This is a genomic window from Craterilacuibacter sp. RT1T (genome assembly GCF_023502145.1).
GTDB lineage: Bacteria > Pseudomonadota > Gammaproteobacteria > Burkholderiales > Chromobacteriaceae > Craterilacuibacter.
Window position 1 is genome coordinate 229,293 of record NZ_JAMFLI010000002.1, and the last position, 113,699, is coordinate 342,991.

Below are 113,699 nucleotides of genomic sequence, written 5' to 3' on the forward strand. Positions count from 1 at the left end.
GGGGCTATTGGTCCGGGTTATAGAGATTGACCTAGATGAACTTGGCGTGCAGTTGCCGCGCGCGGAAGTTGGTATGGTCATTGCACAGCCGTTTGTGGATTTCACCGATCGGGAACCGTTCACCCTCAAGCCAGAACTGAGAGATGCTGCGATGGCCGGTATCGACGCCACGCTAGGTGTAGCTCTAGAGCGGGTACATGGTGCTGAGAAAACTCACTTCACCATTTTTCCTGAATGCACGATACCTGGCCTGATGGGCTTCGACCGCATCGCGGCGGCAATGGCTGACGATGGATGGCCGACAGGCACAATTGTCATTGGCGGCCTCGAAGGCCTTACGCGCGCACAGTTTGTCGAACTCAGTCGGCGACCGAACACCACGTACGACACCGAGGGCAGCTCGCTAGATCATATTCGCGAGGACCAGTGGGTCAACTGTTGCGTGACTTGGGCAAAGCTCGATTCTGGAGAAGTTCGCTCCTGGATACAGATCAAGGTTCAGCCGGCGTTCGTAGAGCTGCGAACGGAATATCAGTCTATGTTCCAAGGGCAGTCCATTTTCTTGTTCAAGGGCAAGTATGAAGGTGTGAATGCGCCATACCGGTTTGCTACCCTCATTTGCTTTGATTGGATTGGGGTCCGGGACCAACGCCGCGTTTGGGAGTGGCTTCTGCACGCCATTGAGCAGCTTGCAGAGTTTAAGGAGGCACAGCTGCCACTTAATTGGCTGTTCGTTGCGCAATGCAATCCGGGGCCGTCGCACACATCCTTCATGGGTCAGGTTCAGCCGTTTTTCAATCAGGTAGAGTTCCCCAGTGTTCTTCGAGAGGGCGCCTGCTTAGTCATGGCGAACGTAGCTGGGAATGTTGCGCCGGGGGTGGCAAAGGAATACGGTCAGACAGCACTCATCTTCGCGGCCAATAAGTTCATGAAGCCGGAGAATCAGCCAACGTACTGCGCAGGTGGAGAATTCCAGCGACCCGGCAACCAGCTGGAGAACTTGACAGATACGGTGTTCCGAGAGCGCGGAGCCTGTATTCACTCGTTCCGTCAGCGGAATCCTTCCTGCCTGCCACCGGGCGCGGCAGGCAGGGAGTTTGCGCTTGCCAATGCCACCGTGCATCCATTTCCAGGGGCCGAGGACCCTCGGACTCCGTCTGGGCATGTTCCTGCTGTCGTGAAATGGGTGAATGATGAACTCGACGACTCCGAAAAATCGTTAGAGTCCAAGTACCCGCAATGGCCGCTGGCCGGCACCGCTAGCGATGCACATCAAAGGTCGGTGAACGCTCTTCGCCGGCTGAACCCGGAGGCTCAAACCAAGACGGTCTTGGTGGCAACTCCAAGGACAAGTAGTGTTCCAGACGCATGGAGGAACCCACAGTCTGATGGGGTTAAGCATGTACTGCATACCTTTTCAATCCTCGGAGCGGCGGGGTATCAGACGACGTTCCATGGGAACGGTGCGCAGGCAACCATCCTGAAGGGGGGCGAAAGTGTTGAGGTCGTTGCGGTGATTGGCCCGAGTCACGAGGAGTGCGATAAGCACGTGATGGACCAACTGCCAGATCATCGTGGGCAACTGCTTGTGATCAGTCGCGACGAAGACAATACGTCATGGGATCCGCGGATGCGGACTCTGTTCGACCAAGCCGCTGAGCCGAGCAAGGAATTCAATTTCACGGAGCCTACCAGTGCAGTCATTCGGGTGAGCTACCAAGACGTTCTCAATGCATACCGAGACGCCGCCAACGAAGCGGCACTGAGGGAGTCAATCGATGCAGCAATATTCTGAGGCTCTCAGCCTTCCTTCAGAGCTACGCGACACGCTGACGCAACTCATGGTCGGGGCGACCTTCACAGAGGAGACTCTTCGCGATGATTGCTTGCCGCTGCTCTTGATGATGCGCGGCCATGCCGTCACAGCATTTGCCATTGGCAACGGGACCGACTACGAGCGGCAGTACGAGGCATTTAAGAAACATTATCTTAAACGAAGCTCAGAGTGGTCGGCGAAGGATGTATCGTTCGTCTACTGTATTCCGGCGAACATCACCGTTCACGAGTCCTTCCGCTCAAGCATCGAAGTCGACGTGTATTTCTGCAGAAAGTATGTCGTTCAGCTTGACCAAGACTTGGTCACCAGCCTTGCTAGGCTACCCTTCCTACCGCTGTCGCCAATTACGCCTGGTGTACAGACACGACCTCCGTCCGCCCAGACGTTGCTTCAGCAGCGCAAATTGAAGGCGGAACTGGCCAGTGCCCTCGTTGTACCCGCAAAGAGCAGCCCGAGAACGATTCTTGACGCGTGTCTCGAGGGAGACTACGGCGATCCTAGCAAGTTCGACGGGGTGCTCGCAAAGGCATCTGTGGAGCCCCCTGCCGAAGAGCGAGTGCAGGCCACGCTCAAGTCAATTTCCATTCAGAACTTCCGGGCCTATCGAACAATGAAGACGTTCGAGCTCGGATCAGCCATCACCGTTCTCTACGGTCCCAACGGATTTGGCAAAACGTCGTTCTTCGATGCCATAGACTTTGCTGTCACCGGCGGTGTCGGCCGGCTTGCTAAGGCTAGTGGAGGCTTGGCAAGGGCCGCGAAGCATCTGGACAGTGGTGATGACGAGTCGACCGTGGTGACCCTCACACTGGAGCGTGATGGCCAGCCACACGTCATCACCCGTAACTTGGTGGATCACAACAACGCTCAGGTAGATGGACAGGTCACCTCGAGGAAAGATGTTCTGAGCCTTCTGACTGGAGGGGCCTCCGCAACGGCTGACCGCGTGGACAACATGGTAGCTCTATTCCGAGCCACCCATTTGTTCAGCCAGGACAGCCAAGAGCTTACCCGAGACGTCGCCGAAAAGTGCGAACTTCCTGCGGACATCGTTTCACGGATGCTCGCATTCGAAGACTATGTGAGCGGCTTGAAGAAGGCCGAGGAAGTTCTGAAGCTCGCGCGCCAGACCCTCGCGGACGCGCGTATGCAAGCTCAAAACGCTCGCAGTTCCATCGACGCGGAAAGGGAGGATTTGAAACGCCTTGAGGGTCTTGCCTCCGTGGACACGTCAACCGAGGCGCTCGATGCTCGGTTCACCGAGTTGGAGCAAGCAATTTCGACCTCAGGGTTCAACGTATCAGGCATCAGTCCTCGCGACACGAGAGCTCTTCGTGCAGTGCTGGAATCGTTCGCGGCTGAAGCGGTGAGATTGCGAGCGACGGTGTCCAAAGCCCTTGAGCAGGTCGCGAACTTGAAGACGCAGCATGGGCAACTTGAGTCGATGCGCACTCAGCTCGAGGAACGTAAGGTCCTGGTTGAACAAGCCGAGGTTAGCTCCAATGCGGCGTCGGAGCGCCTCGGTGCGCTTACGAGTGAACTTGCTCAGTTCAAGACGCAGGAACAAGCATTGAAGAACCGACGGGATTGGTGGGCGTGGGCTGTCTCGGTTCAGCCGGAATATGCACGGCTGATTGCGCAGAGTCAGGCGCTCACGGAAGGTTTGGCTACGCTCACGCTGCGCCTCAACCAGCAGAAGGAGACCCAGTCCAAAGCGCTGAATACACAGCAGGACGCGGCAGTGACGCTTCAGCGCCTTGAGGCTGCCTTGAAGACCGCGGGGGACTCAAGGTCGCGTGCACAGTGGGTCAAAGAACAGGCGGGCCTCTGGGTACTGGCTGAGCCCAGATTGATAGCCGTACAAGCACTTGAGGCCAAATTGCAGGGCTCATCCGAGACGAAGAGTGCGCGGCTGGCCGAGGCGCAGCAGGTAGTGCTGGCGCAGGAACTTCTGGTTGCTCGAGTAGAGCGTGAGCTCAGTTCAGCCAGGAGCAACGAAACAACTCTGAAGCAGCTGATTGCCGAACTACGCACTCACGTGGATGGCGCGACATGCTTGCTATGTGGTCACGACCATGGGACCCACGGCGCGCTATTGGCTGCAATCGACCGACGGATGGAGCAAGGTGACCTTATTGTCCAACTTAATGAGACGCTGGCTACCGAACGGGGAAAGCTTCAGACGCTGCTTGCTGCGCGACAGGCTCTAATCGACGAACTGAGCCAGGACGAGCAACAGCTGGGGCAAGCCAAGGTTGAACGTGAGAGCCTCGAACAGCAGAGGATGGCCTATGAAATGGCACTGAGATCTGCTGGACTTTCTCTATCAAACGATACGGCTAAACAGCTCGAACAGATTAGCTCACAGACGCATGAAGCGGAGATGCTCGCTGCAAGCGCCGTTAACGATGCGCGGCAACTGCTGGAAGCCGCAAATACTGCACTTGGCACTGCTCAGGATGGCTGCCAAACCTTGGAGCGGGAACACCAAACATCGACGACCGCGCTAAAGGCGGTGAAGCGCCTGCTGGATGAGGTTCTTGCCGACGCTAATCGTGGGATGGTCAATCTGGGTGCCGATCTGCAATCGTTGTCCGAGGCGTTACAAGACGCTGATGCGCGACTAGTCCAGGCAAGTTCATCCGCTCACACTGCAAGCACCGCGGTGGAGGACCAAAAAGCAGTTAACGCAGCAGCGAAGGCAACCCTCGCCGCCGCGCGAACCAACCACCAGCAGGCAGTTCAGGCATTGAACACCTGCCAGACCAATGTACAGTCTTTAGCCGCAGCACTGAAAGCTGCCGGGCTTGACAGTAATGTTTCTCATGAGCAGTTGCACCAACGAATACAAGCGGCGACCACACGTGAAGTGACAGCGCTCGGTTTGCGTGACCGCGTCGCCGAACTTGAAGTGGCCGTGGATACGGCAGCGACTTCCGCCGCCTTCCAGAGCATATTCGACCGAATCTTGGTCGCAGAAAAGCTGGTGGAACAGGCTGACGAGCGCGCTCAGAAGGTCGAGCCTTGGGTAGCGTACTTCGAGGATGTTACGAAATTATTGGGCAGTCAGCAGGCCGTCGCGACCGAGCATTTCATTACTGAGTACGGACCTAGGACTGCGGTGATTCAGCAGCGGCTGCGACCCGTCTACGGATTCGGCGAAGTTGAAGTGTCGAGCAAGGGCTCGGCCATCAGTATTCGAGTACACCGAAAGGGCAAGGAGCTGCGGCCTACCGACTACTTCAGTCAATCTCAGGTGCAGACGCTCGTCCTAGGGTTGTTCTTGACCGCCTGCAGCTCCCAGACTTGGTCTGGGTTCTCGTCCATCATGATGGACGACCCTGTGACGCACTTCGATGACTTGAACACGTATGCGCTTCTGGATCTGATACTGGGGCTCCAGAGCTCGCAGGAAGGTGAGCGGCAGTTTGTCATCTCCACATGCGACGAGAAGTTACTGCAGTTGGCTCGACAGAAGTTCAGGCACATGGGTGCCGCAGCAAAGTTCTATAGATTCTCGGCTATCGGGGCCGAAGGGCCGATGGTGAATGAGATTCCTGCCTGAAGGAGTACCCCCCGAGAGGAGTGATCCTCTCGCCGGCATCGACGCGACGCTACCGCGTTGTATGCAATTTGACAAACCGAAATCTGAAACTCTAATAGGAGATTTTTTTTGAGCACTACTGCAACTATTTTTGGTATGGCGGTCGATCTTGATAGCTGGGTTAAATGGGCAACCATTGCTGTTCCTGCTATTGCAATTCCTACCGCTTTCATTGCATTTTTTCAGGTTAAAATTTCGCGTGCCGAATCGAGAATCGCCACTGCGCACAATATATATAATGCATATTTGCAATTGGCTATGCAAAACCCGGATCTTGCATCTGCGGATAGTAATGCCATTGCCAGCTCGCCAATGAAATACAAATGGTTTTTAGCCTCAATGTTATTTTCGTTTGAGCAAATATTGTTAGTTACAAAAAATCAAAACGACTGGGTGATTGCCATTAAGAGTCAGTTAAAAAAACACAAAAATCATCTATCCGTTTCTGGTTCCGTTGCCCGCGGTGACTGGAAGCCAGAGCTTGCGCGACTTATTAAGGAAACAGTAAAAGGATAGGTTTGAAAAGTAAATCGGTTGGCTTTTAGTCGCCCTTTTATTTTTCTATCTACCCAATGGAAGAAGGACTGTCTGTCACAAAAGAAAGATTGTGTGTCTGTTACTGGTGTCATCAGATGAAATGCCGCACGGCATGGTGCCAACGGCGAATGAAAAAGCCCGCATGCGCGGGCTTTCTTGTGTGGTCTTATATGTCGTCGAGTGCAAGCTTATCTGTCGTTCTCGCAAGCTTATGTGTCGCTCGACGGACGGTGGATCAAATCAATCCCAGCTCAACGCCCCGCCAGTCTGATATTCCGTCACCCGCGTCTCGAAGAAATTCTTTTCCTTCTTCAAGTCAATCATCTCGCTCATCCACGGGAACGGGTTGGTCACGCCGGGGAAGAGCGGCTCCAGCCCGATTTGCTGCATGCGGCGGTTGGCGATAAAGCGCAGGTATTCCTTGAACATGGCGGCATTCAGCCCCAGCACGCCGCGCGGCATGGTGTCTTCGGCGTAGGCATATTCCAGCTCGACGGCGCGCTGGAATAGCGCATTCAGTTCGGCCTTGAACGGCTCGGTCCAAAGCGCCGGGTTTTCCAGTTTGATCTGGTTAATCATGTCGATGCCGAAATTGCAGTGCATCGATTCGTCGCGCAGGATGTACTGGTACTGTTCGGCGGCGCCGGTCATTTTGTTTTGCCGGCCCAGCGCCAGGATTTGCACGAAACCGACGTAGAAAAACAGCCCCTCCATAATACAGGCAAATACGATCAGGCTGCGCAGCAGGCGCTGGTCATTTTCCAGGGTGCCGGTTTTAAAGGCCGGGTCGCACAGGGTGTCGATAAACGGGATGAGGAATTCGTCCTTGTCACGGATGGAGGCGATCTCGTGATAGGCGCCGAATACTTCGCCTTCGTCCAGACCGAGCGATTCGACGATGTACTGGTAGGCGTGGGTGTGGATCGCTTCGTCGAAGGCCTGGCGCAGCAGGAACTGGCGGCATTCGGGCGAGGTGATCTGGCGGTAGGTGCCCAGCACGATATTGTTGGCGGCCAGGCTGTCGGCGGTGGTGAAGAAGCCGAGGTTGCGCTTGACGATGCGCATTTCGTCTTCGCTCAGCTGGCCGGTTTTCCATTGCTCGATGTCGCGCTGCATGTTCACTTCCTGCGGCATCCAGTGGTTGGCGCATTGCGCCAGGTATTTGTCCCACGCCCATTTGTGGGCGAACGGCACCAGTTGGTTGACGTCGGTGGTGCCGTTGATCACGCGTTTGTCGCTGGCGCTGACGCGCTTGGAAGGGGTTGCGGTAGCGGCAGGGGCGATCGGGTCTTCAAAGCTGAGCATGGTTCTCTCTTTATTAATTGGCAGGGATGGTCGCGGCCTTGAATGGCGCGATGACGACCGTGTTGAGGTTGTTGACCTTCCACACGTTTTTCATGTGGGCAAAGTCGCGTTGTTGTGCGTCACGGATTTCGGCCGTGGGCAGGTAGTCCATTTCCAGCAGCACTTCACCCAGATAGACGGCTTTGCCGGCTTCGACGCTAAACGGCAGGTTTAGCGGGAAGCTGCGGATCTGGATGCCGCCGTCGCCAAAACGGCCGAGGCCGGAAGGCCAGTAGCCATAGGCAGTATTCAGCTGGTAGCGGCCGGGCGGCAGGGTGAGCAGCTCCAGTTTGCCGGCGGCCATATTGCCGTTTTCACCAAAGATGGTATTGGTGCCCATATTGGCGTAGACGCGGCCTTGCAAGGCGCTGTCCAGACTGTTCCAGCTCACGCTGGCCGACGAGCGGTCGGGCTCGCTGGATTTGCCGACCAGTGAAAAGATGGCGTAGCCGTCGCCGGGTGGCGGGGTGAGGCTGCCTTGCAGTTTGTCGGCCATGGTGCTGCAGGCGCTCAGCAAGCCGGCAGTGCTTAAGATCAACAGGGTGCGCATGGTGTGCTCCTTCGTTTTCGAGGGTGCCTTGCGGCATGCTTTGTTTTAGCTGTCCCTGTATGGCACTGCCGGCCGCGCGGGTGGAGGGCGGGGTGGTGGTTATGCCTGCTACCCACCCTGCGCCCAGTGCGCCACGCTGTTACTGGCAAGCCTCGCAGTCAGGGTTGTCGATGCTGCAAAACTGGGCATCGGTTGCCGGAGCCTGCGGTGCTGCAGCGACGGCGTTGAGCTCGCCGCCACGGCCGGTCGACTTCTCGGCACTGGTGGCCGCCAGGGTGCGCAGGTAGTAGGTGGTTTTCAGGCCCTTGACCCATGCGTGCTTGTACAGCTCGTCCAGCTTCTTGCCCGAGGCGCCGGCCATATAGATGTTGAGGCTCTGTGCCTGGTCTATCCATTTCTGGCGGCGGCTGGCCGCTTCGACCAGCCACAGCGGGTCGATTTCGAAGGCGGTGGCGTAGATGGCTTTGAGCTCGGCCGATACCCGGTCGATGCGGCCCAGGCTGCCGTCGAAGTATTTCAGGTCGGCCACCATCACTTCATCCCACAGGCCGGCGGCTTTCAGGTCGCGCACCAGATATTCATTGGTGACGGTGAATTCGCCCGACAGGTTCGATTTCACGAACAGGTTCTGGTAGGTCGGCTCGATGCACGGCGACACGCCAATGATGTTGGAGATGGTCGCGGTCGGCGCGATCGCCAGACAGTTGGAGTTGCGCATGCCGTACTGCTTGATGCGGGCGCGTAGCGGTGCCCAGTCCAGACGCTCGCTGCGGTCCACATCCAGATAGCCGCCGCGCTCGGCCGCCAGCAGGTTAAGGCTGTCTTGCGGCAAAATGCCGCGCTCCCACAAGCTGCCCTTGTAGCTTGGGTAGCGGCCACGCTCTTCGGCCAGCTCAGTCGAGGCCCAGTAGGTGTGGTAGGCCACCAGCTCCATCGAGCTGTCGGCAAACTCGACAGCCTGTTGGCTGGCGTAAGGCACGCGCATCTGCAGCAGGCAGTCCTGGAAGCCCATGATGCCCAAGCCGACCGGACGGTGTTTGAGGTTGGAATTGCGCGCCTTTTGCACCGGGTAGAAGTTGATATCGATGACGTTGTCCAGCATGCGCAGTGCCACGCGGATGGTGGCCTGCAGCTTGGCGCTATCGAGCTGGCCGTCGCGCATATGGGCGGCGAGGTTGACCGAGCCCAGATTGCACACGGCGATTTCGTCGGCGCTGGTGTTCAGCGTGATTTCGGTGCACAGATTGGACGAGTGCACCACGCCCATATGCTGCTGCGGGCTGCGGATATTGCACGGGTCTTTGAAGGTGATCCATGGGTGACCGGTTTCAAACAGCATGGTCAGCATCTTGCGCCACAGGCTCAGGGCGGGCAGCGTCTTGTAAACGCGCAGTTTTCCGGCGCGGCCCAAGGCTTCGTATTCGGCAAAGCGCCTGGCAAAGGCGGCGCCGGTCAAATCGTGCAGATCCGGCACTTCGGACGGGCTGAACAAGCTCCATTCGCCGCCTTCCATCACCCGCTGCATAAAGAGGTCGGGAATCCAGTTGGCCGAGTTCATGTCGTGGGTGCGGCGGCGGTCGTCGCCGGTGTTCTTGCGCAGCTCGAGGAATTCTTCGATATCGGCGTGCCAGGTCTCCAGATAGGCGCATACCGCGCCCTTGCGCTTGCCGCCCTGATTGACCGCGACCGCGCTGTCGTTGACCACTTTCAAAAACGGCACCACGCCCTGGCTTTTGCCATTGGTGCCCTTGATGTGGCTGCCCAGTGCGCGCACCGGGGTCCAGTCATTGCCCAGCCCGCCGGCAAACTTGGACAGCAAGGCATTGTCCTTGATGCCTTCGTAGATGCCTTCCAGATCGTCGGCAATGGTCGACAGGTAGCAGCTGGAGAGCTGGCTGCGGCGCGTGCCGGCGTTAAACAGGGTGGGGGTCGAGCTCATGAAGTCGAAGCTGGACAGCAGGTGGTAGAACTCGATGGCGCGCGCTTCGCGCTCCACTTCATTCAGGGCAAGGCCCATGGCGACGCGCATAAAGAAGGCTTGCGGCAGCTCGATGCGCACATCGTTGTGGTGCAGGAAGTAGCGGTCAGCCAGCGTTTGCAGGCCCAGATAGCCGAACTTGAGGTCGCGCTCGGGCTGCAGCGCAGCGGCCAGGCGTGCGAGGTCGAACTGGGCCAGGCGCTCGTCCAGCAGTTCGGCGGCGATGCCGCGCCGGATAAAGGCGGGGAAATAGAGCGGGTAGGTTTCCCCCATGGCTTCCTGTGCCACGCTCTCGCCCAGAATCTCCAGACGCAGATGGTCAAGCAAGAGGCGGGCGGTGACATAGTCGTAGGCCGGATCGCGCTCGATCATGGCGCGCGCAGCCAGTACCGCCGATTTGTTGACCTCTTCTTCGGAGACGCCGTCGTAGATGTTCTTCAGCGTTTCCGCCAGCAGGGCATCCACATCGATGCCGGCCAGACCCTGGCTGGCAGACAGCAAGGTGGCGCGCAGGCGCGCGATATCCAGCGGCAGCTTGCGGCCGTCTTTTTTGACCACATGAATGGCGATCTGGTGCAGGGCTTCGCCGCGCGCGGCACGCTCGCGGGCGCGCTCATGGCGGTAGAGCACATAGGCGCTGGCTACATCGTGTTCGCCAAAGCGCATCAGCGCCAGTTCGACCTGATCCTGAATGTCTTCGATATGGATGGCGCCGCCCTCGGGCTTGCGCCGCATCAGCGCCGACACGGCGGTGGCGGTCAGCTCGGCGACCTTGTCGCGTATGCTGGCCGAGCTTGCGCCTTTCTGGCCGATCACAGCCAGAAAGGCCTTGGTCACGGCAATGGAGATTTTGACCGGCTCGAACGCGACCACCGCGCCATTGCGGCGTATGGTTTTGTACTGGCTGTAATCGGCCTGCGGCGCGGCGGCGCGCCCCAGTTCGGCGGCGGTTTGTCCGTCAAAAGTCTTCATTTTTGATTTTTATCCTGTTTTATCTGCGTTTGCTGATATTTGCGTGCTGTGTGCGGGCGGTTTGGCACTCGCCGCACTACTTGGGTGTGTTGCGTGGATTAATACTATATGTGCCGTTTTGTGGCTGGTATTGCGCAAATGGTAGTGGCTAAGCCGTGGCTTCGCAAGTCTTGACAAAGTGCGTAAATGGCGCGATCCGCGCCAGATATGGCTTGCGGCAAAATAAAAAATTTATGCCCTATTGTTGGCATGGGCATTCTGTGCGGCGCCATCCCTTTAAATACAAGGATGCGGAGATTTTCATCTGCTGTGCCACTAGATGTAGTAGTTTTTCACTGTGGCTTGAATGCTGCATTAAAAGCGGTGAAATTTTTTAATCAAGCAATAGTGAGTACTTGAAAATTGCCTGTTTTGACGTGGGGCGCGGCGTGTCATGAGCGGCAAAAAGCCGGCCAATGCGGCATAGTGGAGAAATCTGCCGCTGTTGGCGGTTCACTTTTTTGGTTCATGCATGCAAACACCCGAATTTATTCAGGCGCTCGAGCGCACCAGCACGGCCCATCCCTGGCTGGGTGAAGTCTCTCTGGTTCTGGTCTTTACCCTGTTGGCCCAGTTGGCGTGGGTGCTGTTTGCCCGCCATTCATCCGAGCGCGAGATGGGCTTGCGCCGCTCGCTGCTGCGCGCGTTTATCCGTTCCAGTTCACCTGCCATCATGGCGATCATTGCCCTGATCGGCTTTTCGCTGTTGCTGCAAACCTTGGGGCGTGAACTGTGGCCGGCGCTGCTCCCATGGATCGGGCCGCTGCGTATGGTGGCGGTGGCGCTGGTGCTGGTGTGGGGGACATTCCGTTTTATCGATGCGTCCGAGCGCCTGCATCTGGAAAGCGGCTACGACACGACGACGGCCAATGCCTTGTCCATGTTGTTCAAGGTGATCACGCTGGTGGTGGTGTCCTTGCTGATTGGCCAGTCTTTCGGTATGAGCCTGTCCGGCTTGCTGGCCTTTGGTGGGGCCGGTGGTCTGGTGATCGGTTTTGCCGCCAAGGACATCATGGCCAACTTCTTTGGCGGGCTGATGATTTTTATCGACCGGCCGTTCAAGGTGGGGGACTGGGTTAGCTCGCCCGACCGCAATATCGACGGCACGGTCGAGCATATAGGCTGGCGCCTGACGCGTATCCTGACGTTTGACAACCGGCCGATGTATATCCCGAACTCGATCTTTTCCAGCATCGGCGTGGTCAATCCGCAGCGTATGAAAAACCGCCGCATCATGACCAATATCGGCCTGCGTTACGAGGATGCGCCGCATATGGCCGAAGTGGTCGACAAGGTGCGGGCCATGCTGCGCGCTCATCCCGCTATCGATCAGGACGACACCTTGCTGGTGTATTTCAACCAGTTCGGCGAGTCTTCGCTTAACTTCATGGTGTATTGCTTTACCAAGACCAAGTCATGGGAGCCATGGCTGGCGGCGCAGCAGGATGTGTATCTGAAGATTGTCGATATCGTGCACGAATGCGGTGCCGATTTCGCCTTCCCCAGCCGGACTTTGTATGGCGCCGAGTCGATACTGGCGGCAGCAAGAGCGCCGCTGGATTGAAGGTGATGTTTCAATGAAGGGGTGCGTTAAAGCAAAAAAGCGCATGCACCGGTAGGCGGCGCATGCGCGTATGGCAAGCCTTACAAGTCGCCGCCTTGCTCCAGCGTGAAGCGGGCGCCGGCGTCTTGCCCCAGGGTTGCTACCAGATAGGGCATGACGTCTTTGAGCATGGCCGGTAGCGTCCAGGGCGCGTTCAGGATGAACATGCCGCTGCCGTGCATGCCGAAGCCGTCGCTGGACGGCTTTTGTACGTCCAGGCGCACATGCAGCCAGTTCTTGGCGGGCAGCTTTTTCATCGCTTCGAGCATGTCGCCGATTTCGCGGCGCGACAGGCACGGATACCACACGGCGTAAACGCCGGTCGAGAAGCGTTTGAGTGCTTCTTTTAACGCGTTGACCACATGCTGGTAGTCGCGCTTGTCTTCATAAGGCGGGTCAATCAGCATCAGTGCGCGTCGTGGTGGCGGCGGCAAAATGGCCTTGATGCCTTCAAAACCATCACCTTGCTTCACATGCACGCGCCGCCCCTGTTCGGCAAAATTCTCGGCCAGAATGGGGGCGTCGGTCGGGTGCAGCTCGAACAGGCGCAGTTTGTCGCTGCGGCTCATGGCTTCGGCGGCAAACCACGGCGAGCCGGGATAAAGCGTCAGATTGCCGTCGGGGTTAAGCACGCGCACCAGATCGACATAGCGTGCCAGTGCCTCGGGCAGATCGTTACGTTCCCATAAGCGGGCGATGCCGCTCTGGTATTCGGCATTCTTGGCGGCAAAGCCTTCGGTCAGCGCGTAAACGCCGGCACCGGCGTGGGTGTCGATATACCAGAAGGGCGTGCCTTTTTGCCCCAGATAATCGATCAGGGCAACTTCTATCAGGTGCTTGAGCACATCGGCGTGGTTGCCGGCGTGAAAGCCGTGGCGGTAACTGAGCATGGCGGGTATCGGTTAATTTTCAGGGTTCGGATTGTAGCGCAGCGGGCACGATGCTGCCGGCACTCAGGCTGTCTTGCCAGCCCATGCGTCTGACCAGATGGGCAAATTCGCCGCTAAGCGGGGCCGTCAGTTGCAGCAAGCGGCCGTCGTCCGGGTGGGGCAGGGTGAGCGCGCTGCAATGCAGCAGCATGCGGCCCGCACCCAGGTGCTCGGCGAAATAGCGGTTGTGTACGCCTTTGCCGAAGGTCGAGTCGCCGATAATGGGGTGGGCGATATGCTTCATATGGCGGCGCAACTGGTGGCGGCGCCCGCTGTGCGGCGTGAGTTGCATCAGCGCATAGCGGCTTACCGGGTAACGCTCGACCATTACCGGCAATTCTATGCTGGCCAGATGCTCAAAATCGGTCACCGCCGCCTGCGCTTCGCCGCGTGCCAGATCATGGCGCTTTTCCGCATCGTCGTAACGGCGCGACAGCGCATGGTCGATGCGGCCGGATTCGGCCGGCCAGCCGCGCACCACGGCCAGATAGCGCTTGTCCATGTTTTGCGCTTCGAAGGCTTGCGACAGGCTGCGTGCGGCGTCCTTATCCAGTGCAAACACCAGTACGCCGGAGGTGCCCTTGTCCAGTCGGTGTACGGCATAGACATGCTGGCCGATCTGGTCGCGCAAGAGTTGCAGGGCAAAGCGCGTTTCGTGCCAGTCGAGCACCGAGCGGTGCACGATCAGGCCTGAGGGCTTGTCGATGACGATAATGCGCGCGTCTCTATAGAGAATATTCAGCACGGGTTTTCTTTCACGAGGCGTAAAGGGCGGTGTTGCAGATTGCTTCGACCGCCCGGTGTTGCAGTTTTTTACGGTTGGCGATGGCCCAGTAGTGTTCGAATACCCCGTCGACTGGCCCGACGATGTCGACGGCAAAGTGGCCGGTGATGTCGGCACTGGCAAAAGAGGGGGCCGGAAACAGGCCGAATCCCTGGCCGCCAAAGGTTTTAAGCAGTGCGCCGTCTTCAAATTCTCCGACAACCTGCACGCGGAGATTCAGCGTTTCCAGCCAGTTTTCCACTTGCCCGCGCAGGATGTTGTCGCGTGTCGGCAAGAGCAGGGGCGCGCCGGCCAGGCTGTGCGGGAAACCGTCGCGGTATTGCCGGCATAAATCTTTTGTGCCGTAGATATTGACCGGGCAGCGCGACAGCAGATGAGACTCGAATTGCGACTGGGTGCTCAATGCCGGCCGGTCGGCCAGCACCACATCGAGCCTGTGCAGGGTCAGTTCGGTCAAGAGCTCGTCAAAGCCCGCTTCGCGGCACACCAGACGCACCCGCTCTTCCATCTGCAGCGCCGGCTCCAGTAGATGGTAGCTGACGGTCTTGGGTACGACATCGGAGATGCCGGCGGTCAGGCGTATGGTCTTGTCCAGCGCATCGTCACGCAAGATGTCGCTGAGCTCTTCGCCAAGCAGAAAAATACGTTCGGCGTAGGACAGCGCGGCACGGCCGGCTTCGGTCAGCACCAGATTGCGCCCCTGCTGGTTAAAAAGTGCCTGACCAAAGGCCTGCTCCAGGCGCGAGATCTGGCCGCTGACCGTCTGTACGCTCATGCCCAGGCGTTCGGCAGCGCGGGTGACGCTGCCTTCGCGTGCCACCGCCCAGAAGTAGCGCAAGTGCTTGTAGTTGAGCTCGGTTCGCATATGTTTCGAAAAAACAGGATGATCAATCAGTAATTATCCGATTTTATCATTAAATAGAATACGCTACTATGACGACAGTGAGTGTGCTGCGCTTTGGGCCAGTCGCTGTTCTGACAAAAAAACAAGAGGGAAAAAACATGAAACGCGTGTTCTTGCTGATCGCCACCAACATCGCCGTGATGCTGGTGTTGAGTATCGCAGCGCAAGTGCTGGGACTTAACCGCTTTATGACGAGCAATGGTCTGAATCTGACCACCTTGCTCGGCTTTTCCGCACTGATGGGTTTTGGCGGTGCCTTTATTTCGCTGGCCATGTCCAAGACGATTGCCAAATGGTCGACCGGTGCGCAGGTGATTACCGAGCCTAGCAACGAGACCGAGCGCTGGCTGGTGGGCAAGGTCAAGAGTCTGGCCGACCGCGCCGGCTTGCCGATGCCGGAAGTGGCCATCTATGAAGGTGCGCCGAATGCCTTTGCCACCGGGGCGTCCAAAAACAGTTCGCTGGTGGCCGTCTCCACCGGCCTGTTGTCCAGCATGACGCATGAAGAAGTCGAAGCGGTGCTGGCGCACGAAATTGCCCACGTTGCCAATGGCGATATGGTGACGCTGACGCTGGTGCAAGGTGTGGTCAATACCTTTGTATTCTTCCTGGCGCGTGTGGTCGGTTATCTGGTCGACAGCTTTTTGCGCAAGAACGATGAAGAGTCTTCCGGTACCGGTATCGGCTACTTCGTTACCGTTATCGTGTGTGAAATCGTATTCGGCATTCTGGCCTCGGTGATTGTGGCCTGGTTCTCGCGTCAGCGCGAATTCCGTGCCGATGCCGGCGCCGCCCGCCTGATGGGCAGCCCGGCACCGATGGCGGCAGCACTGCGCCGTCTGGGCGGGATCGAACCGGGTGCCCTGCCGCAGAATATGGCAGCTTCCGGCATCGCCGGCGGTGGCGGCGGTTTTATGGCGCTGTTCGCCTCTCACCCTAGCATCGAAGCACGTTTGGCTGCGCTGGGCGCACGCTAAGCAATAACAAACACCAATAAGGATGCTCGCTGTGGAATGGTTTTCGATGTTGTTTGTAGGCTACCCGGTCTGGGTGTGGCTGATGTTTATGGGCGTGGTCGCGGCGCTGCTGGCGTTCGATCTGGGTGTCCTGCATAAGGACCAGCATGAAATCGGCGTAGCCGAGAGCCTGAAGCTGTCGGCGTTCTATATCGCCATGGGTCTGGCCTTTGGCGCCTGGATCTGGTGGTACAAGGGCAGCGATGCCGGTATGGCGTATATCACCGGTTATCTGGTGGAAAAATCGCTGTCCATGGATAACGTCTTCGTGATCTCGCTGATCTTTACCAGTCTGGCCGTGCCGCGCATTTATCAGCACCGCGTACTGTTCTGGGGGATTCTGGGGGTTCTGGTCCTGCGCGCGATCATGATCGGTCTGGGTGCAGTGCTGGTGGCGCAGTATCAGTGGGTGCTGGTGGTGTTTGGCGTGTTCCTGATCTTTACTGGTATCAAGATGTTGCTGTCCGATGATGCGCACCCGCATATCGACGACAACAAGCTGTACCAGTGGTTGCGCCGCCATATGCGCTTTACCCCGACCCTGCACGGCGAGAAGTTCTGGGTGCGTGGTGAAGAGCACGGCATGAGCAAGGGCTGGTGGGCGACACCGCTGTTCTTGACCCTGATTCTGGTGGAAAGCGCCGATCTGGTGTTTGCCGTAGACAGCATCCCGGCCATCTTCGCGATTACGCAAGACCCGTTCATTGTCTACACCTCGAACATTTTTGCGATTCTGGGTCTGCGTGCGCTGTACTTCGCCCTGTCGGCGATGGTGCACCGCTTCCACTACCTGAAATATGCGCTGTCGCTGGTGCTGGTGTTTATCGGTGTGAAGGTCGCGCTGGTGTATTTCAACCAGATCGGCATGATTGCCATGAAGATTCCAACCCCGCTGTCGCTGGGTGTGACGCTGGCGCTGCTGACGGGGGGCGTGGTGTTCTCCTTGTGGAAGACGCGCAACGATCCGCAAAACGTTTAATTCCCTCCAGCGCTGGTAACGGCGCTTTTATCGGGGTGCCTCCTGCAGGAGGTACCCCGTTTTTTTTGCTTAATACCAGGCGCGCCACATCTCCCAGCACTCGACACCGAGCACGATAAACCAGGTAAAGATCGCTACGCCCACCGCAGCGGCGGCAATATCCTTGATGGCCTTGATCTTCTCGTTGTGTTCGGTCTCGATAAAATCGCATAGCGCCTCGATTGCGCTATTAAAGAGTTCGGCCGTCAAGACAAAAGCCGTGGCGGCAATGACGAATACGCTGTCCATCCAGTCACGCAACACAATGGATAGCAGCAGGACGATGGCGGATAGCACCAGCTTGTAGGCCACACTGAAGTCGTAGCGTACCGCATAGCTCAGACCTTCCATCACGGTGCGTATCTTGCGTAGCGGGCTGTAACCGGGGGTGCCGGTGCCGAGGAATTTGTTTCTCATATTGTTTTTCCTATCCAGTGAATGAGCCCGGCGCACCAGAGCAGGGCAAGTAAAGCGCCTGCCAGCACATCGCTGGGGTAGTGTACTTGCAGGTAAAGGCGGGAGGCGGCAACCAGGCTGGCGATGGCAAGCAAGACGATGGCCAGGTAGGGGGAGGCCGGATGATGCCGCGTACTCCAGAGCAGGGCAAGCACGAAGGCAAAGACCTGTGCGCTGTGTGCGCTGGGGAAAGACGCCCCGACCGGCATCGGATCGATGAGGGCAAATGATGGCCTTGGCCGGTCAAATAAATATTTCAATGCATTGCACCATAGACTGGCGCCGGCCAAGGATGCCAGTGCCAGCATGCCGGTGGTACGCGTAGCCGGCAGTGCCAGCAACAGGGCGCTGGCAGGTAAGAGTAAATAAAGTGAGCCCAGATGGGTGATGCCGCGCCAGAACAGGTCAAGTGCCGGAGTGCGTTGTTGGGCCAGAAACGCCAGTATGGCCGTGTCGCTATAGGCGCTGCGGCTGGCAAAGCCCAGCGCGCTCACCAGTGCGAGCATGGCCAGCCAGCAAAGCCAGCTGCCTGTCGGAGGAAGGGGCATGGTGTGATCGGGTTCGCGTAGCATTTAAAGTGTGAAAATAAAGCGTGTAAAAGGCATGACAATACAGAGCGGAGATTACCCGCATGGGTTTGGGTGAAATGCTTATACTATCATTATATTTTTCTCATATTGAATGCGTGCCATGATCGCCCTGATGGAAGCCTACCGTGCCGGCTTGTTTAAAACACGAGCACAGTGGATGAATAATATTATCGCCGGCGTCATTGTCGGCGTTGTCGCTTTACCTTTGGGCATGGCGTTTGCCATTGCCTCCGGTGCCAAGCCCGAGCAGGGTTTGTACACTTCCATCGTGGCGGGTCTGGTCATTTCCCTGTTTGGCGGCAGCCGGGTGCAGATTTCCGGCCCGACCGGCGCCTTTATCGTGATTCTGGCGGCGATTACCGCCAAGTACGGCATCGTCGGTTTGCAAATCGCCACCATGATGGCCGGCGTCATGCTGCTATTGATGGGTCTGACCAAGATGGGCGCGGTGATCAAGTTCATTCCTGCGCCGGTGATCGTCGGCTTTACTGCCGGGATCGGGGTCATTATCTGGGTCGGGCAATGGCGTGATTTCTTCGGCCTGCCCAAAGTGGCTGGCGAACACTTTCACGAAAAAACCCTGCACCTGATTCAGGCTTTGCCGGATCTGCATCCGGCCACCACCGCGTTGGCGCTGTTGTCGCTGATGCTGGTGATCTTTACTCCCAAGATTCCGTACCTTAAGCGTTTGCCCGGCCCGCTGGTGGCCATGGTGGCCGCTACATTGATCCAGACGGTGTTTGTTTTTGATGGCGTGGCGACCATAGGCAGCGCCTTTGGCGGCATTCCGCAAGGCTTGCCCGGCTTCTCCATTCCTGCGGTCACGCCGGCCTTGCTGGTCGAACTGGTCGGGCCTGCCTTTACCATTGCCATGCTAGGCGCGATCGAGTCACTGCTGTCGGCCGTGGTGGCCGATGGCATGACCGGCACCAAACACAACTCCAATCAGGAACTGGTGGGGCAGGGTCTGGCCAATATCGTGACGCCGCTATTCGGCGGTTTTGCCGCAACCGGTGCCATTGCGCGCACGGCGACCAATATCCGTAATGGCGGCACCAGTCCTCTGGCTGGCGTGGTGCACTGCCTGTTATTGCTGCTGATCGTGCTGTTTCTGGCGCCGGCGGCCGCCAATATTCCGTTGGCAGCCTTGGCGGCCATCCTGTTTGTCGTCGCTTACAATATGAGCGAAATCCGCCACTTCAAACATATGCTGCGCCATGCGCCGCGTGCCGATGTGGCCATTTTGCTGATTACCTTTGTATTAACCGTGTTTACCGATCTGGTGGTGGCGGTGAATATCGGCGTGATTCTGGCGACGCTGCACTTTTTGCGCCGCATGGCCGCTTCGGTCGATGTGCATGAAGTCAAGGGCGAAGATCTGGCGATGGAGCTGAAGCATCACGGCATTGAGCGCTTGCCGGATGATGTGCTGGTGTACGAAGTGGAAGGGCCGTTTTTCTATGGTGCGGTAGAGAATTTTGCCCGTGTGCTGGGCATTACCCACACCGAGCCGCGCGTGCTGATTCTGCGCCTGAAGCGTGTTCCGTTTATTGATGGCACCGGCTTGCGCTCGCTGGAAGAGGTTTGTCAGAGTCTGCAGGCGCGCGGGATACGGGTCATGTTGTGTGATGCCTGTCCGGATGTGCGCCATGCGCTGGTTAAGTCCGGCATCGCCCATATGCTGGGTCGTGGCGGCATTTACCGTAAGCTGATCCATGCGGTGCGCAGCTGCCTGTCGCCGACGGATACTACGGCACAGCCGTCTTAAGCCGCAGGTCACATGCCTGAAATCGATCACCGCACGCAGTGTTGAGGCGTGCGGTTTTTTTCGGCTACTTGCGCTCATGGCGGGTTTGTTTTTTGTATTTGTCCTACACCCTGTCTGCCCAATCTTTTATGAGCGAATTCAAGCATTGCTTTGCCCCTGTGGTGAATGCCCAGACCCGTATTTTGGTGCTGGGCTCTTTGCCGGGGGATGCTTCGCTGGCTGTTAGCCAGTATTATGCCCACCCGCGCAATGCCTTCTGGCCGATAGCGGCCGCCTTGACCGGCAAGCCGCTGGATGCCTTGCCCTATGGCGAACGTCTGCAAGGCTTGCTGGCCTGCGGCATCGGTTTGTGGGATGTTGTAGGCAAGGCGCAGCGGCGTGGCAGCCTGGACACGGCGGTGCGGGATGTGCAGTGCAATGATCTGGCAAGCTTGCTGGTCTCGCTGCCTGCGCTGGAAGTGTTGGCATTTAATGGTGCGCTGGCGTACAAAACCGCGCAGCGGGCGCCGGCGGTGCATGTGCCGGCTTTGGCGCTGCCATCCACCAGTCCGGCTTATACCTTGCCTTTTGCCGACAAGCTGGCCGCGTGGCGGGTTTTGCTGCCCTATTTGGGCGTTTAAGGCCGGCGCGCGAGAGGGCGGGCATGAAAAAAGGACTCCGCAGAGTCCTTTGTTGAGCCAAGGCCGGAATCAGGCGAAGTTCTTGGCCACGTAGTCCCAGTCCACCAGCTTCCAGAAGCCTTCCAGATAGTTCGGGCGGCTATTGCGGTAGTCGATGTAGTAGGCGTGTTCCCAAACGTCGCAAGTCAGCAGTGCTTTCTTGTCGGTCGTCAGCGGGGTGGCGGCGTTGCTGGTGGAAACCAGTTCGAGCGAGCCATCCGGGTTCTTGACCAGCCAAGCCCAGCCGGAGCCGAAGGTGCCGGCAGCGACGGCATTGAAAGCCTTCTTGAATTCGTCGAACGAGCCCCACTTGGCATTGATGGCGTCAGCCAGTGCGCCTTCTGGTGCACCCTTGCCGTTCGGGGTCAGGCCGAACCAGTAGAAGGTGTGGTTCCAAACCTGGGCTGCGTTATTGAAGATGCCGCCGCTGGACTTCTTGACGATTTCTTCCAGGCTTGCGTCTTCGAATTCGCCGCCCTTGATCAGGTTGTTCAGGTTGGTGATATAGGTCTGGTGATGCTTGCCGTAGTGGTATTCCAGCGTTTCCTTGGAAATGGTCGGAGCCAGGGCGTCCAGGGCGTACGGCAGTTCGGGCAGTTTGTGTTCCATTTATGCTCTCCTTGTTGCTATTTAGACAGTAACATCACCTAATCATACACGGGCAGTTTACTGGATTTGGGCGTGTCCCGCCAATAGTTGACCAGATAAGTAAAGTAAAGGCTTGCATGACGCATTTTGATGTAATTGTGATTGGTGCCGGTGCCGCCGGCCTGATGTGTGCGGCAACGGCCGGACAGCGCGGCCGCCGTGTTTTATTGCTGGACCATGCACAAAAACTGGCGGAGAAAATCCGCATCTCGGGTGGCGGGCGCTGTAATTTCACCAATAGCGGTGTGCGTTATGACTGCTATTTGTCGGAGAATCCGAATTTTTGCCGTTCGGCGCTGGCGCAATATACGGCGCAGGATTTTATCGATCTGCTGGCACGTTACAGCATCACCTGGCATGAGAAAAAGCTGGGCCAGTTGTTTTGCGACGAGTCCAGCGAACAGATTATTGCCATGCTGGACGCCGAGTGCGGCCTGGGCGGCGTAGAGCGGCGCATGGGAGTGACGATTGACGAAGTGGCGCAGGGCCCGGCCGGAGGTTTTACCCTGCAAACGGCGGATGGCGTGTTTGCTTGCGACTCGCTGGTGGTGGCCACCGGTGGCCTGTCGATTCCGCAAATCGGTGCCAGTCCTTTTGGTTACCGTCTGGCCGAGCAGTTCGGGGTGGCGCTGACACCTTTGGCGCCGGCACTGGTGCCGCTGACCTTCCATGTGGATGATGCCGCGCGCTTTGCCGAGCTGGCTGGCGTCTCGCTGGAGGTGGAGGTCAAGGCCGGTAAGGGGCGTTTTCGCGAGAATGTGCTGTTTACCCACAAAGGCGTATCCGGGCCGGCCATTTTGCAGGTGTCGTCCTATTGGGTGCCGGGCATGGACATCAGCATCGACTTGCTGCCGGGGCAGGATGCCGAAGATTTGCTGCTTGCGCGCGCCCACAGCGAGCAGCGCGTGGCCAATGCGCTGGTCGAGTGGGGCTGGCCGCGCCGCTTTGCCGATGCCTGGCTGTTGGCGCAGGGCATGGATGTGCGCCTGCGTGAACTCTCGCCCAAGGCACGCAAGCAACTGGCCGAAGCGATACATCACTGGCGCCTTAAGCCCAATGGCACGCAAGGCTACAAAAAAGCCGAGGTTACGCTGGGCGGCGTATCGACCCGCGCCTTGTCGTCCAAGACCATGCAGGCCAATGCCGTGCCTGGCCTTTACTTCATCGGCGAGGTGGTGGACGTGACCGGCTGGCTGGGCGGGTATAATTTCCAGTGGGCCTGGTCGTCCGGCTTTGTTGCCGGCAAAAACTGCTAGAATCCCGCTTTGTTATTTCGCGGCCGGCTACTGCCGGCTGCACACTTCAAGTGTCCACATGACCGAATCCACCGAGAATTTTGACAGCGAGGCTGCTGCCGTACGCACGCCGCCGCAATCCGTCGAGGCCGAGCAATCGGTGTTAGGCGGCCTGTTGCTGGACAATAGTGCGTTTGACAAGATCGCCGATGTTGTCAGCGAGTCGGACTTCTATCGTCACGACCACAAGATTATTTTCAAACATATCCTGCGTCTGGTCGAAGTGGCACGCCCGGCCGACGTGGTGACTGTCTCCGAGAGCCTGGACAAGAATGCCGAGCTGGGCAATGTAGGCGGTCTGGCTTATCTCGCGCAGTTGGCGCAGAACACGCCATCGGCGGCCAATATCCGCCGCTATGCCGAAATCGTGCGCGAGCGCTCGGTGATGCGCCAACTGGCCATTATCGGCGCCGAAATTACCGAGTCGGCGTATAGCCCGCAGGGGCGGGATGCCTCGCAACTGCTGGACGAGGCCGAGGGCAAGGTGTTCAAGATTGCCGAGTCGACGGCCAAGGGCAAAAAAGGCTTTCTGGAAATGCCCGGCCTATTGAAAGAGGTGGTCGAGCGCATCGACATGTTGTACAGCCGCGATAACCCGGATGAGGTGACCGGTGTGCCAACCGGCTTTACCGATCTGGATGCCAAAACCTCCGGCTTGCAACCGGGGGATCTGGTGATCGTGGCCGGCCGTCCATCCATGGGTAAGACCGCGTTTTCGATGAATATTGCCGAGCATGTAGCGGTCGAGCACCATCTGCCGGTGGCGGTGTTTTCCATGGAAATGGGCGGCACCCAGCTGGTGATGCGTATGCTGGGCTCGGTCGGGCGGCTGGACCAGCATGTGCTGCGTACCGGCAAGCTGCAGGACGAGGACTGGAGCAAGCTGACCTTCGCCATCGGCAAGCTGTCGGATGCGCCGATGTATATCGACGAGACGCCGGCCTTGACCGCGCTGGAAGTGCGCGCGCGCGCGCGCCGTCTGGCGCGCCAGCATGGCGGCAAGCTGGGCCTGATCGTGATCGACTATTTACAGTTGATGTCGGGCTCGGGTCGCGGCGACAACCGGACTGCCGAACTGGGCGAGATTTCGCGCGGCATCAAGGGGCTGGCGCGTGAGCTGGAGGTGCCGATTATCGCGCTGTCGCAGTTGTCGCGTGCCGTCGAGCAACGCCCGAACAAGCGCCCGATGATGTCCGACCTGCGCGAATCCGGTGCCATCGAGCAGGACGCCGATATCATCCTGTTTATGTACCGCGACGAGTACTACAACCCGGATTCGCCGGACAAGGGGCTGGCCGAAGCCATTATCGCCAAACACCGTAACGGCCCGACCGGCACGGTGCGGCTGGCCTTTGTCGGCCATTACGCCAAGTTCGAGAATGCCGCCCTGCACGGTGCCAGTGGCTGGGCCGACAGCGACGGTTAAACCTGAGAGAAAGCCGTATGAGTTTTTACGACAAGCATGTGTTCATCTGTTGCAACCAGCGCGCCGCCGGCGACGATTGCTGCAACAATCACGGCGCCAGCGAGCTGCTTGGCTATATGAAGGACAAGGTCAAGGCGCTGGGTCTGGCTGGCGAAGGGCAGATCCGCGTCAATAAGGCCGGCTGCCTCGGTCGTTGTGATGCCGGTCCGGTGATGGTGGTCTACCCCGAGGAAACCTGGTACACCTTTATCGATCAGGAAGACATCGACGAAATCGTGGCCGAACATATGGTGGCCGGCCGGGTCGTGCAAAGGCTGAAGATCTGATGCTCAAGGCGCTGAATAAGCTGGTGGTAGCCGGCCCGGCCGGTGCTCTGGATACGCTGTATGTGCCTGCCGTCGGGGCGGTGCAGGGCGTGGCCGTTATCTGCCATCCTAATCCGCTGCAAGGCGGGACACATGGCAATAAGGTGGTGCAAACCGCGGCACGCGCCCTGTCGCAGATGGGCTATGCCTGCTATCTGCCCAATTTGCGCGGTGTGGGCGACAGTGCGGGTCAGCATGATTATGGTGTGGGTGAAGTCGACGATGTCATCGCCGTGGCCGGGCATGCGCGCGCCGAACATGGAGATGTGCCCTTGGTGCTGGCCGGTTTTTCCTTTGGTGGTTTTGTGGCCGCCAGAACGCACGCGCGCATCGAGGCTGACAAGCTGCTGTTGATGGGGGTCGCGGTGGGTAAATACCCGATTGAAACGCCGGCGGTGCCCGCGGATGCACTGGTGATACACGGGGAAGAGGACGAAGTGATTCCGCTTTCCGATGTCTTTAACTGGGCGCGTCCGCAAGCCTTGCCGGTTGTGGTGTTGCCCGGCGCCGGCCATTTCTTTCATGGGCGGCTGATTCAGCTGGCGGCACTGATCAAGCGCTGCTGGTAAAAAGTTGCTTCTGCATTGCTATCCAACCGGCCTGCAAGCCTGATCTTGCCGGCCGGTTTTCTTTTTTAGCTACACCGGCCATAAGCTGTTTTAGCGCCTGCCTTTGGGCCATGTGCGCCTGCCGCAACTGCATGTTGCGGGCACTTCTTTGTGCCTGTCCTTGCTCGTTGTCACTCTCTACTTTTGACCTGATCGCGCCTTCACCATCTCGTGTATCCAGACTTGATGGAAGTATCTGATTGATATTTTTTTGTGATTTCATTTATCCAAATTGACATGGTCTGATCCGTTTCCTAGAACGGGGAGGGTGAAGTCTGGCATGTCGCCGGCAGTGGATGGTTGATGCCCATGGACAATAATATAAAAGCTTTGAGCAAGCTGATGTTGCAACCCGATAGCCATAAACTTGGCCAGCCTGCGACCAACCCGATTATCGTCACCATTTCCTCGTTGATAGATCCTGCTGTATTCACTGTGATGACACTCGTCATCCCTTTTGCGTTGCAAGGTCGTGTTGCGCCGCCCTATTTATTATGCGCCGTGGCCGTATTTTTATTGACGTTTCCCGGTAAGGCCCGGCTTGAGTCTGGTTTCGGGGGGGTGGTTTTTGGCGTAACCAAAACCTGGCTGCTGGTGTGTGTCGTTTTGCTGGGTGTTTCCTATCTGGTGCATGCCGGTTATTTATTTAATGAGCGCATGTTGAGCCTGTGGTTGTGGTTGCCATTGGTTAGTGCACTTTTTGCTCACGCTTTGTTTCGCTTTATTGTGCCGCGATTCTTGTTGCAGCAAAAGAAAGCCGTTTGTGTTGGCATGACATCGCATGGTTTGATTATGGCGCACCGTGTGCGGCATGCCCATCTGTCTGATATTAAAATACTTGGCTTTTTTGATGACAGAGCCGGTGAGCGTGTTTCAAATGAAGAGTTTTCCTTGCTTGGTAAAGTTGATGCTTTAGCTGACTATATTAAGCATCATAAAATTGATGTGATTTATGTCACGTTGGCGATGACTAGCCAGCCGCGTATTTTGCAGATGCTGGACGAACTGCGCGATACCACGGTTTCCATCTACTTTGTGCCGGATGTGTTTGTGACCGACCTGATACAAGGCCGGGTAGATAGTCTATGCAATATGCCTGTCATTGCAGTATGTGATTCACCATTTAGTGGCAGTCATTCTTTTATTAAGCGGGGTAGCGATATAATATTGTCTATTCTGATCATGATATTGATCAGCCCGATTATGCTAATGGTAGCCATTGGTGTAAAACTGAGCTCGCCTGGTCCTATTGTATTTGTTCAGCGTCGTTATGGTTTGAATGGCGAAGAGATATATATTTATAAATTTCGTTCAATGACAGTGTGCGAGGATGGTGGTGTGGTGAATCAAGCCAAAAAGAACGATAGTCGAATTACAAAATTTGGTGCTTTTATTCGTAAGTCGTCTCTGGATGAGTTGCCACAGTTTATCAACGTTTTACAAGGTCGTATGAGTATTGTCGGGCCGCGTCCGCATGCGGTTGCGCATAATGAGCAGTACCGCAAGCTAATTAAAGGTTACATGGTGCGGCATAAGGTGAAACCGGGGATTACCGGTTTGGCGCAGGTGTCAGGTTGCCGTGGTGAAACAGAAACAGTGGACAAAATGCGCCAGCGTATTGAGTACGATATTGAATATCTGCGTCGATGGTCGTTAGGACTAGACCTGCAGATTATTTTTCGTACGGTGATGACCGTATTGAAAGGTGATAAGCAAGCGTATTGAGATGGTTTTGATTTGGGAAAGCAGCTTGGTCTGTCTTGCCTGGTGTGGAGTGTCACGGATAGAAATAATGGAGAGATGCTATGCATACAAATTGTCGTTTTTGTGGCCACTCTGCACACCATGTGCTGGCGGATTTAGGCATGCAGCCCTTATCCAATGCTCTGCGCAAGGAAGAGCAAGCCAATGATATGGAGCGTTACTACCCCTTGGGTGCTTTGGTTTGTGAGAATTGCCTGCTGGTTCAAGCGCCAGGCAGCGAGGAAGCCAGCGAAATTTTTTCTGAACACTATCCGTATTTTTCATCCTGCTCCGATACTTGGCTTGCCCATGCCAAGGCGTATAGCACGGCCATGACCGAGCGCTTTGGTCTGAATCAAGACAGTCTGGTGGTCGAGATTGCCTGCAATGACGGCTATTTGCTGCGCTGGTTCCAAGAGGCCGGTATTCCGGTTTTCGGTGTGGAGCCCACGGCGGATACGGCAAATGTGGCCAAGGCGCTGGGTATTCCGGTTGAGACCGAGTTTTTTGGCCGCGACTATGCCGCTAGTCTGGTTGCGCGTGGTTTGTCTGCCGATTTGATGCCGGCCAATAATGTGGTCGCCCATGTGCCGGATATCAATGATTTTGTCGGCGGTTTTGCCGTGCTGCTCAAGCCGGCAGGGGTGGCGACCTTCGAGTTTCACCATGCCCTGCATCTGCTGGACAATCTGCAGTTCGATACGATTTATCACGAACATTTTTATTACCACTCGTTAACGACCTTCAAGAAAATACTCGAGCACAACGGGCTGGCACTGTTTGATGTGGAAGAACTGCCGACCCATGGTGGTTCGCTACGCGTATTTGCCCAGCGTGCCGATACTTGCGCCCATCCGGTCAGTGAGCGCGTACAGCGCCTGCTGGATGCCGAGCATGCCGCAGGGCTGGATCAGCTATCGACCTATATGGGCTTTAATAGCCGGGTTGTCGCGCGCAAGCAGGAAATCCTGCAGTTTTTGATTGATGCCAAGCGTGAAGGCAAGGTGATGTGTGCCGTGGGGGCGCCGGCCAAGGGGAATACCTTGCTCAATTATCTGGGGGTACGCAGCGATTTTATCCGCTACACCGTCGATCACACCCCGGCCAAACAGGGAATGTATTTGCCTGGCTCGCATTTGCCGGTCAAGGCACCGGAGCAGATCTTTATCGACAAGCCGGATTATCTGGTCATCTTGCCGTGGAACTGGAGCGAGGAGCTGATGCAGAAGTTTGCCGGTATTCGCGAGTGGGGTGGCAAGTTTGTCGTGTTCTGCCCCGAAGTCAAAGTGCTGGATTAAAGGCAGCAAAACGGTTGACCCGCTGGTATATCGGCCACTGTGTCAGGGGCTGGGTGTGGTTGTACCAGCGGATCTTACCGGTTTAAGTCAATCCAAACAGGCCGCTGGCGGCAGGATTATATGAACGCATTATCTTCACCGGCACGGGTCGGTATTGTCGGCACCGGCCCCATGGCACAGAGTTTTGCCAAATTGTTGCAGCGCCACTGCCCTGATTTGTCGCTGGGGGCGGTGCTGACTCGGCGTGAGCCGGATAGTGTGTCCGGTTTTGATCCGGCTTGTCTGACCGTTTCCTTGCCGGCCTTGCTGGATCAATCCGACATTGTCGTCGAGATGAGCGGAGATGTGTTTCATGGTTCCCTGGTGGCTGAGGCCGCGCTCAAAGCCGGCTTGCCGGTAGCGACACTGAATGCCGAACTGCATGTGACTACCGGCTCTTATCTGGCAGGTTTGGGCGTGTTTAGCGAGGCCGAGGGTGACCAGCCCGGATCGATTGCCGCGCTGCATGAAGACGCCTTGGCCATGGGTTTTACCCCTTTGGTGTACGGCAATATGAAGGGCTTTCTCGACCTTAACCCGTCGCGCTCCAGCATGGCTTACTGGGCTGAACGCCAGGGCATCAGCCTGGCCAATACCACCGGTGCAACCGATGGCACCAAGGTGCAGATTGAACAGGTATTGGTTGCGAACGGCTTGGGCGCGGGCATTTTATCCCAGGGTTTGGCAGGCCCCGCCTGTGCCAGTCTGGCCGAGGGTGCGGCTGTTTTGGCGCGTCAGGCGCAAGAGACAGGCATGGTTATTGCCGACTATGTGCTGGCCGAAGGCTGGGCACCGACCGGCGTGTTTATCGTTGCGCGCCATGATGCAGATCTCGCGCCCTTGCTGAATTACTTCAAGCTGGGGCCCGGTCCGGACTACCTGCTGGTCAAACCGTATCACCTGTGTTCGCTTGAAGTTGCCAAGACTGTGCGTCGCCTGCTTGCCGGCGGCAAAGTGTTATTGAATAACGGCAAGCGGCCGCGCTTGGGGATGGGCGCGATTGCCAAGCATGATCTGCCGGCAGGTATGTTGCTTGAGCGTGGTGCCGGCAGCTTCGATGTGCGTGGCGTGGCGCTTGAACTCGCGGCACAAGCTGATCATGTGCCATTAGGTTTGCTTGCGGGTGCGCGTCTGGCCAGACCGGTCGAGGCGGGGGCGCTATTGCGACTGGATGACGTTGAATTGGTAGAACACCCGGCGATGGGAATGGCGCTGGCGCATACAGCTACTTTTTGACTCTGGGGAGGGCATATGATCAGCGATGTGATTGCGGCTTATCATCCAGCGGCCCTGTTGCGGCGTCTGGCCGATGTGCTACGTACGCCGGACGTTGATGTCAGAGTCCATATCAGACAAATTAACGGCCGTCTGTCCGGGGATTTGAATGTCTTATACCTGGATACGATCGATGCCAAGTTGCTTGGCTACGGCGAGCCGGATCATGCCGCTGTGGCAGCCATAGCGCAGGAGGCTTTCCGATGAGGCGGCCGCTTGAGCTGCTGGTAGTCTCGGCTCTGGTGTTGATGCATGCCCCTGCTTTTTCCGCCTGTGCGCCGTTTGTGTTTACGAACGGTGTCGCGCCGCCAGCATGCTGGCGTCCGTTCTCACTCCTTAGTCCTTTTAACAAACCGCTGCCGGCAAATCCACGCCTGCATCCGGATAGCAAGGCGCTGGTGGCATGGCTGGGAAAGGCGTCACTGCCCGGGCCGAATGATCTGCAAGTGATCGATACCGTGCGTGCACCCGAGCTTGACTATTCCAAACCGACCTACTATTCACGCCCCGATGATCCTGAATACCGGCTGTTGTTTACCATGCCGTATGCCAATAAGGCACTGAACGGGACTGCATTGCGTATTCCGGCGCAGGCCTTGCCTGCTGGGGGGCAAGACGCACATATGACGGTGATCGATCCGGTGCGTGGCTTGGTCTTCAGCCTGTTCGGTGTGCGTAGTAAGCCGCTGCACGGTGGCGTGCTAAGCGCGTTTGCCGGCGGTGTGCAGCCCTTGTCCAGTGACGGGGTGGGTGGACATGGCGGCACTTCTGCCGGCTTTTCTAATCCACTGGGCCTGATCCGCGGGGCGGAGCTGATGGCAGGGCGGATTGATCACGCCTTGTTTGCCGTGGTGGATTGCACCAACGGGCAGTGGCAATGGCCAGCGGTGGGACCTGCGCTTGCTTGCGGTGCGAGTCCGGTTTACAACGGCATGCATTTTTATCTGGATATGACGCCGGCCGAGATCAATGCCCTTGAACTGCCGCCTTGGCGCAAGACGATTCTGCGTGCCATGGCCGAGTATGGCATGTTTGTCGGCGATACCAGCGGCGGGCAAGGAGCACGCTGGCAGGTGCAACCCGAATCCGGTCGTACTTTCTCGAGCTTCGGGAAGGCCATCCCCTTGGTCGAGTTCGCTCGGGAAAATGGCATCCCTTATGGGAATGGCCAGTACCGGATGAACCTGCGTGACGGTATTGATTGGGGACGCCTGAAGGTGCTTGCGCCTTGCGTGGCGCGTGACGGCTGTTTGGCCAATTGACAATTGGGCTTGGTAATTGCAAATGCTGCTCTATGATTAATACATAAAAACATTGTCGTGTTTGGCGGGCCGTATGATGGCTCGTCTGTACATAGGGGAATCCACATGCCTTGCCAGCGGTCAGTTTCTCTGCGGCAAATGCCGCCCGTCCTATCCATCGTTGCCGCTTTGCTCTGCGCGCACGGTTATGTTGCCGCCGATGCTTTGGACACGGTGCAGTTACGTGCAGCAATGCGCTTGGTTCATGACGATAACCTGTTTGCCCGGGCCGAAAACCAGAACCCGGTCAGCGATTGGTTGGCCCGTGTCGAGGCCGGCGTACGGCTGGATAAACAGTGGAGCCGGCAGCGCGTGTTACTGGATGCAGGGCTTGTCGACTATCGTTATCGTGATTTTGATAACAACGACTTTACCGCCATCCCTTATCAGGCCGCTTGGCAGTGGGGGATTGGCAACGATCTGAGTGGCGAGTTCAGCTTAGAGCGCGACGAAAGCCCGGATCTGACCGATCCCGCATTTAGTGCCAGCACAGTCAATGTCAAAAAGCGCGACACCCAGCGTGCCAGCGTGCAATGGCAGATGCTTTCATCGTGGGCCTTGCTCGGCTCGCTGGATCGAAACAAGGTGAGCTATAGCGCGTTGACCGCATCGCCGGACGAGACGGTACGCGCAGCCGAACTTGCTCTGCGCTACCTGAGCGGAAAAGGCAGTTTTATTGAACTTTCCCAGCGTGAGGGCGAGGGCGAGGAGCAGTTGTCCGGCGACTTCAAGGAGCGGCAGACCCGCTTGTCGGCTGAGTGGGTCGTCAGCGACAAGCTTAAATCATCACTGGGCTGGGGGCATTTGTCGCGCAGCTATCAAGATCGCTCTGAATTCGATTATTCAGGCGCTACCTGGCAAGCAGGACTGCGCTGGCAAGTAAGCGGAAAGCTGGATCTGAGCCTGAGCGCCGATCAGACGATTGAGTCGCAGCTCGCTTTTCGCTCGCGAACGGTACGCAACTGGTCTTTTGATCCGCGCTGGCAGATTAGTCACCGGGTCAGTGCACGGGCAGGCTATCTGTACTCGAGTGCCGCTTATGAGCGGGCATTGCCCGGGCTTGGCAAGCGCGACGACCGTACCCGGGTGGGCACGCTAGGTATGGACTGGCAGCTGACTGACCCGCTCAAACTGAGCGCCGAGTGGCAGCATGAAAAACGCAGCTCTAGCTACCCCGGCCTTGATTACATACGGCAACGTTACTGGCTGGGTATGGCGCTGGCTTTCTAATCTGGCGCTTATATTTAATTCATATATTGAAAACTCTCGTCATTGTTCTATCAATAAGCATAGTTATCCAGTGTTGCGCAGTCATGTGCAGCTGGCCATCACGAGGAGGCATATATGTCGCAGTCAGTCACTTCCCCTTGCAAGCGCGTGTTCAGTACTTTGTTGATCTTTGCAGCGTTGACCTCGACGGCACAGGCCGCTTCGGTCAATGAATACCGTCTGGCTGCGGGTGACCAGATCCGTGTGCAGGTATTTCAAAATCCCGATCTGGCACTGGATACGCGGGTAGGCGAAAGCGGTTTTATCAGCTACCCCCTGATTGGCAAGGTCAAAGTCGGCGGGTTGCCGCTGGAGAGTGCCGAGACGCTGGTCGCGGCTGCGCTGAAAAAGGGCGGCTATGTGCAGCAGCCGCAAGTCAATATTTCCTTGCTGCAAGTGCGCGGCAATCAGGCATCGGTACTCGGTCAAGTCAATCGTCCCGGCCGTTTCCCGCTGGAGACGACCACGACGTCGGCCACTGATTTGCTTGCCCAAGCCGGCGGGGTCGCCCCGGGCGGCGCGGACACGATGGTGCTGACCGGTATGCGCGACGGCAAGCCGTTTCGTAGTGAAATCGACCTGCCGGCACTGTACCGGGTGTCAGGGCAGGGCGCGGTGCCCGATGCCCCAGTCATGATGCCGGGTGATGTGCTCTACGTAGACCGGGCGCCGGTTTACTACATCTATGGCGAGGCGCAGCGTCCTGGGGCCTTTCGTATAGAGCGTGGCATGACGGTTCAGCAGGCTCTGGCACAAGGTGGCGGGCCTACGCCGCGTGGTACGGAATGGCGTTTGAGCATTAACCGAAAAGGTGCGGATGGGAAAATGATTCAGCTGAACCCGGCTCTTTCAGATCTGGTCCAGGCCGATGATGTAATTTATGTGCGTGAGAGTCTGTTTTAACTGCTTTGCTCTAAATTGATGTCTGTTGTTGGCTGATGAATGTGGGAGCTTACCTTAATGCAAATTAAATTACTTTCCAGTCGCTGGGGCCTGTTGGGTATGCCGTTCATTCTGGTACTTGCAGGCTGTGGCCAGCAAGAAGCCAAATCGGCCACTCAGGTTGCCGCCATTGTTAATGGTAATGAAATTACAGTTCATCAGCTAAATGCAGCTTTGCAGTCTGTGAATCCGCTGCCTGCCAGCGATAAAAACGCTGTGCAAAAGCAGGCGCTGGAGCATCTGATTGAGCAGCGCTTGCTAAGTGATAAGGCGGTAGCTGAAAAACTGGATCGTGACCCTCAGGTCATGATGGAAATGGAGAACGCACGTTTAGATGTTTTGGCGAAAGCATGGATAAATAAAACTCTGAGTCAGCAAATAAAACCAGATAACCGGGCTGCTGTTAATTATTACAATAGCCGACCTGAACTTTTTGCTGAGCGCAAGATTTTTCGTTTGCATAATGTGTCATTTGCTAAGCAGCCTGGCTTGGCCTCTCATTTGCAGTCCGAAATTGATTCGGGCAAGTCTATAGCCGACATAGTTGCTTGGTCGAATGGTAAAAAAATATCTGCCAATATAGAAAGCGCTACTGTCGGGGCGGAAGCACTCCCGATGGGCGCGTTAAAGAAAATATCAGTTTTAAATGAAGGTGAATTGTTTCTGCTGGACGGGAAAAATTTCGTCACTATTGTTCAGCTTGTGGCCTCGCAGCATGCGCCTGTTTCCGAAGAGGTTGCCTTGCCGCAGATTCAGGGTGTTCTAATTGCTGAGCAGCGCAATGAATTAATGGGTAAGTTGATTTCTCAGTTAAAAAGCGAGGCAAAAATTGAAAATAAATTAATTAACGATGGCAAGCCTACGCAAATTATTCCATTGGGTGATGGCGGCAAACAATAAAGGGTATTCATCTTATTAGATGCATGGTGTGAACGTATTTGTGTATTTTGTACTTCTACCATTCAATTGTATGCGGCTGATTCAGTGGTGTAATTATGGAAATATTTGCCAAATATTACAGTGAAAAAAGTGCAATTTTATTGCCGTGGATATTGTTAGGATCGGGTTTTTGTCTGTTATACATACCGACAGTATGGACGCTAATGCATGGCTTGTGGGGGAGTGAGCAGCAAGGGCATGGTCCTATTGTGTTGATGGTATGTATATGGTTGTTTTGGAGAAAAAGAATAGAGGTGGCTGGTGCGGTATTCTCCAGTAGCAAAATTTATTCTTGGGTTTTATTATTGGCGGGTTGCTTGATCTATGCGCTTGGACGCTCCCAGGGAATCTTGATTCTTGAAGTTGGTTCTAGTCTTTTTCTGGTCGCGGGTTCCGTGCTCTTACTGCGTGGACCTGCTGCATTACGCTTGCTTTGGTTTCCTGTTTTTTTCATGTTGTTTCTTTTGCCTTTGCCTATCAGTGTGGTTGATGCTTTGACGCAACCCATGAAAATGGCGGTTTCATGGGTTGCCGAATTTATATTGTTTCATGCGGGCTACCCGATTGCACGCACTGGTGTCATGTTGCAGGTCGGTGCTTATCAACTACTGGTTGCCGATGCCTGTGCAGGATTGCAGACACTTTTTACGCTTGAGGCGATGGGCTTGCTTTATCTCAATATTGTTCGGCATAGTTCCTTGCTGCGTAATGTTGGTTTGGCGATTTTAATTATACCTATTAGTTTTGTTGCAAATGTGGTTCGTGTTTGCATTTTAATTTTGGTTACTTATCATTTTGGAGATGCCGCCGGCCAGGGTTTTTTGCATGGGTTTTCTGGTTTGGTGCTTTTTGTTGTTGCATTGTTATTGATTATTGGCATGGATAGCCTGTTACGATTTACTGGAAATAGGGGGGCTGCGCATGTCGCGTGATATTCGCGTGGCCATATTGGCTTTTGTCCTGATGTCGATTGCTGCTTTTTTAGCAGTAGCTTTGGCGCCTACGCAGTATTTGTCTCAGGCGAGAGGAGGATTTGATCTGGCTACTGTTATTCCTCCCCGTTTGGGAGAATGGCAGGAGGATGTAAATGGTCCGGTGGTCGTTCTTAATCCACAGCAACAGGCCATCATCGAAAAAATATATACCCAGACATTAGCTAGAACGTATGTAAATCGTAAGGGTGAGCGTGTGATGCTTTCTATCGCTTACGGTGCAGACCAGCGTGATGGCATGCAGTTGCATTACCCTGAGGTCTGTTACCCTGCCCAAGGTTTCGTGATCCACAGCAATGTGCGGCAAGATGTCACGCTGTTAGGTAAAAAAATCCCAGTCAGGCGCTTAGAAACAACCTTGCGAGAGCTGCGTTATGAGCCGCTGACTTACTGGTTTACTGTCGGTAATTATCCTTTGGCGGATAGTTGGAAAAAAAAGCCGGCAGAATTGGATTACAGTTTGCGTCGCCGACTGATACCCGATGGTTTGTTGGTTCGTGTGTCGTCTATCGGGCGCGATAGCGTGGCCGCTTATCATTTGCAAGATGATTTTATCCGTCAACTGGCTAAAAGCATGGCACCTGTTCATAGAGATCAATTTTTTGGTATCTAAATTAAATAATTGTGCCATATTTAATATGGTTGAATCGCGCTTTGTTGAGTTTTAGTGGTGGGGTTGTAGTGTGTTTCATCTGGCTTTGGTTGGAGTTGAGTAAGACAAGTTGCAAGGACAAGGGCACATTATGAATTTATATCAACTACTACAAGTCTTGAAGGCCAGGCGCCGCTTGGGCTTTCTGGTTCTTGGTCTTACGGTCTTGACGGCGCTGGTCGTGAGTTTACTCCTGCCTAAGGAATACACCGCGGAAACCTCCGTCGTTTTGGATGTGAAGTCGCCAGATCCTGTTGCGGGCATGGTGTTGCCCGGCATGATGGCGCCAGGTTATATGGCAACCCAGGTTGATATTATCAATAGTGAGAGAGTCGCACGTCAGGTTGTTCATCTATTGGGGTTGGAAAAGAACTTGACAATACGCGAGCAATGGCTTGCGGAGACAAAGGGGCGTGGGCAATTGATGGAGTGGCTATCCACGTCGTTAAAGCAAGGTTTGACCGTTGTTCCATCCAGAGAAAGCAATGTTATCAGTATTGAGTTTTCAGCAACCGACCCGCAGTTTGCGGCGACAGCCGCGAATGCCTTTGCCCGGGCTTATATCGATACCAATATTGGTTTGCGGGCCGAGCCGGCACAGCAATATGCGCAATGGTTTGATGGCCAGACCGTCATACAACGGCGGCAGTTACAAGCGGCACAAAAGGCTTTGTCTGATTTTCAGCAAAAAAGTGGCATTGTCGCCGGGGATGAACGTCTCGATTATGAAACGACCAGACTAAATGAACTATCCAGTCAATTAACTCAAGTCCAGTCCCAGACGCAGGATGCAAAAAACAAGCAGCGTGGTGGTAATGATACCTTGCCTGAGGTGATGCAAAGTCCGCTTATTATCCAGCTAAAAACAGATATTGCCCGTAGTGAATCGCAGTTGCGAGAACTGTCGGCAAAAACCGGCATTAATCATCCACAAGTACGAAGCATGGCTGCCCAGTTGGCTAATCTTAGGCAGAGTCTGGCTGAAGAAACACGCAAGGTGCGTATTGCTTTGGGTACCAGTGGGCAAGTTAGCCTATATAAAGAGGCAGACTTGAAAGAGGCGATTGAGTCTCAGAAACAGAAAATTCTTGAATTAAAGAAGCAGCGTGATGCGATCAGTGTGTTGCAGATGGAGGTGCAGAACGCCCAGCGTGCCTTTGATGGTGTCAATCAGCGCGCTTCCCAGAGCAAGCTGGAGTCGCAGATGGTGCAAACCAACGTCAGCATATTAAACCCTGCCATCGAACCCCTATTGCCGACGCGGCCTAAAATAATTCTGAACGTGCTGGTTGCCATTTTTCTTGGCACCGTGCTGGCGATCGCTGTCATGCTGCTACGTGAAATGATGGATAGGCGAGTGCGTAGCGTGGAAGACCTGGTGTTACTGAGTGGAGCACCTTTACTGGGTGTGGTGCAGGATGTTAGCTATTCCGCTGCTTCACCTCGTCTGCACCAGAGTCGTTCTCTTCCCTCTAAGCCTTAGCGCGAGGTATTAACTATGTCCGACTTGTCTCCTCCGCGTCTGAGTGAAATTGTGTTAGCGAGTGAAAAAGGTTCTAACTTGCGCAGTCTGGGTGACATTCTGGTGCGTGATGGGTTAATCAGTGCCAGTGACATTGCCTTGATTGCCAAGTTTCAGGAAGAACAGGGCATACGCTTTGGAGAAGCCGCCGTACGTTTAGAGCTGGTGAGCGAAGCCGAATTGATGCAGGCGCTATCGCGTCAGTATGACTATCCCTATTTAGACAGGGGAGATGACAGTATCAGTGCGGAAGTGGTTGCCGCATTCGATCCTTTTTCTCCTGTTGTCGAGCAATTGCGTGGCTTACGCAGTCAGTTACTGGTTCGCTGGTTCGGAGAGAAAAAGCACAAGACTTTGGCGCTGGTCAGTCCAGGCTCCGGTGAAGGACGTAGCTTTCTCAGTGCAAATCTGGCGGTTCTCTTTGCCCAGTTGGGGGAGCGTACCTTATTGATTGATGCCAACTTGCGTGAGCCCTGCCAGCACCGCCTATTTCGTCTGGGCAATCGAGCTGGCCTGGCCAATTTATTGGCGGGGCGCTGTGAACTGGATGATGCGATTGATCATGTTGCGACATTACCGCATCTGAGTGTAATGCCTGCTGGTATGGTGCCGCCCAATCCACAGGAGCTGCTAAGTCGCCCACGCATGGGCGAATTGTTAATTCTGTTGCGTCAACATTTTGATGTAATTTTGCTGGATACGCCGCCGGCATCCGGTATGGCGGATGCCGGTATTGTCGCGCGCTGGGCAGCCGGCGCCCTGATTGTAGCCCAACGCAATCAAAGCTCGGCTTCTGCCTTATCGGCGCTAGCCAAGGATCTGGAGCAGGCACAAATACCTAGGGTTGGCTGCGTGATTAATCGCTGAGCCGTTTTGTGGATTAGGGGGCGCTATGGCTAAACAGCCTGTCATGTTATGCACTGCAGGGCGTGGTGGTATGTTGTCAGTGGTGGAGCGCTATCAGGCGGATGGTCTTTTTTCCCGCTGGAATGTCCGCCTGCTTTCGCCGCATGAAGAAGGCTCGCTCAGCCGTAGATTGTGGGTGGCATTGCGTGCTTTGCTGATTTTTTGTCGTGAACTGCTATTACGCCGGGTCAGCTTGTTGCATTGCCATGTTGCCATGGCGGGTAGCTTCTGGCGTAAGTCTGTTTTTGCCTGGCTGGCGTTTGCTTGTCGTGTGCCGGTTATTTTTCATTTGCATGGCTCCGATCTGAAGCCTTGGTATGCGGCGCAGTCCCCCTTCTTACAAAAATGCATTCGCAGCACTTTAGAGCACTGTTCCGCAGTTTTGGTCCTGTCGGATAGCTGGGCCGATTATATTCATTCGCTCGCGCCGACTGCCCGGGTTCAAGTATTGCCTAATTATGTCGAGCTTCCTTCCGTGACATTAAGTCGGCAGGTGCAGCCGGTCGTGAACATTTTATTTCTTGGCATCATCGGTGAACGCAAAGGTGTGTTTGATCTGTTGCCGGCTTTTGCTCAAGCGCGTGCAATCTATCCTTTTATGCGTTTGCAAATCGGTGGCAATGGCGAGCTTGAACAGGCGCGCCGCCAAGCCGAAGCCTTGGGCCTTGCGGCCGACGTCGATTTTCTGGGCTGGGTAGGGGGGGCTGAGCGTGACAAGTTGCTGGCCGAAGCCGATTTGATGGTTTTGCCGTCATATAACGAGGGCTTGCCGATCAGTCTGCTGGAGGCGATGGCTTGGTCCTTGCCTATTATCTCGACCCGGGTTGGTGGTATTCCTGAGCTGGTGAGTGACGGTGTCAGTGGTTTACTGCTTGATGCGGGAGATATAGACGGCTTGCGTGATGCCTTGCTGCGTTTGGCCTTGGATGCCTCTTTGCGAAAAAGTATGGGGCAGGCCGGGCGTTTGCGGGTGGCCTCGACCTTTTCTCGTGCTGCCGTATTGCCTGTTCTTGAGGCTTTATATGCCAAGCTGACCGGTAAGCCGCACTTTGAGACGCAGCGCCAGTCTGCCTAAAGTTTGAAAGGAAGACCATGAATCGCAATCGAATCAAGGTTTTGGCTATTGCTTCTGGCGGGGGGCATTGGGTGCAGCTGTTGCGTTTACGCGCAGCTTTTGAGGGATGTGACGTCGCCTATGCCAGTGTGCATCCTGCTTCGCAGGATGAGGTGCCCGGCCATCGCTATTATGCGTTTCGTGACGCATCGCGAAAAAATAAACTGGCTTTTGCGCGTGTGGTATTTCGCATGCTGTGGATCATATTGCGTGAACGCCCCGACGTCGTGGTAACCACCGGCTCGGCACCCGCTTTATTTTGTGTGTTTTTCGGGCGTCTATGTGGCGCTCAGACCTTGTGGATAGACAGTATCGCTAACTGTCAGCAGTTGTCGCATTCCGGTAAAAAAGCACTGCGCATCGCTCATCGTTGTGTCAGTCAGTGGCCAGAGGTTGCACGTAACAATGGCATCGAATACTGGGGAGGCGCATTGTGATTTTTGCCACGATTGGATCCATGCTGCCTTTTGACCGCTTGGTGCAAGTAGTTGATGGCTGGAGTGGTGAGCATCCCGCACAGGAGGTATTGATTCAGCTAGGACAAGGACAGTATGTACCGAGGCATGCCAAATGGGTTCGTATGATGCGGCCGTTAGAGTTTAACCAGTCGGTCGAGTCTTGTGAGTTGATGGTCGCCCATTTGGGAATGGGTTCTTTTATTACTGCCATGCAGGCTGGTAAACCGGTTATTTTGTTCCCCCGCTCACTTGCCTTGGGCGAGATTACTTCCGACCATCAAAGGCAGGCTGCTGATTGGTTGCGAGACAAGCCTGGCGTCTGGGTGGCCGATGATGAAACGGCATTGCAGGGTTTGCTGGATGCCTTTTGTGCGGGGCAACTCTCGGTGTCGCCCGAAGTGGGCTCGCGTAGTGCCAGCAACGAGTTGATTACGCATGTACGGCAATTCATTCATGAAAGTCGCGGACAAAAGCGGGAGCATAAAGGTGAGTAGCGACACCTATCGTCTGCCGCAAGGGCGACGTTTGGTCGATCTTGCTGTTGTTGTCGGCGCCATCTTGCTGGCTATGCTGTTTGGTTGGGTCGCGGCCAAGGGGGCGGTGCTGCCCAGTGCGATGGCGGTGGGTGTGTTGTTTGGCGGGCTTTTTTTTAAGCGTCCGGATTTTGCCATCAGCCTGCTGTTGGCTGGGTCTTTATTGTTAATGGGGCCAATAGGCCTTTTTTTGCCCGCATTAACTAAGCTCGCCTGGCTGTTTTCGCTGCTGGGCTTTTTTTTATTGGCCAGTATGACGCTGATCGGGCTAAGCGCACGGGAACGCCAAGTGCCGCTCCCCGTATTTATGCTTCTTCTTCTGTCTCTGATGTGTGTGAGTTCAGCTGTTTCATTTATCGGTGGTGGTGGTGTTGCCGAAGTAAGCGCAGGCGTTAAGCGCGCATGGCAGTTGTGGGGCCTGATGCTGGCGCTGGCCATGTTGCCTTTGAATGGCCGTGGAGAGCTTTTGTATCGGGGCTGGCTCAAGCTGCTTTTTTTTATCGCTTTGCTGCAACTGCCGTTTGCGCTTTACCAGTACTGGATACTAGTACCCCAGCGCATGGGAATGGGGCATGGTGTTGTGCCTATTGATGTTGTCGCAGGTACATTTGAAGCCAGTATGACGGGTGGTGGCTCTAGCGGCACGATGGCCATGTTTTTGATTCTGGTGCTGGCTTTTGTAATGGCTTCGTGGAAAGAAGGTTTGCTCAAAAGCCGGCATGCTTTGCTGCTCTCGTGCTGGCTGGGCGCACCACTTTTTATTGGTGAAACAAAACTGGTTTTGGTGTTGCTGCCGTTAATGCTGCTTATTGTGTTTGTGACCGACATACGCAAACACCCCGTTGCAGCCCTATTGGCTGTGTTGCTTGGTATTTTGCTAACCGCGACGCTGGCTTGGCTGTACTTCAAGATGTTGGCCACCGACTTTATGACGCCAGCCGAGCGGCTGCAGCAAACGCTGGATTACAACTTCGGCGCGGTGGGCTACAGCGGGCGTTATAGCTTGAACCGAACATCGGTGGTGACATTTTGGATGAATGAGCATGGCTGGCGTAACCCGTTAACTACGCTGTTTGGGCATGGCTTGGGGAGTTCGTATAGCGGTGATGGAGCACTGGTGCCGGGACATCTCAACAGATTGTACGCCGGGCTTGATATCAATCTGACGACGCTATCTACCTTGCTATGGGATGGTGGGGTGCTGGCGGTATGTTTACTTATCGCTGCTTTTTTCTTTGCTTGGCGTACATCCTCCCGCTTGCTCAGACAAGCTGGCGCCAGGCGCGACAAAGTCATTCTCAATGTGCTGCGCGTATCATTGATGTTTAATTTGTTCATGGTTTTTTACTCCAACTCAATGCTGTCCAGTATGAGTCATGAGGCCTTACTGGCCTTCACCTTTGGTTATCTTGCCTGGCTGGCAAGGAGGTCTCATGTCGCACCGTCTGCTGTACCTGACTCGCGAGAAGTGTCCCAGTTTTAGGCCTGATTTGGCGCAGTTGTTTGGTGTTGAGTTACCCAAGCTGGGATGGCTGTGTGACATTGCCGCTGTAGAGGATGTGGGGGCCGAGGGAGATTGGCCAGCCGGCGAGACTTTCTTGCAGCATGCAACTGGCCCTGGCGGGCGACTGATAGCCTCTTTTCGCGCGGCCTTGAGCTTATTCACCTTGCCATCGCGCAAGCAATATTGCGCTATTCAGGTGCGCGATCGCGCGATAGGTGCCTTGATTGGCCTGCTGGCTGCACGCTGGCATGGCCTGCCTTTTTTTTACTGGATGTCGTTTCCCTTGGCAGAGGAAATGCAGGATGTGGGCAAGGGGCGCATTCATGCCGAGGTTTCAATATGGCGTCGCCTGTTCTGGCGGATTCGAGGCCGAGTCTCCGCGTGGATACTATATCGCTGGGTTTTACCTAGGGCGGATCATGTTTTTGTGCAAAGCGATGCCATGAAAAGCATGCTGGCAGACAAAGGCGTGCTGTCCGGGCGGATGACCCCGGTGCCTATGGGCGTCAGCCTCCCTGCTGCACTGGATCAACTGACACCGCCGGCAGATAAGCGCCTATATGGTCGAAGACTGTTGATTTATCTAGGTGCGCTGGAGCGCCGCCGCCATCCCGAGTTGATGCTGGAGGCCATGGTACAGGTCGTACAGGCCGAGCCGGATGCTTATCTGGTCTTGGTTGGCGATGCCGAGTTGCCAGGGGATCGTCAGTGGCTGGATCGGGAAATTGTGCGTTTGCGGCTGACTGAACATGTCCATATTACCGGATGGCTGCCCGCACATGAGGCGCGCTGCTATCTGAAAGAAGCCCGGCTTGGCTTGTCGCCCATACCGCGCTCGCGTGTATTCGATGTCAGTTCGCCGACCAAAGTCGCAGAGTATCTCGCCTATGGTGTGCCGGTCATTGCCAACGACTTGCCTGATCAAAAAATTCTCCTCAATGCTTGTGCCGGCGGGCTATGTGTCCCTCTGACAGCGGATGATTTTGCAAACGCTATTTTGGTGCTGCTGCGTGATCCTGTGCGAGCGCGGCAGATGGGAGAGCAGGGGCGTAGCCGGATTGCATTTTTACGCAGCTATCCAGTGCTGGCTGCCATGCTGGCCGATTGTTATGACCAACTACTGGCAAGTCCTGCTTTGCCCGCCTCTGATACGAAAGCATAACGGAGGCATTCAGTCGTGGCGCCTGGCACGATGGGGAGTGGATTTTTGTTGTGTGTAAAACATATATGAATTGCAATTTAATAGTTTTATTTACTATAAAAATCAAATGTATTGAAACTCGTTTTGCCACTGCAGTCGTATCGCACGACTACAGCAAAGCTGTCTTACTTGCACCGGGGAGCTTGTGATGGATCGTTCGGTTAATCTTGCCGTTGTCGGACTGGGAAAGATGGGCTTGTCGCATTTAGCCATGATCAATGCGCATCCCGATGTTTGCGTGACGGCTATTTGCGATGCCAGTGGCTATGTACTGGATGTGCTGGAAAAGTACACGGGCTTAGCTGCCTACACCGATTTTGACACCATGCTGCGCGAGGCCAAGCTGGATGCAGTCATTATTGCGACTCCTTCGGGCATGCATGCCCCCATGGTCAAGGCTGCGCTGGAGCGCGGGCTACATGTTTTTTGCGAAAAGCCATTTTGTCTGGATACGGCCGATGGCGAGGCGCTGACGCAAATGGCGCTGGCGGGCAACCGGGTTAACCAGGTTGGTTATCACTGCCGCTTTGTTGGTGCATTTCAGGAGGTCAAACGACTACTGGAGGCGGGGGCCATTGGCGAGGTCACCCATATCCAGGCTGAAGCCTACGGCCCGGTTGTACTGAAGCCCAAAGGGAGCTCGTGGCGTACACAACGCACCGAGGGTGGAGGCTGTTTGTATGATTACGCCGCCCATCCGCTGAATCTGGTGACTTGGTATTTCGGCATGCCACTTGCCGTGGGGGGAACGGTGCTTAATTCTGTGTTTTCGACCCAGACCGATGACGAGGTATTCGCAACCTTGTTTTATCCGGAGGGGAAAAGTGCACAGCTCTCGGTGAGCTGGAGCGACGAGTCCTTCCGCAAAATGAGTACATCGGTCACTGTACTCGGTACCCAGGGCCGCATTCGCGCAGACCGGCAGGAGTGTCAGGTTTATTTGCGTGATACGGCTATGCTACCTGCGGGTTATCAGCATGGCTGGAATGTGAGATATACCACTGAACTGACTGCACCCGTATGGTTTTACGTGCGTGGCGAGGAGTATTCGGCTCAGCTTGATTATTTCATTCAGTGTATTCGCTCGGGTGCAGTAAACGACAATATTAATAGTTTCTCTGAAGCGCAAGCAACAGACCGCGTCATATCGATGCTGATTGCCGATGCCGAACAAGGTCCAATGCCGGTTGCTATGCGCGAGGCTAAGCTAAAAAAGCGTTGGGCTTTTTTCGGCGGCTAATGCCCATCACAATCAAAGGGGTCGGATAAATGGACAAGTTGCTGTTTGGAGATAATCAGTTTTTTGGTGTTAACCATATGTCGGAAGAAAAAGCACGCGCGCAAGCCATGCGTTTTCAGCATATTCAAGCGGTGATGGATGTGTTGGATGATGCTTACGATGAGGGTATGCGGACTTTCATGTGTACGACACATGATCGTATTGCTTTGGTCGCTGATCATATGCGGGTTAATCCAACGCGTTATAGCGGATTCAAGTTTTACCCATGCATGCCTTATGCGCACAAATACGCCAATGCCGTGACCGAAGACGGCATGATCGGTGCACTCAAGCGCTTTTTGCCGAATGAGGGATTATTCAATGCGGCATTGCGCGGTGGGATGTCACTGGCCAAAAAAGATATTGAAGGAATCACCACCTTGTTGGTGGATGCAGAGATGAAAATGTTCTCTGGTTTGAATACCCCGGTAATCTTTCTGCAAAATGTGGTCGTTGATTTATTGCTGGGATTGGGCTTTAAGGATGCATTCCGTATTTTTGCGGACCATGTCCGCCATCGTTATCTGGCCGAACCTGGCTTTATCACGATGAATTTGCCGCGTCTATTGCCTGTGCTGCAGGAAATGGGGATAGATAACCCCATCGTCTGCGCCAATATCAATAAACTTGGATTCCGCATGAGCGGAGGACTGGAGGCTTATCAACAGACGTTGCGTGACCAGCCATTCCGGGCCGTGGCCATGTCTGTATTTGCCTCGGGTGCTATAGCCCCGGACGAGGCCATAGAGTGGGTTAGCCAGCAGCCAAATATTCAGTCTATGGTGTTTGGAGCCTCTAGTCGTAGCAATATCAGTTCGACCCGAAACTTGGTGGAGCGTTTATGGCCTTCTCCAGCCACATCGGTGGCTGCTGACATGAGTAGCCGGCCCATGCTTGTACGACCAAGCTGATATGGAAACTAAAGTGGCGATAAGACAATTTTTATTGTTGCTGCGGATGTTTATTCGCGATATCTATTTGTTAGAAAGTACAGTTAAAAGTCAGCATCTATCTGGGTAATGTCATAACCTAATGCCCGCTATAGACAGAAGGAGTTGGATCTACATGATTAATGTTCTGGCTATTTACCCCGCATTCGATATCGCGTTAAATGAGATGGCCATGGTATGGAAGCGTTTGTGCGAGCAAGGCAAAGTTAGATGTACGGTTTTTGCCGGTGCGCGCGATGTACTTAAGGGGGGCATCGGTATTGCGTTGGATGAGCAACACCATAATTTGGATATTATCCGCTTGAATGTTGCGCTGGACTCTGATGACGCTATTGAACGTATCGTGCATTTTGCCAAAAAAAATCCGCCAGATTGGGTTTTTTGTGCCATTGCACACAATCTTCCTGCTGCATTGGCGGTCAAAAAGAAGACGGGTGCCCCCATATTACTGCATGAAGAATTTATTTCCGATAGCCGCATGGAACTCAAGCGTCGCCTCTATCTTGGCCTTGAGCATTTACGACCATGGATGATCAAATATCGTGCCCGACAATTACTTTCATGTACAGACCGTGCATTTTGCTCCAATCCTGCAGAATTTGATGCAGCAGGCAATGACCTAAGGAAAGGTAAGCTACTCTATCTTCCATGGCCACATCCAGCAGCCGAATCTCCCCTTGCTTTAAAAGCGCATGACTCGCAACTGGCTGTGTACATTGGCTCTGTCAGCAAAGTCAAAGGTGCAAGTGCATTAGCTGAGTACCTGAGTAGTCTGTTGGAGAGCGAATCTGATATGCGCATAGCTCTAGTCGGTCCGGCGACGGATGCCGCAGGGCAACAAGCACTGGACAGAATTATGGCAGTTGGTGGCGATCGGGTTAGTTGGCAGAAAAGTTGTTCGCGTGATCAAGCTCTCGATTTGATTGGCTCAGCTGGCTTTGTTTTTTCGCCGGGAAAATTGAGTAATTGGGGTTTAATTGGAGATGCCTGGGGCTGCGGTACGCCTGTGGTTGCCGTTGCGAGTCATTACGACCTGAAAGCGGGACGCAACTGCCTGATTGCTGGTGATGTTGCCAGTTTTTTACAGCAAGTACGGTGTTTGCGTACCGATGCAACCCTGTGGCAGCAGCTGGCTTATTCAGGGCGGCAGACTGTCAGTAAACGCCATGCGCCAGCCGTGACTGCAGAGCATTTATTGCGTGGATTGCAACTGCCTTTAGTTGCAGCATAAAGATGGTGAATGTTTATTCGGTTTCCAATATTAAGCGTAACGCCACTCATTTTTTGGCGGGTAAGGTCATTTCAGCTGGCCTGACTTTTTTCCTGTTGTTGTTATTGGTGCGCAAACTGGAACTGATAGAGTATGGCATCTATGTCACCTTTGTGGCAGCGATGGAGTTATTGTTAAGTTTTTCCGATGTGGGGTTACATGCATTAGGTATTCGTTTCCTGCCGGAGTTCATGCTTAAAGCGTCAGGGAAAAGGCTGAGTTTGCTGGTTGCCCGCCAGGTTGGTTGCTATGCAGGCATGGCTACACTATTTGCACTGGCAATACTGGCCGTACTCCAGCTTTCAGGTGCTGATTTCGGCTTGGGATCTCATTTGGCGGCTGCCAAAGTGTATCTATTGGTGGTCGTGATTGAAGGGACTGCGAGACTACTGCGTGATCAGACGCTGTCATCCATGATGATGCAGTCTTTGGTGCGGATAAGTTTGGTGGTCAGACTATCTGTATTGGTTGTAGGCATTTTGTTGCTGGATAGGGTAGGCAATCTTAACTTGATGCAAGTCATCCTGCTTGAGTTGTTTGCTTCGCTAGTTGGACTACTGGTGTCATCTGTAGGCTTAGTTCGTTTTCTGCTTACATTACGTAGTAAAGAGCAAACTGCTGAGTGGCATGAGCCTAAGTGGTGGGATATGTGGCGTTCAAGTTTTCGCTTATATACATCGATGCTGGTTTCGATGCTCTACGGAGAGACAGTTTTTATTCTGCTGGTCAAGCGGTTTTTAGGCCTGGAAATGGTTGCTGTTTTTGGCTTTATCTTGAGTCTCATCAGTCAAATACGGCGTTATCTGCCTGTTACCATGTTTTTCAGTCTGATCCAGCCTAAGCTGGTCGCATCGTATGCTAGTACAACAAATTGCAGTAATTTATTTCGCAATGTCAATTTGGCTTCAAAGTTAAATCTTTTCTTTCTGTTGCCTATCCTTGCTATCGTTGCTACCCATAGCAGTGAACTGCTGTTTATAATTTCAGGTGGAAAGTTTACTGGGGAAGGGTATTTGTTGTCTTACTGCATGCTTATGTTAATCCCTCTTTCTCAACGTGCATTATTGGAGGTGATGACGCAGATTATTGCGGAAGAAAAATTTTGTGTGCGTGCTGCTTTATCTGGATTATGGGTTATTCCGCTTAGTATAATTTTATTTTTTTTGGGGCTTGGTATTTGGGCTGCCATTATACCTATGGTGGTAGGGCAGGTTATTTTTGTAGTCTATGTGATATTACAGTTGAGAATTAAGTGTGCTTACCCATTGGATTTGCAGGGTGGAGCACGTTTGCTTTTTGCCTTTATGTCCGCACTGCTATTAGGGTGGTTGTTGCCAGTCAGTAAAGATTTTTTACAGTTAATGCTCATGTCTATATTGATTTTGTGCACTTTTCTTTTTGCGGCCTGGTTTTGCAAACCATTTAGCCGTGATGAGAATAATGCTATTAATGATTTGTTTAAGTTCAAGATTTTTGTTTGGTAAGTATTAATCGTGGTTGGCTGGTCATCAAGTGATGGCCTTTATTGTGTTCGGTGTCGCTGATGGATGCGTGAGCCAAAATGATGGATAGCGAAAAAAATAGACCATTTTTTTCAGTATTAGTCACCGCTTTTAATGTGGCGCCTTATATTGATAAGTGTATTAAGTCCATTCTTGGTCAAACATATGAAAATTTTGAATTGATTGTTGTCGATGATGGTTCGACAGATGAGACATCACAATGCCTGTCTGCCTATAAGGATGTTAGGGTAAATGTAATAACGCAGACGAATCATGGTGTTTCACATGCTAGAAATACAGCTATTATGGCTGCGCATGGGTTCTATATATTGCAGGTGGATGGTGATGACTGGGTGGATGTCGATGCACTGGAGCGACTGTATCCATTAGTATCAGATTTTTCTCCTGATGTCGTTGTTACTGATTATTATAGAGATTTTCTAGACGGTACCTGTTTGTACGTTAAGCAAGAAATAGCAAAAACACGTGAGCAGCGTTTCCGTGGTGTACTGGGATTAACGTATGATACGTTGCCTCCTACTCGTCTTTATCGGCTTGAGTTATTTTATATTTACAAAATAAAATATCCTGAGCATATTCGAAGTGGGGAGGATTTGTGCGTTGATTTGCAAGTGTTTTTTTATGCTGAAAATGTTATTAAATTGGATGCTGCTTTTTATCATTATTATAATAGGCCTGGTAGCATTTGCAGTGCACCTGTAAAACACGCTTATGACCTATTGGGTAGTTATGTTTTTTCAAAAAATTTCCTAATTGAAGCCGGTTTGGTTGATGAGTATAAAGCCGAGCTTCAATATTTTGAATTTTCAAAAGCTTTTTTGAGTTTAATTACGGCTAAGGGAAGTGAGCCGTGGCATTATGCCGAATTTTACCAGTTGCGCCATAATATTAGTGGGTATTTCCATAACGAAAAAGTAATAAAGGAGATTTCATTTGCGCCTATTGGGAGGAAGTTTCTTATTTATACCTACCGTACCAGTTATTTGGCTGGAAGGTTGTCTAAGTTGATTGGGCTGGCTGTAAGTGACCTATTGAGGTGTGTAAGGTTGTTGTTAGGTAAGTAGTCGTTGGATAAGTTGCTATTTTTTGGAAATTTAAAAAAATGGAAAACAGCAAGTTTTTCACATTCGTAACAGAAAAAAACCCTAATTTCAGTTTGGGTGATGATGGCTATCTGAAAGATTTTTTCTCGCGCCCGGAAGCTAAATTGAATGCAGATGAAACTAAGGTATGGCATAGCATAGACGGTTTTATTAGCAATAGAGACATAGAGATTCGGCACCCTAGTGCATTAAAACATTTGGTGAAATTTCATGATAAGGGTTGGTGTGAATTTATCGAGCCTCATTTCCCTATTGCTAGGAAGTCAGTTCTGGTCGTTGAGCCACATATGGATGATGCAGCCTTTAGTGTAGGCGGCTTAATGCTGGCTAGACGTAATGAATGCCGGTTTACAATTTTGTCAATGACTGGCGTTAGTAATTACACGGAAGGTATGGGTTTTTCAACTCCTATGCTATTTCCAACAACGACTGTTAGTCGCCTTAGGAACGCCGAGTCGGCCTTGATGGCTAGGATGATCGGAGGAGAACACCTTTCATTTTCAATGCCTGATGCTCCGCTTCGTTATGCCGATCTCAATAAAAATTCATCTTGGAGTATTGAGTGGTTTATTCAGCATTCCTTAGCTATCGAAGCTTTTATCAAACATCGTGCTAGCTTGGATGAGCGTTGCATTATTGAAAAACTTATTGCAGATTTTATTGAAAAGAATAAGTATGAAGAGGTTTGGTTGCCTATGGGGCTTGGCTGGCATTCTGATCATGAGCTAACCCGCGATGCTTGGCTAAACATGCTGGGGCAGTGCGCTATTCTGAATAGTAGTAATGTTTATCTCTATAATGATGTGCCCTATATTAATGAATATCCTTTGCATTGTGAGCAGATTATTGATGCTTTTAATAAACACGACGGTTGTTTGCATTCGGTCGAGTATGAAATAAGTTCAGCGATGGAGGAAAAAAAGCGGATTGTTGGTATTTACCGGTCTCAGTTCAGTCCTTTGGATATTTTACCTCGGGTAGAGTATGCTGCGCGTAGTAAATCTTCTTCATTTTATCAGGAAACATTGCATCGAATTGTGCGTATGCCATCGAAGATTAATTTTTTAAATTTTTACTCGCGAGCTCAGAATGTAAAATTATTGGAGGGTAATGCAGAGAAAATACTGACTAAGTATCATAAATCAAAACGAGTCAGGCTATTTGTTGGAATGCCATTTGGGCGAACGAGTGAGGATTTGTTGTTAATATTACAGGCTTTTCCTGATGCGAATGTTGAAGTACGCGTTGCTTCTAATGCCTGGGATGAAGTAAAGGATTATGTGCACCCTCGAATTTTTCTTGGAAAGGTAAGCAGTAAACTAAATTTTGCGTCGCTTTTGTTTGCTGCCTTGTTAAGCCCATGGAAAGGACCCGTACTGGTCATTGTAGGTGAGCGCGCAAGACGTATCATGAATGCAATTTGCAGGAGAAAGGTTTTTAATGATAGCCATTTCATTGCGGCCGATACGGCAAGTGATCTCGCCACAGTCTTGCTTGGAAGGCAAGAGCGTGGCGAGAGATAAGACCAGCTAGCTTATTATGCGTAATAAAGTTGCTGCAATCGTGATTGCTTGTTAAGCAGATTCCATATTGCTATATATGGCAACTCGCCGGCATTAGTCGAGATTAATCAACCTTGCTGTCTTGTAGTAGATAAAACGATCATAGGAAAGAGGTTGGGTGTTTTTCCATAGGTACATGCCCATAGACCAGTTGTATGGGTAGTTTGCACCCGCTTGAACAACGGGTCCATTTTTGTTTACCACCTCAATACCATTGACTGTTATTTTAAGAAAACCTTTTCCGCCTTGCGAGGCTTCTCGTTCATCTAAAAATGCTTCGATCTTGACATCATTTTCTCCTGCCGGGTCGATGTTGCCTAGCCCTCCGATAGAGACACCACCTTGCGTAGGGTTGACTCGGGAATCAAAACTGATGAACAGTTTGCTTGGATTTTTTGGGTCGGTATCTAGCCCCATCAGTAGTGTTGGACCATAGCTAGGCGTTTTTAACTGCCAAATTGTGGCTGGTGACTCACCTGCGGGTGCCATACGCCATGGTGAACCAAGCGTGCGCCCTCCAACTTTAAATTTTAGCTCCCATAGAAAGTGCCTACGCGTTGGAATGGGGAAGGCATTGACCTGAGTGCGTAATTTTTCTTTGACAATACCATCACCTGCGATAACGCCTATTCCCATATATCCGTCTTGACGGAATAGCCGACCTGCAATTCCACTATTTGTTAGTGAATGTCCTTGTACAACTTGTGAACTATTGGTGGCAGGGTTCCATGTGTTCACTGTATGGATGTCTGAGCGATTAATAGCAGTATTGTAAAATGGTAAATGACCACTGAAGTCGTAGGTGATATGAGATGCTCCAATGTCAACACCAACCTTGGTATTTCCTATTGTCGGTGCATAAGGTGCCTGGGCGACAAAGATATTGGCACTAGGGTCTGGCGTGATCGGAGGTTGTGGTTTACTGGGGTCAACTGGTATTTCTGGTATGACAGGTTTATCAGGATCGACCGGCACCTCGGGTACGACTGGTTTGTCTGGATTGACTGGCGGCTGCTCTGTTTGAGTGCTTGAACTGCCACCGCCGCCACAAGCAGCTAGGATTGTGCTAAATAAAATTGCAATAGTGTATTTGGGTATTTTCATAAACTGCTCTTCTCGTAAGTGAGTATTAGCTTGATTTTTCAAGAACAAAAGCAGCTACATCCACTCTTGAAAGTGATAATTATACCTTTAAATTCATGGTGTTAGTGCTGGATTGCATGGTGCTCCCAAGGAGGGAGGGGGGGGCGGTAAAGGTGGATAAATGGCCCAGAGCTTGGCTTGACAGGCTTTTTCGCTGGAAGTGCAAGTATGTCTTGCATTTTGAATGCAAATTTAAAAAGTCGATATGGATAACACTATATGTTGTTATTCCCATTTATGATTTACTCAAGACCAAGAAAATCCTTTTGTCATCTTGTTGTTGCTTGAAATATTCAAAGTAATTTATGGTTAAATTCGTGGAATAGAATTTAATAGCTTAATTTCATTGCCCTGTAAGTTATTTTCTTGAATGTCATGCTAAGTTTTTCTACCCTGAACTTAGGGGTGTCTGAGTCCTCTGTTTAATGCAACTAATTTGGTGTTCATGGTCACGGCAACTGTTGCCTCGATAGTGCTTATCTACCGCAATGGTAGTGTCTTTGCTTAATATATAGTGTGTTTTTTAATTACTATGATTATCTATAAGGAGGTTTTATGGCCGTTGTCGCTGTTATTGGGCTGGGTTATGTCGGCTTGCCTCTCGTGGTGGCATTTGGTAAGCATATGCGCACTATCGGATTCGATATCTCCAAGTCAAAAGTTGAAAGTTGTAGGAATGGTCACGATCCATCACGTGAACTGTCTGATTCTGATATGGATTCGGCCATGTACGCAGAATATGCGAGTGATCCTTGTGTGCTATCTGAGGCTGACTTCATCATTATTGCTGTTCCTACGCCAGTAGATGCGGCACATATTCCCGATTTCTCTCCTCTATCAGGTGCTAGTTTGCTGGTTGGCACATATATGAAAAATGGTGCAATTATTATTTATGAGTCTACTGTTTATCCTGGCGCAACAGAGGAAGTTTGTATTCCAATACTAGAGAAGGCGTCTGGAAAGCATTGGTTAATTGATTTTAATGTAGCATACTCGCCTGAACGTATAAATCCGGGGGATCGTGAGCATAGGCTAACAACAGTTGTTAAAGTCGTTTCTGGTGATAGTGCTGAAACATTGGAAAAAGTGGCGCAGTTATACGAGTCTATTGTTTTGCCTGGTGTGCATCGCTGTAGTTCTATCAAAACAGCAGAAGCTTGTAAGGTAATCGAGAACACCCAGCGTGATTTGAATATTGCATTGATGAATGAATTGGCTATTATTTTTGACAAAATAGGTATTGATACACATGAGGTATTGCGGGCGGCTGGTTCTAAGTGGAATTTTTTACGATTTAGCCCTGGGTTGGTCGGCGGGCATTGCATAGGTGTGGATCCATATTATCTGACACATAAGGCAGAAATGATGGGTTATCACCCTCAGGTCATTCTGGCCGGCCGTCGTATTAATGATGGTATGGGTAAGTATATTGCAGAGCAGACTGTAAAAAAGCTCATTGCATCAGGTCGTTATGTAAAAGGTGCTCGCGCAGTAATACTTGGATTAACCTTCAAGGAAAATTGTGCAGATGTTAGAAATACAAAAGTTATTGATATTATTAATGAGTTGAAAAGTTATGGAATGGAGGTGAACGTCCATGATCCATATGCAAATCCTCTAGAAGTGCAGCGTGAATACGGATTGCAGTTGACATGTTGGGACGAGTTGCCATGTGCTGATGTGTTGGTTGCTGCTGTTGCCCATGCTCAGTATGCTGAATTGGCCTTGGATGTACTATCTAGTCGTGTGGTCAAAGGTGGTGTTGTGATTGATGTGAAGTCTATGTTTGATTCGGCTTTGCTACGTGAAGCAGGTTTGATGGTGTGGCGCTTGTAGTGCTTTTTTGTGGCGAGCAGGAAGCGCTAGTTGGAGGCAGGGTGTTGTCATTCGTGGCTAGGTATCGAATCGCAAAGATTGGATTGAAACTATGTGCGGAATTACAGGCTTTCTTACGCTAGGTGGCTTTAACGCCAGTGCCGGTGAGGGATGTATCGATGTGATGACTGCGCAGCTGGATCATCGTGGGCCGGATGACCGCGGACATTGGGTGGATGCAAGGGAGGGTATCGCTTTTGGACATACGCGTTTATCCATTCTTGATTTGTCTCCTGCGGGGCATCAACCTATGGAGTCGCCAAGTAGTCGGTATGTGATGGTATTCAATGGTGAAATTTACAACCATCTTGAATTAAGAGAGAGACTTGAGCGTCTTGTAGGGTTTTCTTTGCCATGGCGTGGGCACTCTGATACTGAAACGCTGTTGGCAGGGTTTGAAAAATGGGGAATTAAAGACATGCTGTGTCAGTGTGTCGGGATGTTTGCCCTCGCGGTATGGGATAGGCAGAAGCATGATTTGACATTGGCGCGTGATCGCTACGGTGAAAAGCCTCTTTACTATGGTTGGCAGGGTCGTAGTCTAATTTTTGCTTCTGAATTGAAGTCTTGTGTTGTATTCCCGGGGTTTAAATATGAAATTGATAGGGACGCATTAGCCTTGATGATGCGCTTTGGTCATGTTCCAGCTCCTTACGCGATATACCGTGGTATGGCAAAGCTGTCTTCTGGGCATATATTGACCATTCCACAAAATCAAGGCAATGAGTCGGTAGGGTTTTCGCATTCGCAGCCATATTGGTCTGTAAATGAAGCAATGGCTGCGGGATTAAGTAATCCATTTGTTGGTAATGATGCCCAAGCTATTGATGAGTTGGAGTCATTGCTCACTAGAGCCATCCGTCAGCAACAACTTGCTGATGTACCTGTTGGTGCTTTTCTTTCTGGCGGAGTCGACTCTTCGACTGTGGTCGCTTTGATGCAGGCGCAGAGTATGCGGCCGGTTAAGACATTTGCTATTGGTTTTGCGGAGGAGGAGTTTGATGAGGCAATTCATGCGAGAAATGTTGCATTGCATTTAGGTACGGATCATACAGAACTTTATGTAAAGCCAAAAACTGCTTTGCAAATCATTCCCAAGTTGCCAGAAATATTCGATGAGCCATTTGCGGATCCATCGCAGATACCGACGTTTCTGGTTGCTCAGCTTGCGAGACAGCAGGTGACGGTTTCGTTATCGGGAGATGGGGGAGATGAGCTGTTTGGTGGCTATAACCGCTATCAATGGGTGCAGAAAGTCGAGCATAAGCTGCAAAAACTACCTATCTCAACCCGGCATTGGCTGGCTCGCACTATGGTTGGCATTCCTGTTGCCAGATGGGATGGTTTGAATGATTGGTTAAAGCCAGTATTGCCAAGTTCGCTCAAAATGGCGCATCTGGGTGACAAGCTTCATAAAATGGCCAACTCTCTTGAAGCATCAAGTCCCCAGGATTTGTACTGTGGCGTAATGTCCATATGGAAAAACCCATCACAACTTGTATTGCAATCCGAAGAGCCTTCAACTTTGTTTGATAAGCAAGTGAGTAGCTGTCGGGAGTTTGTTGACTGGATGATGGCTATAGATAGTCAGACTTATCTGCAGGATGACATGTTGGTCAAGGTTGACCGCGCGGCAATGGCGGTTGGCCTTGAGACGCGTGTGCCGATGCTGGATCATCGTGTGGCTGAGTTTGCCTGGAGATTGCCTTTGTCCATGAAAATTCGAGAGGGGAAAGGTAAGTGGATACTACGCCAGATATTGTATCGCCATGTTCCTGTATCGTTGATAGATAGGCCTAAGCAAGGTTTTAGTGTGCCGATTGGTGCTTGGTTGCGTGGGCCCTTGCGTGCTTGGGCTGAAGCTTTGCTAGATGAGCGGCGTTTGCGAGTTGAGGGATATTTTAATGTGGAGTTGGTGCGTACTGCGTGGCAAGAGCATCTTTCCGGGCGTCGCCATTGGCCCTTGCAGTTGTGGAATGTTTTGATGTTTCAAGCTTGGCTTGAGCATATGCAGACAAAGGAAATGAGTCGGACTCATTCTTTACAGCCTGTGTCTGTGGTGTAGTGGGTAAAAACGAGCGGTGGTCTGTTGATGTTGTAGAGAGGAACGGGTCTTGAATTATAAAATGAAACAGGCCTTACATTGCTGTAAGGCCTGTGAATGCTGGTGCCGACTACCGGAGACGACTTAAGCATATGATTCCATTAGTAATTATTGTATGATTGGGTGATTTTGTATTGCTTTGGAGCAGGCGTCAAGAGTGGTGATTGCTAGGTCAATTTTTGATCTGCTATGAAGTAAATATATATGACTAATTAATTACGATAACAGGCGTGAGCGCTAAATCATGATATGCGTAGTTTATGTTAAAATAACAAGTTAAATAAACCAATAAAAGCTGAGAGGATTATTTTTTTTATTTAAATGCAGTAATAAATTGTCCATGCAGTTTGTTGATGAGTTCGTGCGCAGGAAGGCTGGCTCGTAACCATGTTGAAACTAAATCATTAGCCTCAAGCGACTGTTTATCAATATCGCCGAAATCTCCGCCTGTGCAAAGTTCGAAAAATTTACTTGATTCGATTACAACTTCATTCATATTTAGAAGTTTTGTAGTTGTAAATTCATCGAATGAATAACGTTCGCGCTCAGTTAATATATGTATTAATGTATCAAGGCGTTTGAAAAGATATCTTATCTCTAGTGCGAGCCCTAAGGCTTTATCGTTAGATCCGTCTAAGGCGAGGTACTCTTTTAGAGACTCAAGAATTTTATCTACTAACTCAATTACATCCTCAACTTCAGATCTAACTTCTTTTCTTAATTCTCGCTCATTGGCCTGCTTATTGGCGACATACCACCCCATTGCAGGAATTGTCCATCCAATTATGGGTAGCCAGCTAGACAGCTCCATTAACTTATCTTTCCCAGTCGATTAGCTTCGTTTTGAATGTACTCCCAAATTCTATTGCTTTCAACGGGTAGGCCACCTTGAATAACTAGTTTGTTTTTTAAATCTTTCAATGAAAATCCAGCTCGTATTAGTCCTCCAAAAGATTCCTCTAAAAAAGAAGATCCAAATCCGATAACATCACTCAAGTCCACGATAACTTTAGAGTGGTCGCGCAGCGCTGGAATTAAAAGGTTTTCACGAAACATTACACCAGTAAATGCACCTTTTTCTCGGCCGCCCGGTGTGTCTGTAAAATCGCGTGCAATATATATTATTTTCATATGCCATAATGCTCAATGAGACGTTGTTTGGGACGCCGGTATGCCCCACGCAACTAGTGTTCCCGGTAGTTTGATATTGTAGTGTTTCCGTTTGTATCTTTCGCGCTCAGAGTCGTAGAAGAATCCGCCTCTAGCGCTTAAAATTGATAAGCCGCCTTGGTGAAGTTGCTGTGAAAATGAAAACATTTCTGGTAAGCCCTTTCCCCTGTACGGTAGTTGAGTGCTTGTGCGTGGACTGCTTACGGCCGCCTCAATTAAGCGAGCATCTTTTTTATTTAGATGTTTGAAAATATCCTGAACCATGGGTTTTGATAATAGCGACCTAGGAATTCCAACACCTTGATCATAGATCACAACACTCATTAGGCCATCTCGTACTTGAGAAAACATCCACCATTTCCTGACTGCTTTTGGAGGTAATTCATTGGATGATGGCTCAGTTTCATACGCATGATCTATTGTATTTGAAACGGCCTCATTAAGGCAGCCTGGGAAAAGAGACTTCTCTGGGTGGTCAATATAGTCACGTGCGGAAATTGCCAAGTCGCGATATTCAGCAGCGTCCATACTGTTGCCCGAATGATAGTGCCAATCCTTTACCATGCTATGGCTTGTATCCAATTCAATCATTAAGCCGAGTTGTTCTAGTATCCCGATGTGCTTGAAAAGTTGTGCAACAACAGGGTCAGAAGGTAAGGCTTTCAAGCGCAACCGGCTAGGGTATTTCGCTTTCCATACATCTATGTTAGACACGAATACAAGCGTTCCACAAGGATGTAAGGTCTTGGTATTTTTGAAGCAAATGCGGACGACAGAACCCTTTGACAAGTAGTCGTCTATCAAAAAGAGGAAGCGCATGGTTTTTTCACGATGGCTACCTTCAGTTACATCCATCACTTCAGGAGCCTCAATGACAATACTTTTTGGGCTTTTGCTTTTGCTTTTGACTTTGAGGTTTTGCTTCTGCAGGCGACGCACTGCACTGTGGGATAGTCGGATCAGTCTCTCTCGTTGAACGTTGGATATCCTCTTCAAACCAACACCTCGATGCGCGTAGGAAATGGTTTATCATTCTACAGTCCATCAGCTTCTTTTGCGCGCTAAATCATGCTCTCGGTTTTTTCACCAAGCTGCCAGCCTAGAGCGCTTAGTCGCAGATATTCGACGGCCTTCCCGTCTGAGTCTTGAGCTTTATCAAAGCGCCAGAACACCGCTTGCACTTTTGGCGCGAATCACAGTTGCCCGAGAAACCCCCAAGTCCCTAGCCGTGGCCGATACGTTGCCTTCATTGGCCTTCAGTACCTCAAGGATGGCCTTCACTGGTGTTTCCCGTGGCCTGCCCATGTGCTTACCTTCTGACCTAGCGCGTGCCATACCGGCTTCCCTGCGCTCGGTAATGATCGCCTTTTCCATCTGAGCAAGACCCGCAAGCATAGTCAGCATCATCTGGCCGGTGGGACTAGTGAGGTCGAAGGATTCCCGAAGGCTGACCACAGATACACCTTTGTTCCTTAGGGTCTCCACGGTTTGCAGTACATCAATCGTGTTGCGTCCTAGACGGTCAATAGCTGCAACTACAAGCGTATCTCCATCACGGAGGTAGTCCAGCATAGCTTTGAACTGTGGGCGAACAGGGGCGCTTGTAGACCCGCTGATGGCATCGTCCGAGAACTCCCTATCGACCCTGTAGCCCTTCGACTCGATCTGTAGACGCTGGTTAGCTACGGTCTGGTCATCAGTGGAAACGCGAAGATATGCGATGGTCGTCATGTGAAGTGCCTTCAGGGTGTTGCATAAGATTTCTGCACAATAACGAACATGTACATAAGTTGCAAATGTACTTTAGTGCATGGCTAGAATGATGTTTATCGAGGTGTCCGTAAGGATAACCTTTAGGACACTCCTACATGCACCATCACACATACACCACATGGAAACTAAGCGAGAGAGGAGGAGACCGCCACATGTCCCCCATGGCTGCACTCACTGGAAACGAGAAGGCTTCACGCGTGGTCTTTTTGCTGGGGTGCCCCCACTGGTGGGGTATGGGGGGAAACTCGGCCTTCTTCTTTAATTAGGTATGGGCTTGAATTTTTCTGCCATATTTTCATGGGTGGAGCTATGGGAAGCCTCAGTCAACACCATAGAGGTGCTTTATTGGAGGCCGTGGAGAGAACCCGAATGGAGACCCCACTAGGGGAAGACACAGGTTTATGATTATCTATGGTCTATCACAAATCAGCGATAGCTGTACTGGTCTCTAACTCAGAGTCTTACTTCAAGTATCTGGGTTCAGGTACTTTAACTATTCACCCTTGAAGTACCCTCTCTGAGTAATCCCTAATCAGGTATTCTTTATAAGACAATCACTAGATATTCTTGACAGAATGGATTAACTCTGAGTTACCTCTAAGGTCTCTTATTATATAGGTGAGCTAAATAGGAAGAGCTTAATAAGGGCAGGCGTGTCCTGTTGGAAGGCACTTCTCAATAGCCCTAGAGGCAACCCTTAATGCCCCTGCAATCTTCCGTGAGTACTGTTCCGAGCAACCATAGGCTTCCATGATGATTCCCGTAGTAATTACCGGAAGGTGCGCCAATAGGGTGAATAGGGCACGCTTACTGAGAGGACGGGTATTCCCTCCAAAGTCCAATCGTGACACCCCTGTGAGGATGTCATCAAAGGCTCTAACGAGAGCCGGAGTGGCATCTTGCTTGAACTCTGAGTAAGTCAGGAAGCCTGAAGAAAGATATTCATGCACGGCGGAATTGTTGAAGGTAATGGGCTTACGTCCTGCTGTGGCCATGGCTGGTGTCTCCTGTAAGGTAATTAGGTGGAAGTGAGGGATCGGGATGTTCTCCTTTCCCTACTGTGTTACCTAATTGCCTTCAGGGAGACCCTTATAGGATCACCTTCCTAGCTCACGGGCGTTACACTGCGTTCCCTATAGAGACTGCACTTTATTGCTAAGTAATTGATTTGCAATGGAAATTAAATATATACATCCCCCTAGCCACCAACACCACCAACGTGACCCTGATTAATGCCCCTGTGATTCCTATGGGTAACAGCTTGGAACTCCCACAAGTGATCTACAAGGGGCAAGCTGTGTTGACCGCTAAGGCCGTGGCAAAGGCTCTGGGCTGTGATGTTGATAGCGTTCAAAAGGGGTATTACCGCAACCGTACACGCTTCCAAGACGGTAAGCATGTACATGTGATAGATGCCCGTGAAGCAAAGGCTCTGGGGTTCCTGCATGTATCCGCAAAACTAAAGGGACAAATTGTCGGTTTAGATTACTTTAGGTACGCCGGTAAGGGTATGACCTTCTTCACCCGCGAAGGCGTGGGTCTCCTGTCCACCGTGGTCTCTACTGATAAGGCTTGGGCAATGCGTGATATGGCATGGGATGCCTACTTCACCCTAGAAGGTCTCGCTACTGGTGCCCTCACGGCTCAGGAAGGTGCCCGTAAGGCCGCTGAGGTAGTCAAGGCTCTGGGGTTCCTGAGCGTGGCCTCAAAATCAAACCCTCAAATTGAAGGTTTGAATTACTTCAGGTACGCCGGTAAGGGCATGACCTTCTTCACCCGTGGAGAGTCTCTAATAGCAGGTCTCCAATTTTTCCGCTATTCCGGCACTGGCATGATTCTCTTCACCTGCCGTGGCCTTGCGAAGCTCTCCATATCTCGAATGGTTCCAATAGATCGCTACTTAGGCTTGGTAGCTTGGAGAGTTCTTCAAGTGCCATCTTGGGGTCAATGCCCTTGCTGTAGCGGCCATAAGTCATATCATCCATCGTATGCCCCACAAGGCGCTTGAGGGTGATCGGGTCTACCTTGGCTCTTTCCATGTTGGTCGTGAATGAATGCCGTAGCGAGTGAAAAGACAGGTTTTCTCCCTGTACCCCTGCGCGTAGATAGAGGCTGTGGGATTTGTCAGGATGCCCATTAAACCAATTGGATACATTCCCTCCGTAGCCGTTGTGGGTCATCTTTAGTTCCAGGAATAGCCTAGGACTACCCTGCATGGCGACTTCAAGGGCAAACTCTACGAATCCTAGGCGTAGCAATTCTGGATGAATAGGAATGACACGGTTGCCTGCCTTGGATTTCGTCTTCTTGGTGTCATCGTTCTGCTGGCAAATATCTATGCACCACACATCATCCAGTTTCTTAATGTCCTGAGGGCGTAGGGATGCTATTTCGTTGACCCTTGCTCCTGTGTAGTAACCCAGTAGGGGTATCCAGAAGTGGAAGTCATGCACCGTTGCCGTACCCCTGCTAACTGGCTTTGGTGTGCGCTTTTCGGCAATACACTTGAAGATCAGGCGCAATTCATCGTTGGTGAAAGCATTCCTTTCCTCTGAGGCTTTCCCGGTACTGGTCTTGCCTAAGCCTTCTGCAATGTTCTTTTTGATAAGGCCGTTGATCTCTGCCCATTTGAGGATGGAAGACAGGCGGTTAGTATGCTTGTTCTGGGTGGTTATGCTCATGAGGGCACTAGGGGCGTGCTCCATCAGGGCAAGTTCTTTGAGGTCTTTGGTATCAGGGAATCGTTTGCTGGCCTGTGCGGGGTAGTTGCTTATCAACTCTGAGACCTGAACAAAGTCTTTACGGGTCAAGGTATCGACAGGCTGGGGCGGTACAAGCGCAATCAGGACACGAATCAGGGCTTCTGTTTCAAGTTCGGTCTTGTCAGTCCATTTGCCCTTCATCTTTTGTTCGTGTGTGTACTGCTCTGCAAGCTGGGTAAAGGTATAACCGTTACTACTAGGCGCTTCTGGGGCTGCAGTAGGGGCTTGCTGGGTAGCTTGAGGTATGGCTGGTGGTGGCTCTTTAAAGGCGTCTGCAAGGGCAGCTATAGACCCTGAGGCTCCATGCGTAGCGAGATGAACTAAGGGCATGGCATTGCCTTGCATCTTGGCTAGCGTAGCTTTGTTGATCTCAAGCTGGGCATGCATCTTGATGAAGTCTTCAGGATCCCCTGTAGCCCGTTCTATCTTCCTTTGCAGGCACTCGTTAGCCCATCTGAGGTTGTCTAAATCGTCTATCGCATCATCAGATATAAAGGTGCGCAACGTGTCCTTCGCATCCTCTCTGAGTTCCTGCATGATTTCTTTAAGGCGCTGCTGGGTGGTAATGGGCATGACTGTTGCGGCTGTAAATCGTCTTGATAATGATTTGCTAATTCTACTGGAAAGCCCCTTAGCTGTCCTTCGGTCGCCTGTACGGAGACTTAGGGTGACTTCGCCTAGCTGTGGGAATACTTGTCGGAAGTAATAGGAAGCCCCTCTGAGTCTGAGGTGTTGTGCAAACTCGTCTGGCTTGAAGCGAAGGGAGGGTAGGGCGGAAGCTGAAAATGAAAAAGCTCCCATGACTCCTTCGTGGACTCCATCATGATCGCCTTTCGGTTGGATCACTTTGGAACACTCTGGGCATGAGAGCCTTAAGGTTGTTGAACTATTATGACTATTCAACAACTTACATACGGTGGTGCCGACTACCGGAATCGAACTGGTGACCTACTGATTACAAGGCAGTTGCTCTACCAACTGAGCTAAGTCGGCTTAGGTGAAGAATTATGCCCTGATTTTTTTTATTTGGCAAGCCCGGTAATTGTTTTATTTTTTTCTGGTGTTTGCTCGTTTGTGCTTCTTGGCGCTTGCTAGCTGTTTTTTATTGCCTTTGGTCGCGCCGGATAGCTTACGTTTGCTTGAGGTCCGGTTTTTTTTGAGTGTGTCTTTTTTGTGTGACGAAAGCTGAGTCCTGCTGCTTGCTTTGCTTGTCGTAGCTTGTTTTTTGCTGCTTACACGCTTGCCGGTACGTTGCTGGGCAGGCTTTTTTGCTTTGGCTTTGCGTGTGCTGATGCTTTGGGTTTTGCTGGCTTGATGCCTGTTGACCGTCTTGCGGGTCAGGATTTTGCTGGGCTTTGTTTGCGCAGCTGTGGCACGTTTTGTGCTGTGTGTGATTTGCGTATCACCCGGCAGAGGCAGGTCTTCTGCCTGGGCGGTAAAGGGACTGAATAAGGCGAACGAGACCAGAGCAGCAAAAAAAGTACGGAAGCGCATGAAAGTAATGGTATTTGGGTGAAGGTTGGAATGTTATGCCAATGCATTGTGATGTGACGGACACGTTGTTATAGTAACACGCAGGGCCGTTGCGCCTTGTTATGTTACCAAACCTGAGGGGACATAGAAGATGAAGCAAACAAGAAGAAGTGTTCTGGCAACCCTGTTGATGGGGTCGCTGTTTCTGGTCGGTTGTGGCCAGAAACAAGATGCTCAAACGCAAGATGGTGCAGGCGCGCCACAAGCGGGCGCAGAAGTGAAAACCTATGTGGTGGGGTCTGATGCGGCCTATGCGCCCTTCGAGTTCCAGAACGATAAGGGCGAGGTGGTCGGTTTTGATATGGATGTCCTCAATGCCGTTGCTGAAAAAGGCGGCTTCAAGGTTAAGGTCATCAATACGCCATGGGAAGGTATTTTTGCCACGCTGGAGCAGGGGGATCGCGACATTATTGTGTCCTCGGTGACGATTACCGATGAGCGCAAGCAGTCGATGGATTTCTCTTCGCCTTATTTTGAGGCGCGCCAGTTGATTGCAACCGGCAAGGGTGGAGAGTCGATCAAGTCGTTTCAGGATCTGAAGGGCAAGAAGGTCGCCGTGCAGACCGGCACAACTGGCGATGAGGTGGTGCAGAACCTGCTGGGCAAGACGAGTGTTGATATCAAGCGCTTCGAGAGTACGCCTTTGGCACTGAAGGAGCTTGAGAACGGTGGTGTGCAGGCGGTGGTTGGAGACAATGGCGTAGTGCAGAACTATGTGTCCAATAATCCGGCTAGCAATCTGCGTATGGTTGAGGATACCCAAAGCTTCCAGCCGGAGTTTTACGGTATGGCGGTGAAGAAGGGTAATCAGGCCTTGTTGGATAAGCTGAATGCAGGTATTCAGGCTATCAAGTCTGACGGGACATATGACAAGATTCACGCCAAGTACTTTGGTGCCAAGTAATTAGATGTAAGGGCCGGCATGGTGTTTGTGCCGGCCTGTGCACTCTCGGAGAAGAGTATGGAAATGCGTTGGGGAATGATTGTTGAGTATGCACCGCTGTTTATCGACGGCGCTGTAATGACTCTGGTTATCACCTTGATTGCGGTGGTGTTTGGTAGCCTGATTGGCTTGTTTATGGGGATGGCGCGTCTGGCTTCGGCGCCGCATGGCTTTGCCCGGTTTTTTCTTGAGTACTTCGTCAAGTGGCCAGCCACGGCCTATGTGACATTTTTCCGTGGTACGCCCTTGTTTGTCCAGATCTTGCTGGCACACTTTGCCTTGATGCCGGCTTTGATTCATCCGGTTGATGGTCTGCTGATTGATGGCGATTTGGCGCGCGAAATTCGTCAGAACTACGGTGCTTTCATTTCCGGATTGTTGGCGCTAACGCTGAATGCGGGTGCATACATTACCGAGATTTTCCGTGCTGGTATCCAGTCCATTGACAAGGGGCAGGTTGAGGCCGCACGTTCACTGGGGCTGACTTATGGTCAGGCCATGCGCTTTGTGGTGGTGCCGCAGGCGTTTCGTCGCATGTTGCCGCCTTTGGGGAACGAGGCAATCATGCTGCTTAAGGATTCGTCGCTGGTGTCCGCCATCGGCTTGGCTGAGCTGGCTTTTGCTGCACGTACGGTGGCGGGCGTGTACTCGCGCTATTGGGAGCCGTATCTGACCATCTCGTTTATGTATCTGGCGCTCACCATGCTGATGGCTTGGGGTCTGTCCCGCTTGGAAAAACACTACCAGCTTGCTTCCCGCTGAGCCAACTGCGTCATTGTTGCACTAGGGCCGGCCTTGCGTCGGCCTTTTGCTTGGCTGCGGCATGCGCCGGGGGCGTTGCCATGGTAGAATGACCCTCTATTGCCATCAAAAGAAGACAGTGCGCTAACCCATGACAGATCAGCTTTTCGCCAAGGAAACGATCCCGGTCAGCCTGGAAGAAGAAATGCGTCGCTCCTACCTCGATTACGCCATGAGCGTGATCGTGGGACGCGCCCTTCCGGATGTCCGTGACGGCCTCAAGCCGGTGCACCGCCGTGTGCTTTTTGCCATGCACGAACTTTCCAATGACTGGAATCGTGCCTACAAAAAATCCGCCCGTATTGTCGGCGATGTGATCGGTAAGTATCACCCGCACGGCGACATCGCTGTATACGACACCATCGTCCGCATGGCGCAGGATTTTTCGCTGCGTTATCCGCTGGTTGATGGTCAGGGCAACTTCGGTTCGGTCGATGGCGACAACGCCGCCGCGATGCGATATACCGAAATCCGTATGGCGCGCATCGCGCACGAACTCTTGTCCGATCTCGAAAAAGAAACCGTCGATTTCGGTCCTAACTACGACGGCTCGGAGCACGAGCCGCTGGTCATGCCGGCCAAGATTCCCAACCTGCTGATTAACGGCAGTTCGGGTATTGCGGTGGGTATGGCGACCAATATCCCTCCGCATAACCTGAATGAAGTGATCGATGGCTGCCTGGCTTTGCTTGGCAATGCCGAGATCACCATCGACGAGCTGATCGATATCATTCCTGCGCCGGACTTTCCGACGGCGGGCATCATCTATGGCGTAGCCGGCGTCAAGGAGGGCTACCGTACCGGGCGTGGTCGCGTGATTATGCGTGCCCGCGCGCACTTTGAAGACATCGGCAAGGGCGACCGCCAGGCGATTATCGTCGACGAGTTGCCGTACCAGGTCAATAAAGCGCGTCTGCTGGAGCGCATCAGCGAGCTGGTGCGTGAAAAGCTGATCGAGGGCATTTCTGACCTGCGTGACGAGTCGGACAAATCCGGCATGCGCATGGTGATCGAGCTTAAGCGCGGCGAAATGCCCGAGGTGGTGCTTAACCAGCTGTATAAGCTGACCCAGCTGCAAGATAGCTTCGGTATGAATATGGTGGCACTGGTCGATGGCCAGCCGCGCCTGTTGAACCTTAAGCAGATGCTGGACGAGTTCCTGCGTCACCGCCGTGAAGTCATCACTCGCCGTACCATTTTCGAGCTGAAAAAAGCGCGTGACCGTGGCCATATTCTCGAAGGTTTGGCCGTTGCCCTGTCTAACGTCGATGAAATCATCGCGCTGATCAAGGCTTCCGAGGCGCCGCCGCTGGCGAAAGCCGGCCTGATGGCACGCCCATGGCGCTCGTCGCTGGTTGAGGACATGCTGTCGCGTGTCGATCAGACGATGGCGCGTCCGGAAACCTTGTCGCCGGAATACGGCTTGAAGGACGATGGTTACCATCTGTCCGACATTCAGGCGCAGGCCATTCTGGAGCTGCGTTTGCAACGTCTGACCGGGCTTGAGCAGGACAAGATCGTTGGCGAATATCGCGAAATCATGGATGTGATTCTGGATTTGATCGATATTCTGGCGCATCCGGAGCGGGTGAACCAGATTATTGCCGACGAGATGAACGCGATCAAAACCCAGTTTGGGGATGCGCGCCGCTCCGAGATCGAGCCTTTCGGTGCCGACATCAATATCGAAGACCTGATTACGCCGCAGGATATGGTGGTCACGATTTCGCACACCGGTTATATCAAGGCGCAGCCGGTAGGCGACTACCAGAGCCAGCGTCGCGGTGGCCGTGGCAAGCTGGCGGCAGCGACCAAGGATGCCGACTTTGTCGAAACCCTGTTTGTTGCCAATACCCACGACTTCCTGCTGTGCTACTCGAGTCTGGGGCGCTGTTACTGGATCAAGGTCTATAACGTGCCGCAGGGCGGGCGTACCAGTCGCGGCAAGCCCATGGTGAATGTCTTGGCGCTGGCCGAGGGCGAGCGCATCAATGCGGTGTTGCCGGTGAAAGAGTTCCGCGAAGACCAGTATGTCTTTATGGCGACCGGCAACGGTACCGTGAAGAAGACGCCGCTGACCGATTTCTCCCGTCCGCGGACTTCCGGCATTATCGCGGTGAATCTGGACGAAGGCGACAAGCTGATCGGTGTGGCGCTGACCGGCGGCGACGACGAGGTGATGTTGTTCTCCGATGCCGGCAAGTCGGTACGCTTCAACGAAAATGCCGTGCGCGCCATGGGGCGTAATGCGACCGGCGTACGCGGCATGGCCTTGCAGGACGGCCAGCAGGTGATTTCGCTACTGGTGACCACGGCCGAAGAACAGCAGGTGCTGACTGCCACTGAAAATGGCTACGGCAAGCGTACGCCAGTTGGTGATTACCGCCTGACCAGCCGCGGCACGCAGGGCGTGATCGCCATCGATACCGGCGAGCGTAACGGCAAGCTGGTGGCGGCGACACTGGTTGAAGAATCAGATGACGTGATGCTGATCACCACCGGCGGCGTCCTGATCCGTACCAAGGTATCGCAAGTACGCGAAACCGGTCGTGCAGCGCAGGGTGTACGCCTGATCAATCTGGATGAAGGCGAGAAGCTGATCGGTCTGGAAAAAGTGGCCGAGGCTGAAGTCGAAGCGGATGCCGAACTGGAAGAGGGACTGGACGCTGCCGGCACCACCGATAGTGTTGCCGCACCAGAAACGCCAGACGAAGGCGTTAGCGAATGAGTACCCGCCCCATCAATCCTAAGGTTATGGAGACGATGGGGCAACTCTTCGTATCCTTACCGCATTGCCAGACGCTGGGCATGCAGTGGGTCGGCGTCGAAGGGCGCAAACCCACACTCAAAATAGAATGGCGCGAAGATCTGGTCGGCAATCCGGCCAGCGGCGTGATCCACGGCGGGGTGATTACCTCGCTGGTGGATACGACCAGTGCCATTGCCGTTACCGCCAATCTGCCCGATTTCGAAACGATCGCTACGCTAGACTTGCGTATCGATTATCTGACTGCCGCCAAACCCGGCAAACCCATCTTCTGTACTGCCGAATGCTATCGTCTGGCAGGCCAGGTCGCCTTTACCCGTGCCATTTGTTATCAGGATAGTGTGGACGCCCCCATCGCCCACGGTGTGGCTACGTTTATGCGAGATTCCAGCCGGGTGCCCATGGTGGAAGGGGGTAAGGCATGAGCGCCTTTATGCAACGCTTCGCCAGTCTGCGGGAAGCGGGTGATTGTGCCGCCATTATCGAAGCCATTCCCTATGCCCGCCTGATGGGCGTCGAGTTTTGCGAACAGCCCGAGGGTGAATTGCTGTTTTCCTTGCCGTTTCACACGCGCAATATTGGCAACACCATGTTGCCGGCACTGCATGGCGGCCTGATCGGCGGTTTTCTGGAAAATGCGGCACTGATCCATCTGATCTGGAATCGTGATTCGCTGGAAGCGCCGAAGATCGTTGATTTCTCGCTCGATTACCTGCGCTCGGCAAGGGCGCAGACCTTGTATGCCCGTTGTGAAATAACCAAGCAGGGCAAGCGGGTTGCCCATGTATTGATAGAAGCCTGGCAGGAAGACCGGGCCAAACCTGTTGCCGTCGCGCGCGCGCACTTTTTGCTGACGACAGGCTGAAACCGATAAGACAAAGGAAGCGGTCCATGACGAAGCTGTTCAACTTTTCTGCAGGTCCTGCGGTGCTGCCGCATGCCGTCCTGGCCGAGGCACAGGCCGATATGCTGGACTGGCATGGTTCAGGTATGTCGGTGATGGAAATGAGCCATCGCGGACGCGAATTCATGGAGATCATTCATGATGCCGAGCAGGATCTCAGGCAGTTGATGGCGGTGCCGGCAGGTTATAAGGTGCTGTTTTTGCAAGGGGGCGCCTCGCAACAGTTTGCCATGGTGCCGATGAATCTGCTGGCGGGCAAAGCCTCGGCCGATTATGTGAATACCGGGCATTGGTCCAAGCTGGCGATCAAGGAGGCCTCGCGTTTTGCCAAGGTGAATGTGGTCGCCAGCGCCGAAGATCGGGGTTTTAGCTATGTGCCGGATCAAAGCGTCTGGCAGTGCGACCCCGAGGCGGCTTATCTGCACTACACCTCGAACGAGACGATAGGGGGCGTGCAGTTCCCCTTTGTGCCGGATGCCGGCAAGGTGCCGCTGGTGTGTGATATGTCCAGTGACTTCCTGTCGCACGAGATTGATGTGGCCAAATTTGGCCTGATCTATGCCGGTGCGCAAAAGAACATCGGCCCATCCGGTCTGGTGGTGGTGATTGTACGCGAAGACCTGCTGGGACACGCGTTGCCGGGTACACCGACCATGCTGGATTATCAGGTGCATGCCAACGCCGACTCGATGTACAACACGCCGCCAACTTATCCTATCTATATCGCCGGTCTGGTATTCAAGTGGCTGAAAGAGCAGGGCGGGGTCAAGGGTATGGCGGCGCGCAATAGCGAGAAGGCCGGGCTTTTGTATCATGCCATCGCGTCCAGCAATGGTTTTTATTCGACCCATGTGGCCGAGGCTGACCGCTCGCAGATGAATGTGGTGTTCCGCCTGAAAGATGAGGCGCTAGACGAGGCGTTTGTCGCCGAAGCCAAAAAGCGGGGGCTGGTGCAGCTCAAGGGTCACCGCGTGGTCGGCGGGATGCGCGCCTCCATCTATAACGCCATGCCTATCGAGGGTGTGAAGGCGCTGGTTGGTTTTATGGGTGAATTTGCGCATCAGCATGGTTAAATTGCTGACTGTTTTGAAGAGCCCACCCCGTGAGTATCCGCAACGGGGTGGGTTTTTTTAATGCATTCGGTACGCCAGCAAGTCTATTGGCGCGCTTTGCTTTTTCCTGCCCAGGCATATACCAAAATGCCGGTTGCTATCATCGGCAGGCTTAGCCACTGCCCCATGCTGATGGCGTAGGACTGGCCGAAAATGCCGGCGTCCGGGGTGCGGAAAAACTCGGCGCAGAAGCGGAATACACCGTAGCCCATCAGGAAGACTGCCGAGACGCGACCCGTGGCGCGCGGTTTGGCACTATAGAGCCAGAGAATGACAAACAGTGCGATGCCTTCCAGCGCAAACTGGTAAAGCTGCGACATATGGCGCGGCAGGCCGCCTTGCGTCAGGTAGGTCTGCAGTAGCTCCGGGTATTGCTGAACCCAGTTCATGTCTTCAATTCGCGCCTGCGGAAATACCATGGCCCATGGTGCATCGGCGCGGGTCACGCGTCCCCAGAGTTCGCCATTGATAAAATTGCCTACGCGTCCGGCGGCAAGGCCCAAGGGCACCAGGGGTGCGATAAAATCGGTGATCTGCCAGAAAGTCTGGCCATGGCGGCGGGCGAACAGCCACATGGCAAACAGTACGCCGAGAAAGCCGCCATGAAACGACATGCCGCCTTTCCATACCATCAGGATTTCAGCCGGATGAGCAAGGTAGTAGCCTGGCTGATAGAACAGCACTTCACCCAGGCGTCCGCCGACGACGACACCCAGTACGCCGTACATTAGTAGGTCATCCAGCAGTTTTGGGGTCATGAAGCTATGGCCGGCCTTAATGCGGACATTGCCCAGCCAGATAAAACACATGAAACCCACTAAGTACATTAAACCGTACCAATGGATGGCGAGTGGTCCCAGGTGGATAGCCACCGGGTCGAATTGCGGATGAATGAGCATTTGTCAGGTGGTGTGCGAATGGGGTAAAAGGAGTGTGACGAAATTATACGTAAAAGTGTTCCCCCGTGCCTCGCTTCCTACCCCGGAGTGGGCACGATGCCTCAACGCAAGGTGGTGCCGGTGCACAATGCCGGCCGGAGGAATGCCGGACTCAGATCGAACCTCAAGGAAAAAGCATGCCGCAATATCGTTCACGCACTACCACGGCTGGCCGCAATATGGCCGGCGCCCGCGCCTTGTGGCGCGCCACCGGGATGAAGGATGATGATTTTGAAAAACCTATCATCGCCATTGCCAACTCGTTCACCCAATTTGTGCCGGGTCATGTGCATCTGCACAATATGGGCCAACTGGTGGCGCGCGAAATAGAACGCGCCGGCGGCGTGGCTAAAGAATTCAACACCATTGCCGTGGATGACGGTATTGCCATGGGACATAGCGGCATGCTGTATAGCCTGCCTTCGCGCGAGCTGATTGCCGACTCGGTCGAATATATGGTGAATGCACACTGCGCCGATGCGCTGGTGTGTATCTCTAATTGCGACAAGATCACGCCCGGTATGCTGATGGCGGCCATGCGGCTGAATATTCCGGTGGTGTTCGTGTCCGGCGGGCCGATGGAAGCGGGTAAGGTGCAGTGGGGTAATGATATCCGCAAACTGGATCTGGTCGATGCCATGGTCGAGGCGGCCGACAGCCGTATCTCGGACGAGGATGTGGCCAAGGTCGAGCGCTCGGCCTGTCCGACCTGTGGTTCGTGCTCGGGCATGTTTACTGCCAATTCGATGAACTGCCTGACCGAGGCGCTGGGCCTGTCCTTGCCGGGCAACGGCTCGATGCTGGCTACGCATGCAGATCGCAAAGAGCTATTCCTCAAGGCGGGACGCACCATTGTCGATCTGGCGCGCCGTTATTATGAAGGTGATGATGTCTCGGTTTTGCCGCGCAGCATCGGTTCCAAGCGGGCATTCGAGAATGCCATGGCGCTGGATGTGGCCATGGGCGGCTCGACCAATACCGTATTGCATTTGCTGGCGGCCGCCAGTGAAGCCGAAGTCGATTTCAAGATGGCCGATATCGACCGCATTTCGCGTTCGGTGCCGTGTTTGGCCAAAGTGGCACCGGCAACGCAGAAATATCATATGGAAGACGTGCACCGCGCTGGCGGGGTGATGGCCATTCTGGCCGAGCTGGATCGAGCCGGCATCCTGCATCGCGACCTGCCGACCGTGCACAGCCCTAGCATGGGCGACGCGCTGGCGGTATGGGATATTTGCGTCAATAACCCGGACAGCGAGACGCACCGATTCTATCGTGCGGCGCCCGGCGGCGTGCCGACCACCATCGCGTTTTCGCAAAGCATGCGTTACCCCGAGCTGGATCTGGACCGCGCGCAGGGGTGTATCCGCGATAAGGCCCATGCTTATTCGCAGGATGGGGGCTTGGCGGTGTTGTATGGCAATATTGCCGAGCGTGGTTGCATCGTGAAAACGGCGGGGGTGGATGACTCCATTCTCAAGTTCACCGGCCGTGCGCGCCTGTTCGAGAGTCAGGATGATGCCGTGGCGGCGATTCTGGCGGACCGTATCGTTGAGGGTGATGTGGTGGTGATTCGCTATGAGGGCCCCAAGGGTGGGCCGGGTATGCAGGAAATGCTGTATCCGACCTCTTACCTTAAGTCCAAAGGGCTGGGTAAAGCGTGTGCATTGCTGACCGATGGTCGTTTCTCTGGCGGAACCTCGGGTCTGTCTATCGGTCATGTGTCACCCGAGGCGGCCGAAGGGGGGGCTATCGGTCTGGTAGAGGAGGGCGACACGATCTTGATCGATATTCCGGCGCGCAGCATTGTCCTGCAAGTGACGGATGAAGAAATGGCACAGCGCCGCCGTGCGATGGAGGCGCGTGGTGTGGCGGCGTGGAAGCCGCTGGATCGTAACCGTGTAGTCAGCCCGGCATTGCGTGCTTATGCCGCGATGACGACTAGTGCCGACACCGGCGCGGTGCGTGATGTTTCGCAGCTGGAGCGGCGCTGAGGGGTTTTGGCCTGTTGTTGTGAGCGGGTCGCTATGGCGACCCGTTTTTATTGGATAAATACTAAGGGTCGGTTGTGGGTTATACGGGGCAAAGCATGGGGCGGCGGGCTTTTTTGGCGAGTGCGCTGGCGGGGGCGTTGACTGCTTGCAATGAGGGGCAATCACCGCTGGGTAGCTTGTTTGGCAGGGGGAGTGCACAGCCCTTGCGTGTCGGTATCAACGCCGCTTACGCGCCGTTCGAGTCGCTGGACGCGCGCGGTGAGCCTGTCGGTTTTGATGTCGACTTGATGCGTTTGCTTGCTTCGCATATGGGGCGGGAGCTGGTGTTTGTGAATCTGCCATGGCGGCGCCTGTTGCAGTCGCTAGCGCAAAGACGCTTGGATGTAGTGATTTCGGCCGTTGCGGTTACGCCGGCACGCATGCGTAATTTCTTGTTTACCACGCCTTATTATCGCGAGCGGCAGGGTTTGCTGCGCGCACAGGCGCTGGCAGCGCTGCCGGTGCAGCAAATCAGGCGTATCGGTGTGCTGGAGTACAGTCGTGCCGATGATCACTTGGCGCGACTTGGTGTTGAGCCCCAGCAAATCAAGGCTTACCCGGATGCTGCGCTGATGCAGGCGGCCTATCGGGCAGGCGAAGTCGATGCTTTATTTGGCGATGAGCATGTGTTGCGGGTGTTGCATGTTGAAGCCGCAGATAAGCTTAGCTTTGATTCTGCGTTCGGACTGGATGAGTATGCAATTGTGTTGCCTATGGGGGCGGAGGATTTGCAGGCGCAGCTGAATCGGTCGTTGCAGGTGTTTGAGCGTAGCGGTGCGCTGGCGGCACTGGTGCGTCAGCTGGATATGTGAGGCTGAATGTTCGAAATTGTTGTTTTTTGCCGCTTTTAGGTCTTGGGGCGGATGTTGTGTGTCGCGACGGGACTTGTTTGAGTTGCTGTCGTGCGCAGATAAGGGGTGTGGCTGAAGCGGCGGTATTAATTAATGATTAAAAATCAGTGTGTTGCGATTGCTTGTAAACGACAGGCAAAAAAATGCGCGGGATTTGTGGGCCCGCGCCAAGTCTACAAAGGAGAAATAGAGGAGAAACTATCAAGAAGCATCACTGCATCTCAACAAGATCGAATTATCGGTTTTTAGTGGTGTACTGTCAATCAATCCATGTTCTTAAATCATCAAAATGTAAGAAAACGTCGCAATTTATGACATTGGATGTCGTTAAACGAAAGTATCCATCTTGCTAGATACTGAATATACGTTATATGCCACAATACCCGTTTTACATTGCCGTTTGATGACACCATGCCTAGTCAGCTTCCTGATCCGCGTCAATACCCCGCTTTACTCGCTTCTAACCGCCTGATACACCACGCCGTTGCTGCGCTTGATGCCAAAACAGATGCCGATGCCGAATCGTGGCGCGAGGGATTGCGCCTGGCGTTGGGTGATGTGCTCAAGCGCGACGATATGTTGACCCTGTCGGTTGCGCTGGCGATGGCCCCCTCTACGCTTGCCTATCGCGAACTATGGCAGGCCTTGCGTGCTGCGGCCGAGCAGGCCGAAGGCCGGCACGTGTTGCTGTTTGCCATGCCACTGGTGCTGGTAGCGGCCGCCGACGGTGAAGTTTGTCTGCCGGCTGAAATTAGCGATGTGGCGGGACTTAACGCCTTGCTGCGCCAGTATGCGGTATTTTCTCCTGGCGCTGAAGTGTGGCTGGGGGGGGCTTTGTTGCATCCGGATACGGTGTCTGATATTTCGGCTGGCCAGATCTATCGTGCGACGCATGAAGCGGCAAGCATGATGGATGCCTTGCCGGCTAATCTGGCTGGCCGTGCGGTAAGCGTGCACAAGGATGGTGTTTTCCTGCGTTACCTCCTGGGGGTTGCCGTGCAGGAAGAGGGGCGTCCGTCTGCGCTTAAACTCGGCGGCACCGTTGGTACGTGGGGCTTGCCATTGATGAAGTTTTTGGGTGAGCAGCTGAAAACGGCAGGGCTTAATCTGTTTCCGATTGCCCGCCCCCCGCAAATGTTGATGCAGGCCATGGTGGAAGGTGGCAAGGCGCGGCATGAGGTTGCGCTGCAGGCTTTTGCCAGTAGCCAAATTCGCCGTCTGCGTGATAAATCGCTGGTGCCGGTTGCGGTATTGGCTGCCCATAGTGGTGGTGAGTTGCGTTTCACCTTGTCGGCGGCTAGTGGCGAGGGTGCGGATGAGGGTTTTGTCTGGACGCTGTCGCCACTGGATTCGGTGCCGGCAATTGAAGCCATGGTGCGCGAATTGATGGCCGAGTGTCAGGTCGAGGATGTGCGCATCGTCACGGGCTTGATGGCCGAAACAGAGCAAGGTGAGCGTCTATTTCTGCATGCCGGCAATACTGGACCGGCGTTTGCGCACTGATTTACCTGCATGAGCGGGGAAAGCCGCCGTGTGTATGCGGCAAATGATGTAAAATCACGCCTCGTTACTGAACCCTTGATTTGGAAGAGTTGAAGATGTTTGCTACTGACCAGTCGATTGCCCAGTTTGACCCCGAACTTTCCGCCGCCATTGAGGCAGAGTGCCAGCGCCAGGAAGACCATATCGAGCTGATTGCCTCGGAGAACTACACCAGTCCGGCTGTGATGGAGGCGCAAGGCTCCCAGCTGACTAATAAGTATGCCGAAGGCTATCCGGGTAAGCGCTTCTATGGCGGTTGCGAACATGTGGATGTTGTCGAGCAGCTGGCGATCGATCGCGTTAAGCAACTGTTCGGTGCCGAGTATGCCAACGTGCAGCCGCACTCTGGTTCCCAGGCTAACCAGGCGGTGTATTTCTCCATCCTCAAGCCGGGCGACACCGTGATGGGGATGAATCTCGGTCATGGTGGCCACCTGACGCATGGCAGTCCAGCCAACCTGTCGGGCAAGATGTTTAATATTGTCGCTTACGGTCTTAATGAAAATGAAGAGATCGATTACGACGATATGGAGCGCGTGGCCATGGAAACCCGCCCCAAGCTGATTATTGGCGGTGCTTCGGCCTTTGCCTTGCGTTTCGATTTCGAACGCATGGGCCAGATTGCCAAGAAGTGCGGTGCTTACTTTATGGTGGATATGGCGCATTACGCCGGTCTGATTGCCGCGGGTGTTTACCCTAACCCGGTGCCACATGCTGACTTCGTGACCTCGACCACGCACAAGACACTGCGCGGCCCGCGCGGCGGCATCATCCTGGCCAAAGCCGAGTACGAGAAGAGCCTGAACTCTTCGGTATTCCCGACCTTGCAGGGCGGCCCGCTGATGCATGTTATCGCCGGTAAGGCGATCGCCTTCAAAGAAGCACTCAAGCCCGAATTCAAGGCGTATCAGGAGCAAGTGCTGAAAAACGCCGACGCAATGGCGCGCACGCTGACCGAGCGCGGTCTGCGTATCGTGTCCGGCCGTACCGAAAGCCATGTATTCCTGGTAGACCTGCGCGCCAAGGGCTTGACCGGCAAGGCGGCTGATGCGGCTTTGGGTAAGGCACACATCACGGTGAACAAGAACTCGATTCCGAATGATCCGGAAAGCCCGTTCATTACCTCCGGCATCCGTATCGGCAGTCCGGCGATCACGACCCGCGGCTTTAAAGAAGCCGAAGCGGTGATAGTGGCCAACTTGATCGCCGATGTACTGGATGCGCCGGAAGACGCAGCGGTGCTTGCGCGTGTCGCGGCTGAAGCGACCGCTTTGTGCCATCGTTTCCCGGTGTACGCCAAGTAAGCTTGCCTGTCTGTTAAAGCGCCGCGCTTCCCGTAGTGGGGCGCGGCGTTTTTGCTGTGTCGTTCACGCGTGTCCGTCAGGCTTCACGCTGCGTGCAGAAATCAATTCAAAGGTCTTGAGCTATGTATTTGCTGGTGGTGGGCTGGGTGTATGTGATTCTGATGTTTTCGCTGGCGCAAGAGAGCGTAGTTGCCGGCGTATTGACCTTTTTTCTGCTTGGCGTGCTGCCTGTGGTGTTATGGGTGTGGATGAAAATACACCGTTTGCGTGCACGGCGCGAGGCGGCGGCATCTGAGCAAGATGATGGCAAAGCTTGAGGATTACGCCTTGGCAGTGATAGAATCCCGCGTCCCCGGAATTTAGGGGAACTACGCACGTTCGCGCCAAAGGGTGTCCGCAAGGATTTTTGCGCGAACGGAGCCCATAACCCTTAGGAGTTTATTTAATGAGCACTACCGTTACCATGCGTCAAATGCTGGAGGCCGGCGTTCACTTCGGTCACCAAACCCGCTTCTGGAACCCAAAGATGGCTCAGTACATCTTCGGCAGCCGCAACAAGATCCACATCATCAACCTGGAAAAGACCCTGCCACTGTTTATCAGTGCTCAGGACTATGTTCGCCGCTTGGCTGCGAACAAGGGTACCGTGATGTTTGTCGGCACCAAGCGTCAGGCGCGTGAAATCGTACGTGAAGAAGCTAGCCGTGCAGGCGTTCCTTTCGTTGATCACCGCTGGCTCGGCGGCATGCTGACCAACTACAAGACGGTTAAGCAGTCGATCAAGCGTCTGGAAGAAAAGTCTGCTGCGCTGGCTAACGCGGACGAAAGCGGTTTCAACAAGAAAGAACTGCTGGACATGCAGCGCGAAGTTGAAAAACTCGAGCGTTCGCTGGGCGGTATCAAGGATATGAAGGGTCTGCCAGACGCCATCTTCGTTATCGATACCGGCTACCAGAAGGGCACCATCGTTGAAGCCCAGAAACTGGGTATCCCAGTTATTGGCGTGGTTGATACCAATAACAACCCAGAGGGTATCGATTTCGTGATCCCGGGTAACGACGACTCCAGTCGTGCGATTCGCCTGTACGCTCGTGGTATCGCTGATGCGGTACTCGAAGGTCGCGCACAAGCGATGCAGGAAATCGTAGCTGCCCAACCGGCTGCTGCCGAGTAAGCAGGGAAAACCAAGGGGGCGCAAGCCCCTTTTTTCCGGTCTGGTTACCTGTTTCACATAATCTAGGAGTTTGAAAATGGCGGAAATCACCGCGAAAATGGTCGCCGAGTTGCGCGCTGCAACCTCGATGGGCATGATGGAGTGCAAAAAAGCACTGGTCGAAGCCGAAGGCGACATGGCCAAGGCTGAAGAAATCCTGCGTATCAAGTCCGGCAACAAGGCTTCCAAGCTGGCCGGCCGTACCGCAGCCGAAGGCGTTATTTCCACCTTCGTTGAAGGTGGTGTGGGCGCCATGGTTGAAGTCAACTGCGAAACCGACTTCGTAGCCAAGGATGCGACTTTCCTCGCCTTTACCCAGGCTGCAGCCGAAGCCGTTGCCAAAGCCAATCCTGCCGATGTTGAAGCGCTGTCTGCCGTTATCGTTAACGGTCAGAGCGTAGAAGACATCCGCAAGGCTGCGATTGCCAAGCTGGGCGAAAACATGACGATCCGTCGTTTTGCCCGCTACGACACGACCGGCAAGATCGCTACTTACCTGCACGGTGCCAAGATTGGTGTGATCGTTGACATCAATGGCGAAGAAGCACTGGGTCGCGACGTGGCCATGCACATTGCTGCATCCAAGCCTATCTGCGTATCCAAGGAACAGGTTCCTGCCGAAACGCTGGAAACCGAGCGCCGCATCTTTACCGAGCAGGCTATTGCCGAAGGCAAGCCGGCCGATATCGCCGCCAAGATGGTTGAAGGCCGTGTACGCAAGTACCTGGCTGAAGTCACCCTGGTGGGTCAGCAGTTCGTCAAGAACCCTGACATCACCGTAGAGAAGTTGCTGTCCGAGCAGGGCGCAACCGTTAATGCATTCGCTATGTTCGTTGTGGGCGAAGGCATTGAGAAAAAAGTAGTTGATTACGCTGCTGAAGTGGCTGCTGCCGCTAAGGTTTAAGCCTTAATCCGGCTACGAAGGACGGCACCTCGTTTCGGGGTGCCGTTTTGCAAATGTACACTATCAAAATCACGAGTCCGAGGACACCATGAGCCAAGCCCCTGCCTATAAACGCATCCTGTTGAAATTGTCCGGTGAGGCCCTGATGGGAGGGGATAGCTACGGGATCAACCGTGCCACCATCGAACAGATCGTATCCCAGGTCAAGGAAGTGGTTGATATGGGCGTCCAGGTCGGTGTCGTGGTCGGTGGCGGCAATATTTTCCGTGGCGTATCCCAGGCTGCATCCGGTATGGATCGTGCCACTGCCGACTACATGGGCATGATGGCCACGGTGATGAACGCCCTGGCACTGAAAGACGCGATGGAACGTATCGGCATCGTCGCGCGCGTACAGTCGGCGCTGACCATGCAGCAGGTGGCCGAGCCTTATGTGCGTGGCAAGGCGATGCAGTATCTGGAAGAAGGCAAGGTCGTGATCTTTGGTGCCGGTACCGGCAACCCGTTCTTTACCACCGATACCGCAGCGGCTTTGCGCGGTATGGAAATGAATGTGGACATCATGCTCAAGGCCACCAATGTCGATGGCGTGTACACCGACGATCCGAAAAAGAATCCGGAAGCGGTCCGCTACCAGACACTGACCTTTGATGAAGCCATCTCGCGCAATCTCAAAGTGATGGATGCAACCGCTTTTGCACTGTGCCGCGACCAGAACCTGAATATCAAGGTATTCAGCATTTTCCGCAATGGCGCGCTGCGCCGCGTCGTGCTTGGCGAAGACGAAGGCACGCTGGTACACTGCTAAGCATTAGAACACGACAGGCGGAAACGGCGAGTGCGCCGCTTTCCGCCTTGTTTTTCAGAAATACACTGTGGAGTAAACATGATCAACGACGTCAAGAAAACGGCCGAGCTGAAAATGCAGAAGTCGCTGGAAGTCTTCAAGAACGATCTGAACAAGGTGCGTACCGGTCGTGCACATACCGGCATTCTTGATCACGTAATGGTTGATTACTATGGCAGCCCGGTGCCGGTTGCTCAGGTTGCCAGCGTCAACCTGATCGATGCACGTACGATCGGTGTTCAGCCTTGGGAAAAACCGATGCTGGCCAAGATCGAAAAGGCCATCCGCGATTGCGACCTCGGCCTGAACCCGGCAGCGATGGGTGATCTCATTCGCGTACCGATGCCGATGCTGACCGAAGAGCGCCGCCGCGATCTGATCAAGGTGGTGCGCAGCGAGGCTGAAGGCGCGCGCGTATCGGTGCGCAATATCCGCCGCGATGCCAATAACGAACTGAAGTCGCTGCTCAAAGACAAGGATATTACCGAAGACGACGAGCGTCGTACCCAGGACGATATCCAGAAGCTGACCGACAAGTATATTGCCGAAGTCGACAAGGCGCTGGCCGCCAAAGAAACCGACCTGATGGCGGTGTAAGGGGCTTGATTTGCTTGGTAGTTCAACTGTAGCGGTGCCGGATACGCATCCGGTGCCGCGTCATGTGGCGATTATCCTCGACGGCAACGGACGCTGGGCCAAAAAGCGCCTGTTGCCGCGTATTGCCGGTCATAAGCGCGGCCTGGATGCCGTGCGGGAAACGGTCAAGGCTTGTGCTGAAATGGGGGTCGAGTATCTGACCCTGTTTGCCTTCTCGACCGAGAACTGGCGCCGGCCGCCCGAGGAAGTGTCCTTTTTGATGGGGCTGTTTATCACTGCGCTCGAACGCGAAGCCAAGCGTTTGCATGAGCGCAATATCCGTCTCAAGGTGATCGGTTCGCGCGAGCGTTTTGCCCCCGAGTTGCTGGCGCGCATTGTGGCGGCCGAGGCACTGACCGCGGCAAACACCGGCTTAACGCTGGCCATTGCCGCCGATTACGGCGGACGCTGGGACATTCTGAATGCGGTCAACCAGTTAATTGCCGAGGGTGCGAGCCATATCAGCGAAGAGGCGTTGTACGACAAGCTGTCTTTTGGCGATGCGCCCGAGCCTGATTTGTTTATCCGCACCGGTGGTGAGCAGCGCATCAGCAATTTCCTGTTGTGGCAGCTGGCTTACAGCGAGTTGTATTTCACCGACCTGCTGTGGCCGGACTTTGACCGGCAGGCACTTGAAGCCGCCATTGCCTCGTACCGGCAACGCGAACGCCGCTACGGGCGTACCAGCGAACAATTGCCGCCCGATCAACAACGAGGCTGACCTATGCTCAAGACCCGTATCCTGACTGCCCTAGTCTTGCTGCCGCTAATGCTGGCGGCATTGTTTGTTTTTCCGGCACCGCTCTGGGCCGCTTTTTCCTGGTTGATTGTCGGCGTGGCGCTGTGGGAGTTCTCCCGCATGGCGGGTCTGACCGGCCTCACGCAGTGGGGCTATCTTGCCGCGTCCAGTGCTCTTGCCGCCCTTGCCTGGCAGCAGGGCTGGACGCTGCCACCGGTCGCGCAACTTGGCGTGCTGGCTTTCTGGCTAGTGCTGGCACCTTTATGGCTGGCTAAGCGCTGGCATTTAACCCATCAGCCCGCTGCCATGGCGCTGGGCTGGGGCATGCTGTTTCCTTGCTGGTTTGCTTTTATCGAACTCAGGCCGACACCGGCGGATGCTTATGCGCTGCTTGCAGTCATGGGCCTGGTTTGGGTCGCCGATGTGGCGGCTTATTTTGCAGGCCGAGCCTTTGGCAAAAAAAAGCTGGCGCCAGCCATTAGTCCGGGTAAAAGCTGGGCCGGCGTCTATGGCGCCTTGCTGGCGGTGGTGGCCTATGCCGTGCTGGTCACGCAGTTGGGCTGGGTTAATGTGAGCTTGCCGTTATGGGTTCTGGTGCCGTTGGCGCTGGCGCTGACCATGGTCAGCGTCGAGGGGGACTTGCTCGAGTCCTGGTTCAAGCGTTCGGCAGGGGTCAAGGATAGTAGTGCGCTATTGCCGGGGCATGGCGGTGTTTATGATCGCATCGACAGCCTGATTGCGGTGCTGGCGGTCACGAATGCGCTGCTGGCGTTGTCCCGCACGTTTATCTAGAGGCTATGACATGTCGCGTTCTTCTTTAGGCGTTACGCTGCTGGGCTCCACCGGCAGCATAGGCAAGAGCACGCTGGACGTGCTGGCGCTGCATCCCGAGCGTTTCCATCTGGTGGCATTGACCGCGTATTCACAGCTGGATCTGTTATTCGAGCAGTGCTGCCGCTTCAAGCCTGAGTTTGCCGTGGTTGCCAATGAAGCAGCTGCCCGCGTACTGCGCCCGCGACTGTCGGCTGCCGGCGTGCATACCGAGGTATTGCAGGGGGAGGGCGCACTGGAAACGGTCGCCTCCTTGCCGCAAACCGATGCGGTGATGGCGGCAATCGTTGGTGCGGCCGGTTTGCGCCCCGCCATGGCGGCGGCGCGTGCCGGCAAACGCGTGATGCTGGCTAATAAAGAATCGCTAGTCGTAGCCGGTGCGCTATTTATGCAGGCTGTGCGCGCCAGTGGCGCGACCTTGCTGCCGGTTGACAGCGAACACAATGCGATTTTCCAGTCCTTACCCTCTGGCTTTAGCGGAGACATGGCGGCCAGCGGTGTAGAGAAGCTGGTGCTGACCGCCTCAGGCGGGCCGTTTCGCCGTATGGCGGCAGCCGATCTTGAACATGTGAGCGTGGAGCAAGCGTGCGCTCACCCCAACTGGTCCATGGGGCGCAAGATTTCGGTCGATTCCGCCACGCTGATGAATAAGGGGCTGGAGCTGATCGAGGCGCACTGGCTATTCAATATGCCGGCGGCCGATATCGAGGTGGTGGTGCATCCGCAAAGCGTGATTCATTCCATGGTGCGCTACCGCGATGGCTCGGTGATTGCCCAGCTGGGGGCGCCGGATATGCGTACTCCCATTGCCTATGCCTTGTCCTGGCCGGAACGCATCGAAGCCGGCGTCGAGCGGCTGGATTTTCTCAAGCTGGGCAGCCTGACTTTCGAAGCGCCGGATATGGTGCGCTTTCCGTGCCTTGCGCTGGCTTATCAGGCCTTGGCTGCGGGGGGGGATGCCTGTTGCGTGTTAAATGCGGCGAATGAAGTTGCCGTAGCAGGTTTTCTGGACGGAAAAATCGGCTTTACCGATATTGCGCGTCAGGTTGAGGCCGCGCTCGCGGCGCTGGACTTGTCGGCCAGCACTTCGATCGATGATTTGATGGCGCGCGACGCCGAGGCGCGGCGCTTTGTTGCGGCGAGGATAGGCGGATGATGACAGTACTCGCGTTTTTGTTGGCCATCGGCGTGCTGGTGACCTTTCACGAGTATGGTCATTATCAGGTTGCGCGCTGGTGCGGCGTGCGCGTATTGCGTTTCTCCATCGGCTTTGGCAAGCCGTTATTGAAACGGCAGCGCGGCGATACCGAATGGGTGCTGGCGGCCATCCCTCTGGGCGGCTACGTCAAGATGCTGGACGAACGCGAAGGGGAGGTCAGGGCGGAAGACCGCCACCTGGCCTTCAATAACCAGTCGGTTTACAAGCGTATTGCCATTGTCGCGGCGGGGCCAATAGCCAACTTCTTGTTGGCTATTGCCTTGTTCTGGTTGGTGCTGCTGCCCGGTGGTACCGCCGTGCAGCCTCTGGTGGGTACTGTGGCACAGCAAAGTGCCGCCGCCGCCGCTGGGGTACAGACAGGAGACCGTCTTGTTGCGATCAACGGTCAGGCAACGCCCAACTGGGAGGCCATCAGCGATGCCGTCAATCAAGGCATCGCCAATGATGGCCAGCTTGTTCTAAGCGTGGAGCAAGGCGGCACGCGCCGTGAACTGCAGGTCGACTTGCCACGTTTTGGCCTTACGCAGTTAGATGAAAAAAGCCTGAGCAAGCTGGGCATGATGCCGGCGCGTTATTTGCCGAAAATTGCCATGCTTGAACCCTCGGGGGCAGGGGCTAAGGCCGGGCTCAAGGTCGGGGATACCTTGCTGGCCATGGACGGTGTACCGGTGAAGACCTGGGCGGACTGGGTGGCAGTGGTAAAAAACCATCCTGGAAAGTCGATGCAGCTTCAAGTCGAGCGTGCGGGTAAAACGCTGGATTTGATCTTGCGCCCGGATACGGTGATGCAGGACGGGCAGGCGAGTGGACGTATCGGTGCAGCACCCGAAGTGGATCGTGTCTGGAATCAGGCTTTGCTCTTGCGCGTCGATTACACGCCATTTGAAGCACTGGATGCCGCACTCGCCCGCACCTGGTCGATGTCGGTGACCACGCTAAGAATGATGGGGGGCATGTTGTTCGGCCAGGTGTCGCTGGATGCGGTAAGTGGTCCGTTTACCATTGCCGACTATGCCGGCAAGAGTGCCAATCAGGGCTGGCAAAGTTATCTTGCATTCATGGCTGTCATCAGTATTAGTCTTGGCGTACTCAATCTGTTGCCTGTGCCGGTGCTGGATGGGGGACACTTGCTGTATTATGTGGCAGAAATTATCAGGGGCCGGCCGTTGAGCGAACAGGTTCAGCAGCTTGGCCAGCGCATCGGTTTTGCCATTATCATGGCACTTATGGTTCTTGCCCTCTTCAATGATTTGGGCCGACTGCTCGGAGGCTGACGCCAAGCATGAAAACAACAACATTAGTCGCTGCACTTGCCATGGCCTTTATGGCCCAGGCTCAGGCTGAAAGCAGCTTTGTCATCAAGGATATCAAGGTAGAGGGTTTGCAGCGTACCGAGCCCGGTACGGTGTTCAGCTATCTGCCGGTCAAGGTGGGTGATACGTTTGACAGCCAGAAGGCTGCCGACGCGATCAAGGCACTGTTTGCCACGGGCTTTTTTAACGATGTCCGAGTCGAGCATGACGGCGATGTCGTTATCGTTGCCGTGGCTGAACGTCCGGTGGTGGCGCAACTGACGGTCGAAGGTGCCAAGGAATTCGATAAGGAGCAGCTGAAAAAGGCGCTCAAGGAAAATGGTCTGGCCGATGGCCGCATCTTCGATCAGGCTTTGCTGGACCAGGCGGTACAGGAGCTTAAGCGCCAGTATTACAGCCGCGGCAAATATTCGGTAGAGATCCAGCCTACGGTGACGCGGCTGGACCGCAACCGCGTGGCGGTGACGCTGGATATTACCGAAGGCGTGACCGCCAAGATTCGCGATATCAAGATTGTCGGTGCGCAGGATTTCTCGCAGGACGATCTGCTGGAAGAGTTTTCTCTCGCCCCCTCCGGCTGGACCAGCTGGCTGGCGCGCGACGACCAGTACTCCAAGCAAAAGCTGTCTGCCGATCTGGAAAAGCTCAAGGCCTTCTACCAGAACCAGGGTTACGTCGAGTTCAATATCGAGTCGACCCAGGTTTCCATTAGCGCCGACAAAAAAGACGTTTACCTCACCATTAATGTGACGGAGGGTAAGCCGTTTCGCGTGTCGGAAACGCGTCTGGCGGGTGATTTGAAAGTCGCAGAAGCGGAACTGAAGCCTTTGGTTGCGATCAAGGACGGGGCTTTGTTCGAGCGCGAAAAGGTGAATGATACGGTCAGCGCCATTGCCGACAAGCTGGGCGCCGAAGGTTACGCCTTTGCCAACGTCAATGTGGTGCCTGAGCTGGATAAGGAAAAGCAGACCGTCAAGCTGACCTTCTTTGTCGATCCGGGCCGCAAGACCTATGTGCGCCGCGTATCCATTGCCGGCAATACCCGCACCCGTGATGAAGTGATCCGGCGCGAATTGCGCCAGCTGGAAGCGTCTACCTATAGCGGTGAGGCGATCAAGCGCTCCAAAGAGCGTTTGGAGTTGCTGGGCTATTTCGAAACGGTCAATATCGAAACGCCACCTGTAAGCGAAACGCCGGATCAGGTTGATATGGCGATTTCGGTTAAGGAACGCGCCACCGGCAGCATACAAGCCGGTGTCGGTTTCGTGCAGGGCGAAGGTTTGCAGCTGTCGGCCTCGGTGTCACAAAGTAATGTGCTGGGTTCCGGCAAGTCCATTGCGTTGGCCTTCTCCAACGGCAAGGCCAATAAGCAGGCGTCGGTTTCGTTTACCGATCCTTATTTCACCGCGGACGGTGTGAGCCTTGGTTACGATGCTTACTATCGCGTGTATGACCCGGATGCCGTGGATCAGAGCCGCTATAAGAGCACGACGGTTGGCGGCGGTTTGCGCATGGGCGTGCCGATCACCGAGTACGATCGGGTCAATCTTGGCCTTGGCGTCGAAAATACCGATCTGACGCTATTTCCCGAGAGCCCGCAGCGCTATCACGACTTTGTCGACGAGTATGGCCCCAAGAATACCACCTTGCTGGGCAGTGCCAGCTGGGGGCGCGATACGCGCGACAGCGCCTTGTGGCCGACGCGTGGCGGCACCATGGGCTTGCGCCTGGAGGCGGGTTTGCCTGGCGGTGATATCCAGTACTGGCGCTTTACGCCTAGCGTGACCTGGTTCTTCCCGCTGTCCAAGACCTTCACCCTCGCGACCAGCGGTGAAGCGGGCATCGTCAAGGGTTATGGCCGTACCAAGGATGTGCCGTTCTTCCAGAACTTCTATATGGGTGGCATTGGCTCGGTACGCGGCTACGATAATGGCAGTATCGGCCCTAAAGAACCGGATGAATTCGGGGATATGGACTATCTGGGCGGCACGCGTAAATTGCAGACCAGCATTGAGCTGCTGTTCCCCTTCCCGGGCATGAAGGATAACCGTTCGCTGCGTACCAGCTTGTTCTTCGATGCCGGTACCTTGTGGGATCCAACAGAGGCCAACAGCAGCATGTCCAGTGAGCTGCGCTACTCGGCAGGTGCTGCGCTGGCCTGGCTGTCCCCGGTTGGGCCGATGAAGTTCAGCTATGCCGTGCCGTTGAAGAAGGAAGAGGATGACAAGATCCAGCGCTTCCAGTTCACCTTGGGCACGGTCTTCTAAGGGAGGTTTTGTGAGAGCGATCAATACACTGTGTCTGGCGCTGGGCCTGGTTTTTGCCGGCTCGGCCTCGGCAGCCGATTTCAAGTTTGGCTATATCAAGATCGAGCGCATCTACAGTGAATCTGCTCCGGCGCAAGCCGCGCAGAAAAAACTGGAAAAAGAGTTTGCGCCGCGCGAGGCCGAACTTAAGCGCCTGGGTGCCAAGGCCAAAGAACTGCAGGCACAGCTGGCGAAAAAGCCGGATGATGCGGCGCGTCGCAGCATAGAGCGCGAGATGGGTGCGCTGGAGCGCGAGTATCAGGCCAGACTCAGGGATTTTCGCGATGATTTGAATCAGCGCCGCAATGAAGAGTTTGCTGCGGTGCAGGAGCGGGCCAATAGACTGGTACGCCAGATTGCCGAGAAAGAGCAATATGATCTGGTGTTGCAGGATGCGGTCTACGTCAATCCCAAGTTCGACATCACGCCGCGCGTGTTGAAAGAAATGGAAAAATAAGCCCGGACACGTTCCGGTTTATGCTGCGCGGACGCCAGTGCGTTCGCGCCATTGCCAGCCGACGTTAAGTCGGCTTTATTACTGCCATGAAACTATCCGAAATTATCCGTCACCTCGGTGGCGAACTCATTGGTGAAGACCGCGAAATCGTCAAGCTGGCGCCGCTTAGCAGCGCGCTGGCTGATGAGATCACCTTTCTTGCCAATCCGAAATACCGGCGTGAGCTGGCTTTGTCTTCGGCGAGCTGCGTGATTGTGCGCGCGGATATGCTAGACGAGGCGGCAGCGCCTGGACGCAGCCTGATTGTGACGGCCGACCCGTATCTGTATTTTGCCCGCGTAGCGACTTTGCTGAATCCCGTGCCTGCCTTGCGCCCGGGGATAGATGCGCGGGCGGTGGTCGATGCCAGCGCCGAAGTTGCAAAGAGCAGCGAAATAGGTCCCCTGGTATCGCTTGGGCGCGGCGTAGTGGTTGGCGAGCGTTGCCGTCTGTATCCGGGCGTGGTGCTGGGGGATGGTGTGGTGTTGGGTGACGATGTGACCTTGTACCCGAATGTGACCATCTATCACGGCTGCCATATCGGTCACCGGGTGGCGATCCACTCCGGTACGGTGATCGGTGCCGACGGCTTTGGTCTGGCCTGGGATAAGGATCACTGGTTCAAAATCCCGCAGACCGGCCGCGTCGTGATTGAAGACGATGTCGAAGTCGGCGCCAATACCACGATAGACCGCGGTGCGCTGTCGGATACGGTGATCCGTGCCGGTGCCAAAATAGACAATTTGGTGCAGATCGCGCACAACTGCGAAATTGGCGAACACACGGCCATTGCCGGCTGCACCGGTATTGCCGGTAGCAGCAAGATCGGGGCGCGCTGCACCCTGGGCGGGGCGGTGATGATGGTCGGTCATATCGAAGTTGCCGACCGTACCCATATTGGTGGCGGCACCCTGGTGTCCAAGTCGATCAAAAAAGCCGACAACTATGCCTCCAGCTACCCGATGTCGACGGCCAAGGACTGGATGGCCAATGCCGTGCATCTGCGCCATCTGGACCGTCTGGTCGACCGGGTTAAGCTGCTGGAAAAAGAACTCTCACAGATCAAGAACAAAGAAGGACAAGCCGAATGAGCGAAGAAGTAACGATCGATGTGCGTGAAATCATGCGCCACCTGCCGCACCGCTACCCGTTTTTGCTGGTGGACCGCGTCACCGAATTCGAGCCGGGCAAGCGCATCAAGGCGCTGAAAAACGTCACCATTAACGAGCCGTTCTTTGTTGGCCATTTTGGCGACTATCCGGTGATGCCGGGCGTGCTGATTATCGAGGCGCTGGCGCAGGCTGCCGGCGTGCTGTCGATCAAGAGTGCGGGCGAGCGCAAGGATAACGAGCTTTACTTCTTTGTCGGCATCGACAATGCCCGCTTCAAGCGTCAGGTCGTGCCGGGCGACCAGCTGGTGCTGGAAGTCGAGCAGATTGCCGCCAAACGCGGCATTGCCAAATATACGGCGCGCGCGCTGGTCGACGGCCAGGTGGCGTGCGAGGCTGAAATCATGTGTGCCAAGCGCGAGGTCTGATATGGCTATCCATCCAACGGCGATTGTCGATGCGAATGCCAAAGTTGCCGCCGATGTCGAAATCGGCGCCTACTCCATCATCGGCCCGCATGTCGAGATAGGCGAGGGTTGCTGGATAGGCCCGCATGTGGTGATTGAAGGTCATACCAAGCTGGGGCGTAATAACCGCGTGTTTCAGTTCTGTTCGCTGGGTGCGGCCCCGCAGGACAAAAAATACGCCGGCGAGCCGACCCGTCTGGAAATCGGCGACAACAACACCATACGCGAATTCTGCACCTTCAATCTGGGTACCGCTCAGGATGTGGGCGTGACTCGTGTCGGCAACGATAACTGGATCATGGCCTATGTCCATCTGGCGCATGATTGCCAGGTCGGCAACCATACCATTTTCGCCAATAACGCGACCTTGGCCGGTCATGTGCATATCGGCGACTGGGTGATTCTGGGCGGCTTTACCAGCGTGCACCAGTTCACCGTGATCGGCGACCATGCCATGACGGCTTTTTCCAGTGCGGTGACGCAGGATGTGCCGCCCTTTGTCATGGCCGCGGGTAACCGTGCCGTGCCGGCGGGCATCAATAGCGAGGGCCTTAAGCGCCGCGGCTTTAGTGCCGAGGCGATACGGGCGGTGAAGAATGCCTATAAGGCGCTATACCGTCAGGGGCTGTCGCTGGACGAAGCCAAGGCTGCCGTGGCTGACTTGGTGACGGCCCAGCCTGAGCTTGAGCCCTTCACCCGCTTCTTTGCCCAATCGGCGCGAGGGATTATCCGCTGACCATGGGGGAATCCTTATTCCGTAAGCCGGGGGCGCTCAAGGTGGCGATGGTCGCCGGTGAGGCCTCCGGCGATCTACTGGGTGCCTACCTGATCGATGCCATCAAGGCGCGTCACCCTGAGGTGGAGTTTGCCGGCATAGGCGGGCCGCGCATGCTGGCGCGCGGCTTTCATAGCATGGTGCCGCAGGAGCGTCTGGCCGTACGCGGCTATCTGGAAGTGCTGTCGCGTCTGCCTGAATTATTGGGGATACGGCGCCGCCTGAAAAACGCCTTGCTGCTTGAACGCCCCGATGTGTTTATCGGTGTGGACGCGCCCGACTTCAACTTGGGGCTGGAAAAATCGCTCAAATCCGGCGGTCTGGCTACCGTGCATTATGTCAGTCCTTCGGTCTGGGCCTGGCGGCCCGAGCGGGTGGCCAAAATCGGCGAATCGGTGTCGCGCATGCTGTGCCTGTTTCCGATGGAGCCGCCGTTATACGAAAAATACGGTGTGCCGGTGTCCTTTGTCGGTCACCCGCTGGCCAGCGAAATTGCGATTGTGCCGGATAAAGCCGCCATGCGGCGTGAACTGGGCTTGGCGCAAGCGGTGCCGGTGTTTGCCTTGCTGCCGGGCTCGCGCGTCAGCGAGCTGGACTTCATGATGCCGGTGTATCTGGCGGCCGCGCGTTTATTGCTGGAGCGCTATCCGGAGGCGCAATTTTTGGTGCCGCTGGCGACGCGCGCCACGATGGATAGGTTTGATGCCTTGCTGACCGAACACAAGGCATGGGATCTGCCGCTACGCAAGCTGATCGGCCATGCGCAGATGGCGATGATAGCCAGCGATGTGGTGCTGGTGACCAGTGGTACGGCCACGCTGGAGGTGGCGCTGACCAAGCGCCCCATGGTGATCAGCTACAAGCTCTCGGCGTTCACCTACTGGCTGGTCAAGCGCAAGATCAAGCTGCCCTGGGTGGGCTTGCCCAATATCCTGGCCGGGCGCGCGGTGGTGCCCGAGTTGCTGCAAGGCGAGGCGACACCGCAAAAACTGGCGGCGGAGCTGAGCCGCATTTATCAGGATGCGGCTTACCAAGCCGAGGTGGTGGCGGAGTTTACCCGCTTGCATCTGGCTTTGAAGCAGGACACGGCCAGTCTGGCGGCCGACGCGGTATTGGAGGTGGCAGGATGCAGTCAGTCAGTCTGATCGCCGGCGTGGACGAGGCGGGCCGGGGGCCCTTGGCCGGTGAAGTGTATGCGGCGGCGGTGATACTCGACCCGGCGCGGCCGATCGCGGGGCTGGCCGACTCGAAAAAACTGTCCGAGACCAAGCGTGACGCATTGGCACTGGAAATCCGCGAAAAAGCCTTGTGCTGGTGTATTGCCCGCGCCAGTGTTGCCGAAATCGATACGCTGAATATTCTGCACGCGACCATGCTGGCCATGCGCCGCGCGCTGGAGGGGCTGGAGCGGCAGCCGGTCGAGGCCATCATCGATGGCAACCGCGTACCTGCCGGCCTTACGATGGCGGCGCGCGCCATCGTCAAGGGCGATGCCAGCGAGCCTGCCATTTCAGCCGCCTCAATTCTGGCCAAAACGGCACGCGATGCGTCCTTGCTCGAACTGGACGCACGCCACCCCGAGTACGGCTTTGCACGGCATAAGGGTTATCCGACTGCCGAGCATATGGCGGCCATCGCCGCTCATGGCGTACTGGCCGAGCACCGCAAGAGTTTTGGTCCAGTCAAAAAATGGCTGGAAGCACATCAGGGCGAGTTGTTCTAAGAGCGTGTTCACGGTCTCGCGAGCGAGGGCGAGACAAGGCGAAAATGGCTGAGAAAGCGGAATGTACAGGTCGTACATGAGCATTTCGAAGCCGTTGAGGGCGCCGTATCGCTGATGCGCAGCAGATCGTGAACAGGCTCTAAAGGATTTGATGGCTCGCGGCATGGCTGATGTGGTGAAAGCTAAAAACAGGGCGCTCCTTGAATGGGAGACGCCCTGTTTTTTTATGGCGGGCTAAAAAGTGCCCAAGCGGGAGGCTTACAGTTTCAGCGTGCCCACCGCCAAGCCGTAAGCGGCGTAAATCCCGAGTGCCACAATCAGGATGGCAAGAATGGTTTCACCGCCGTTAAACGGTTTCTGCGCTTTTTCCTTGCGCGCCCAAACATAGAACAGCAGTCCTGGCGCGTAGAGCACCATGGAGAGCAGCAGATATTGCAAGCCGGCCGCGTAGAGCAGCCATACGCCGTAAATGGTGGCGAGCACCGCGACCAGCATATCCTTGCCGGTCGACTCTCCGCTCTTGTAGCCTTCGCCGCGCTGAACCACCATCCACGAGTAAATGGCGCAGAACAGATAGGGCAGCAGAATCATCGAGGTGGCCAGCTGCACCAGACTCAGATACACCGCGCCGTTGAAGTAGGTAATGACCAGAAACAGCTGGATCATGCCGTTGGTCAGCCATAGCGAGGGCTCGGGCGAGCCGTTGGCATTGGTCTTGCTGAAGACGGCCGGCATCATGCCGTCTTTGGCGGCGAGGTAAGGTGTCTCCCCGCATAGCAGTGTCCAGGCCAGCAAGGCACCGCCGACCGAAATCACCAGACCGGCATTCATCAGGTTGGCACCCCACGGGCCGACTGCCGCTTCCAGTACATAGGCGGTGGACGGGTTCTTCAACGCAGCCAGTTCGCTCTGGGTCAGAATGCCCATGGACAGAACCGATACCGCAATCAGCAAGGCGATGGTGAGCAAAAAGCCGATGACGGTGGCCTTGCCTACATCGGCCATGCTTTGGGCGCGGCTGGAGAACATCGAGGCGCCTTCAATACCGATAAACACCCATACGGTCACCAGCATGGTGCTTTTTACCTGATCGACAATGGAGCCCAGTTCGGGTTTGCCCCAGAAGTCGAGATTGAAGGTGTCGATCTTGAAGGCGAACAGTACGAGCAGGATAAACAGTGCCAGTGGTACCAGCTTGGCAATGGTGGTGATGGTATTGATCATCGCCGCGCCTTGTACGCCGCGCAGTACCAGAAAGTGCAGCGCCCACAGCAAGAGTGAGGAGCAAATAATGGCAGCGCCGGTATTGCCTTCGCCAAACATGGGGAACCAGAACGACAGGGCGGAGAACATCACCACAAAGTAGGCGACGTTGCCGATCCAGGCCGAGATCCAGTAGCCCCAGGCCGAGTTAAAGCCGACATAGTCACCCAGTGCGGCGCGCGCATAACCGTAGACGCCGCCGGTGACTTCGGGTTTACGGGTCGCCAGTTGCTGGAATACAAAAGCCAGCGCCAGCATGCCGACAAAGGTAATGGCCCAGCCTATGATAATGGCGCCGGCACCGGCGCCGGCCGCCATGTTTTGCGGCAGCGAGAAAATGCCGCCCCCAATCATTGAGCCGACCACCATTGCGGTGAGGGCACCCAATTTCAGTCTGTTGTCAGACATGACTTCCTCCAGAAAAATTGATGTGTTGCAAGCTGGACGCTTGCAGCGGCATCGGCGTCAAAATGCGAAATAGCGTGCTGCGGTGTATCTCAACTCATTCGCCGGGATGCAAACCTTGCGTACTTCCGGTTTGACATGACCGGTATATGACCAATCGGTAGTGCGGCAACTGCTCTGTGTTATAGACGGCGCATCCGGTTTTGCAGCGTCTTGTCGGGTGTTTGCCGACTTTTTGCCTGCAATAGTCCCTACCTGGCTTTGCCCGTGCAGCACTTTGTGCTTGGCAGCCGCCGCCGCTTGCCTTTAGAATGCGCCCCGCGCCGCGAGACCGAGCGGCTGCCTTCCGATTCACTTCGACTGTTCTCGAAGGACAATATGAGCCATACCCCGCTGGACCCCGACCGCGCCCTTGTTGTGCTGTCCGGAGGTCAAGACTCGACCACCTGTTTATACTGGGCCATGTCGCGCTTTGCCCGCGTCGATGCCGTCACCTTTGATTACGGCCAGCGCCACCGTGTCGAGCTGGATGCTGCCCGTACCATTGCGGCGCAAGCTGGCGTGACCCACCATATCCTGCCTATCGATACTTTTGCCGCCATGGGCGGCAATGCGCTGACCGATGACGCTATCGCGCCCGAAGACGGCGTGCGCAGCGACGGCGCCTTGCCCAACACCTTTGTGCCCGGACGCAACCTCATTTTTCTGACCTTTGCCGCCGCCCATGCCTGGCAGCGCGGTATTGCGCATGTGGTCACCGGTGTGGCACAAACCGACTATTCGGGCTATCCCGATTGCCGCGAAAATACGCTTAAGGCGCTGGAACTGGCCATCAATCTGGGGATGGATAGCCGCATCACCCTGCATGCGCCACTGATGTTTATGAGTAAGGCACAAACCGTACGGCTGGCCGAAGAGGTCGGTGCACTGGATGCGCTGGCTTACAGCCATACCTGTTATCAGGGCGCCGTGCCGCCATGCGGCGAGTGTGCGTCCTGCCTGTTGCGTGCCAAGGGTTTTGCCGAGGCTGGTGTGGCTGATCCGCTTGTTGTGCGCGTGGGAAGCTGCTGATGCGCACACTCCATATTGCCAAGGCCGGCTTCGAGGCGGCGCGCAGCCTGTCCGCCATGACCCATGGCCACAGTTTTTCCGTCACCGCCAAGGCCGATCTGCCTTTGGCCGATTTGCGTGCGCGCCTTGGCACCCTCTGTGCAGCGCTCAACTACAGCGACCTGAATACCCGCTTTGCCTGCCCTGACGACTTGACCCTGATCCGTCACTTAGCCTGCGAGCTGGCCGTGCCTGCCGCCTTGTCGCTGCGCAGTGCGCCGGATCGCGGGGTGGAGCTGAATGCCGAGGGTCAGGCGCAAGTTTGGCTGAAAACCGGTTTTGAAGCGGCACACTGGTTGCCGCATGTGCCGGAAGGGCACCAGTGCGGGCGGCTGCATGGCCATGGCTTTGGCGTGCGCCTGCTGGCCGATGCCAATCAGGCGGATGTCGCGGCGCTGGAAAAAGCATGGCAGCCGCTGCACGCCTTGCTGCAGCACGGCACTTTGAACCGGATTGCCGGTCTGGAAAACCCGACCAGCGAAGTGCTTGCATGCTGGCTGTTTGCTGCACTGTCGACGTGCTTGCCGGGGATGGTGGCGGTGGAGGTGTTTGAAACGGCCACTGCCGGCAGCCGTTTTGATGACCAGGGTTTGCGTATCTGGAAAGAGCAGCGTTTCGAGGCGGCAGTACCGTTTGATGAGTCCGGTCGTTATACCGGCCACAGTTTTCTGGTGCGATTGCATCTGGCCGGTGTGATTGATCCGGCGCAAGGCTGGGTGCGCGACTTTGGCGAGGTGAAGGCTTTGTTCAAACCGTGGTATGCGGCGCTGGATCATCATGCGCTGGACCGCCTGCCCGGCATTGCGTCAACCGATTGCGCCGGCATTGCCCGCTATCTGGCCGAACGCTTTGCACTGGATGAGCTGGTGCGCATCGATATTCTGGAAAACGCGCATGAAGGTGCGCTGTTGTGGCTGGACAAGGCGGGCGCATGTACACGGTAAAAGAGCTGTTTTATACGCTGCAAGGTGAAGGCGTACACGCAGGGCGCGCCGCCGTGTTTTGCCGTTTTAGCGGCTGCAATCTGTGGAGCGGGCGCGAAGCCGACCGCGCGCGTGCAATATGCCGCTTTTGCGATACCGATTTTGTCGGCGTGGGGCCGGATGGCGGGCGTTTTGCTCAGGCCGGCGAGCTGGCCGAACGCATTGAAGAGTGCTGGCAAGGGCAGGATGGCCAGCCTTATGTGGTGTTTACCGGCGGCGAGCCCCTGCTGCAACTGGATGCACCACTTATCGAGGCCCTGCATGGGCGCGGCTTTGAAATCGGAGTGGAAACCAATGGCACCTTGCAAGCTCCGGCCGGCATAGACTGGCTATGCGTCAGCCCCAAGGCCGGTGCCGATTGGGTGCAGCGTAGCGGGGATGAAATCAAGCTGGTGTATCCGCAGCCGGATTTGCTGCCCGAGCAGATAGACTGCAGCGGCTTTAGCCATGCCTGGCTGCAACCGATGGATAATCCGGCACGCGCTGCCAATACCGCCGCGGCCATTGCCTACTGCATGGCGGAGCCGCGCTGGCGCCTTTCCCTGCAAGGCCACAAGCTGGTCGGCATCCGCTGATGGGCGCTATCCCTATTTTTTACATGATCGAATCAGGAGTCAAAGCATGGATCTGCATGCCGATTTGCAAGCGCTGGGCAATAAAAAAACCGATTACCGTTACGACGAGCCGGATGCGAGCTTGCTGGAGCGTTTTCCCAATCCTTATGCCCAGTCAGCCATCAACCCTAATGCGGTGACCGGCAGCCTGAATATGACTTGCCCCGAATTCACCAGTCTGTGTCCGGTGACCGGTCAGCCCGATTTCGCCACCATTGTGATCGATATGGTGCCGGGGGAATGGTGTGTGGAATCCAAGTCGCTCAAGCTGTATCTGGGCTCGTTCCGCATGCATGGCGAGTTTCACGAAGCCTGCATCTGCCGCATCTGCAACGACCTCGTCAATCTGCTGCAGCCGCGCCATATTGTGGTTGAAGGGCGTTTCACCCCGCGTGGCGGTATTCCGCTATGGCCCAAGGCCGAGTGGAAGAGCCCGGCTTAAGGCTTGAGCATGGCGCTGGTGACGGTAAAGTCGTTGCCATGGCGGCGTACCAGTCTGGCCAGTAGCGGCGCCAGCGCCGGCCAGTTTTCGCTCAGGCAGGCCGGCAGGTCGGGGATGTTGTCTACACCCAGATAATCGGCCAGTGCGACCGGCTCGATATGGAAGTAGGCGGGGTAGCCGTCAAGGCGGGTATTGACCAGCAGCATCTGGCTACGGTCTATGCGGCAGGCAAGCAGGGTCAGCAAGGGCGATTCTCCGGAAAAAGGGCTGCAGTCTGCCTGCGCCAGGCGGCGCAGGCAAGTGCTTCATAGCCAGCGCCGCGTGCGCCGGCAGTAGTCGTGGTAGGCGACACCGAAATGCCGGCTAAGCGCACGCTCTTCCGGCTGGATCTGGAAGCGGTTCATATACAGCACAAACACCGGCAGCAGGATAAGCGTCAGCGCATTGCCCAGATAAAACGCCCAGGCGCCCAAGAGCAATAGATCGCCCAGATACATGGGGTTGCGGCTTAGCCGGTAGATGCCGCTGCAAACCAGTGTCGAGGCGCCAGCGGGTTTACGCGGGTCTACACTGGTGCGTGCGCGGATAAAGGCGGCAACACCGAGCAGCAGCAACAGGCTGCCGGACAGGGTGAGCGCGGCTACCGGATACATGCCGGCCTCTATCCCATGAATGTCGGGTGTGGCGCGTGCCAATAGCCACATCAGCCCCGCCAAAAGCAAGAAGAGCAGTGGTGGTGGGATTTTAAGCTCGAGTCTATCCATATTGCAGGCCCTCGGGCGGGAATGGGCAGGGCGTTTGCCCCAGACCAAAAAAACCGGGCCAGGCCCGGTTGTCGTGTGTGCTTGCGTGCGAGCCTTACAGGCCTGGCATGGCAAAGCCTTCGATCTTGGCATTGCCGACCAGCTTGGCCAGGTACTCGTGCATTACTTTGCGGCCGGCCATTTCGTTCAGGTACTGCTGCAGCTGCTCTTTCACTTCTTCAAAGCTGACCTTGCCGCCGGTTTGGCGCTCGTTCACCTGAATGATGTGGTGGCCGAACTGGGTCGCAACCAGTTCCGGTGCGATCTGGCCGGCTTCGGTGTTGAAAACAACCTGTTCGAACTCCGGCACCATCTGGCCGCGGCCGAACTGGCCGAGGCTGCCGCCTTGCTGGCCGGACGGGCAGCTGGAGTGCTCGCGTGCCAGATCGGCAAAGCGTTCAGGATGGGCGATGAGGTCGGCCAATACGCCTTCGGCTTTGGCGCGGGTCAGGCTGTTGGCCAGCTCGTCGCCAGCCAGCGGGAACAGGATGTGGCTGGCAACCGCACTTTCGCCCTGCTGGAAGCGCTCAGGGTAGGTGTTGTAGAACTCGAGGCAGGCGGCTTCATCAACCGGGCTGAACTGCAAGGTCTTGTCGAGCAGGGCACCGATGGCTTCGCCATCATTGGCGGTGTCGATACCGTTTTCACGGGCTTCTTGCAGCAGCAATTCGTGCAGAATCAGTTGCTGGACGGCCGCATCGCGCGGGCTTGGCGTATCGGCGTGGTTTTCCTGCTCGGCCTGGATCATAGCTTCGGTAATTTCAACGCCGTTTACGGTGATAGCCATCAGAGGCTCCTGTTCTAGTCTTGAGGGTGGCGCAGCCATCGTGCTTGCTGCGGATTATTTTCGATAATGGGGTCGTTTTTGCAGATCTCAATACATGTGTCTTGCAAATCATGTGCTTCTTTTACAGGCAGACAAAAAGCGCGCACTTGGCGCGCTTTTTGTCTGCCTGTAGCCTGAATCAGGCTTTTTTCAGGAAGCAGGTCTTGAGCATCAGGCCTTTGATCTTGTCGTTGCGGCATTCGACATGTTCATTATCGTCTTCGTCAACGCGGATATTTTTGAATACGGTGCCGCGCTTGATTACAGTCGAGGAGCCCTTGACCTTGAGGTCCTTGATGACCGATACGGTGTCGCCGCTGGCAAGCAAAGTGCCGTTGCTGTCTCTTACGTCCATGATGTGATGTCCTTGGTCAATCCAATTTTTAGTCGGTCATTATAGCCATTTAGCCGATGTTCACCAAGTAGGCCTTACTAATGGTTATAAATGGCAGCGATTTTTGCTGCCTGGCGAACGTTGTCAGTGTAGACAGGCATGGCGGGATTGGTGGCGCAGAAGCGGTTCGCCCCGCCTGCTGTTTGCCGGTATCATGCGTGCTTTCGCCGGCAACGGCAGGCAGGTTTGGGGAACAGGATGAGTCAGGAACAAAGTACGGCTAATGAGGCGTGGCGCAAAATCAAGGCGCTGGAACACCTGCTGGCAGAGGCGCTGCCGCAGGCCATCGCCGGCGCCAAGCTGGGCAAGCCGGGCAAGATGTTGAGCGAAGTGCAGAAAACGGCGGGCGAGCGTAGCGCGCTGGCTTTGAGTTTTCCGATTTTGCAGCGCGAAAACCGCAAGGATGTCGAGGTGGCGTGGATCAATATACAGATCAGCCTGTCCGGCAACGGTGTGCCGCACGCCGCTGCAGGCCATGCGCCCTTGGGTGCCGTCATGCATGTGGCACACTGGGCTTGCGAATTCAGCTTTGATTACGACGCCTATATCGGCTTTCCGGCCGATGGCTGGCAGCCGTGGCGTAACCAGCAAGGGCGCTTGCTGAGCTGGGACGAGTCCGAGTCGCCTTTTGGCGATGAATGGCTGTACTCGTTGCAGCTGGATGCGCTCGAGGGTGAAGCCGGCTTATTGCCATGCGTGGTAGCGCCGGCCATCGCCCTGCTGCAGGGCAAGGCGCTGGATGAGGCCTTGCCGGCTACTTTGCCCGGTTTGTTGCGTTATCAGAATGTTGAGCTGGCTGATGGCGCACGCGACTTGCGTATCGCGCTCGCGTGATGCCACGCTATCTGCTGCTGGAAACCGAGGTCGAGTTTTCGGCCATGCGTGCGCAAGGCGCGGGCGGGCAGAACGTCAACAAGGTTTCCAGTGCGGTACAGCTGCGTTTTGATGTGATGGCTTCCAGCCTGCCTGAAGGCATCAAGCAGCGCCTGCTGGCGCGGGCCGACTCGCGTTTGAGCCGCGAAGGCGTCTTGGTGATCAAGGCACAGCAGCATCGCAGCCAGCCGCTGAACCGCGCCGATGCGCTGGCGCGCCTGCAGGCGCTGATCGATGAAGCGGCCCATGTACCCAAGCAGCGTCATGCGACGCGGCCGACGCTGGGTTCGCGCAAGCGGCGTCTGGAAGGCAAGGCCAAGCGCGGGGTCGTCAAGGCGCTGCGCGGCAAGGTCGCCGGCGAGTGAGTTCTGTAGTGTCCGGCATGGCGTGCATGGTGCGCTGTTTGCCGTTTTTTTTGCGATAGCCGCGCCTGACGGGCTGGCGGTGTTTGTTTTTTCAGAGTTCCCCCATGAATACTCCTATTGGCCTGTCCGGTGCCGGCGTTGTTTTATCGGTGCTGGCCTCGCTGCTGTTTGCCGTGTTGTCCGGCTATACCACCTTGCTGTCGCCCTTGTCCGGCGAGGCGGTTTTTGCCTGGCGTGTGCTCTGGACTTTGCCGGGTGCCTTTTTGTTACTACTTTTGCGCCGGCAATGGCCGGCGTTTTGCCTGTTATTGCAGCGCTTGCGCAACGAGCCGCGCCTCGCGCTGGCCATGCCCTTGCTGGCTGGCTTGTTTGGCGTGCAGCAGTGGCTGTTTATGTGGGCACCTATCAATGGCGAGGCCATGTCGGTGGCGATGGGCTATTTTTTGCTGCCGCTGACCATGGTGCTATTCGGGCGCTGGCTGTATGGCGAGCATTTGTACCGTATGCAGTGGCTGGCGGTGGGTTTTGCCCTGCTTGGCGTGTTGCATGAACTGTGGCTGACCCGTGCCATTGCCTGGCCCACCTTGCTGGTGGCGCTGGGTTACCCGCCTTATTTCGTGTTGCGGCGCTGGGCACGGCTGGAGGCATTGACCGGTTTTGCGCTGGAGATGACGGTCCTGTTTCCGGTCGCTATCCTGATGTTGTGTTATCTGGGGCCGGCCAGTTACGGTGTGCTGGGCGAGGCGCGCTTCTGGCTGCTCTTGCCGGGCCTGGGCTTGATCAGCACCGTTGCCTTGTTGTGTTATCTGGCATCCAGCCGCCTGCTGCCTCTGGGGATGATGGGCTTGCTGGGTTATGTGGAGCCGGTATTGCTGTTTTTGCTGGCTATTACCTTGCTGGGTGAGCCTTTGAGTGCCAGCCGCCTGCTCACTTACGGGCCGATCTGGCTGGCCGTCGCTTTGACGGGCCTGAATATTGCAATCCGCCAGTTCGGCGTGCGATTGCCGTGGCGGGGGCGCAGATAAGCAAGAGCACGAGGGGGTGAGTGTATGCGCTTTGATGACAGACTGGATGCCGCGCGGCATCTGGCGCAGGCCTTGCGGGCTTACCGTGGTCAGCATCCGCTTATACTGGCCATTCCGCGCGGCGCGGTGCCAATGGGGCGCGAGCTGGCCGACTTGCTGCAAGGCGATCTGGATGTGGTGCTGGTGCGCAAGCTGCATGCACCGGGGGATGCCGAGTTTGCCATCGGTGCGCTAAGCGAAACAGGGCAGGTGGTATTGATGCCCTGGGCTGAGAAAGCGGGCGCCGATACGCACTGGATCGCGCAGCAGCGCGAACTGGAGTCGGCCAAGATACGGGCGCGGCGGGTGCGTTATACGCCGCTGCGCCCATCTTTGCCGGTTGCGGGGCGCACCGTGATTGTGGTCGACGATGGCTTGGCGACCGGAGCGACCATGCTGGCGGCGCTGGATGCGCTGCGCTTGCAGCGCCCGGCACGGCTGGTGTGCGCCGTGCCGGTGGCCTCGCCGGATGCTTGCACGCGGGTGCGTGCGCATTGCGACGAGCTGGTGTGTTTGAGCGCGCCCGCCCAGTTTGCCTCGGTCGGCCAGTTTTACCGCGACTTCACCCAAGTGGAGGACGCCGAGGTCGAGCGCGTTCTGGCCGCCTCTTAGCGCCCCTTCACCAAGTTCATGATTTCGGCTGCATTCAGCGTGCCGGCGCGTTGGCGGATTTGCGGCAGATACTGGCTTTGCATCTCTTTGGCCGGGCCTAGCATGCCCTGAAAACTCTGCTGCAGTAGCGCCGTACTCATCTGGCGGCCACCCGCGTAATAGCGCTTGGCGATCTGGCCTAGTGCATAGGTGCTGGCAAAGGAAAATGCCATGCCGGTGCCGCTGTCTCCCAGTGTTTTCCCCCATTTTCCCGCCGCTTTGCCAAATAGCCCGCCTATCAGCTTGCGCCCGAATTGTTCCAGATATTGCGACGTCAATCCGATGCCGACGGTGGAGAGAAATTCACGGATATGGCCCTGATCCAACTCGTAGCCATAGCGTTTGCCTATGCCGTACACCATCTTGATCTGTAACGGAATAATGGCGACCGAGGCCCAGGATTGCGGCAGCAATTCCAGTGCGCCATTGAGAATGGCGTAGTTGAGGATGGAGCGATCAAGCTCGGCTTCGTCTTGTACAGGAGGGCTGGTCGGCGGCACGGCTTGCTGCTTTGCCGTGGCTGCGGTTGCCGGTGCCGCATATTGGCCGGCATCGGCCATGGCGTCGGCCTCTTGCTGGAAGGCAAGGCTGTCAGCATCCGCTAGCTGCAGGCGGGTTTTCAAGTCGGCCAGAAAGGCACGTTCGGCCTCGCTGGTGCGCCCGTCGGCATCACAAACGCACACCGCCATTTCGAAGGCAAACTGGCGTGCCGCCTGATCGCCCAGGTTGGAGCAGGCCTGCGCGAGTGTCATCCGCTTGAATAACACGTCCTGATACAGGCGGGTAAGATCCATGCCCGAGCCTTGTCCCAGGGATTCGGCCAGTGCGCGTATATGTTCGCGCTCGCGTTCGTCGTTATTGCCATCGGCAAAGGCGGCGAGCAGGGCGATGCTGAGGATGGCTTGCTGTTGTTCGCTATTCATGGGGTGTCCGGCTGGATAAATTGATATCGCTTTGGCAAGTGAATACGGTAGCAGTTCCCGTTTTGCCTAATTGTTTAGCCTTGCGTGCGGCCATGCCAAGCCCAGAAGTCTTTGACCCTATGCTGCATAAAGTCTTGAGCGGCGCTGAAGTCGGCGCTATCGGCCTCGTCGGTGATGCGGTAGACCTCGGGCGTTTGATTGCCGTTTTCAACTTCCAGCGTAATGCCGGACATTTCGGCCTGTTCGGCCAGATAGCTCAGATAGGCATTGATGGCCTGAACAAACTCGTCGCCGCGTGCTTGCCCGTCCAGCAGGGATTTAACGAAATTGTGGCCGTTGATAATGATTTTGCTCATGGCTTACTCCCGTTGTGGCATGCTTTTTTGCAGTGCCGGATGCCCTGATGCTAGCAGCCGGAAGATGTGTTGCGCTGATGGATTCAGGGGAGGGAAAAACCTGTGTCAGGGCTTGACCGGTCGGCTTGAATCTGCCTGTTAAACTTGTTGTGCAAATTTTAATCGACACTTGCGGGGGTGTTGATTTATATGGATTTTCTTCTGGCGTTGCCCTGCTATAAGGCTGCTTTTCCACAGAATCTGTGGAAAATTCTGCGCACGGTTTAGCGGTGTCCGACTGCCTGTGCACCGAATTGCAGGGCGGCCAGTCGCGCATACAGGGGCGAGCTTTGCAGCAAGGTTTGATGCGTGCCTTCGGCGATGATGCGCCCCTGATCCATCACCAGAATGCGGTCGGCCTGACGCACGGTAGCCAGGCGGTGGGCGATGACCAGCGTGGTGCGCTTGGCGGCAGCGCGTTCCAGCGCCTGCTGCACCAGTTGTTCGGACTCGGCATCCAGTGCGCTGGTGGCTTCATCCAGTAACAGAATGGGCGGGTTTTTCAGAATGGCGCGCGCGATGGCGATGCGCTGGCGCTGGCCGCCGGACAGGCGTACGCCGCGTTCGCCCAGATGGCTGGCGTAGCCTTGCGGCAGGCGCTGGATAAACTCGTCTGCCGCCGCTTCGCGCGCGGCGGCAAAGACTTCTTCATCGCTGGCTTCGGGTTTGCCATAGCGTATATTTTCCAGCGCGCTCGCGGCAAAAATCACCGTGTCCTGCAAGACCACGCCCAAGTGCTGGCGCAAGTCATGCAGGGCCAAGGCGCGCAAGTTGACGCCTTGCAGCTTGATCTGGCCTTGGTCCGGGTCGTAAAAGCGCAGCAATAACTGGAATAGGGTGGTTTTGCCGGCGCCGGAAGGGCCAACCAGTGCGACGCGTTCGCCCGGATGGATGTGCAGGTTGAGCTGGTGAAGCGCGGGTGTGTCCGGGCGGGACGGATAGGCGAAACTGACGTTTTCCAGTCGCAGGCCGTCGCCTGTTGCCGCGAGCGCTTGCGGCTGCCCGGGTGTCTGCACCGTGCTATCCAGTGTCAGCAACTCCATCAGCCTTTCGGTGGCGCCGGCTGCACGCTGGATATCGCCCCACACTTCGGCAATCGCACCGACGGCCCCTGCGGTGACGACCGCATAGAGGACGAATTGTCCCAGCTCGCCCGGTGTCAGGCTGCCGTCTATCACCGCATGCGCCCCCAGCCACAGCACAAACACAATGGCACCAAAAACCAGCAGGATCACGACGGCAGTGAGTAGCGAGCGCGCGCGGATGCGTGCGAGGGCACTGTCGAAAGCGTGTTCCACTGCGCCCTCAAAGCGTTGTGCCTCGCGCGCCTGCTGATTGAAAGCCTGTACGGTCGGTATGGCGTTGAGGATTTCGCCGGCCATGGCGCTGGCGTCGGCGATGCGGTCCTGGCTTGCGCGCGAGAGTTGGCGCACGCGCCGGCCGAACAGCATGATGGGCAGGATGACGAATACCAGTGTGGCCAGAATATAGCCGGTGAGGCTGCTGCTGGTCACAAACAGCATGATAAGGCCGCCCGCCATCAAGAGCAGGTTGCGCAAGCCCATGGACAGGCTGGTGCCAATGACGGTCTGCACCAGTGTGGTGTCGGTGGTCAGGCGTGACAGCACTTCGCCGGTCTGTGTGGTCTCGAAGTAAGCCGGGCTCATCCGGATTACGTGGCGATAAATGGCGCTGCGCAAATCGCTGGTGACGCGCTCGCCCAGCCAGGAAACCAGATAAAAGCGCGCGGCCGTGGCGATGGCCAGAATGGCGGCAACCGCGAACAGGGCGATAAAAACCGAGTTGATATGCCCCGCGCTCGCCGCGCTAAAGCCGCGATCTATCATGTAGCGAAAAGCGACGGGCAGTGCCAGTGTCGCGCTGGCGGCAATAGTCAGCGCCAGCAGGGCGAGTACGGCATGCGGCCGGTAAGGACGCAAAAAGGGCAGTAGCGCCAATAGGGGGCTAATGCGAACGAGGGCAGTATTGGACGGCTTTGGCATCACGCTACTTTAACGGCGAACGCGTGGATGTGCTGTTAATTTGTAGCGGGGTGTGGTGAAACGGGTCAAGCGCAAGATGCCGTAGCGGCAGGGTGAAACTGGTGGGGGGAGAAGGATTCGAACCTTCGAAGGCTGAGCCGTCAGATTTACAGTCTGATCCCTTTGACCGCTCGGGAATCCCCCCACAAGAGGACGCGAATAATAAATGGATTTATATCAAACGTCAAGCGCCTGTCGGCGATTCATGCCGAAATGCGGTGTACTCAGCCCAGAGATGCAGGCAGGCGGCGAATATCGGCGACGCGGATGCGCTTGAGCTGCTCGACGGTAATCAGATGCAGCAGGATTTTGACTACTTTTTGCTGCTTGTTGCCGGTAATGGCGCGGTGCAGGCGGGCTTCCAGTTCTTTGGCGTCTTCGCGCTTGCTGACCGGCTCGGGTAGCAGCAGGCGGATGGCGTCGTCGTCAATGGCGCGTGCGCCCATCGGGCTGGCTGCGGCATCGTTCGAGGCAAGGAATATCATGTACTTTCCTTTTTGCGTCAGGGCTGCGCCCAGCAGTTTTACCGTTTGATCCATGGTGTGAGTCTTTCCAGTCGAATTTTGGAGCGCTAGGGTACACCGCCAGCGCCGTGCATGAAACCTTTAGTTTAGCGGGGGTTGATACCGTTTCCTGACGACAGAAATCGGGCGTGCCTGCTAAAACGAAACAGCTCCGCAGTTTTGGCACTCAGGCAAAAACCGGCAGGGGCGGCAAGTTGGCACCCGTGCAGGAGGTGGCTGCCATGAAAAAGCTGGTGTGGATCGTGTTTGTCAGTGCCTGGTGCCATGCCGAAGCTGCACCGCGCTGGGTCTTGCTGGGTGAAACAGCAAGCGGCAACCAGATTACCTTTGATCTGGAGACCTTCAGAAGTGGCGCGCTCCCCGAGCTGTGGCTGCAGGTCGATCAGGCCAGCTGCCCGCCCAAAGGCAGGCGCCAGGACTGTCTGTTGCAACAAAAAATCAAGGTCAACTGCAATAGCCAGGAGTTTGCCGTTATCCATACCCGGGTGCGCAATCATCAGGGTAGCCTGCGCCATGACAGCGGCTTGGTGGGGGCCAGGTTTGAGCCAGCTCCGCAAGGCTCGATCGCCGCATCCGTGGTGGCGCTGGCCTGTCATGTCGAGGGCTTGGCCGGTTAAACCCGCGCTTTTAGTCAGGCCTAGGCGAAGCGGCGGGCAGCATCCAGTGCCAAACCGCTGCCTATGCTGCCGTGCAGATCGCCTTCAACGGCTTTGGCTTGTGGCAACAGGGCGGCAATACGCTGTCTAAGCAGGGGTACGCCGCTGGCGCCGCCGGTGAAAAACACGGTGTCTACCGCATTGGGCGCGATCTGGGCTTGGGCGAGTACCTGCTTGACCGTGCTTTCTATGCTGTCGATCTGGCGGCTGATGGATTCGTCAAACTGGGTGCGGCTCAGGCTCAGGCTCAGGCCGCTTTCTATTTCATCCAGCTGCAAAAGCGCCTGCTCCTGACCGGAGAGCGCAATCTTGGCGTCTTCCACCTGCATGGCCAGCCAGTGGCCGGCACGCTTGGCAATCAGGGTAAACAGCCGGTCCAGCTTGTCCTGCTCCAGTGCTTCCGAATACACGCTTTGCAAGGACGAGAGCGCCTTGCGGGTATAGGCGAAGTTGATGGTGTGCCAGGTTGACAGGTTGAAGTAGGCGCTGGACGGCATGTCGGCCTGGCTTTTGAGCTTGCTGCGCAGGCCCAGTAGCGGCATGGCCGTGGCCAGACTGAGCTGTTTGTCGAAATCGGTGCCGCCGATATGGATGCCGCAATTGGCCAGAATGTCGTCTTGACGGTCCAGTTTCAAGGCCGACTGTGGCGACAGGCGGATCAGGGTGAAGTCAGAGGTGCCGCCGCCGATGTCCACCACCAGCACCAGTTCTTCATGGCTGATGCGGCTCTCGTAGTCGAAAGCGGCCGCAATCGGCTCGAACTGGAACTCGATATCGCTAAACCCGGCTTGGCGTGCAATCTGCGCCAGCGTGTCTTGCGCCAGCGCATCGGCGCGCGCATCGTCGTCGACAAAATACACCGGCCGGCCAAACACCGCCTGCTGCAGGGGGCGGCCGGCGGAGAGTTCGGCGCGCTGCTTGAGCTGGTCGATATACATCTGCAGCAAATCCATAAAGCGCAGCGTGCGGCCATGCACCTCGGTCTGGCCATCCATCAAGCTGGTGCCCAGCAAACTCTTGAGTGAGCGCATCAGCCGACCTTCGTAGCCCTCCAGATATTCGGCAATGCCGGCGCGCCCGACAGCGACCGAGTCTTCCTCGGTATTGAAAAACACCACCGAAGGCAGCGTTGTTTTGCCGTCTTCCAGCGCAAGCAAAGCGGGGACGCCGGGACGCTGCCAGCCGACGGTCGAGTTGGACGTGCCAAAATCCACGCCACAAGCATTGGTCATCATGAATACGTTTATATCGGAGCAAAATTCGAGGCGCGCGAGTATAGCCCAATTCAGCGTCAAGGTCTGGCAGCGGCAAACCATTCCCACAACTGCTATACCTGAAGACATGCATTTTATGCGATTAACCGCAAAGGATTGCATCTGGACTTGCTGTGCGGATCTTTAGATGCACATGGCGCGTGAAGACTTTTACGATGAGGGGTAAATAATGTCAGTAGCCAAGGAGCAGGGCGAGCGCGCACGAGTTGCGCCAATTTCCACACCAACCGATCTGGGTAGTGATGCGACGCGCGATATCAGCGCCGCGATGAACCTGATTCTGGCCGATGTTTTTGCTTTGTATCTGAAAACCAAGAATTTTCACTGGCATGTCAGTGGACCGCATTTTCGCGACTATCATCTGATGCTGGACGAGCAGGGCGATGAGCTATACGGCATGACCGATCCGATTGCCGAGCGTGTGCGCAAGGTCGGCGGGCGTACGATGACTTCTATCGGCCATATCGCACGTACCCAGCGCGTGCTGGATAATGATGCCGACTATGTGCAGCCGCTGGATATGTTGGCCGAACTGTGTGACGACAGCAAAAATCTGGCTGCCCGTTTGCGCGAAGCGCATAGCGTATGCGACACATACAACGATACGGCAACGGCTAGCCTGATTGAAAACTGGATAGATGCGACCGAGCGCCGTACCTGGTTCTTGTTTGAAGCCAGCCGCCGTGGTGACGGTACCGGCCACTAAACCGTTTACAGGTTTGGTCAAAAGCGATAGCGGATGGATGCCGCTATCGCTTTTTTATGGTCATCGCGCTTCCCCGGTTAGGCACGATGAAAATTTTTATTGTGTGCTCAAGGCGGCGGCAGCTGGTCCAGCAACAATAGTGCCGCACGTTGCCAGGCACCGGTGTGCTCTTCTTTATCCTCTACGGTTTGCTCCGCCTGCCAGGGTGCTTGTGTGCTGCCGCTTTTGCTTACGCTGAGTGTCAGCGTGCTGAGTGTGCGCTCTGCATAGCTGGTATAAGGGGCTTGCGGCCAGTCCCAGCCGGCCATGCCGCCCCATCCGCCGCCATAGCGGCCATAGCCCAAACCGATGCCGCTTTGCCATTGCGTTTGCGCTGCCAGTAGGGTGCGGGTGCTGGCGCGAAAACAGAATTGCCACTGCCCGCCTTGCGCAAGCGGCGTATAGCCGCGTAGCGACAGCAGCAATTCCAGCCGTGTCTTGGCGTCAAAGCCCAGTTGCGCCGGTGCCGGGCAGGACAAGGAAGCGGTCGCAGGCGCGGGTTGTGGCATGGCGCCGGCCTGTCCCCATAGCGGGATCAAACAGGGCAATAAGGCAAGGTATTTCATGGCGGGGCACTTTATCCGTTTGCTTGCCCTGCAGCATAGCGCTGATCCGGCCGTATAATCGATCCGACTATGAGCAAACGGGCGCTTCATGAAAATACTGCATACCTCGGACTGGCACTTGGGCCAGCATTTTATGGGCAAGACGCGTCAGGCTGAACATCAGGCGTTTCTCGCCTGGCTGCTGGAGCAGGTCAAGCTTTGTGCTGCCGATGTCGTGTTGGTCGCGGGAGATGTGTTTGATACCGGTGCGCCGCCTAGCTATGCGCGCGAGCTGTACAACGAATTCGTGGTTGGCTTGCATGCCAGTGGCGCTACGCTGGTGGTGCTGGGCGGCAATCACGACTCGGTGGCCACGCTGGGCGAGAGCCGCTCGCTATTGGCACATCTGTCCACGCAGGTGATTGCGGCCGTGCAGAACGAGGCGCAGCGGCAAGTGCTGGTGTTGAACGGGCGTGATGGCCAGCCCGGCGCTGTTTTGTGTGCCATCCCGTTTATCCGTGCGCGCGATGTGTTGCAAAGCCAGCCCGGGCAAAGCGCAGCGGATAAGCAGTTGTCTTTGCAGCAGGCGATACAGCAGCATTATCAGTCTGTGTATGCGCTGGCCGTGGCGCAGTGCCAGACGCTGGGGCTGGCGCTGCCTGTCATCGCCAGCGGCCATCTGACGACAGTGGGTGCCAGCGCCAGCGAGTCGGTGCGCGAAATCTATGTGGGCGCGCTGGAGGCGTTTCCGACCAGTGCTTTTCCGCCGGCCGATTATATTGCGCTAGGTCATATCCACCGTCCGCAAAAAGTGGGCGGTTTCGAGCATATCCGCTATTGCGGCTCGCCCATTCCTTTGGGTTTTGACGAGGCGCGCCAGCAAAAACAGGTGCTGCTGGTTGAGCTGGACGGCAAGGGTTTGCAGTCGGTGACGCCTTTGCTTGTGCCGTGTTTTCAGCCTTTGTGTACCGTTGCCGGTTCGCTGGAGGATTTGCCGCGCGAGATAGCCGCGGCCGCAGCGCAGGCTAAAGAAGGACAGACGGTGTGGCTGGAGGTTATTGTGCGTAGCGATGACTATCTGGCCGATTTGCATGGCCGCATCCAGAGCCTATGCGAAGGCTTGCCGGTGGAGGTGTTGCGTATCCGGCGCGAGCGTGGCCAAGCTGCCTTGGCATTGCAGCAGCAAGCGTGCGAGACGCTGGATGAACTCAGTCCGCTTGATGTGTTTGAGCGGCGTCTGGCGCAGGAAGAGTTGCCGGATGCGCTGAAAGCCAGCTTGCAGGCGCGCTATGCGCTGCTTTTGGATGAATTGGCGGGAGAGCACGCATGAAGATATTGTCCTTGCGCCTGAAAAACCTGAATTCGCTGAAGGGGGAATGGAAGGTCGACTTTAACGCCGCCCCCTTCAAGGGCAATAGCCTGTTTGCCATTACCGGCCCGACCGGTGCCGGCAAAACCACCTTGCTGGATGCGATCTGTCTGGCGCTGTATCACGAAACGCCGCGCCTCAAGACGCTGTCGGCCAGTGCTAACGAGCTGATGACGCGTCATACCGGCGATTGCCTGGCCGAGGTGGAGTTTGAAGTGCAGGGCGAGGCTTACCGCGCATTCTGGAGCCAGCGCCGCGCCCGCGACAAGGCCAGCGGTGCGCTACAGGCCCCCAAGGTCGAGCTTGCACGCGCCGACGGTACGATTTTGTCTACCCAAGTAGGGGATAAACTTAGGCAGATCGTGGCCATTACCGGGCTGGATTTTGCCCGCTTTACCCGCTCCATGCTGCTGGCGCAGGGCGGCTTTGCCGCTTTTCTTAATGCCAGTGCCAATGAGCGCGCCGAATTACTGGAGGAGCTGACTGGCAGCGAAATTTACGGGCGCATTTCCGAGCGCGTATTTGCGCATGCCCGCGATGCCCGGCTCGCTTTGGAGTTGTTAAGGCGCGACGCCGATGCCGCTGACTTGCTGGATCTGCAATCGCGTAGTGCGCTGCAAGCCGAGATCACGGCGCTGGCGCAGGAAGACACGGCGCTATCGGCTGAGGCGGCCAAGATAGAGATACAGCGCCAATGGCGCCTGCGTTTGAGTCAGGCCGAAGCGGAACACGCCCGCGCCATGCAGGGGATGGACGAGGCGGATGCACAGGCCAGGCTTGCTGCGCCGGCGCTGGAACGCCTGAGTCTGGGTGAGCCGGCCGAGGCGCTGCACCCGGCATATCTTGCGCTGACGCGGGCGCAAAGCAGTTGGCAGGTATTGGCTGACACGCAGGCGCAACTTGGCGAACAACAGCTAGCGGCGCATGACGCGTTCTTGCGCCGGCATGGTGAGGCCTGGGCCCTGGCCGAGGAAGAAACGGCAGCTGAGGAAACGGCGCTGACCGTGTTGGCGCAAGACAGACAGGCGCTGGAAGCGCAGATGGCCTCGAATGCCGTGCATGCGCAATTGGGCGAGCAAATTCCGCTGTGGCGCGGCCTGTTTGCCGAGGCGCAAAGGCTGGAGGGCGAGCACGCCGGCAAGCTCACCGAACTGCAGCACTTGCAGCAGCAAAGCGAGGCGGCTTGCGCGCAGCGCCAGCATCTGGCCGAAGGTCTTGTTCATGCCGAAGGGCACTATGCGCATGCCTTGGCGCAAGAGCAGGCCGCGACCTTGCCGCGTGAAAGTTTGGGGACGGATGCTGCGCACTGGCGCACGATCTGGCAAAACAGCCAGGCCGACGCACAGGCCGTCGTGCGTCTGGACGAAGAAGGGGCACGCTTGCGGGTGCAGGCGGACGAGCTTGCACGCTGGCAGGCACAGCAACCGCCGCTGGCCGATGAGGTGGCGGCACTGACTGAGCAGCGCGAGCGTTTACGCAGCCTGTTTAGCGCGCTTAGGGTTGAAGAAAAGGATAAGGCCAGGCTGATCGAGCTGGAGTTGCGCATCCAGAGCCTGGAAGTGCAGCGTGCCCATCTGCGCCCGGGAGAGGCTTGCCCCTTGTGCGGCGCATGCGAGCATCCGGCGTTAGAGGCTTACCGCCAGCTAGACCCTGCGCAGAGCGAGCAGGCATTGGCTGCGCTCAGGGCAAGGCTGGCCGAAGTGCAGTCCGAGGGAGAGACATTGGCAGCTGCGCTGGCGCGCAAAGAGGAGGAAGCGAAGCAACTGAAGCAGCGCTGTCTGGATGGGATGGACCAGTATCAGGCACAACGGGCCGCTTGGCAGGCTGCGGCCTTGGTGTATGCGCTGGCGGAGGACGCCTGGCGTGATGCGTCGCTACTTTCCGGTTTGCGCCAGAGCCTGGAAGATAAGCGGGACAGGGCGGCGGCCGGTCTGGCCGCTTTTGAGTCGGCCGATGGTGCATGGCAGACGGCACAGGCCGTGTGCGCAAAGGCACAAAAAAGTCTGGCGGATGTGCGCCATCAGTCGGCGCTGCTTGCACAGCACGAGGCGACGCTGGCGCAGGGTCTAAGCGAAAAGCAGCGTGCATTGGCGGCATTGCAGTTGGCGCAAGACAGGCACCATCAGGCGCTATGCCTCGCGCTGGCGCCTTTTGCCGATGCCTTGCCGCCAGAGCCTGACGCATGGCTGGCCGAACGCGCGGCCCAGTGGCAGAACTGGCAGCGCTCGGAGCATGCCGCCCGGCAACTGGAGCAGGATGTGCTGCGCGCACAGGCGCGGCTTTTGGCGGCTAGCCAGCTGCGGAATGGCTGGCAGCAAAAAGCCGGACAAGCGGGGCTGGATATCATGCCGAGCGCGCCTGTCGTGGACGACAGGGCTGCGGCTTTGACCCGCCTGCAGCAGGACACCGAAGCGCTGGCCAATACGCTGGCGCAACTGGAAGGGCGGCAGGCGCAGCTGGCGGCGGACTTGCGCGGGCGCGAGGGCGAGCTGGATGCGGCACAGCGTGTCTGGCTGGACGCACTGGCGGGCAGCGCATTTGCCGACGACGCGGCTTTTCTGGCCGCGCTTTTACCCGAAGCTGAGCGTTTGCGCTTACAGGGCCTGCGTGAAAGCCTTGTGCAGGCGCGGGGGCAGGCGCTGACCCTGCTAAAAGCCGCGCAGGCGGCGCTTCTGGACTTGCGTGCGACGCCGTTGACCGAATTGCCGGCAGCCGAACTTGCCGCACAACTCACGGCGCTGGACGCCAAGCGCCAGGCGTTGGCAAAAGAACAGGGGGCACGGGCCGGGCGTCTGGCAGAAGACGATGCGCGCAAGGCGAAGCAGCAGCTGTTGTTGGGGCAGATTGCAGCGCAGGCGGCCGATGTCGAACTATGGCAGCGTCTGGACGGGCTGATAGGCTCGGCCAAGGGCGACAAATTCCGCAAGTTTGCCCAGGGCTTGACGCTGGATCACCTGATTTATCTGGCCAATCGCCAGTTGCAGACGCTGCATGGCCGTTATGTGTTGCAGCGCCGGGATACGGGTGAACTGGAGCTGGAAATTGTCGACGCCTGGCAAGGCGATGTGGCGCGCGATACGCGCACCCTGTCCGGTGGCGAGAGTTTTCTGGTGAGCCTCGCGCTGGCGCTGGCCTTGTCCGATCTGGTCAGTCACAAAACCTCGATCGACTCCCTGTTTCTGGATGAGGGTTTCGGCACGCTGGACGCCGAGACGCTGGAGTTGGCGCTGGATGCGCTGGATGGCCTGAATGCATCGGGCAAGATGATAGGCGTGATCAGCCATGTGGAGGCAATGAAGGAGCGCATTCCGTTGCAGATACGGGTGGGCAAGGCCAGCGGTATCGGCTTTTCCACCTTGCAAATTGTGTCTTAGAACCTGTTCACGATCTGCTGCGCATCGGCGATACGGCGTTAAAAACAGCATTCGAAATGCTCATGTACCACCTGTACATTTCGCTTTCTCAGCCGTTTTCGCCTTGTTTTGCCCTCGCTCGCGAGGTCGTGAACACGCTCTTAAAGCGGGCGCAGCTTGCCGTCTACGCAAATGAGCGCGTCCAGACGGATCTGGCTGCCATCGTCCAGTACGATAAACTCCTGCGCATCCCGGGTGATGATGTCGCGGATAATGCTGTGGCAATGGCTTTGCGTGCCATCGGCGGCGAGGTAGCTTATATGGCAGGGTTTGCGCTGTAGTGCCAGCCATTCCAGCTCGCTGTGATAGTCGCAACTGATCGGGGTGTAAGGCGGTTTGGGCATGGTTTTGCCTGCGGATAAAAACTGCCGGGCGTCTGGGTGACGGCCGGCAGTATAGGCTTAAGATGTTTGCGTGGGTGCGGTTTCCGGGCAATCCAGCCAGATCAGGCTGGCCATGCGTCCGCTCACGCCATCGCGCCGGTAGGAGTAAAAACGGTCGCGGTCGATCACGGTGCAAAAGTCCCCGCCATAAACCGCCGTCACGCCGTATTCGGCCAGGCGCTGGCGGGCCAGCAGGTAAATGTCGGCCAGAAATTTACCGTCGCCGATGTCCTTGAACGCGGCATCGGCTTCGCCGGCATGGGCCAGAAATACACTGCGTACTTCCGGCCCGACTTCGAATGCGTCCGGCCCGATTGCCGGCCCCATCCAGGCCAGAATTTCGTCCGGCGCGACCTTCATTGCCGCGACCGTCGCTTCGAGTACCCCGTCCGCCAGACCGCGCCAGCCGGCATGGGCCGAGGCCACCACGCTGCCGGCGCGGTCACAGAACAGCACCGGCAGACAGTCGGCGGTCATGACCACGCTGGCCTTGCCGCACTGGTAGGCGACACTGGCATCGGCTTCCGGCGGGTTTTCACCCAAAGACGCGACATCCACCACCACCGTGCCGTGTACCTGATTGAGCCAGGCGGGCTCGCAGGGCACGAAACGGCGCAGGATCTCGCGGTTTTCCGCAACATGTTCGGGTGTATCGCCGACATGCGCCGCCAGGTTGAAACTGGTGTAAGGCGCAACGCTGACGCCGCCGGAGCGGGTCGTGACCAGAGTGCGAACATGCGCCGGTGCCGGCCAGTCGGCGCTAAGCCAGTCAGTCGCGAACATACATCACCTCGACACCCTCGTCGTCGCTCTCGTCCCAGTCGTCGTCCAGGTCATCCTCTTCCAGATTGGCCAGCATCAGCTCTTGTGCTTCGCCGCGCATAATGGCCAAGAGGGCGCGCATATCATCGGGAATGCGGGCGGTCCAGGTCTTGGTTTCGCCGGTCGCCGGATGCTGCAAGCTGAGGCGGAAAGCGTGCAGAGCCTGACGTGCCAGCCCTTTGACGGCGCGTGCGACATCCTCGCCCATTTTGTGGCGCGGATCGCCATAGACCGGGTCGCCGGCCAGCGGATGTTTGGCTTCGCGCATATGGACGCGGATCTGGTGGGTGCGGCCGGTTTCCAGACGGCACTCGATATAGCTATGGTCGGCAAAGCGCTCCAGCACCCGGACATGGGTGATGGCCTGCTTGCCGCCG

Annotated in this window: 107 protein-coding genes and 2 tRNA genes (1 of these 109 only partly in view); 75 read left to right on the forward strand and 34 right to left on the reverse strand. The window is 55.4% G+C overall.

Going from position 1 to position 113,699, the window contains the following annotated elements; translation table 11 throughout:
- The first annotated feature begins 73 nt into the window (after positions 1-73).
- The 3 genes from M3P88_RS04900 (at position 74) to M3P88_RS04910 (ending at position 5,957) form a co-directional block, all read left to right on the forward strand.
- Entirely contained in the window at positions 74-1,795 is a 1,722-nt protein-coding gene (locus tag M3P88_RS04900; RefSeq protein WP_249614932.1) for a hypothetical protein, read from the forward strand.
- A complete protein-coding gene (locus M3P88_RS04905) occupies positions 1,779-5,402 on the forward strand; it encodes an AAA family ATPase (protein ID WP_249614933.1) in 3,624 nt (1,207 codons plus the stop codon). The genes M3P88_RS04900 and M3P88_RS04905 overlap by 17 nt, the downstream gene beginning before the upstream one ends.
- Before the next feature lie 108 nt (positions 5,403-5,510).
- Positions 5,511-5,957 carry a hypothetical protein gene (locus M3P88_RS04910; protein WP_249614934.1) on the forward strand — a complete coding sequence of 149 codons (447 nt, stop codon included), beginning with the start codon at positions 5,511-5,513 and terminating at the stop codon, positions 5,955-5,957.
- 261 nt (positions 5,958-6,218) lie between these two features.
- Here M3P88_RS04910 and M3P88_RS04915 read toward each other — a convergent pair whose 3' ends face one another.
- The 3 genes from M3P88_RS04915 to M3P88_RS04925 all read right to left on the reverse strand — a co-directional run bounded on the left by M3P88_RS04915 (position 6,219) and on the right by M3P88_RS04925 (position 10,822).
- Entirely contained in the window at positions 6,219-7,283 is a 1,065-nt protein-coding gene (locus M3P88_RS04915; protein WP_249614935.1) for a ribonucleotide-diphosphate reductase subunit beta, read from the reverse strand.
- Positions 7,284-7,296: 13 nt separating this feature from the next.
- Positions 7,297-7,872: a hypothetical protein gene (locus M3P88_RS04920; protein ID WP_249614936.1), complete on the reverse strand. Its 576-nt coding sequence runs from the start codon at positions 7,870-7,872 to the stop codon at positions 7,297-7,299.
- A 139-nt stretch (positions 7,873-8,011) separates the two neighbouring features.
- Positions 8,012-10,822 carry a ribonucleoside-diphosphate reductase subunit alpha gene (locus M3P88_RS04925; protein WP_249614937.1) on the reverse strand — a complete coding sequence of 937 codons (2,811 nt, stop codon included), beginning with the start codon at positions 10,820-10,822 and terminating at the stop codon, positions 8,012-8,014.
- Between the two features lie 511 nt (positions 10,823-11,333).
- Here M3P88_RS04925 and M3P88_RS04930 point away from each other — a divergent pair.
- On the forward strand, positions 11,334-12,425 hold the full coding sequence (locus M3P88_RS04930; protein ID WP_283773114.1) for a mechanosensitive ion channel family protein: 1,092 nt from the start codon (positions 11,334-11,336) through the stop codon (positions 12,423-12,425).
- Between the two features lie 80 nt (positions 12,426-12,505).
- On the opposite strand, the gene M3P88_RS04935 is transcribed toward M3P88_RS04930, so the two are convergent.
- The 3 genes from M3P88_RS04935 to M3P88_RS04945 are packed head-to-tail and all read right to left on the reverse strand — an operon-like array spanning position 12,506 to position 15,042.
- Entirely contained in the window at positions 12,506-13,354 is an 849-nt protein-coding gene (locus M3P88_RS04935) for a 23S rRNA (adenine(2030)-N(6))-methyltransferase RlmJ (protein WP_249614938.1), read from the reverse strand.
- Between the two features lie 19 nt (positions 13,355-13,373).
- Entirely contained in the window at positions 13,374-14,138 is a 765-nt protein-coding gene (locus tag M3P88_RS04940; protein ID WP_249614939.1) for a pseudouridine synthase, read from the reverse strand.
- A 10-nt stretch (positions 14,139-14,148) separates the two neighbouring features.
- Positions 14,149-15,042 carry a LysR family transcriptional regulator gene (locus M3P88_RS04945; RefSeq protein WP_249614940.1) on the reverse strand — a complete coding sequence of 298 codons (894 nt, stop codon included), beginning with the start codon at positions 15,040-15,042 and terminating at the stop codon, positions 14,149-14,151.
- Positions 15,043-15,179: 137 nt separating this feature from the next.
- Here M3P88_RS04945 and htpX point away from each other — a divergent pair, with 137 nt between their 5' ends.
- Complete coding sequence (gene htpX, locus M3P88_RS04950; RefSeq protein WP_249614941.1) at positions 15,180-16,058, forward strand: protease HtpX; 879 nt, start codon at positions 15,180-15,182, stop codon at positions 16,056-16,058.
- Between the two features lie 31 nt (positions 16,059-16,089).
- Entirely contained in the window at positions 16,090-17,076 is a 987-nt protein-coding gene (locus M3P88_RS04955) for a TerC family protein (RefSeq protein WP_249614942.1), read from the forward strand.
- 69 nt (positions 17,077-17,145) lie between these two features.
- Here the strand turns inward: M3P88_RS04955 and M3P88_RS04960 are convergent, their stop codons facing one another.
- Together M3P88_RS04960 and M3P88_RS04965 are read right to left on the reverse strand one after the other, a co-directional pair.
- On the reverse strand, positions 17,146-17,532 hold the full coding sequence (locus M3P88_RS04960; RefSeq protein ID WP_249614943.1) for a diacylglycerol kinase: 387 nt from the start codon (positions 17,530-17,532) through the stop codon (positions 17,146-17,148).
- Positions 17,529-18,119 (reverse strand): phosphatase PAP2 family protein, encoded by a 591-nt coding sequence (locus M3P88_RS04965; RefSeq protein WP_249614944.1) that lies wholly within the window; start codon positions 18,117-18,119, stop codon positions 17,529-17,531. The genes M3P88_RS04960 and M3P88_RS04965 overlap by 4 nt, the downstream gene beginning before the upstream one ends.
- 199 nt (positions 18,120-18,318) lie before the next feature.
- Here M3P88_RS04965 and M3P88_RS04970 point away from each other — a divergent pair, with 199 nt between their 5' ends.
- Complete coding sequence (locus M3P88_RS04970) at positions 18,319-19,929, forward strand: SulP family inorganic anion transporter (RefSeq protein WP_249614945.1); 1,611 nt, start codon at positions 18,319-18,321, stop codon at positions 19,927-19,929.
- 128 nt (positions 19,930-20,057) lie between these two features.
- Positions 20,058-20,549 (forward strand): DNA-deoxyinosine glycosylase, encoded by a 492-nt coding sequence (locus tag M3P88_RS04975; protein WP_249614946.1) that lies wholly within the window; start codon positions 20,058-20,060, stop codon positions 20,547-20,549.
- A 69-nt stretch (positions 20,550-20,618) separates the two neighbouring features.
- Here the strand turns inward: M3P88_RS04975 and M3P88_RS04980 are convergent, their stop codons facing one another.
- Positions 20,619-21,197: a superoxide dismutase gene (locus tag M3P88_RS04980; protein ID WP_124735828.1), complete on the reverse strand. Its 579-nt coding sequence runs from the start codon at positions 21,195-21,197 to the stop codon at positions 20,619-20,621.
- 116 nt (positions 21,198-21,313) lie between these two features.
- On the opposite strand from M3P88_RS04980, the gene M3P88_RS04985 reads away from it, so the two are divergent.
- Genes M3P88_RS04985 through M3P88_RS05000 form a run of 4 tightly spaced genes read left to right on the forward strand, consistent with a single transcriptional unit; the run spans position 21,314 to position 24,891 of the window.
- Positions 21,314-22,492, forward strand: coding sequence for a BaiN/RdsA family NAD(P)/FAD-dependent oxidoreductase (locus M3P88_RS04985; RefSeq protein ID WP_249614947.1), 1,179 nt, complete (start codon positions 21,314-21,316; stop codon positions 22,490-22,492).
- 58 nt (positions 22,493-22,550) lie between these two features.
- A complete protein-coding gene (dnaB, locus tag M3P88_RS04990; RefSeq protein ID WP_124735830.1) occupies positions 22,551-23,957 on the forward strand; it encodes a replicative DNA helicase in 1,407 nt (468 codons plus the stop codon).
- Between the two features lie 17 nt (positions 23,958-23,974).
- A complete protein-coding gene (locus M3P88_RS04995; RefSeq protein WP_249614948.1) occupies positions 23,975-24,283 on the forward strand; it encodes a (2Fe-2S) ferredoxin domain-containing protein in 309 nt (102 codons plus the stop codon).
- Positions 24,283-24,891 carry an alpha/beta hydrolase gene (locus M3P88_RS05000; protein WP_249614949.1) on the forward strand — a complete coding sequence of 203 codons (609 nt, stop codon included), beginning with the start codon at positions 24,283-24,285 and terminating at the stop codon, positions 24,889-24,891. The genes M3P88_RS04995 and M3P88_RS05000 overlap by 1 nt, the downstream gene beginning before the upstream one ends.
- Here the strand turns inward: M3P88_RS05000 and M3P88_RS05005 are convergent.
- A complete protein-coding gene (locus M3P88_RS05005) occupies positions 24,875-25,153 on the reverse strand; it encodes a hypothetical protein (RefSeq protein ID WP_249614950.1) in 279 nt (92 codons plus the stop codon). The two genes, M3P88_RS05000 and M3P88_RS05005, sit on opposite strands and share 17 nt — an antisense overlap.
- A gap of 86 nt (positions 25,154-25,239) precedes the next feature.
- Here M3P88_RS05005 and M3P88_RS05010 point away from each other — a divergent pair, with 86 nt between their 5' ends.
- From M3P88_RS05010 to M3P88_RS05120, 23 genes are all read left to right on the forward strand, one after another.
- Positions 25,240-26,655 (forward strand): undecaprenyl-phosphate glucose phosphotransferase, encoded by a 1,416-nt coding sequence (locus M3P88_RS05010; protein ID WP_249614951.1) that lies wholly within the window; start codon positions 25,240-25,242, stop codon positions 26,653-26,655.
- An 80-nt stretch (positions 26,656-26,735) separates the two neighbouring features.
- Positions 26,736-27,971, forward strand: a complete 1,236-nt coding sequence (locus M3P88_RS05015) for a class I SAM-dependent methyltransferase (RefSeq protein WP_283773115.1) — start codon at positions 26,736-26,738, stop codon at positions 27,969-27,971.
- A gap of 120 nt (positions 27,972-28,091) precedes the next feature.
- Entirely contained in the window at positions 28,092-29,246 is a 1,155-nt protein-coding gene (locus M3P88_RS05020; RefSeq protein WP_249614953.1) for an SAF domain-containing protein, read from the forward strand.
- Positions 29,247-29,261: 15 nt separating this feature from the next.
- A complete protein-coding gene (locus M3P88_RS05025) occupies positions 29,262-29,492 on the forward strand; it encodes a hypothetical protein (RefSeq protein ID WP_249614954.1) in 231 nt (76 codons plus the stop codon).
- Positions 29,489-30,547, forward strand: a complete 1,059-nt coding sequence (locus M3P88_RS05030; protein ID WP_249614955.1) for a hypothetical protein — start codon at positions 29,489-29,491, stop codon at positions 30,545-30,547. The genes M3P88_RS05025 and M3P88_RS05030 overlap by 4 nt, the downstream gene beginning before the upstream one ends.
- A 138-nt stretch (positions 30,548-30,685) precedes the next feature.
- Positions 30,686-31,816 carry an outer membrane beta-barrel protein gene (locus tag M3P88_RS05035; RefSeq protein WP_249614956.1) on the forward strand — a complete coding sequence of 377 codons (1,131 nt, stop codon included), beginning with the start codon at positions 30,686-30,688 and terminating at the stop codon, positions 31,814-31,816.
- Between the two features lie 114 nt (positions 31,817-31,930).
- Entirely contained in the window at positions 31,931-32,758 is an 828-nt protein-coding gene (gene epsE / locus M3P88_RS05040) for a polysaccharide export protein EpsE (protein WP_249614957.1), read from the forward strand.
- A 57-nt stretch (positions 32,759-32,815) separates the two neighbouring features.
- Positions 32,816-33,697, forward strand: a complete 882-nt coding sequence (locus M3P88_RS05045; protein ID WP_249614958.1) for an EpsD family peptidyl-prolyl cis-trans isomerase — start codon at positions 32,816-32,818, stop codon at positions 33,695-33,697.
- A 95-nt stretch (positions 33,698-33,792) separates the two neighbouring features.
- The gene (xrtB, locus tag M3P88_RS05050) at positions 33,793-34,668 is read left to right on the forward strand and encodes an exosortase B (protein WP_249614959.1); all 876 of its coding nucleotides are present in this window, start codon (positions 33,793-33,795) and stop codon (positions 34,666-34,668) included.
- Positions 34,658-35,341, forward strand: coding sequence for an exosortase-associated protein EpsI, B-type (gene epsI, locus M3P88_RS05055; protein WP_249614960.1), 684 nt, complete (start codon positions 34,658-34,660; stop codon positions 35,339-35,341). The genes xrtB and epsI overlap by 11 nt, the downstream gene beginning before the upstream one ends.
- Positions 35,342-35,471: 130 nt before the next feature.
- Positions 35,472-36,863 (forward strand): chain length determinant protein EpsF, encoded by a 1,392-nt coding sequence (epsF, locus tag M3P88_RS05060; RefSeq protein WP_249614961.1) that lies wholly within the window; start codon positions 35,472-35,474, stop codon positions 36,861-36,863.
- A gap of 15 nt (positions 36,864-36,878) precedes the next feature.
- A complete protein-coding gene (gene epsG / locus M3P88_RS05065; protein WP_249614962.1) occupies positions 36,879-37,769 on the forward strand; it encodes a chain length determinant protein tyrosine kinase EpsG in 891 nt (296 codons plus the stop codon).
- Positions 37,770-37,794: 25 nt separating this feature from the next.
- Complete coding sequence (locus M3P88_RS05070; RefSeq protein WP_249614963.1) at positions 37,795-38,883, forward strand: glycosyltransferase family 4 protein; 1,089 nt, start codon at positions 37,795-37,797, stop codon at positions 38,881-38,883.
- Between the two features lie 17 nt (positions 38,884-38,900).
- Entirely contained in the window at positions 38,901-39,359 is a 459-nt protein-coding gene (locus M3P88_RS05075; protein ID WP_249614964.1) for a glycosyltransferase family protein, read from the forward strand.
- Complete coding sequence (locus M3P88_RS05080) at positions 39,356-39,874, forward strand: glycosyltransferase (RefSeq protein WP_349629039.1); 519 nt, start codon at positions 39,356-39,358, stop codon at positions 39,872-39,874. The genes M3P88_RS05075 and M3P88_RS05080 overlap by 4 nt, the downstream gene beginning before the upstream one ends.
- Entirely contained in the window at positions 39,816-41,396 is a 1,581-nt protein-coding gene (locus tag M3P88_RS05085; protein ID WP_249614966.1) for a hypothetical protein, read from the forward strand. The genes M3P88_RS05080 and M3P88_RS05085 overlap by 59 nt, the downstream gene beginning before the upstream one ends.
- Positions 41,347-42,579, forward strand: a complete 1,233-nt coding sequence (locus tag M3P88_RS05090; RefSeq protein WP_502798946.1) for a glycosyltransferase — start codon at positions 41,347-41,349, stop codon at positions 42,577-42,579. Before M3P88_RS05085 ends, M3P88_RS05090 begins: the two co-directional genes overlap by 50 nt.
- Positions 42,580-42,766: 187 nt before the next feature.
- Positions 42,767-43,858 carry a Gfo/Idh/MocA family protein gene (locus M3P88_RS05095; protein WP_249614968.1) on the forward strand — a complete coding sequence of 364 codons (1,092 nt, stop codon included), beginning with the start codon at positions 42,767-42,769 and terminating at the stop codon, positions 43,856-43,858.
- Positions 43,859-43,887: 29 nt separating this feature from the next.
- Positions 43,888-44,808, forward strand: a complete 921-nt coding sequence (locus tag M3P88_RS05100; RefSeq protein WP_249614969.1) for a hypothetical protein — start codon at positions 43,888-43,890, stop codon at positions 44,806-44,808.
- Positions 44,809-44,962: 154 nt separating this feature from the next.
- Positions 44,963-46,078: a glycosyltransferase family protein gene (locus M3P88_RS05105; protein WP_249614970.1), complete on the forward strand. Its 1,116-nt coding sequence runs from the start codon at positions 44,963-44,965 to the stop codon at positions 46,076-46,078.
- 2 nt (positions 46,079-46,080) lie between these two features.
- Entirely contained in the window at positions 46,081-47,601 is a 1,521-nt protein-coding gene (locus tag M3P88_RS05110) for a polysaccharide biosynthesis protein (RefSeq protein ID WP_249614971.1), read from the forward strand.
- Between the two features lie 77 nt (positions 47,602-47,678).
- Positions 47,679-48,704, forward strand: a complete 1,026-nt coding sequence (locus M3P88_RS05115; RefSeq protein WP_249614972.1) for a glycosyltransferase family 2 protein — start codon at positions 47,679-47,681, stop codon at positions 48,702-48,704.
- Between the two features lie 38 nt (positions 48,705-48,742).
- Positions 48,743-50,266, forward strand: coding sequence for a PIG-L deacetylase family protein (locus tag M3P88_RS05120; RefSeq protein ID WP_249614973.1), 1,524 nt, complete (start codon positions 48,743-48,745; stop codon positions 50,264-50,266).
- 93 nt (positions 50,267-50,359) lie between these two features.
- Here M3P88_RS05120 and M3P88_RS05125 read toward each other — a convergent pair whose 3' ends face one another.
- Positions 50,360-51,409 carry a hypothetical protein gene (locus M3P88_RS05125; protein WP_249614974.1) on the reverse strand — a complete coding sequence of 350 codons (1,050 nt, stop codon included), beginning with the start codon at positions 51,407-51,409 and terminating at the stop codon, positions 50,360-50,362.
- Positions 51,410-52,003: 594 nt separating this feature from the next.
- Here M3P88_RS05125 and M3P88_RS05130 point away from each other — a divergent pair.
- Together M3P88_RS05130 and asnB are read left to right on the forward strand one after the other, a co-directional pair.
- The gene (locus M3P88_RS05130) at positions 52,004-53,284 is read left to right on the forward strand and encodes a nucleotide sugar dehydrogenase (RefSeq protein ID WP_249614975.1); all 1,281 of its coding nucleotides are present in this window, start codon (positions 52,004-52,006) and stop codon (positions 53,282-53,284) included.
- A gap of 91 nt (positions 53,285-53,375) precedes the next feature.
- On the forward strand, positions 53,376-55,388 hold the full coding sequence (asnB, locus tag M3P88_RS05135) for an asparagine synthase (glutamine-hydrolyzing) (RefSeq protein WP_249614976.1): 2,013 nt from the start codon (positions 53,376-53,378) through the stop codon (positions 55,386-55,388).
- Between the two features lie 352 nt (positions 55,389-55,740).
- Here the strand turns inward: asnB and M3P88_RS05140 are convergent, their stop codons facing one another.
- The 7 genes from M3P88_RS05140 to M3P88_RS05170 form a co-directional block, all read right to left on the reverse strand.
- The gene (locus tag M3P88_RS05140) at positions 55,741-56,238 is read right to left on the reverse strand and encodes a hypothetical protein (protein WP_249614977.1); all 498 of its coding nucleotides are present in this window, start codon (positions 56,236-56,238) and stop codon (positions 55,741-55,743) included.
- Positions 56,238-56,558 carry an STAS-like domain-containing protein gene (locus M3P88_RS05145; protein WP_249614978.1) on the reverse strand — a complete coding sequence of 107 codons (321 nt, stop codon included), beginning with the start codon at positions 56,556-56,558 and terminating at the stop codon, positions 56,238-56,240. Before M3P88_RS05145 ends, M3P88_RS05140 begins: the two co-directional genes overlap by 1 nt.
- Before the next feature lie 12 nt (positions 56,559-56,570).
- Positions 56,571-57,536, reverse strand: a complete 966-nt coding sequence (locus M3P88_RS05150; protein ID WP_249614979.1) for a hypothetical protein — start codon at positions 57,534-57,536, stop codon at positions 56,571-56,573.
- 216 nt (positions 57,537-57,752) lie between these two features.
- Positions 57,753-58,328, reverse strand: coding sequence for a recombinase family protein (locus M3P88_RS05155; RefSeq protein ID WP_249614980.1), 576 nt, complete (start codon positions 58,326-58,328; stop codon positions 57,753-57,755).
- A gap of 1,883 nt (positions 58,329-60,211) precedes the next feature.
- Positions 60,212-61,705, reverse strand: coding sequence for a site-specific integrase (locus M3P88_RS05160; protein ID WP_249614981.1), 1,494 nt, complete (start codon positions 61,703-61,705; stop codon positions 60,212-60,214).
- A gap of 344 nt (positions 61,706-62,049) precedes the next feature.
- Positions 62,050-62,125, reverse strand: a tRNA-Thr gene (locus tag M3P88_RS05165).
- A 54-nt stretch (positions 62,126-62,179) separates the two neighbouring features.
- Positions 62,180-62,626, reverse strand: coding sequence for a hypothetical protein (locus tag M3P88_RS05170; protein ID WP_249614982.1), 447 nt, complete (start codon positions 62,624-62,626; stop codon positions 62,180-62,182).
- Positions 62,627-62,756: 130 nt separating this feature from the next.
- Here M3P88_RS05170 and M3P88_RS05175 point away from each other — a divergent pair, with 130 nt between their 5' ends.
- From M3P88_RS05175 to serC, 6 genes are all read left to right on the forward strand, one after another.
- Entirely contained in the window at positions 62,757-63,569 is an 813-nt protein-coding gene (locus M3P88_RS05175; RefSeq protein ID WP_249614983.1) for a basic amino acid ABC transporter substrate-binding protein, read from the forward strand.
- A 57-nt stretch (positions 63,570-63,626) separates the two neighbouring features.
- Positions 63,627-64,370, forward strand: coding sequence for an amino acid ABC transporter permease (locus tag M3P88_RS05180; RefSeq protein WP_124735835.1), 744 nt, complete (start codon positions 63,627-63,629; stop codon positions 64,368-64,370).
- A 130-nt stretch (positions 64,371-64,500) separates the two neighbouring features.
- Positions 64,501-67,137, forward strand: a complete 2,637-nt coding sequence (gyrA, locus tag M3P88_RS05185) for a DNA gyrase subunit A (protein ID WP_249614984.1) — start codon at positions 64,501-64,503, stop codon at positions 67,135-67,137.
- Positions 67,134-67,601 carry a PaaI family thioesterase gene (locus tag M3P88_RS05190; RefSeq protein ID WP_249614985.1) on the forward strand — a complete coding sequence of 156 codons (468 nt, stop codon included), beginning with the start codon at positions 67,134-67,136 and terminating at the stop codon, positions 67,599-67,601. Before gyrA ends, M3P88_RS05190 begins: the two co-directional genes overlap by 4 nt.
- Positions 67,598-68,041, forward strand: a complete 444-nt coding sequence (locus M3P88_RS05195; RefSeq protein WP_249614986.1) for a PaaI family thioesterase — start codon at positions 67,598-67,600, stop codon at positions 68,039-68,041. Before M3P88_RS05190 ends, M3P88_RS05195 begins: the two co-directional genes overlap by 4 nt.
- Positions 68,042-68,067: 26 nt before the next feature.
- Entirely contained in the window at positions 68,068-69,153 is a 1,086-nt protein-coding gene (gene serC, locus M3P88_RS05200; protein WP_249614987.1) for a 3-phosphoserine/phosphohydroxythreonine transaminase, read from the forward strand.
- Between the two features lie 83 nt (positions 69,154-69,236).
- Here serC and lgt read toward each other — a convergent pair whose 3' ends face one another.
- On the reverse strand, positions 69,237-70,091 hold the full coding sequence (gene lgt, locus M3P88_RS05205) for a prolipoprotein diacylglyceryl transferase (protein ID WP_249614988.1): 855 nt from the start codon (positions 70,089-70,091) through the stop codon (positions 69,237-69,239).
- Positions 70,092-70,267: 176 nt separating this feature from the next.
- Here lgt and ilvD point away from each other — a divergent pair, with 176 nt between their 5' ends.
- The 20 genes from ilvD (at position 70,268) to rnhB (ending at position 90,438) form a co-directional block, all read left to right on the forward strand.
- Positions 70,268-72,124, forward strand: a complete 1,857-nt coding sequence (gene ilvD / locus M3P88_RS05210) for a dihydroxy-acid dehydratase (RefSeq protein WP_249614989.1) — start codon at positions 70,268-70,270, stop codon at positions 72,122-72,124.
- A gap of 137 nt (positions 72,125-72,261) precedes the next feature.
- A complete protein-coding gene (locus tag M3P88_RS05215) occupies positions 72,262-72,975 on the forward strand; it encodes a substrate-binding periplasmic protein (RefSeq protein ID WP_249614990.1) in 714 nt (237 codons plus the stop codon).
- Between the two features lie 450 nt (positions 72,976-73,425).
- Positions 73,426-74,517 carry a hypothetical protein gene (locus M3P88_RS05220; protein ID WP_249614991.1) on the forward strand — a complete coding sequence of 364 codons (1,092 nt, stop codon included), beginning with the start codon at positions 73,426-73,428 and terminating at the stop codon, positions 74,515-74,517.
- A gap of 95 nt (positions 74,518-74,612) precedes the next feature.
- Positions 74,613-75,860: a serine hydroxymethyltransferase gene (gene glyA / locus M3P88_RS05225; RefSeq protein ID WP_124735844.1), complete on the forward strand. Its 1,248-nt coding sequence runs from the start codon at positions 74,613-74,615 to the stop codon at positions 75,858-75,860.
- Between the two features lie 122 nt (positions 75,861-75,982).
- Positions 75,983-76,177 (forward strand): hypothetical protein, encoded by a 195-nt coding sequence (locus M3P88_RS05230; protein ID WP_249614992.1) that lies wholly within the window; start codon positions 75,983-75,985, stop codon positions 76,175-76,177.
- Between the two features lie 128 nt (positions 76,178-76,305).
- Positions 76,306-77,034, forward strand: a complete 729-nt coding sequence (rpsB, locus tag M3P88_RS05235; protein ID WP_124735846.1) for a 30S ribosomal protein S2 — start codon at positions 76,306-76,308, stop codon at positions 77,032-77,034.
- Positions 77,035-77,110: 76 nt separating this feature from the next.
- Positions 77,111-77,977, forward strand: coding sequence for a translation elongation factor Ts (gene tsf, locus M3P88_RS05240; protein ID WP_124735847.1), 867 nt, complete (start codon positions 77,111-77,113; stop codon positions 77,975-77,977).
- A gap of 88 nt (positions 77,978-78,065) precedes the next feature.
- Positions 78,066-78,785 (forward strand): UMP kinase, encoded by a 720-nt coding sequence (pyrH, locus tag M3P88_RS05245; RefSeq protein WP_124735848.1) that lies wholly within the window; start codon positions 78,066-78,068, stop codon positions 78,783-78,785.
- A 78-nt stretch (positions 78,786-78,863) separates the two neighbouring features.
- Complete coding sequence (gene frr, locus M3P88_RS05250) at positions 78,864-79,421, forward strand: ribosome recycling factor (protein ID WP_124735849.1); 558 nt, start codon at positions 78,864-78,866, stop codon at positions 79,419-79,421.
- A gap of 10 nt (positions 79,422-79,431) precedes the next feature.
- Complete coding sequence (uppS, locus tag M3P88_RS05255) at positions 79,432-80,181, forward strand: polyprenyl diphosphate synthase (protein ID WP_249614993.1); 750 nt, start codon at positions 79,432-79,434, stop codon at positions 80,179-80,181.
- 3 nt (positions 80,182-80,184) lie between these two features.
- Complete coding sequence (locus M3P88_RS05260; RefSeq protein WP_249614994.1) at positions 80,185-80,991, forward strand: phosphatidate cytidylyltransferase; 807 nt, start codon at positions 80,185-80,187, stop codon at positions 80,989-80,991.
- A gap of 10 nt (positions 80,992-81,001) precedes the next feature.
- Complete coding sequence (gene ispC / locus M3P88_RS05265; protein WP_249614995.1) at positions 81,002-82,186, forward strand: 1-deoxy-D-xylulose-5-phosphate reductoisomerase; 1,185 nt, start codon at positions 81,002-81,004, stop codon at positions 82,184-82,186.
- The gene (gene rseP / locus M3P88_RS05270) at positions 82,183-83,523 is read left to right on the forward strand and encodes an RIP metalloprotease RseP (protein WP_249614996.1); all 1,341 of its coding nucleotides are present in this window, start codon (positions 82,183-82,185) and stop codon (positions 83,521-83,523) included. Before ispC ends, rseP begins: the two co-directional genes overlap by 4 nt.
- Before the next feature lie 8 nt (positions 83,524-83,531).
- Positions 83,532-85,829 (forward strand): outer membrane protein assembly factor BamA, encoded by a 2,298-nt coding sequence (gene bamA / locus M3P88_RS05275; protein ID WP_249614997.1) that lies wholly within the window; start codon positions 83,532-83,534, stop codon positions 85,827-85,829.
- Positions 85,830-85,839: 10 nt separating this feature from the next.
- Positions 85,840-86,325, forward strand: coding sequence for an OmpH/Skp family outer membrane protein (locus M3P88_RS05280; protein WP_249614998.1), 486 nt, complete (start codon positions 85,840-85,842; stop codon positions 86,323-86,325).
- 86 nt (positions 86,326-86,411) lie between these two features.
- The gene (gene lpxD / locus M3P88_RS05285; RefSeq protein WP_249614999.1) at positions 86,412-87,455 is read left to right on the forward strand and encodes a UDP-3-O-(3-hydroxymyristoyl)glucosamine N-acyltransferase; all 1,044 of its coding nucleotides are present in this window, start codon (positions 86,412-86,414) and stop codon (positions 87,453-87,455) included.
- The gene (fabZ, locus tag M3P88_RS05290) at positions 87,452-87,901 is read left to right on the forward strand and encodes a 3-hydroxyacyl-ACP dehydratase FabZ (RefSeq protein WP_160796255.1); all 450 of its coding nucleotides are present in this window, start codon (positions 87,452-87,454) and stop codon (positions 87,899-87,901) included. Before lpxD ends, fabZ begins: the two co-directional genes overlap by 4 nt.
- 1 nt (position 87,902) lies before the next feature.
- A complete protein-coding gene (gene lpxA / locus M3P88_RS05295; protein ID WP_249615000.1) occupies positions 87,903-88,676 on the forward strand; it encodes an acyl-ACP--UDP-N-acetylglucosamine O-acyltransferase in 774 nt (257 codons plus the stop codon).
- Positions 88,677-88,678: 2 nt separating this feature from the next.
- Positions 88,679-89,860 carry a lipid-A-disaccharide synthase gene (gene lpxB / locus M3P88_RS05300; protein ID WP_249615001.1) on the forward strand — a complete coding sequence of 394 codons (1,182 nt, stop codon included), beginning with the start codon at positions 88,679-88,681 and terminating at the stop codon, positions 89,858-89,860.
- Positions 89,842-90,438, forward strand: coding sequence for a ribonuclease HII (gene rnhB, locus M3P88_RS05305; RefSeq protein ID WP_249615002.1), 597 nt, complete (start codon positions 89,842-89,844; stop codon positions 90,436-90,438). The genes lpxB and rnhB overlap by 19 nt, the downstream gene beginning before the upstream one ends.
- 258 nt (positions 90,439-90,696) lie before the next feature.
- Here the strand turns inward: rnhB and arcD are convergent, their stop codons facing one another.
- Positions 90,697-92,109 (reverse strand): arginine-ornithine antiporter, encoded by a 1,413-nt coding sequence (gene arcD / locus M3P88_RS05310; protein WP_249615003.1) that lies wholly within the window; start codon positions 92,107-92,109, stop codon positions 90,697-90,699.
- A 375-nt stretch (positions 92,110-92,484) separates the two neighbouring features.
- Here arcD and queC point away from each other — a divergent pair, with 375 nt between their 5' ends.
- The 4 genes from queC to queF are packed head-to-tail and all read left to right on the forward strand — an operon-like array spanning position 92,485 to position 95,255.
- The gene (gene queC / locus M3P88_RS05315) at positions 92,485-93,177 is read left to right on the forward strand and encodes a 7-cyano-7-deazaguanine synthase QueC (protein ID WP_249615004.1); all 693 of its coding nucleotides are present in this window, start codon (positions 92,485-92,487) and stop codon (positions 93,175-93,177) included.
- Positions 93,177-94,160: a 6-carboxytetrahydropterin synthase gene (locus M3P88_RS16060; RefSeq protein WP_249615005.1), complete on the forward strand. Its 984-nt coding sequence runs from the start codon at positions 93,177-93,179 to the stop codon at positions 94,158-94,160. Before queC ends, M3P88_RS16060 begins: the two co-directional genes overlap by 1 nt.
- Complete coding sequence (gene queE / locus M3P88_RS05325; RefSeq protein ID WP_249615006.1) at positions 94,148-94,774, forward strand: 7-carboxy-7-deazaguanine synthase; 627 nt, start codon at positions 94,148-94,150, stop codon at positions 94,772-94,774. Before M3P88_RS16060 ends, queE begins: the two co-directional genes overlap by 13 nt.
- Before the next feature lie 46 nt (positions 94,775-94,820).
- A complete protein-coding gene (gene queF, locus M3P88_RS05330; protein WP_249615007.1) occupies positions 94,821-95,255 on the forward strand; it encodes a preQ(1) synthase in 435 nt (144 codons plus the stop codon).
- Here queF and M3P88_RS05335 read toward each other — a convergent pair.
- The 4 genes from M3P88_RS05335 to M3P88_RS05350 form a co-directional block, all read right to left on the reverse strand.
- Positions 95,252-95,500, reverse strand: a complete 249-nt coding sequence (locus tag M3P88_RS05335) for a hypothetical protein (RefSeq protein WP_249615008.1) — start codon at positions 95,498-95,500, stop codon at positions 95,252-95,254. The two genes, queF and M3P88_RS05335, sit on opposite strands and share 4 nt — an antisense overlap.
- Positions 95,501-95,560: 60 nt before the next feature.
- Positions 95,561-96,019 (reverse strand): methyltransferase family protein, encoded by a 459-nt coding sequence (locus M3P88_RS05340; protein ID WP_249615009.1) that lies wholly within the window; start codon positions 96,017-96,019, stop codon positions 95,561-95,563.
- Between the two features lie 94 nt (positions 96,020-96,113).
- Positions 96,114-96,845 carry a peptidylprolyl isomerase gene (locus M3P88_RS05345; protein WP_124735868.1) on the reverse strand — a complete coding sequence of 244 codons (732 nt, stop codon included), beginning with the start codon at positions 96,843-96,845 and terminating at the stop codon, positions 96,114-96,116.
- Positions 96,846-97,023: 178 nt separating this feature from the next.
- The gene (locus tag M3P88_RS05350; RefSeq protein WP_124735869.1) at positions 97,024-97,239 is read right to left on the reverse strand and encodes an alkylphosphonate utilization protein; all 216 of its coding nucleotides are present in this window, start codon (positions 97,237-97,239) and stop codon (positions 97,024-97,026) included.
- Positions 97,240-97,476: 237 nt separating this feature from the next.
- On the opposite strand from M3P88_RS05350, the gene M3P88_RS05355 reads away from it, so the two are divergent.
- The 4 genes from M3P88_RS05355 to M3P88_RS05370 all read left to right on the forward strand — a co-directional run bounded on the left by M3P88_RS05355 (position 97,477) and on the right by M3P88_RS05370 (position 100,192).
- On the forward strand, positions 97,477-98,112 hold the full coding sequence (locus M3P88_RS05355; protein WP_249615010.1) for a hypothetical protein: 636 nt from the start codon (positions 97,477-97,479) through the stop codon (positions 98,110-98,112).
- Positions 98,112-98,516, forward strand: a complete 405-nt coding sequence (arfB, locus tag M3P88_RS05360) for an alternative ribosome rescue aminoacyl-tRNA hydrolase ArfB (protein ID WP_249615011.1) — start codon at positions 98,112-98,114, stop codon at positions 98,514-98,516. The genes M3P88_RS05355 and arfB overlap by 1 nt, the downstream gene beginning before the upstream one ends.
- Before the next feature lie 104 nt (positions 98,517-98,620).
- Positions 98,621-99,541: an EamA family transporter RarD gene (rarD, locus tag M3P88_RS05365; RefSeq protein ID WP_249615012.1), complete on the forward strand. Its 921-nt coding sequence runs from the start codon at positions 98,621-98,623 to the stop codon at positions 99,539-99,541.
- Positions 99,542-99,565: 24 nt separating this feature from the next.
- Positions 99,566-100,192 carry a phosphoribosyltransferase gene (locus tag M3P88_RS05370; protein WP_249615013.1) on the forward strand — a complete coding sequence of 209 codons (627 nt, stop codon included), beginning with the start codon at positions 99,566-99,568 and terminating at the stop codon, positions 100,190-100,192.
- Here the strand turns inward: M3P88_RS05370 and M3P88_RS05375 are convergent.
- From M3P88_RS05375 to M3P88_RS05395, 5 genes are all read right to left on the reverse strand, one after another.
- Complete coding sequence (locus tag M3P88_RS05375; RefSeq protein ID WP_249615014.1) at positions 100,189-101,154, reverse strand: DUF533 domain-containing protein; 966 nt, start codon at positions 101,152-101,154, stop codon at positions 100,189-100,191. The genes M3P88_RS05370 and M3P88_RS05375 overlap by 4 nt on opposite strands.
- A 74-nt stretch (positions 101,155-101,228) precedes the next feature.
- Positions 101,229-101,510: a hypothetical protein gene (locus M3P88_RS05380; protein ID WP_249615015.1), complete on the reverse strand. Its 282-nt coding sequence runs from the start codon at positions 101,508-101,510 to the stop codon at positions 101,229-101,231.
- 263 nt (positions 101,511-101,773) lie between these two features.
- On the reverse strand, positions 101,774-103,552 hold the full coding sequence (locus M3P88_RS05385) for an ABC transporter transmembrane domain-containing protein (protein WP_249615016.1): 1,779 nt from the start codon (positions 103,550-103,552) through the stop codon (positions 101,774-101,776).
- 99 nt (positions 103,553-103,651) lie between these two features.
- Positions 103,652-103,736, reverse strand: a tRNA-Tyr gene (locus M3P88_RS05390).
- Positions 103,737-103,815: 79 nt separating this feature from the next.
- Positions 103,816-104,130 carry a hypothetical protein gene (locus M3P88_RS05395; protein WP_249615017.1) on the reverse strand — a complete coding sequence of 105 codons (315 nt, stop codon included), beginning with the start codon at positions 104,128-104,130 and terminating at the stop codon, positions 103,816-103,818.
- 206 nt (positions 104,131-104,336) lie between these two features.
- On the opposite strand from M3P88_RS05395, the gene M3P88_RS05400 reads away from it, so the two are divergent.
- Complete coding sequence (locus tag M3P88_RS05400; RefSeq protein ID WP_249615018.1) at positions 104,337-104,732, forward strand: hypothetical protein; 396 nt, start codon at positions 104,337-104,339, stop codon at positions 104,730-104,732.
- 20 nt (positions 104,733-104,752) lie between these two features.
- On the opposite strand, the gene M3P88_RS05405 is transcribed toward M3P88_RS05400, so the two are convergent.
- Positions 104,753-106,006, reverse strand: a complete 1,254-nt coding sequence (locus M3P88_RS05405; RefSeq protein WP_249615019.1) for an Hsp70 family protein — start codon at positions 106,004-106,006, stop codon at positions 104,753-104,755.
- A 208-nt stretch (positions 106,007-106,214) separates the two neighbouring features.
- On the opposite strand from M3P88_RS05405, the gene M3P88_RS05410 reads away from it, so the two are divergent.
- On the forward strand, positions 106,215-106,751 hold the full coding sequence (locus M3P88_RS05410; RefSeq protein ID WP_249615020.1) for a Dps family protein: 537 nt from the start codon (positions 106,215-106,217) through the stop codon (positions 106,749-106,751).
- Positions 106,752-106,858: 107 nt separating this feature from the next.
- Here the strand turns inward: M3P88_RS05410 and M3P88_RS05415 are convergent, their stop codons facing one another.
- Positions 106,859-107,356: a hypothetical protein gene (locus M3P88_RS05415; RefSeq protein ID WP_249615021.1), complete on the reverse strand. Its 498-nt coding sequence runs from the start codon at positions 107,354-107,356 to the stop codon at positions 106,859-106,861.
- Positions 107,357-107,444: 88 nt separating this feature from the next.
- Here M3P88_RS05415 and sbcD point away from each other — a divergent pair, with 88 nt between their 5' ends.
- Together sbcD and M3P88_RS05425 are read left to right on the forward strand one after the other, a co-directional pair.
- Entirely contained in the window at positions 107,445-108,665 is a 1,221-nt protein-coding gene (gene sbcD, locus M3P88_RS05420) for an exonuclease subunit SbcD (RefSeq protein ID WP_249615022.1), read from the forward strand.
- Complete coding sequence (locus tag M3P88_RS05425; RefSeq protein ID WP_249615023.1) at positions 108,662-112,078, forward strand: AAA family ATPase; 3,417 nt, start codon at positions 108,662-108,664, stop codon at positions 112,076-112,078. Before sbcD ends, M3P88_RS05425 begins: the two co-directional genes overlap by 4 nt.
- A gap of 140 nt (positions 112,079-112,218) precedes the next feature.
- Here M3P88_RS05425 and M3P88_RS05430 read toward each other — a convergent pair whose 3' ends face one another.
- The 3 genes in view from M3P88_RS05430 to rluD are tightly spaced (at most 57 nt apart) and all read right to left on the reverse strand, a layout consistent with a single transcriptional unit that may run on beyond the window.
- Positions 112,219-112,461: a hypothetical protein gene (locus M3P88_RS05430; RefSeq protein ID WP_249615024.1), complete on the reverse strand. Its 243-nt coding sequence runs from the start codon at positions 112,459-112,461 to the stop codon at positions 112,219-112,221.
- Between the two features lie 57 nt (positions 112,462-112,518).
- Complete coding sequence (pgeF, locus tag M3P88_RS05435; RefSeq protein ID WP_249615025.1) at positions 112,519-113,283, reverse strand: peptidoglycan editing factor PgeF; 765 nt, start codon at positions 113,281-113,283, stop codon at positions 112,519-112,521.
- On the reverse strand, positions 113,270-113,699 hold the final stretch of the coding sequence (rluD, locus tag M3P88_RS05440) for a 23S rRNA pseudouridine(1911/1915/1917) synthase RluD (protein WP_249615026.1). The gene runs 662 nt beyond the window's last position; only the last 430 of its 1,092 coding nucleotides appear in the window; its start codon lies off the right edge, out of view — the gene reads right to left on this strand; its stop codon occupies positions 113,270-113,272. Before rluD ends, pgeF begins: the two co-directional genes overlap by 14 nt.

What these genes read in the sequence shown, in the direction of transcription:
- M3P88_RS05025 (WP_249614954.1), top strand. Translation starts at nt 29,262, where the DNA reads ATGATCAGCGATGTGATTGCGGCTTATCATCCAGCGGCCCTGTTGCGG.
- M3P88_RS05140 (WP_249614977.1), bottom strand. Translation starts at nt 56,238, where the DNA reads ATGGAGCTGTCTAGCTGGCTACCCATAATTGGATGGACAATTCCTGCA.
- M3P88_RS05340 (WP_249615009.1), bottom strand. Translation starts at nt 96,019, where the DNA reads ATGGATAGACTCGAGCTTAAAATCCCACCACCACTGCTCTTCTTGCTT.
- M3P88_RS05015 (WP_283773115.1), top strand. Translation starts at nt 26,736, where the DNA reads ATGCATACAAATTGTCGTTTTTGTGGCCACTCTGCACACCATGTGCTG.
- M3P88_RS05095 (WP_249614968.1), top strand. Translation starts at nt 42,767, where the DNA reads ATGGATCGTTCGGTTAATCTTGCCGTTGTCGGACTGGGAAAGATGGGC.
- M3P88_RS05425 (WP_249615023.1), top strand. Translation starts at nt 108,662, where the DNA reads ATGAAGATATTGTCCTTGCGCCTGAAAAACCTGAATTCGCTGAAGGGG.
- M3P88_RS04915 (WP_249614935.1), bottom strand. Translation starts at nt 7,283, where the DNA reads ATGCTCAGCTTTGAAGACCCGATCGCCCCTGCCGCTACCGCAACCCCT.
- M3P88_RS05190 (WP_249614985.1), top strand. Translation starts at nt 67,134, where the DNA reads ATGAGTACCCGCCCCATCAATCCTAAGGTTATGGAGACGATGGGGCAA.
- bamA (WP_249614997.1), top strand. Translation starts at nt 83,532, where the DNA reads ATGAAAACAACAACATTAGTCGCTGCACTTGCCATGGCCTTTATGGCC.
- epsI (WP_249614960.1), top strand. Translation starts at nt 34,658, where the DNA reads ATGTCGCGTGATATTCGCGTGGCCATATTGGCTTTTGTCCTGATGTCG.
- M3P88_RS05125 (WP_249614974.1), bottom strand. Translation starts at nt 51,409, where the DNA reads ATGAAAATACCCAAATACACTATTGCAATTTTATTTAGCACAATCCTA.
- M3P88_RS04920 (WP_249614936.1), bottom strand. Translation starts at nt 7,872, where the DNA reads ATGCGCACCCTGTTGATCTTAAGCACTGCCGGCTTGCTGAGCGCCTGC.
- M3P88_RS04905 (WP_249614933.1), top strand. Translation starts at nt 1,779, where the DNA reads ATGCAGCAATATTCTGAGGCTCTCAGCCTTCCTTCAGAGCTACGCGAC.
- sbcD (WP_249615022.1), top strand. Translation starts at nt 107,445, where the DNA reads ATGAAAATACTGCATACCTCGGACTGGCACTTGGGCCAGCATTTTATG.
- M3P88_RS05180 (WP_124735835.1), top strand. Translation starts at nt 63,627, where the DNA reads ATGGAAATGCGTTGGGGAATGATTGTTGAGTATGCACCGCTGTTTATC.
- M3P88_RS05045 (WP_249614958.1), top strand. Translation starts at nt 32,816, where the DNA reads ATGCAAATTAAATTACTTTCCAGTCGCTGGGGCCTGTTGGGTATGCCG.
- M3P88_RS05120 (WP_249614973.1), top strand. Translation starts at nt 48,743, where the DNA reads ATGGAAAACAGCAAGTTTTTCACATTCGTAACAGAAAAAAACCCTAAT.
- serC (WP_249614987.1), top strand. Translation starts at nt 68,068, where the DNA reads ATGACGAAGCTGTTCAACTTTTCTGCAGGTCCTGCGGTGCTGCCGCAT.
- M3P88_RS05130 (WP_249614975.1), top strand. Translation starts at nt 52,004, where the DNA reads ATGGCCGTTGTCGCTGTTATTGGGCTGGGTTATGTCGGCTTGCCTCTC.
- queF (WP_249615007.1), top strand. Translation starts at nt 94,821, where the DNA reads ATGGATCTGCATGCCGATTTGCAAGCGCTGGGCAATAAAAAAACCGAT.
- M3P88_RS04985 (WP_249614947.1), top strand. Translation starts at nt 21,314, where the DNA reads ATGACGCATTTTGATGTAATTGTGATTGGTGCCGGTGCCGCCGGCCTG.
- M3P88_RS04900 (WP_249614932.1), top strand. Translation starts at nt 74, where the DNA reads ATGGTCATTGCACAGCCGTTTGTGGATTTCACCGATCGGGAACCGTTC.
- epsF (WP_249614961.1), top strand. Translation starts at nt 35,472, where the DNA reads ATGAATTTATATCAACTACTACAAGTCTTGAAGGCCAGGCGCCGCTTG.
- M3P88_RS04945 (WP_249614940.1), bottom strand. Translation starts at nt 15,042, where the DNA reads ATGCGAACCGAGCTCAACTACAAGCACTTGCGCTACTTCTGGGCGGTG.
- M3P88_RS05005 (WP_249614950.1), bottom strand. Translation starts at nt 25,153, where the DNA reads ATGAAATCACAAAAAAATATCAATCAGATACTTCCATCAAGTCTGGAT.
- M3P88_RS04965 (WP_249614944.1), bottom strand. Translation starts at nt 18,119, where the DNA reads ATGCCCCTTCCTCCGACAGGCAGCTGGCTTTGCTGGCTGGCCATGCTC.
- M3P88_RS05105 (WP_249614970.1), top strand. Translation starts at nt 44,963, where the DNA reads ATGATTAATGTTCTGGCTATTTACCCCGCATTCGATATCGCGTTAAAT.
- ispC (WP_249614995.1), top strand. Translation starts at nt 81,002, where the DNA reads ATGTCGCGTTCTTCTTTAGGCGTTACGCTGCTGGGCTCCACCGGCAGC.
- M3P88_RS04975 (WP_249614946.1), top strand. Translation starts at nt 20,058, where the DNA reads ATGAGCGAATTCAAGCATTGCTTTGCCCCTGTGGTGAATGCCCAGACC.
- M3P88_RS04935 (WP_249614938.1), bottom strand. Translation starts at nt 13,354, where the DNA reads ATGCTCAGTTACCGCCACGGCTTTCACGCCGGCAACCACGCCGATGTG.
- xrtB (WP_249614959.1), top strand. Translation starts at nt 33,793, where the DNA reads ATGGAAATATTTGCCAAATATTACAGTGAAAAAAGTGCAATTTTATTG.
- M3P88_RS05230 (WP_249614992.1), top strand. Translation starts at nt 75,983, where the DNA reads ATGTATTTGCTGGTGGTGGGCTGGGTGTATGTGATTCTGATGTTTTCG.
- M3P88_RS05035 (WP_249614956.1), top strand. Translation starts at nt 30,686, where the DNA reads ATGCCGCCCGTCCTATCCATCGTTGCCGCTTTGCTCTGCGCGCACGGT.
- M3P88_RS05100 (WP_249614969.1), top strand. Translation starts at nt 43,888, where the DNA reads ATGGACAAGTTGCTGTTTGGAGATAATCAGTTTTTTGGTGTTAACCAT.
- M3P88_RS05115 (WP_249614972.1), top strand. Translation starts at nt 47,679, where the DNA reads ATGATGGATAGCGAAAAAAATAGACCATTTTTTTCAGTATTAGTCACC.
- M3P88_RS05110 (WP_249614971.1), top strand. Translation starts at nt 46,081, where the DNA reads ATGGTGAATGTTTATTCGGTTTCCAATATTAAGCGTAACGCCACTCAT.
- M3P88_RS04995 (WP_249614948.1), top strand. Translation starts at nt 23,975, where the DNA reads ATGAGTTTTTACGACAAGCATGTGTTCATCTGTTGCAACCAGCGCGCC.
- M3P88_RS16060 (WP_249615005.1), top strand. Translation starts at nt 93,177, where the DNA reads ATGCGCACACTCCATATTGCCAAGGCCGGCTTCGAGGCGGCGCGCAGC.
- lgt (WP_249614988.1), bottom strand. Translation starts at nt 70,091, where the DNA reads ATGCTCATTCATCCGCAATTCGACCCGGTGGCTATCCACCTGGGACCA.
- M3P88_RS05010 (WP_249614951.1), top strand. Translation starts at nt 25,240, where the DNA reads ATGGACAATAATATAAAAGCTTTGAGCAAGCTGATGTTGCAACCCGAT.
- M3P88_RS05085 (WP_249614966.1), top strand. Translation starts at nt 39,816, where the DNA reads ATGTACGGCAATTCATTCATGAAAGTCGCGGACAAAAGCGGGAGCATA.
- M3P88_RS05430 (WP_249615024.1), bottom strand. Translation starts at nt 112,461, where the DNA reads ATGCCCAAACCGCCTTACACCCCGATCAGTTGCGACTATCACAGCGAG.
- queE (WP_249615006.1), top strand. Translation starts at nt 94,148, where the DNA reads ATGTACACGGTAAAAGAGCTGTTTTATACGCTGCAAGGTGAAGGCGTA.
- arfB (WP_249615011.1), top strand. Translation starts at nt 98,112, where the DNA reads ATGCCACGCTATCTGCTGCTGGAAACCGAGGTCGAGTTTTCGGCCATG.
- asnB (WP_249614976.1), top strand. Translation starts at nt 53,376, where the DNA reads ATGTGCGGAATTACAGGCTTTCTTACGCTAGGTGGCTTTAACGCCAGT.
- M3P88_RS05090 (WP_502798946.1), top strand. Translation starts at nt 41,347, where the DNA reads ATGTCGCACCGTCTGCTGTACCTGACTCGCGAGAAGTGTCCCAGTTTT.
- M3P88_RS05020 (WP_249614953.1), top strand. Translation starts at nt 28,092, where the DNA reads ATGAACGCATTATCTTCACCGGCACGGGTCGGTATTGTCGGCACCGGC.
- epsG (WP_249614962.1), top strand. Translation starts at nt 36,879, where the DNA reads ATGTCCGACTTGTCTCCTCCGCGTCTGAGTGAAATTGTGTTAGCGAGT.
- htpX (WP_249614941.1), top strand. Translation starts at nt 15,180, where the DNA reads ATGAAACGCGTGTTCTTGCTGATCGCCACCAACATCGCCGTGATGCTG.
- M3P88_RS05075 (WP_249614964.1), top strand. Translation starts at nt 38,901, where the DNA reads ATGAATCGCAATCGAATCAAGGTTTTGGCTATTGCTTCTGGCGGGGGG.
- M3P88_RS05375 (WP_249615014.1), bottom strand. Translation starts at nt 101,154, where the DNA reads ATGAATAGCGAACAACAGCAAGCCATCCTCAGCATCGCCCTGCTCGCC.
- M3P88_RS05380 (WP_249615015.1), bottom strand. Translation starts at nt 101,510, where the DNA reads ATGAGCAAAATCATTATCAACGGCCACAATTTCGTTAAATCCCTGCTG.
- M3P88_RS05000 (WP_249614949.1), top strand. Translation starts at nt 24,283, where the DNA reads ATGCTCAAGGCGCTGAATAAGCTGGTGGTAGCCGGCCCGGCCGGTGCT.
- rarD (WP_249615012.1), top strand. Translation starts at nt 98,621, where the DNA reads ATGAATACTCCTATTGGCCTGTCCGGTGCCGGCGTTGTTTTATCGGTG.
- dnaB (WP_124735830.1), top strand. Translation starts at nt 22,551, where the DNA reads ATGACCGAATCCACCGAGAATTTTGACAGCGAGGCTGCTGCCGTACGC.
- M3P88_RS05415 (WP_249615021.1), bottom strand. Translation starts at nt 107,356, where the DNA reads ATGAAATACCTTGCCTTATTGCCCTGTTTGATCCCGCTATGGGGACAG.
- lpxD (WP_249614999.1), top strand. Translation starts at nt 86,412, where the DNA reads ATGAAACTATCCGAAATTATCCGTCACCTCGGTGGCGAACTCATTGGT.
- ilvD (WP_249614989.1), top strand. Translation starts at nt 70,268, where the DNA reads ATGCCGCAATATCGTTCACGCACTACCACGGCTGGCCGCAATATGGCC.
- gyrA (WP_249614984.1), top strand. Translation starts at nt 64,501, where the DNA reads ATGACAGATCAGCTTTTCGCCAAGGAAACGATCCCGGTCAGCCTGGAA.
- rpsB (WP_124735846.1), top strand. Translation starts at nt 76,306, where the DNA reads ATGAGCACTACCGTTACCATGCGTCAAATGCTGGAGGCCGGCGTTCAC.
- M3P88_RS04925 (WP_249614937.1), bottom strand. Translation starts at nt 10,822, where the DNA reads ATGAAGACTTTTGACGGACAAACCGCCGCCGAACTGGGGCGCGCCGCC.
- M3P88_RS05355 (WP_249615010.1), top strand. Translation starts at nt 97,477, where the DNA reads ATGAGTCAGGAACAAAGTACGGCTAATGAGGCGTGGCGCAAAATCAAG.
- glyA (WP_124735844.1), top strand. Translation starts at nt 74,613, where the DNA reads ATGTTTGCTACTGACCAGTCGATTGCCCAGTTTGACCCCGAACTTTCC.
- queC (WP_249615004.1), top strand. Translation starts at nt 92,485, where the DNA reads ATGAGCCATACCCCGCTGGACCCCGACCGCGCCCTTGTTGTGCTGTCC.
- M3P88_RS05175 (WP_249614983.1), top strand. Translation starts at nt 62,757, where the DNA reads ATGAAGCAAACAAGAAGAAGTGTTCTGGCAACCCTGTTGATGGGGTCG.
- tsf (WP_124735847.1), top strand. Translation starts at nt 77,111, where the DNA reads ATGGCGGAAATCACCGCGAAAATGGTCGCCGAGTTGCGCGCTGCAACC.
- M3P88_RS04980 (WP_124735828.1), bottom strand. Translation starts at nt 21,197, where the DNA reads ATGGAACACAAACTGCCCGAACTGCCGTACGCCCTGGACGCCCTGGCT.
- M3P88_RS05170 (WP_249614982.1), bottom strand. Translation starts at nt 62,626, where the DNA reads ATGCGCTTCCGTACTTTTTTTGCTGCTCTGGTCTCGTTCGCCTTATTC.
- rseP (WP_249614996.1), top strand. Translation starts at nt 82,183, where the DNA reads ATGATGACAGTACTCGCGTTTTTGTTGGCCATCGGCGTGCTGGTGACC.
- M3P88_RS05070 (WP_249614963.1), top strand. Translation starts at nt 37,795, where the DNA reads ATGGCTAAACAGCCTGTCATGTTATGCACTGCAGGGCGTGGTGGTATG.
- M3P88_RS05160 (WP_249614981.1), bottom strand. Translation starts at nt 61,705, where the DNA reads ATGCCCATTACCACCCAGCAGCGCCTTAAAGAAATCATGCAGGAACTC.
- pgeF (WP_249615025.1), bottom strand. Translation starts at nt 113,283, where the DNA reads ATGTTCGCGACTGACTGGCTTAGCGCCGACTGGCCGGCACCGGCGCAT.
- M3P88_RS05345 (WP_124735868.1), bottom strand. Translation starts at nt 96,845, where the DNA reads ATGGCTATCACCGTAAACGGCGTTGAAATTACCGAAGCTATGATCCAG.
- M3P88_RS05410 (WP_249615020.1), top strand. Translation starts at nt 106,215, where the DNA reads ATGTCAGTAGCCAAGGAGCAGGGCGAGCGCGCACGAGTTGCGCCAATT.
- M3P88_RS05350 (WP_124735869.1), bottom strand. Translation starts at nt 97,239, where the DNA reads ATGGACGTAAGAGACAGCAACGGCACTTTGCTTGCCAGCGGCGACACC.
- M3P88_RS05195 (WP_249614986.1), top strand. Translation starts at nt 67,598, where the DNA reads ATGAGCGCCTTTATGCAACGCTTCGCCAGTCTGCGGGAAGCGGGTGAT.
- M3P88_RS05155 (WP_249614980.1), bottom strand. Translation starts at nt 58,328, where the DNA reads ATGACGACCATCGCATATCTTCGCGTTTCCACTGATGACCAGACCGTA.
- M3P88_RS05370 (WP_249615013.1), top strand. Translation starts at nt 99,566, where the DNA reads ATGCGCTTTGATGACAGACTGGATGCCGCGCGGCATCTGGCGCAGGCC.
- pyrH (WP_124735848.1), top strand. Translation starts at nt 78,066, where the DNA reads ATGAGCCAAGCCCCTGCCTATAAACGCATCCTGTTGAAATTGTCCGGT.
- M3P88_RS05400 (WP_249615018.1), top strand. Translation starts at nt 104,337, where the DNA reads ATGAAAAAGCTGGTGTGGATCGTGTTTGTCAGTGCCTGGTGCCATGCC.
- M3P88_RS05385 (WP_249615016.1), bottom strand. Translation starts at nt 103,552, where the DNA reads ATGCCAAAGCCGTCCAATACTGCCCTCGTTCGCATTAGCCCCCTATTG.
- M3P88_RS04930 (WP_283773114.1), top strand. Translation starts at nt 11,334, where the DNA reads ATGCAAACACCCGAATTTATTCAGGCGCTCGAGCGCACCAGCACGGCC.
- M3P88_RS05395 (WP_249615017.1), bottom strand. Translation starts at nt 104,130, where the DNA reads ATGGATCAAACGGTAAAACTGCTGGGCGCAGCCCTGACGCAAAAAGGA.
- arcD (WP_249615003.1), bottom strand. Translation starts at nt 92,109, where the DNA reads ATGTCTGACAACAGACTGAAATTGGGTGCCCTCACCGCAATGGTGGTC.
- M3P88_RS04970 (WP_249614945.1), top strand. Translation starts at nt 18,319, where the DNA reads ATGAATAATATTATCGCCGGCGTCATTGTCGGCGTTGTCGCTTTACCT.
- lpxA (WP_249615000.1), top strand. Translation starts at nt 87,903, where the DNA reads ATGGCTATCCATCCAACGGCGATTGTCGATGCGAATGCCAAAGTTGCC.
- M3P88_RS05260 (WP_249614994.1), top strand. Translation starts at nt 80,185, where the DNA reads ATGCTCAAGACCCGTATCCTGACTGCCCTAGTCTTGCTGCCGCTAATG.
- M3P88_RS04960 (WP_249614943.1), bottom strand. Translation starts at nt 17,532, where the DNA reads ATGAGAAACAAATTCCTCGGCACCGGCACCCCCGGTTACAGCCCGCTA.
- M3P88_RS05405 (WP_249615019.1), bottom strand. Translation starts at nt 106,006, where the DNA reads ATGATGACCAATGCTTGTGGCGTGGATTTTGGCACGTCCAACTCGACC.
- M3P88_RS05145 (WP_249614978.1), bottom strand. Translation starts at nt 56,558, where the DNA reads ATGAAAATAATATATATTGCACGCGATTTTACAGACACACCGGGCGGC.
- epsE (WP_249614957.1), top strand. Translation starts at nt 31,931, where the DNA reads ATGTCGCAGTCAGTCACTTCCCCTTGCAAGCGCGTGTTCAGTACTTTG.
- rnhB (WP_249615002.1), top strand. Translation starts at nt 89,842, where the DNA reads ATGCAGTCAGTCAGTCTGATCGCCGGCGTGGACGAGGCGGGCCGGGGG.
- frr (WP_124735849.1), top strand. Translation starts at nt 78,864, where the DNA reads ATGATCAACGACGTCAAGAAAACGGCCGAGCTGAAAATGCAGAAGTCG.
- lpxB (WP_249615001.1), top strand. Translation starts at nt 88,679, where the DNA reads ATGGGGGAATCCTTATTCCGTAAGCCGGGGGCGCTCAAGGTGGCGATG.
- fabZ (WP_160796255.1), top strand. Translation starts at nt 87,452, where the DNA reads ATGAGCGAAGAAGTAACGATCGATGTGCGTGAAATCATGCGCCACCTG.
- M3P88_RS05220 (WP_249614991.1), top strand. Translation starts at nt 73,426, where the DNA reads ATGCCTAGTCAGCTTCCTGATCCGCGTCAATACCCCGCTTTACTCGCT.
- M3P88_RS05030 (WP_249614955.1), top strand. Translation starts at nt 29,489, where the DNA reads ATGAGGCGGCCGCTTGAGCTGCTGGTAGTCTCGGCTCTGGTGTTGATG.